Genomic DNA, 115,343 nt, shown 5'->3' on the forward strand with positions numbered 1-115,343 from the left:
GGACACCTGACCTTTAAATTGTTTCGATGTTTTCAGAGTTCTCACTCTTGATGTTTATTGAGCTCACGCTCGGTCTCTTCAAAAGAAGATGGCGGTCAGGGAGAGATTCGAACTCTCGATACGTTGCCGTATACACACTTTCCAGGCGTGCTCCTTCAGCCACTCGGACACCTGACCGTTTTAATTTTTGATATTTTCAGAGCTCACACTCTTCAAACAATCTCAGTGCAAGGCTGAAGAGCACGCTGACGTGCTAATACCTAGTTGCTTCGCAACTTGGCAGCCACTCGGACACCTGACCGTTTATTTGTCGTTGAGCTAGTGCCCAACAACGGAGCGAGACTTTACGGATGTGACGCCATTAGGTCAAGCGTGGATTTTGATTGTTTAGTGCGACTGCTTGTTTGTGCGCCATTTTGTTGAGTGTCTGCACAAAAGCGCGAGCACACGGTCTAAAGCGAACCGATAAAATGTTTACTAAATCGCAATTCGCAGGCAGCTAAAGCCGATATAATTTGCGATCTTTGTCAAACAACACCAATCGACTTGGCTGTGATAGCGGCTTGGCGGTTGGTCATTAAGAGAGGTTTCGGTGTCGCGATGGATTCAGCGTCCCACAGATTGGGGCTTTTGGCTGGTGGCGGGCCTGTGTTTGTTGCCGTCGGTGAACTCGCCGATGGCGTTGATGTTTGGCTTAGTGTTGGCCACCATCGGTTGGATACCACAGGGGATCTCGGTCAGTGCACTGGCTAAGACGTTGCTCGGTTGGGCCATTATCGGCTTGGGCTTTGGCATCCATCTGGAACAAGCGATAGCGGTGACGATCGATAGTATCGGTATCGTCGTGACCACGATTTTTGGCACCTTACTGGTTGGTACCTTGCTGGCTCGCTGGCTTAAAGTCGAGCGGGTTACCGGCCATTTAATCGCCTCTGGCACCGCGATTTGTGGTGGCAGTGCCATTGCTGCAGTAGCCCCGGCGATCAACGCCAACGATGATCAGACCTCGGTCGCGCTGGCTACCGTGTTTGTATTGAATTCGATAGCGTTGTTTATCTTTCCGGTTATTGGCCATTGGTTTGAACTGAGCCAACAGCAATTTGGCGTCTGGGCGGCGATCGCCATTCACGATACCTCTTCGGTTGTGGGTGCCGCTGGCGCCTATGGCGACCAAGCGCTTGCCACCGCGACTACGGTTAAGTTGGCACGGGCACTGTGGATTATTCCCGTGGCACTGTTAAGTGCGTTGCTGTTCCGCAGCCAAGGCAAAGGATTGGCGATACCGCAGTTCATTGTGTTGTATGTCGCGGCGATGGTAGTGGCGTGGTTGTTCCCTGCAGGAGAGGCGATTTACCAAGGCATTTTCCAGATCAGCAAACAGGTGATGGTACTTTGTTTGTTCTTGATTGGCGCGGGCATTACGTTGCCGAAATTGCGCCAAGCGGGCAGTCAACCGCTGCTGCTTGGGGTGCTGTTGTGGCTGGTGATCAGCAGCAGTTCGCTGGCTTATTTGCTGCTCTGACGAACGATAAAATAACCGAGAACACTGGCGAACAGGCTTAGTTCAATCAGAGCCAGCAACAGCCCTGAAGCGACAAAGGTGGCGCCAATGCCAATTGGCACCACTAACAACAATGGATGAAAGCGCATAACGGATCCCTTGTAAGTGATAGCCCAAGGGTGGCGATTGTTGCTTTGGCGCTCAACAACCCTTTGCTATATCTCATGCCGTAATTATCTCGCTTGTGCTTCGTCGCGCATTCATCACGCTGCTGGCTGGTTATACTGAACATTCTGACTTTATTAATTTTTTGACTGATGTTTACCAAGTTACTTATTACTGTCGCCATTATCGCTGTGGTGATCTGGGTGGCGACTCGCAAGCGCCAATCTTCCGCGACCGCCGCTGTGACTGCCGAGCTGCCGCCATCACCGCAACTAGTATGGTTGCAACGATTAGCGCCATTATTCGCGATAGTGGTGCTGTTGCTGGCGGCGGCGTGGTACGGCTATGGTTGGTTGCAGGGGCAACAACTGCTGCAGGTGACGGTTACCTCAGCGCAAGGTGAAGTGGCCACTTATCAGGTCAAAAAGCGCGACCTGCAAGGACGTAAGTTGGTTACCGTCAATGGCTTAGAGGTGGTGCTAAGTCAGATGGATAGAATTGAAGTTGAGCCTATTCAATAACTTAAATCAACCAGGCAAGCGCCGCTTGGGTGCGGGTAACTGCTCCATAGCGGCTGACATCAAAGCTGCACAGAAGTGAAATATTTTCGTCATATGGCTTTGGCTTAATGCACTCGACCTCTCGAAGAAGAGGTACAACAAGGACATTAAGGTAAACCACCATGAAAAAATTTGTAGCTTGCGCACTGGCGTTGGCCTCTGTAATGACTGCCTCCAATGCGATTGCCAAAGAGACCATCACTGTTTCTGGCTCCACTTCCGTCACTGGTGTTATGGAAGTGTTGGCGGAAACCTACAGCAACAAAACCGGGATCTCGGTTGAAGTTCAAGGAACCGGCTCCTCTGCAGGGATCCGCGCTGCTAACGAAGGGACTTCGATGCTGGGGATGTCGTCACGTAATGTTAAAGACAGCGAAAAGCGCGCCGGTCTGATTGAGACGGTGATTGCCAACGATGGCATCGCCGTGGCAGTTAACAACAATAACGCCATTGAGCAACTGACCATGGCGCAGATCACCGCCATCTACAAAGGCGAGATCACCAACTGGAAAGAGGTCGGTGGTAAGCCTGGCCCAATCGTAGTGGTTACCCGTGATACCGCTTCTGGTACTCGCGGTGCTTTTGAATCCATCATGAAGCTGAAGCGCGAAATCAACGGCATGAAGGTCAGTGCTATTACTCCTCGCGCTCAAGTGGGCAATGGCAATGGCATGGTAAAAACCATGGTCGCCAACAACCCCAACGCCATCGGTTACATCTCTTTAGGGTCGGTTGACCAATCTCTGCGGGCGCTGAACGTTGATGGTGCCACACCATCGGTTGCCGCTATCAAAGCCGGCCAGTACCCAATTGCTCGTCCATTTATCCTGTTGGCTGATGAAAAAGCGCCGAAGAACGCGGTTGATTTCACCAATTGGATCCTGTCTGACGAAGGCCAAAAAATCGTCACTAAGAAAGGTTACGTAGCGATTAACTAAGCTGCTGATGACTTTTAAGCTGGCAGCCCAATTTGCTGGTTGCCAGTTTTTGCTGCTTGAAAGGTTTTACAATTATGACCATTGCTCAAAATCGCGTTGAAGCCATGGCGACCGACGATCTACTGGCCACCTCTAAACGACGTGAACTGATTGAACATCTGTTTCACGGCCTGTTTCTGCTAAGCGCCTTTATCGGCGTGTTGTCGGTGTGCACCATCGGTTTTTTCCTTATCAAAGAGAGTGTCGCCGCCGTTGAATTTGCCGGTGTTAGCGAGATTCTGTTTGGCCTAGAGTGGTTGCCACCGGCGTTATACGGTATTGCGCCGATGATTGTCGGTACCTTGCTGTCTACCGCAGTCGCCATCGCCATTGGCGTTCCGGTTGGCCTGTTGACCGCCATCTTCCTTGCTGAAATTGCCCCGGAATGGTTGGTGAAATACATGCGCCCGGCCATTGAGCTGCTGGCGGGCATCCCTTCTGTGGTGTATGGCTTTTTTGGCTTAGTGGTGATTGTGCCGTTGATTGAGCAGCTGTTTGGGGTGCCGTCGGGGGCAACCGTATTGGCTGGTTCAATCGTCTTGGCGGTGATGATTCTGCCAACGGTGATTGCGGTTTCTGATACCTCTATCCGAGCGTTGCCAAAGCAATACAAAGAGGGGTCGCTGGCGCTGGGGGCTTCCCACATCTACACCATTTTTAAAGTGCTGCTGCCGGCGGCACGATCGGGGATCCTAACTGGCATCATTTTAGGTATTGCCCGCGCCATTGGTGAAACCATGGCGATCATCATGGTGATGGGCAACGCCCCGGCAATGCCAAACAGCATCTTAGAGTCAGCGCGGTCGTTGACTGCCAACATTGCTCTGGAGATGTCTTACGCCACCGGTGTTCACGCCAGCGCCTTGTACGCCACCGGCGTGGTGTTGCTGCTGTTTGTGATGCTACTCAACGGCACGCTGATGTTCCTAAACCGCGAGAGGGTCAAATAATGTTAAGTCGTGATAATAGCGATCGCTTGCTGCTGGGACTTATCTGGGGCTCGGCGGTAGTGACCATGGCATTTTTGGTGTGGATCCTGTTTTACATCATCAGCAATGGCATCGCCTTTGTTGATTGGAGTTTCATTACCGACAACTACACCCGCACTGGCGATGAGGCGGGCATTTGGCCAATGATTGTCGCCACCATCTATATGGTGTTGCTGTCGGTATTGATTGCCGCACCGATTGGCATCATGACCGCCATCTACCTGACTGAATACGCCAAACCCGGCAGCCAGTTAGTGCGGCTGATCCGCTTCTGTACTGAGTCGTTAGCGGGCATTCCGTCAATCATTTATGGCCTATTTGGCTTAACGTTTTTTGTCACCATCATGGGCCTTGGATTCTCGATTTTGGCTGGGGCGCTAACCCTGTCAATTTTGATCTTGCCGGTGATCATTCGTACCACCGAAGAGGCGATCATTGCGGTGCCGGTATCTTACCGTGAAGCCTCTTTTGGCCTTGGCGCCTCTCGTCTGTACACCATCGCTCGGGTGATCTTGCCAGCGGCGATGCCTGGGATTGTGACCTCGTTGATTCTCTCTATCGGTCGCATTATTGGTGAATCGGCGCCGGTGTATCTGACCGCTGGGATGGTTGCCAAAATTCCGGAATCGGTGTTTGACTCTGGCCGAACCCTGACGGTGCATCTATATATGCTAACCACTGAGCTATACACCCAACACGATTGGGATATGGCCTTTGCCACGGCAACCGTACTGATTGTGGTGGTATTGGTGATTAACCTACTAACCAAATTGATCTCCAGCCGCTTTAGTAAAGCGACGTATTAACACTGGGTTATAACAACAATGAATACTTTTGAAATCGAAAACCTGGATCTCTATTACGGCGACAATAAAGCGCTGAAAAACATCAATCTAACCATTCCGCACAAGCAAGTGACTGCCTTTATTGGCCCGTCTGGTTGCGGTAAATCGACACTACTGCGCACCTTAAACCGGATGAACGATCTTATCCCAGGGGTGCGGATCAACGGCAAAGTCACCATGGATGGCGCCAACATCTACGGTGAGGTCGATGTTCGTAAATTGCGGATGCGCTGTGGCATGGTGTTTCAGAAGCCAAACCCATTCCCAATGAGCATCTACGAAAACGTGGCTTATGGGCAAAAAGCCCAAGGGGTCAAAAATAAGAAGCAGTTAGACGCTATCGTGGAAGAGGCACTGCGTGGCGCAGCCTTATGGGATGAGGTTAAAGACCGGTTGCATACGCCTGCCTTTGGTTTGTCCGGCGGTCAGCAGCAGCGGTTGTGCATTGCCCGCACTATTGCCATGAAACCGGATGTGATCTTGATGGATGAACCGACGTCGGCGCTGGATCCGATCGCCACCAAGAAGATCGAGGATCTGATGGAAAGCCTGCGCAAAGAGTTCACCGTGGTGATTGTCACCCACTCGATGGCACAGGCGCGCCGCATCGCAGACAAGACGGCGTTCTTCTTGATGGGGGAACTGGTCGAGCATGGTGAAACCGATCAGATTTTCACTGAGCCCAAAGACAAGCGTACTCACGGTTACATCACTGGCGATTTCGGTTAGCCGCTAACTAAACTAACGCCTGTTCGCTCAGATTGCCCTAAGGCCACCGATTCGGTGGCCTTATTGTTTTTTATTTGAGTCACTGCAAAGTTTTGAGCGCACACCTGTACTTATAATGTGGCCGTTGATAACTGTTTGAGAACGTTATGCCCCGTATTACTTGCAGCCACTGCCACCAATCGACTCGCAACGACTTAGCCCTGTGCCAGTACTGTCACAGCGGTTTGCACTTAGAGGCCCTAGCTGGGGTTGATCCGACTTTACGCTTTCGTTGTCAGACTTTGGCGGCTCGTTATGGCTTATATCTCGGCTCGTTTGGGGTGCATCGCTTCTATTTAGGGGATCATCTGCGCGGTAGCCTGTATCTGGCGTTTTGTTGGACGTTGGTGCCAACGGTGCTTGGGATCATTGATGGTATTAAGTTACAGCGGATGGCGACCGAGCAATTTCAGCAGCGTTGGCGTTGTCAATCGTAGTGATGGCTTCACAGGCAGTTGCCCTAACTGCCGCTATACTTCAGCACGAAGCGACTGCAGTCGCGGATGATTTCGATTAGCTAAGCTAATCGAAAAGGGGGGCTTTTGGATGCAAATTTTCATTGTTTCCAAATGGCCAATTCCCCTAAAGTATGCGCGTTTTATTGACCCCTTATCGAAGAGACGCACTCCTGTGGATCTAACTCTGTTTTTACAGTTTTTTGTGGGCTTGATCGCAATCATTAACCCTGTTGGTCTGTTGCCGGTATTCGTTACCCTAACCAGTCATCAGAGTGAAGCGGAGCGCCTGCGTACCAGCACCATTGCCAACTTTGCGGTAGTGGTGATTTTGGTAACCACCATTTTTGCTGGCCAGATCATTCTGGATATGTTCAGCATCTCGATTCCGGCATTCCGCATTGCCGGTGGCACCCTGATCCTGTTTATCGCCATGTCGATGTTGCAGGGCAAATTGGGTGAGGTGAAACACAACTCCGCCGAAGATCGCGAATCCGCCAACAAAGAGTCGGTGGCTGTGGTGCCTTTGGCACTGCCGCTGATGGCAGGCCCAGGGGCGATCTCCTCGGTGCTGGTGTTCTCTGCTGAATACCATGAGCCAGTGGCACTGATGGGCATGAGCCTGTGTGTGGTGCTATTTGGTTTAACCAGTTGGTTGGTATTCCGCTTGGCGCCAGTGCTGTACAAAGTGCTTGGCCAAACTGGCATTAACGTAATCACCCGTATTATGGGTCTGTTAATGCTGGCCATTGGCGTAGAAATTATGGCGGCAGGTCTGAAAGGGTTGTTCCCAGTTTTAGCTGGCTAACCGCTGCTACAAGCCAACAAAAAAGCGCTGCTACAATCTAGCGGCGCTTTTTGTTTGTCTGCGATTTGTTAGCAGTGAGGCCAGCTCAGCCATTAGGGCTGAGTATCGAATTGGCGATCGGCGCTATCAACATAATGATGATGATCGCCACGCAGGCAAATTGTAGCCAGTAATCTTCGATATCTTCCAGCGCTTCTTGGCGCTCACCTTTGCCAAGCGAACTGTCCTTATAGGCGCTGAAGTAACGGTAGCCCCAATACAGGTTACCCAATACAAAGATTGAAAAGACGATGAGTAGACGCGCTTCCATACCAGTCTCTTGCTCGTTTTTTGCCCCAGTATACAAGGCTCTGTGCTTGAGAAAAGTGGTTAGCTAACGCCGCCTCATAGTTACACTGTTAACAATACCCGCCGCAGTGCTTTAGTCGGCGACAAGGTCGTCTAACAGGATCACGCCCAACGGTGTGCCGCCACCCGCTTGATCGCGAGCGATCGCGGTGTACAACTTACCGGCTTCTAAGGTGAGCTCCAGTGGGCCAATTGCCGCATCTTGCGAGCCAGTTGGGGTAACGGTGACAAAGTAGGTACCGGCAGCCAAAGGCACCCGACCAGTTTCCGCCATGATTGGCACGTCGCTAAAGGCTGGAGTTTCATCGCTGATGTCATTGTCGCTGCCAACGTAAATGTCGACATTGCCAGCGCTTGGCGAAGCGTGCAGCAAGCGCAGCCCCGCTTCGGTGGCAATCCGACGACGGTCATCCGTTACCACCCATGGGGCGATCTCGGCCAATTCGTTGATTGCGAGAACGGTATAAGCGGTGTTGATGTCGAGCGTGACGTCGGCATCAATAACAAAAGTGCCCGGTGCCGCAGCGGGTTCAACTTGGACGTTATAATCGCCGGCAGGGACGTTGAGATACCCAGATGCCACTGGGTAGGGCACATTTGTCAAAATTGCATTGCCGTTGGCCAGTACATTGACTTCTGGTGCATCGGGCGAGGCATGGACTACTCGCAGTTCGCTGCCGGCGTTGACGTCGGTGATAGTTACTGTGCCTTCATCCGACCACGCCACTACGGCCACAGGTGATGAACCAGTCAGGGTATTGTTTACCGCCGCCAGCAACAGATCAGTGCCTGCTTCTAGGGTCAGGGTTCCGGTATCAAACACCGCGTCTTTGCTGCCTTCGGCAGTGATCCGGATCTGGTACTCACCGGCCGCCACTTCCAGCAGATCGCTGTTGGCTTTGAACGGAACGCCGCTCAGGGTCGGTTCGCTGGTGGTTAAGTCGGCACCTGGTGCGGTGACATAAATATCAACGGTCGGCGCTTGGCTGGCAGCGTGCAGCACCTGCAATCGAATATTACCAGCGCCAAAGTCTTCATCGGCGCGGGCAAGCACCAGCGGTTCGAGGGTGCCATCGGCAACGTTACCGACAGCGATAACCGAATATTCGGTGTCGGCCTCAAGGTTAAAATCCGCCGGACCGATGACGGTGGTGGTGCTGCCGTCTGGCAAAATGGCATCTACGTTAATGCTGTAACTGGCGCTATCGAGTTCGATAAAGGCGGAGCCGGTCAGATAATCAACCCCTTCAAGGGCGTTGGCGCCATTGACGCCAATGTTTACCTTCGGTGCATCGGAAGAGGCGTGTAGCACTCGGATTTCGGTGGTGGGCGTTACTGGCGCGGCACCACCGCCAGCGGCGGCGGGATTGTGATCGTCACTGCTGCTGCCGCAGCCGACCACCATCAGGGTCGACAGCACGGCAGCGGAATACTTGGTTAGGTTTGGCATTTCGCTCTCTCCATGATTGAGTTGGCAGAGAGCTAAAACGAACAGCGGTCTGGCTTAGATCACCTAAGCGTCTAAAAGTCGGTTAAATAATTGGTTCCAGCGAATAAATTGCCATGCAATCGGGCGGCAAAATCGTCGGTCATGCCGGACAGGTAATCGCTGATCACCCGCTGTCCAGTGTGACCCTCGGCTACCGCTTGCTGCCATTTATGGCGAGTGTTCTCTGGCAGTAATCGTTGCGGTTCACTGGCCAGCGCAGCAAACAGCGCCATCACCACTTGCTGACCCTTGAACTCTAATCGTTGCACGCTGCTGTGCTGAATTACGTTGCGAGAAACAAACTGTTTCAGGGCATCCAGCAGTCGCTGCTGTGGCTGTGGCAATTGCGCTCGAAAAGCCAGCAACGGCTGTTGAAAATCGTCAAGATGGACAACTTCAATGGCAGTAACAAAGCCATTTACCAGTGCGCCAATGGCCTTTTTGCGGCGGTGATGTTCTGTGGCAAACAGTTGTGTCGATAGGCTGTTTAGCTCTGTGGCGCTGAGCGACAACTCGCCCTGCTGCACCAGCGGCTCGACCACTTGCTGTTGCCACTGCTCGTGACTAATTATCCCCAGCACTATCGCATCTTCTAGATCATGCACCGAATAGGCGATGTCATCGGCCAGCTCCATGATGGTGCAATCGAGTGATTTATGCTGGCTGCGTCCGTGTCGCTCGGCGCAGGCCGTTGGCTTGGCGGTTAAAAACCGATGGCGATCGCTGTCGCTTAAGGGCGCCAAAATCCAATCGCGAATATCTCGGTCATCATCGTAAACCGCTTTGGCTGGTAGCCACTGACTGGTTGCTAGAAACTGGCCGTTGGCGGTTGCTGGCGGCAAATTGTTGCGACGCAGATCCGATTGCAGCAGGGGGTATTTCAACACTCCCAACAAGGTGCGGCGGGTCAGATTCATGCCATGCAGTTCGGTGTAGGGCTCTAGTTTGGCGAGGATCCGTAGGGTTTGGGCATTACCCTCAAATCCGCCGTGTTGGCGCATCATGTAGTTAAGCGCAACTTCACCACCGTGGCCGTAGGGCGGGTGGCCAATATCGTGGGCCAGACACAAGGCTTCGATCAGTTGGTCATCAAACAGTGGTGCCAGCTGCGGGTAGCGCACCCGCAACTGAGCGTTGATGCCGCTGCCAATCTGCGCTGCTTCAATGGAATGGGTTAGGCGGGTGCGGTGGAAATCGTTGAGGCCGCTGCCCAGTACTTGGGTTTTCGATTGCAGGCGCCGAAAGGCGGCGCTGTGTAATACCCGCGCTTTGTCCCGTTGATAGCGCGAACGCTGATCTTGCTGGCTGTTTTTCGGTGAGGGTTGCTGGCGTTGTTGCCAGTGGGCATCAAGCTGGGTCACAAGTAGGCCTTATGCAAAAGCCAGCGCCAAACAATCTTGGGGCGCTGGCTAATTTACTTTAGATCAGAAGTGGTTAGCCAACAATGGTCAGCGTTTTAGTTGCGCCAAGCTATCGAGGGTGTGGTTGCAGGAGGAGATAAACACATCGAGGAAGTAGGCCACTTCCGGTTGTTGTCGTAGTTGTTCCAATTTCGGTTCCATCTTGGCCACCACGTGATCAAATTCGTGGTTGTTGTGGGCCAGTTCATCTTTGGCTTTAAGGTAAGCGCAAATAATGTCGGCGGCTTTGACCAGTTGGGCGTAGGTGGGATCGATGTTTTGTTGGATCACCAGATCGGCAAAGTCGGCTTGCAGCTCCAGCGGCAGCGAAGCCAAACATTGTTGCTCTGCGGCTTGCTCTAACAGTTTGAACTCTTTGGTGATCTGTGGATTGGAGTACTTCACTGGGCTAACAATGTCCCCCAGCCAAGTCTCGCTGCACTCATGATATAGCGCGATGGTGGCGGCTTTTTCGGGGCTAAGATCGCCGTCGAATTTGCGGTTTTTAATCACCGCCAACAGGTGGGCAACAATCGCCACTTGGTGGCTGTGCTCAGCGACGTTCTCCGGTTTAACGCAAAACATCAATGACCAACGACGGATCAGTGGCATCCGAAATAGCCACGCGAGAAAAGTACTGGCTTGGGGCACGAATTAACTCTCAATAAATAAAAAAACGCAGGGTTAAGGTAAACCCTGCGTTCGGTTGCGGCTAGTACTCGTCGCATTAATACTGCTAACTGCTAACTGCTAACTGCTAACTGCTAACTGCTAACTGCTAACTGCTAACTGTTAGCTGCTATTGCTTATAGCGATGCAAGAAGCGCTCTAGGTTGTCCATCGCTTTGGAGAGATCTTCTAGGTGCGGCAGGAACACCACCCGGAAGTGATCCGGCTCTGGCCAGTTAAAGGCGGTGCCTTGCACCAGCAGGATCTTCTCTTGCATTAGCAGATCGAGCACCATCTGCTGGTCGTTAACCAGATTGAACTTCTTCATATCCAGTTTCGGGAAGGCATACAGTGCGCCTTTGGGCTTGTAGCAGCTTACCCCTTCCATGGCGTTAAGGCGTTCCACCACCAAGTCCCGTTGCTGGCATAAACGGCCGGTCGGCAGCAGCAGTTCGTTGATGCTCTGATAGCCGCCCAGCGCGGTTTGTACCGCGTGTTGCATCGGTACGTTGGCGCACAGGCGCATCGACGCTAGCATCTCCAGCCCTTCGATGTAGCCTTTGGCGTGATCTTTTTGACCGGAGATCATCATCCAGCCAACTCGGAAGCCAGCGGCGCGGTAGGCTTTAGACAGACCATTAAAGGTGATGATCAGCAGGTCATCGGCCAAGCTGGCGGTTGGGATATGCTGGGCACCATCGTACAGAATGCGGTCGTAGATCTCGTCCGAGAACACGATCAACTGGTGTTCGCGGGCAATTTCCAGCAGCTCCAACAGCATCGCCCTGCTGTAGACCGCGCCGGTTGGGTTGTTCGGGTTGATCAATACCAAGCCACGGGTTTGTGGGGTGATCTTGCGACGGATATCTTCCAGATCCGGCATCCAGTCTTGCTGTTCATCACAGATGTAGTGACGGGCTTTGCCGCCGGCCAAGTTCACCGCCGCGGTCCACAATGGGTAATCCGGTGCCGGAACCAGGATTTCGTCGCCGTTGTTCAGCAGCCCCTGCATCGCCATCACGATCAGCTCTGATACGCCGTTGCCCATGTAAACGTCTTCAACGTCAACGCCGTGCACGCCGACCTGCTGATAGGCTTGAACCACCGCTTTACGGGCTGAGAACAAGCCTTTGGAATCGCAGTAGCCCTGGCTTTCAGGCAAGTTGTAGATCACATCGCGGATGATCTCTTCTGGGGCATCGAAACCGAACGGTGCTGGGTTGCCGATGTTCAGTTTCAGAATTCGGTGGCCTTCCTCTTCAAGGCGTTTTGCTTCACGTGCCACTGGCCCACGAATGTCATAACAGACCGAGTTGAGCTTATTGGACTTATTCAGCGGCTTCATGGTGGATCCTTACTGCCTGGGATGCTTTTTAAGCGATGATTTAGCGCTGTACGTCGGTAGGGTTAGCAGATTGTGCTAACGATTAAACAACCAACAAAACAGTGAATGCGATCGGTTTAACTCTAAAATTCAGACGCTTCGTCGGTTTTTGAGAGCGATTCAGCAACCATATCTAAATCATCGGATTGGGGGAAGTAAAGATTGGCTTATCAAAGCAAATAAAAAGGGCCGCCAGTGGCGACCCTTAATTGAAGCTGAATGTTGGTTGCGGCTTATGCCAGCTCGGCCAGACACATCTCTTCGTACAGCTGTTTTACCCAAGCGTCTACGCGCGCTTCGGTCAGCTCTGGCTGGCGATCTTCATCAATGCCCAGACCGATGAAGGTGCTGTCATCAACCAGTGCTTTAGAGGCTTCGAATTCGTAGCCTGCGGTAGAGGTGTGACCAACGATGATAGCGCCGCGCTCACGCACGATGTCACCCAGTTGACCCATAGCGTCCAAGAAGTACTCGGCGTAGTCTTCTTGGTCACCGCAACCGAAGATTGCGACCAGTTTATCGTTAAAGTCCAGCTGCTCCAGTTCTGGGAAGAAGTCATCCCAGTCGCACTGCGCTTCACCGTAGTACCAGGTCGGGATCCCAAACAGCAGCAGGCTGAACTCGTCGATCTCTTCCTTGCTGCTTTTAGCGATGTCTTTAACTTCAACCAGCTCGCCAAGTTTCTTTTGGATCATTTTAGCAACGGCTTCAGTGTTACCGGTGTCGCTGCCAAAGAACAGACCTACGCTTGCCATTCTTTCTACCTACATTGCATTAAAACGGAATGTGAACACTCGTTAGGAGTGATCGTGGCCAAGTTGCACCTGCTCTAGCAGGATAGCCTCAATCAATTGACCACGAGTGAGATTACTTGCCAACGCTTTGTCATTCAAGGCGTTGAACAGTGCTTCTGAGACCTTAAACTCAATACGTTTAAAGCCGTTGGCACGGTCACGCTGCAACTGGTTGCGCTTGTTGATGCGCGCTTGTTGCTCTCGTGACATTGGATTGGTTCGCGGTCGACCACGGCGCTTATCCGTGGCGAACATATCCAGGGTGGTTCTGTCTGATTTCTCTACGGCCATGATGTTGCGTATCAGCTGAGCCTAAGCGCCTTCCCACAATAGTTGGATAAGCCCCTTGGCGATAAACCCGGCACAGCCTAAAAACAGTACCAGCCAGACAACAAAGCGGCCAAATGGCGGCACTTTGCCTTGGTTCAGGACGTCCTTGATGGACAAGCCAATCAAAAGGAACACGCCAGCAAAAAACAGGTTTAGCCCTAAGGCTTCCAATTGCTCGTAGTGTTCAATCAGCATATCCCTACCTTCCTGGTATTTTGCAGCGGCGGACTATAGCACAGCGATTTTCGCCAGACTACGGCGACGAGTCACAGTTGAAAAAACTTCACTGCCAAGCGGTTAAACGCTTCTGGCTTCTGCGCGTGCAACATGTGTCCGGCACCATTAATGATGTGGGCACGGGCGTTGGAAAAGCGACTGGCAATGGCATCTCGATGGGCCGGCAGGATGTAATCCGATTCAGCACCTTTGACCATTAATACTTTGCCAAGATAGGGCGGATTATCCGGAATATTGGCAATAATCTGCGGGTAGCTGGCAATCAGACGGTCGATGTCGATACGCCAGCGAAAGCCTTGAGGTTCGGCTCGAACCAAGTTTTTGCAGATAAACGCCGCGGTTGGCAGATCGATACCCGCCTGTTGTAGTTGTTGTTGTGCTTGAGTGCGGCTGCTGAGGTTAGCAGTATCGATCTGCGGCAGGGTTTGCAAAATGGTGGTGTGTCGTGGCGGATAAGCCACTGGGGCGATATCCGCCACCAACAGCGCTGCGGTGCGCTCCGGATAGCGCTGGGCGTAGGTCATCGCCACTTTGCCGCCAAGGCTGTGGCCTAACAAACTCCACTGCTGAATCTGCAGCTGCTGGCGCAGTTGTTCAAGCCGCGCTGCCGCGGAAGCAAAATCAAAGGTTCCCTCCAGTGGCGCATCGTTATGGCCCGGCAAGGCGAGTCGGATAGCACTAAACCCCGCGTCAACCAGCGCGTTGGCGCAGCTGCGCAAATTATCCAGATCGCCAAACAACCCATGCAATAACACCACCGTGGGGCCAGTGCCGGATTGCACATAGGGGAGGGCGCCGGTGGCAACCGCGGAGGGTGAACTCATGACAAACTTCCTTGAATAGTGGCTAAGCGTTGTTGTGCCAAAGCCATCTTGGCAATGCAACTGGCAATGGAGTTAACCGCGACTTTGTAGGAAAAATACGCCGATTTCAGGATTTTTGACTGCTAGGCAGTGCCGATAAACCGCTTTTGCGACTTTGCCGTAGCCACAGCAAAAAACCGCTGGTTATAATGCCTGCCATTGGGAATTCTGAACTGACATAAATACGCAATGAAATACATTGAAATCGACGACGAGCTCTATCGTCATATTGCCAGCAACACCCAACGCATCGGTGAGAGTGCTTCTGACATTCTGCGCCGTCTGCTGGGTTTGCAGGTAACTCGTAATGACGAAGCGGAGCCACAACAGGTTAGCGAGCCAAGCCTAGAAAAAGCGGCTGTGGCAACTGCCCCTGTTGGTCGTGCGGCGGTGCGTTCTTTGGCTGCTGAACAAGGCGTATTTGAAGAGATGCTCGGTGACAAAGCGCTGCGCAAACAAAAGGGCGCGGTTGGCCGCTTTATGTACCTTTTGGATGCCGCGTACCGTCAGTTCCCATCCAGTTTTGATGTGGTAATGCAGATCCAAGGCCGCGAGCGCCTGTACTTCAGTACCAGCAAAGAGGCGCTGCTGAACGCCAGCAAAACCGCCAACCCGAAGCAGATCGGTGCCAGCCAATATTGGGTTTCCGCCAACAACAACACCCGTAAGAAACAGGTGCTGTTGGAAGAGGTATTAACCGCTCTTGGCTGCGACAGCGACTTGGCTGAGCAGATCGCTCAACAGATTTGACCCTACAACGTCATTTTTCGCGCTACAACTACAGTATGCCGCGACGGAGTAACTGACCTTGGTCGCAGCGCGACCCTCCGGTTAGTGAACGCTCTTAATAAGGATCATTAATGACAATCCACGACCGAGCGGGCACCCTTGCCCGCTCTGTTGATCTGGTGGACATTCCACGCCTGATCAGCAGTTTCTACACCCTTTCCCCACGCGCCGATAAAGTCGCAGAACAAGTCAGCTTTGGTACCTCTGGCCATCGCGGCAGCGCCTTTAAACGCAGCTTTAACCAAAACCACATCTACGCCATCACCCAAGCGGTGGTCGATTACCGTCGCCAAGCGGGGATCAACGGCCCGCTGCTGCTGGGTTTCGATACCCACGCCCTTAGCCAGCCGGCGTTTTACGCTGCTATCGAGGTGTTGGCCGGCAACGGCGTGACTGTGCATATCCAGTCGCAGCACCAATTTGTGCCAACGCCGGTGTTGTCTAACGCCATTATTCAACACAACCGTAAGCACACCGAGCTAGCGGATGGCCTGATCCTCACCCCAAGCCACAACCCACCGCAGGATGGCGGCATCAAGTACAACCCACCGCACGGTGGCCCAGCGGATACCGACGTTACCGGCTTTATCGCCGATCGCGCCAACGGTTATCTGGCGGCGGGTCTGGAAGGCGTGCGTCGGGTTAATCGCGATATCGCCGATGCCACTGGACTGATCAAGTCGGTGGATATGATTGGCACTTACGTTGAAGCGCTCGGCAGCGTGGTTGATATGGCGGCTATCGCTAAAGCCAAAGTGAAAATCGGCGTTGATCCGATGGGCGGTGCGGCGCTGTCAGTCTGGCCGCGCATCGCCGAGCGTTATGGCCTTGATCTGACCGTCACTAACGATCGCGTCGATCCGGCCTTTGGCTTTATGGCGCTCGATCACGATGGCGCGATCCGCATGGATTGCTCTAGCACTGCGGCAATGAGCCCGCTGCTGGCGCTGAAAGACCAGTTCGACTTAGCACTGGCCAACGACCCGGATGCCGATCGTCACGGCATCGTCTGTCGTGATGGCGGGTTGATGAACCCGAACCACTATCTGGCCGTGGCGATCGACTACTTGCTAGGCCACCGTCTGGGCTGGGGCAGCGATGCCGCCATCGGTAAGACTTTGGTTTCCAGCGCGATGATCGACAAAGTGGTCGAGATGCATCAGCGCACCTTAATGGAAGTGCCGGTGGGCTTTAAGTGGTTTGTTGATGGTCTTAGCAACGGTACTGTCGCTTTTGGCGGCGAGGAAAGTGCCGGCGCCAGCTTCCCGGATTTTAGCGGCGCGGCGTTCTCCACCGACAAAGACGGTTTTATTCTGTGTTTGTTGGCGGCGGAGATCCAAGCGGTAACCGGTCAATCGCCAGCGGCGCACTACGCCAAGTTAGAGCAGCAGTTCGGCCAGCATTTCTATCGCCGCATTGATGCCCCAGCATCCGATAAGATCCGCAACGCCCTGCAGAACCTAAGCGCTGACGATCTCGGTGCCACCGAGCTGGCGGGGGACGCCATTGAGCAGGCGCTGACCAACGCGCCGGGCAACGGCGCGGCAATTGGCGGCCTGAAAGTGGTAACCAAGCGCGGCTGGTTTGCGGCGCGACCATCGGGCACCGAGCCAATCTACAAGATCTACGCCGAAAGCAGCGACAGCGAAGCCCATTTGGCCGAGCTGTTAGAGCAAGCGCAGCAGCTGATTGCCAAAATCAGCGGCTAATCGCGAGTTGTAGTTGCTATTAGTTGTTGTCAAAAGGGGAGCTTCGGCTCCCCTTTTTGCTGTTTTGCGGTAAACTTGCGCGCCAAACGATTTAGTCACAGATAAGAGAGAGCGCCCATGGCACTGCAATGGTTCCCCGGCCACATGAATAAGGCACGCCGCGAGATTAAAGAGGTGATGCCGCAAATGGATGTGATCATCGAAGTACTCGATGCGCGGGTACCTTACAGCAGTGAGAACCCGATGGTGGCGCAGCTGCGTCGCGACAAGCCGGTCATTAAGATCTTCAACAAAGCCGACTTGGCCGATCCAGAGATGACTCAGCAATGGATGGCTTACCTAGAGCAGGAGCGCGGCGTTAAAACCCTCGCGCTGGATACCGACAAGGCCAACCACGTTCACAAGATCATCGATCTCTGTAAAAAGTTGGTACCCAACAAAGTGGGTGCCGATAAGCAGATCAAAGCGATGATCATGGGCATTCCTAACGTGGGTAAGTCCACCCTGATCAACACCTTGGCTAAACGCATTGTGGCCAAAACCGGTAACGAACCAGCGGTCACCAAGGCGCAGCAGCGGATCAAGCTGGAAGAGGGGATCATGTTGTACGACACCCCAGGGATGCTGTGGCCCAAGCTGGAAAACGAACACTACGGCTTCCGTCTGGCGGCCATCGCCGCTATCCGCGATACCGTGGTGAACTACGAAGAGCTGGGCAGCTACGTTTCCGAATACCTGATGGCCGCCTACCCAGAGCGCCTGTGCGAGCGTTACAAGCTGGATCAACTGCCAGAAACCGACTGGGAATTTATGGAGCTGGCCGGTAAAAAACGCGGCTGCATGAAGCAGGGCAACCGCGTCGATCTGGAACGCTTTGGTGCGATCCTGATCAACGAACTGCGCGACGGCACTCTGGGCGGCATTACTCTGGAAACCCCAGCGATGAAAGAGACCGAAGAGGCCGAGCTGGTACGCAAACGCGCCATTGAAGAAGCGGCCAAGCTGGCCAAAGAGGAAGAGAAAGCCAAACGTCGTCAGCGCCGTTAAGCCTCTCTAACCTGATATAACAATCCCGAGCACACGCTCGGGATTGTTTATTAGGCTACTGGCTGTTAATGCACTTAACAAAGTCAGGATCGCTGAACGCCTTTTCGATATTCAAGCGCATCACGTCGTTGAGTGCGCCAAAGACGTTGCCAAATTTTTCGGAAGATTTGCGGATTACCTGATTTTTGCTGTAGCACTCGCTTTTGTCAGTACCTTTAACCAGATAACTGACATCCAAAGTCCAGTCGATTTGATAACCCAAATCATCAATTAAAAACTGATTAATATTGCCAGAGATGACGCTGCCACTGTCAGCGATATTTATGCCGACAAATCGAGACTCGGTAAAAACCGCTTTTTCAAAATATTCGTCGATATTCTTTTCAAAGATAATATTGCCAAGGGCAGTATTTTTTATCTGATTAGGTTTTACGTCTTGATCATAAAGTCCCGGCAGATATTTAAAGTCACCGACTTTGGCATTGCCTTCAACCGACAGCATGCTGCTTGGCGAATAACTTAAGGTCAGCGGTGCGCTAGCACAGCCAGTTAACAAGACTGATGCTGTAATAGCAATGAGTTTACGGTTCACATCTTACTCCTTGACGTTGTTATTACTATGTCTGTGTTTAATGGTGTTTAACTCGGCAAAAAGTCGATCGCCCATTGGGTCACCATAGTGTCGACCTGTTCAGCAGGAAATTTGATTGATTTCAGTACTAAGGTCAGTTGCCGTTCCAGCTTGGGATTATTTAAGCCAGTGGATTTGATCGCTACGTTGCTGATACTGCCGTTGGCGGCAATTTCGATCTCAAACAGCACTCGCCCTTGCAGCAGCGGATCCTTACGCAACGCTCGGTTATATAGGGCGTACAACCGTGATTTGTTGGCCTCTAGCGTGCGCCGTAAACTGGCTTCGCTGCGTTTGCCGTTGCTGCTGGCCTGTTGTTGTCGTTCGGCGTTGGCACCGGCACTGGCCAAGATCTCGCGTTCGGCTAAACGGATTTGGCGCGTTTGTTTGTCACCTGCAGCAGCCTCAAGGCCGGCATTGTTGACGGTTTGAGTGATCGCGGCTTGACCGAGTTCGGCGGCACTAAGTTCGGCACTGGCGCCGATCAGATCGCGCTTGATGGTGGCCGCTTCAGCGTTGTCATTGCTTTGCTTTAGGTTACTGGACGGTTCCAGTTCAAAGCTGTCGCGCATTGCCAGCAGGTCATCCTTCATCGCTGCCAGTCCGGCATTTTGCGCTTGCTCTTTGGCCGTCGCAGTGGCAGACGGCGGAACCGGTAACTGTGGCGGCGGAGTATCTGCTTCTATCTCTGGTTTTGGCTCGGGCTCAGGTTCAATCTCGGGTTTTGGCTCTGGCTTAGGTTTGGGCTTTTCGATGACCTTTTGCTCCAGTATCACCTTGGCCAGTTGCGGCGGCACTTGCTCTTGCTGTTCCCGTGGTAATTCGACCTGCTCAAGCATTGGTACCACCAATGCGGCGACCAAATAGAGCGCCAGCAACACCGTTAAGATCAGCTTGAAGCGGTGGTCTTGTCGACTGCTCTGCATTAAATCAGCCAGCGCGGTGAAGCGCAGGGCGAAGCCATCAAGACTCAGCGGCTGAGGTAGCGATTGACCGTAAGCGCTGCTGCTGTTCATGCGCCGGCCTCCTTGGGTTGCTGTTCTACCGCCAGCGAGATATTGCGAAAGCCACTGCTGGCACAGGCCGCCATTATCGGTTTGAGCAACTGATAGCTGGTGCCGGCATCACCGATAATGGTCACTGCCCGGCCTTGAACTTGCTCTTGCTCGGTTAGCTGAGGGCGCTTTTGCGCATGGTATTCAAGCTCTTGGCGTAGCGCATCGCGCAGTGCCGGGAACGACTCGGCGGCGGTTTTTCCGCCGCTGCTATCCGGCTGCCATACAGATCGGTCTTGCACCAATACCCGTTCAGCGAGCACGGTGATGACCAAATTTTCGCTGGGGAGGGTGTCGGCCACTGAGACCGGCAGCTGCATCTTGTCGACGTTTTGCAGTACTCGCACTTCCGATTGATTGACAATCAGAAAGAACACCAAGATGGTGAAGATATCCATCAACGACACTAAGTTAAGCTTACTGCTGGCTTTGAGTCGGCGGTGGTGTTTGGCTAATCGACGGGCTTTAGCGGATTGCTTCATAGGTTGCCTCCGTCGTCACTGGTCGCCAACTGGGGCAGAACGCTTGGAGCATCACCAAACGAGATCTGCGGGAACAGTTCGGCTGGCACCACATTGGCTGCCACGACCGCATCGTAACTGCGGACGGTGTCCATGGTGGTGACGATGGTTTGATAGTCGATATCGGGCGCGAGCAATAGCACGATGTCGCTTTTGTCGATCTGCTGTTGCTGAAAGGTCATCTTCAGATCTCGCAGGTAGCCAGACAGCGCCGCAAAGTCGTGGCCGTCGTCACGGCTAAATTGTTTAAGCGGGACGCCGGAGGGGTAGTTCAACTGCAACGTGGTTGGGGTAACCACTAACTCCAACAGTTTGGGCTCGTCACTGTCGGCACTGGCTTCGGTCAGTAGCGGCAGTTGCAGGTTTAAGATCCGCACCTGAGAAAACACCAAACTCAGCAATAGCACCGGCACTAACACGATCATTAAGTTCATAAACGAGGTGATGTCCAGTTCCGCCTCTTCGCTGTGTTGGCGACGACGATGTTTCAACATGGGGTTAGCCTCGGCCACTGAACGACAGCGAGTTGAGCAGTTTGATGCCGGCCATCTCAAGGTTATCAACCACAGCGGTGGTTTTGGCCTGCAGGTTCGAGTGGAACAGAATCAGCGGGATGGCGGTGATCAAGCCAAAGGCGGTGGTGTTCATGGCGACCGAGATACTGGCCGACAGTAGGTTGGCTTTTTCCGCCGGATCAGCGGCGGCTACCGCCGAGAACGCTGCAATCAAGCCCATGATGGTACCCAGTAGCCCCAGCAAGGTGGCAATGTTGGCTAAGGTGGCGATAAACGGCGTGCGTTTTTCTAAGCGCAGCAGAAACTCCATTACCGTCTCCTCCATCGCATATTCAACATCTTCGCGCTTACCCGCTTGTGGCAACCGAGCAATGCCAGAGTTAAGCACCGCCAGTACTGGTGCGTCGTTGTTGCTGGCATGCTTGGCGATGGCACTGACATCGCCCTGTTGCAGCGCTTGTTGCACGCTGGCAAAGGCTTTGCGATTGGCGCGTTGGATGCTGGTTAGGTAAAACCAGCGTTCGAGCGTGATCGCCAGACCAATGACCAGTACCAAGGCGATGGGATAGATAAACGGACCGCCGTTTTGCAAGAAGGCGATGATGTGATCGGTGAAGCTCATAGTAATGTCCTTATTCACGAAAGATGGCTGTTGTCAGCACGCGTTTATGGCTTAGGTAGACGCTTGCGAAATTCGGTTGGGTTTAACGGTTGCCAGCGGGGAACAACAATCGCTTGGTCGCCGCCAGTAACCTCGATTGGCTCGCCGGTGCCTTGCCACGGAATGATGTAGGTGACCTTGGGCTGGGCGGTAGAGCCGGTCACTTGGCTTTCAATCAGCACCGGCTTGTTGGCGTTGGTGGTTGCTTGATTGGGGCTGGGTGATTGCTCAGTACTTGCTGGTTGAGTCGTACTTGCTGGTTGATTAGCGCTGACACTGAAACTCAGCAGCCATAGCGACAGCGCAAATTTATAGGCCATGGCGCTGCTCCTCGGCGGTTTGCGTTTGCTCGGCCAGTTGCTCGGCGGGGCTGGTGCTGGTGTCATTGGGGGGTGGCGGCAGTTCGATACCGGCACGACGCATCTTCAGTTCGATTGCCGCCAGATACCGCGGCGCTTGCTGATCATCGCTGTTGGCCAGATACGCTTGATAATGCTGATGAGCTTGGCGCAGTTTGCCGCGATACAGTTCCAGTAAAATTGCCAAATTCAGATGGGCATCGGGGTAATAGGGCCAAATCGCCAGCGCTTTACGATAGTGCTGTTCGGCCTCGGCAAACTGACCACGGCGGCTTAACGCCAAGGCCAGCAGCTGCTGCGCATAAGGGTTGTCCGGATTAAGGCCGATGGCGTGACGCAAGGCGTTAACGGCGTCGTCATCGTTGGCTTGATGCAGCGCAATCAGGCCAAGGTTGACGGCAATCCCCGCAAGCTTGGGTTGCTGCTGTTGCAACTGTTCGAGTGCCTGTTTCGCCTGCGGCCACTGCTGTGCCCGAGTTAGGCGCAGTGCATGGCTAAAGGCACTGATGACATCTGGGCTAAGTCCCTCTGGCAGTGGCGGCTGATAGCCCTGTGAGATGTCAGCGGCTGTGGCATCTGCTGCCACACTGGGCGGCGCGGCTTGCGGTTCAACGCTGGCGCAGCCACTCAACAGGGCAATACTCAGCAAAGTGACAACGGGCAGTGGCCGTTGCCTTACGTTAATGGATGGCATCAACGGCATCGGCCAGTACCTCCGGTTTGTGGTAGAGCGCAGGATTCAGCTCGGCCAGTTGCGCAAAGCTTTGGGCGATCCAACGGTCATACAGGTCTTGCCACGCCCGTTGACTGTTGCCAAGGTGAAGCTCAATCGCCTTCTCTTCAAATGGATAGGCCAACTCTTCCAGCAGCAGTTCGTACTCCTCTAGCGCCAACTCATCCAGCTCCGTCGGTCGCTCTGAGCTCATCAACGCCTGTGCCAGATGACGATACAGTTCGGCGATCTGATAGGTGGCCTGCGGCACATAGTCCGCTGAGGCCAACTGCAACACCTGTTGATACTGGTTTAGGGTCGCTTGCAGCGCACGCTGTTTGCGGTTGAGGTTTGCCTTTAGCGGATGGCTTAAACGGATTGCCACAAACTGCTGCTGTTGATGTTGTCCCAGCGCCAATGCCGCTTGGGAGGCCAAGCTGATGGCGCGTGCCGCTTGCTGTTCGGCGCTGCTGGCGCGGCGATGGTGTTGTAGCGTCTGCTGATCCCAATATCGCTGCTTGTCGCCCTCATCCCGTTGCCGATAGAACTCGCGTAATTGCCAACGAGCCTCTTGGGCGATGGCGAACGGTTGCGGATAACGATGGGCATAGTCACGGTAGGCGTCGCGGGCCGCTTCATTATCGCCAGCACGTTGGTGGTATTCGGCGGCGCTGAACAGCGCCTGACGTTGCAGTTCGGGATCGCCGTCGCGCTCGGCCAGTAGTTGCAACTGGGCTGCCGCTTGTGGCCATAGTTCCAGCCCTTCGTATGCCATCAGTAACTTGGCGGGGACGGCCGCGGCTAACGGATTATCAGCAAACCGTTGTTGTACTTCAGTTAACACCGCAATCGCGGCCTGCCATTGTTGTTGTTCAAGCAGCAGATCGGCGGCATCAAATTCGGCGTTGGCTCGATAGCGAGACTCTGGCACTACTTGGCCAAGACGCAGCAATTGAGTAGTGGCGGCATTAGGATCTTGTGCCATCAGTTGCTGCCCTTGCAGATAGATGGTCGAGGCCAGCAGTTCCCGCAACTGCGCCACCTGTTGCTGGCGTTCGGTACTGGCCTTAGAAGCTTGTGGGTGTCTGTGGGCGTCGTTGTTGTCGATAAGCTGCAGCGCCCGTTGATAGTCCTGTTCCGCTTGTGGATAGCGCTGTAATTGGTAGCGGCGATTGGCCAGCAGTTGGCTGACCGCTTCGACCTGCTGCTGAGCGCTGTCCGATAGCTTTGGCAATGGCGTGATAAGACGATGTTGACGGTTGTCGTCAAAGCTTTCGAGTAACTGGTAATGGTTGAGAACCAAGTCATGCAGCATTAGTAACCGGGCGTCGTTGCCCTCATCAACAGCGTATTGCGCCCCCAGAGTCGCCAGTTGGATCGCGCGCGGATCATCAGGATAGTGCTTGATAAAGCGTAAGTCGTTGCGGTTACGCGCAGCGGTTAGCGGCGCTTGTTGCTGGGGGCTGAGGTTGCTGGCCAGCGCAGCGCGAGCGGTAACAGTGGTGGCGTAGGCAGCTTGCAAGCGCAGTGATAAATCGGCGGTGGCCGTTGGTGGGTAAGCCAGTTGCTGATAAGCGTTAAGCGCGAGGCGGTACTGCATCGCTGCAAAACGTGCCTCGGCATACAGATACTGATCCTGTGCCAGCGGGCGTGGCAGCTGCGCTGGTGCGGCTAACTGCGCCAGCTTTAGGTAGTCATCAAGGGCATCGGCAGCGTGGGCAAAGGCTTGTTGTTGCGCTTGCTGCTCGGTTGCTGACTGGGCGGTTTGTGCTTGCGCGGCGGCATACAGGCGGCGGCTGTGGTCATCGGCAAATTCAAGCAGTTTCGGCAGCAGTTCCGCCTGGCTGTCTTGGTCGGCGCTGTGCCAAAACGTGCTGGCAAGGCCGTAGCGTTGCAGAAATTGCCGCTGCAGGGTAAACATCGAGTCGAATTTGCCTTGGCGTTGATACCAAGTCATCAGCCGCAGGCTGTAACGGGCTGCCCACAGGTTATTGGGGGCTAACTCGATATAGGCCAGATAGCTTTGTTCGGCAGCCACCTGCAATTGATTGTCCCACAGAAACTGCGCCAAGTTGGCGAACAGCAACGGCTGATAGTGGCGCAGCAGCGGCAACGGCGTATTGCCGTTAACCAATTCAACCAAGGTTGCCGCTTGCTGTTGCTGGCTTAAAGAGATGCTCAGCACTCGTTGGGTGTCGGCGGCGATACTGGCGGCGCGTCGATCCAGGCCGCTAAGATCGAGTTTGGCCAACTGCTCGGGCGCTAGGGTAGCGAACACTTGCTCAAGTACCTGCAAAAAGCTGATGTCGGCCTTGGCTAGCTGGTTTTGCTTGAACTGGCTCCAGCCAATCATGTACTGACTGTTTAGGGCAAACTGCTGATTGTTTTCGGCGTTCAGTGCCGCTTGATAGGCTTCAATAGCGCGGTCATAGGCTTGCAGGTTGTAATAGATTTCGCCGCGGCGAAATTGCAATTCGGCAGCGTAGGGGCTGTGCGGATTTTGATTCAGCAGCCGCTCCATCACCAGCAAACTTTGTTGCTGATCACCTTGCAGATCCAGTGCTTTGGCCAGTTGATAGCGGATCGGTTGATTGTCTTGATGATTCGGGTGGCGCCTTAGCAGATCCTGATAGTCACCGATCAGCGCCTGCAGCGCCGCGGGATCGGTGAGCAAGCGATCGTTGTCGGCATCACTTTGTTCCAAGGCATCGGTGCGCACTTGGGCCAATCGATATTCCACTTGACGGCGGATCTGTGGATCGGCCTCCAATTGTTGCAGACCCGCGTAGATCTGCGCCAACCGTTGCTGTCGCTGGCGGTCGGTGAGATCGGTGGCCGCGACATTGCCACCGCGGTTGGCGCGAAGCTCGGCTAAAGTGGCGCGGGCAGCAGGCGCTGGTGGTTCGCTGCTGCAGCCGCCGAGCAGCAACGCCAAGGTCACGGTTAAGCGCTTCATGGTGTCACTCCCTGATCCCCTTGGCTGGCCTCGCCAGCGGTGCCAAGCTGCTCTAAAACCGCGGCGATCCGATGCTGGTTGGCCACGCTAAGCTGGCGTAAGCGTTGCTGTTGCTGCTGAACGAAGTCACCGATGGCGGTACTCAGTGCCTGTTGAGTCTGCAACAGCAGGCGCGAAAGTTGCCGCTGTTGCAGCACAAACCGCTGTGCTAGCTGCGCTTGTCGCTGTTGCAGTTGGCTAAGATCGGCCAATCCCGGCTGTTGCGTCGCCAGCGATTGCTCGGTGGCGGTTAATTGCGCCAGCGCGTCATCCAACTGTTGCAGCCGCTTTTGATGGCCCCAGGCGGCGCTGGGGTAGTTGCTGTGCAGCTCGAAATTGATCACCCCCTGCAACCGTGCCAGCCGCGCTTGATAATCTTGGGTTAGCGGTGTGCCGCGTAGGTGCTCAACGCGCTGTTGGCTGCGCTCAAGTCGTTTAAGACTTTGCCGCTGAGCCACGCTGGCTAAAGCCTGACCCTGCGGGAATTGTTTATCGTCGCTGACTAACTGCTGTGCCAACGCGTGGCGCTGCTGGTGCAGAGCAGCGATGGTGGCGCTGATGGTTTGGCGATCGTGCTGTTGTTGCAGTTGTGAGCGGCGCTGCTGATTCAGCTCAATGTTGTGCTCCGTCCATGCCAATCGCTGTTGCTGCGCTGCGAGCGAGGTTGCCAGCGATTGCAACGCTGTTCGCTGCTGATACAGCGCCGCAAATTGCGGTTGTTGCTTTGCCAACGTCAGCCAAGGCGAGGCGGTCGCAGCGGTTTGCAGTTGCGGTGTCGCGTTGGCGTCGTGGTGGTCATCAGTGGGCTTGTCGGTTGCAGCTTGAGCGCTGCCTAGCACCGCCAACTCGGCGGCGATTTCAGCGGCAAGGCCGCTGTTGTAGCGGCTGGCAAATTGCCCCAGTTGCCGCTGAATGTCGTTAAGTTGCTCGGCGGCTTGTTGATACAGCGTCAGCGCTTGGCGTGGTTGTCCCCAAGCGGCCATTTGGTCAGCGCGTTGCAGCAACGCTTGCCAACCGTAAGGGGAGTAGCGATAGCGGTCACTCAGTTGCCGGTAGATGTTGGCCGCCGCTTGATGCTGTTGCTGCTGCGCCAGCGCTTCGGCATACAGTGCCATCGCTTCGGCGCCGTAGGCACTTTGTTGCGGCATCTGCGCCAGCGTAGTGGCGGCTTGTGCCGGACGGCCTTGACTTAGCGCCAGTTGCCCGAGCAACAGCGTGGCATGATCGGCCAACGCTTGCCGCTCTTGCTGTAGCGGCGTCAGTTGTTGCAGTGGTTGTGGCGTTTGCCAGGGCATAAACAGCCATTGCCAAAATGGCTGTGGTGCGACGGCGTGCGGAGCATCGCGAACCTCACGCAGTAGCGGTTCGGCTTGCAGCGGTTGCTGTTGTTGCAAGTGCCATAGGGCGCGATTGAGCTGCAGATACCAGTGTTCAATCGGTGCCGTTGCCAGTGCCGGTTGTGGCTCGCTTAAGTTCACCTGTTGTGGCCAGTTGGCTAACTGTTGCAGCAGTTGATAGTGACTGCGATACGGCGTGTCGATGGCTGCCAACGGCAATGCCTGTAGGCGGTTAAGTTCAGCTTGGGCCTGCTGTGGCTGCTGCTGATCTAAGCGCTGCTGCGCCAACTGCATGGTGGCGATAAGCAGCAGTTGCTCAGCACGGTTAAGATGGCGCTGGTCTTGGCGGCCATCGGTGGTCAGCAGTTGGCGGTTATTAACCAGCTGATTCAGGGTGTCGCTGGCTTGCTGGTGCAACCCCAATGACACTTGCAGGCCAGCACCGAACAGGCGGCTTTTGCCGGTGTCGCGCTGATAGCGCTGCTGATTCAACTGCAGTTGAATCAGGGCTTGTTGCGGCTCGCCGTTAAAGTAGAAATAGAGCGCCTGTCGATACAGTTTTTCGCTAAACGGCTGCGCTAGCTCGCTGGCTTGGGCGGCCGGCAACAGCGCCAGCAAGCCACCAAACAGTGCTGCCAACCGCCGTTTAGCGGGGGCTAAAGTTGCCACTGTTCAACCTCGACTTCGGCGCGGTTATTGCTGGTTTGATCCGCCAGCTTCAGTTCCAGCATCACCCCCTCTTGCTGTTTGACGAAACGATGATTGACCGCCCGTTGTACCCGTCTGCCGTGTTGATCGGTGCCATTAAATATCGCGGTTAGGGTGTGCTCGCCGCTTTTGACGTTGCCGATAAACAGTCGTTGAATCCCCCCTTGTTCAAGGGCATGACGCTGGCGTTCGGTATACAGCGCGCCGGCAATATCGCGGTCGTTAAGTTTTACCTCAACGCTGTCGAGCTTAAAGAAGTGGCCAACGTCAACCGAGACAAAGACCGCGATCTGGGTATTGGCAGGAAACAGCAAGTCCTCTTCAAGAATGAACAGGTCGCGGTTAAGTTCGAGCACCTGTTGTTTTAACTGTTCTATCTCGGTTTCCAGTGGCGTTGGCTCGGCCGCGAGGGCAGGTGTAGTAGCGCCAAGGCTTAACAGTAGCGCCCAGCAACGGGCGATGATCGGCTTAAAAGTAGACACTGTAAAATGCCCTCACTACGTTGGCTGAGAATTGATAAAGCGGCTCATTACCGATGCCGCCCGCTTGGCGAGGATCGCGAAAGTTGTTGTAATCGAACTGGATGTGATCCCACTGCAGTGACAGTTCTGCGGGCCAGTCGTTGATGGTCAGGCTGCTGGGTAACTGGTAAGTCAGACCCAGCCCCAAGGTCAGATCGGTAAAATCGCTGAGCTCTTTATCGCGGGCCAGATAGTTTTGGGCGTTGCGATAGGGAAACAGATCGGCGTAAAAGCTGGCTTGGGTTTGTTGGTAGTAGCGCGCTTTAAACTCCAGTTCAAAGGCGTCGCCCAATGGTTGGCGATAGCCCAGTTCGATATCGCTGGCGCGGATCTGCCAGCTATCGGCAAAGTAGCGATAGTGGCTCATCAGTGCGGCTCGATAGGGTAAGAAGTAACTGACGCTGAAGCGGGCGGCGGCGGAATAGCGCTCATCGGGATAGATTTCGGTTTGATAGCCGAATCCCGCCGGTTGGCTGCTATCAAGGTAACGGACGCTGCGATAGGGATTATTTAGGTAGCCCTTGTCGACGATCGCTTCAAGGTTTAGTGCCGACGTTAAGTTGCGGGTTAGGATCTGATTGATGCCAGCCCGGATCCGAAATTGCTGAGCCCGCTGTTCAAAGCTGTCGTCGCCGTTACGCCGCACCTCATTATCACCATAACCAACCCCAAGGCTTAAATTGGTCATGTCACCGAAGGTATCCTGTGATACCCCGACGCTGAATGAACGAGCCAGATAATCGTCCTCGTCACTTTGGCGCAGGTTTAGGGTCATCAGGGTTTTTTCGCGCAGGTATTCAACCCCCAGTTGCAGTTCGTGGCGATCCTCCGAATAGGGGCTGGCGGTGCTTAAAACATCCACCGATGCCGATGAAATCCGGTCGAGGTAGTAGTAACCGCTGATGGCGATGCTGTCGCTGGCTTGCTTGCGAATTAAGATCGCCGGTCCGTCGATTTTCATCCCGCCGCCTTGGTAGCTGTGGTACATCGCGTCGGCGCGATCGGCCTCCAGCACAGCGGCGATGCTGTGGCCGCTAACCCACAGCAGCAGTATAGCCAGCAGTCTAGTTGCAGCCACAGCCACCTCCACTGCCGCCCTCGGCACCACGGGCCGCTTCGCGCCCCTCTAGGACGTGGCCGACATGCATGTCAGCGATCGGATGGCGGCTTTGCTTCATGATTGGATCCGATAGGTTTTGCCGCTCATAGGGTTTTACCCAAGGTTCGAGCTTCAGGTTGCTGCAGCCGCCCAGCAGCGCTACCAGCAGTAATGCTGCGGCGGTTAACTGAAGCGGATGCCGCGCCGTTATAGGCGTGCTGACGTTATTCACGGATCAGCGCCTTTAACGCTTGTTCGTATTTGGCCTCATAGCCGGCTTTGTAACCAAGAAACTGTTGGCGAACAACGCCGTCGCGATCGACGATTACGGTGGTTGGCATGGCGCTTACGTCATAGCTTGCCGACAGTTGGTTATCGGCATCGAATAGGATCGGAAAGTCGATGCTCATCCCTTTTAGGAAGTCGCGCCCAGCTTGATTGTCCTGTTCAACATTGATCCCCCACACTTGGATGCCCAGTGGCTGATATTTCTGCTGCAGTTGTTGCAGTATCGGCATCTCTTGGCGACATGGGCCGCACCATGACGCCCAAAAATTGATAAGTACAATCTGGCCGCGTTGCTCGGACAGTTTCAGGTTGCTACCGGTTAGACTTTTTAGGGTGAAATCTGGCGCGGTGTCGCCGATCTCGATGGCAGCGCTGCTGGCGCTAACCAGCAGCGCTGCAATGGCGATGGTGCTTCGAACAGTAAGACGGGTAAACATGGACACTCCTTGATTCAACTAGAAATAGATCGCCAATCCAGTGGCGAAGTTGAAGTTGTGGGTGATCTTGGACTTGCCGGTCAGGTTGGAGCGGAACACGTAATCGGTCATCTGCAGATCCCACGCCAACCAATCGGTCAGATACAAGCGATAGTTGACTCCAGCATGTGCGGTAAGGCGCTCATCCCCGCCAAAGTCGGTGTTGCCGGCGCCCGCTTCCAGCGACAGCACACTGTTAAATGCCCAAGTTGGGCTTAAAAACACCTCACCGGGCAGCAAGTTGTAGCCAAGGCTTAAGCCGTAATAGCGCAGTTCTCGTTGTTCATCGGTCAGCAGTGGCGCGGCATTAACCAGCTCCTCGAAGCTGGTGTCGCCGCCTTCAGATTGGCCATAGCGGGCTTTGAGATAAAAGCTTTCGCTTAGGTGGTAGCCGATGTGACCGCTGAACCAGGTGCTGCTTTCGAAATCCTCAATCGACAGGATCCCGCCGCCGATGCCGATCTCAAAATCTTCGGTATCGATCAGCTGATGGTCCAATTGTCGTCGCTCGGTTTCCACCGGCAGCGACAGGGCATCGGCGCTGACTGCCGGACTCGACAGCACCGCTAAGGCTAGAAAAATACGCTGAATCCCAATTTCCATGTGTGTATCTCATTAATTTGTTCTTGATGGGTTACCGGTATTGCTAAGCGGTATTCGGCGCGCAGCACAACGTTACCGGCGAAGTGATATTTAACTCCGGCGCTGCTGCCGATAAGGGTGTGGCGTCGTTCAATGCCGTCGGCTAATACCCCATGGGGCTCGGTCTCAATCGCGCCAGCGCCAACTCCCAGATAGGGGCTAAGTGGCCACTCGGAAAATGGTTGGGCGATGAGCATCAACTCGGCTACGCTGCTGTCCGCCACCGAACCAAGGGCTTTGCCTAGGCTCGCTTCGATGCTGAATACTGAGCTCAGGGCGTAGTCGGCGTACACGTTGTAAAAGTGGGCGCCTGCCATATCGCCGTACATCACTCCCACTTCCCACTGGCGCTCACTGTATGGTGGCATGCTGGGTTGATGTTGCAGTCGTTGCCCTGCTTGACTAAGCGCGCCGAGTTGACGTTTCGAAAACCAACCACGGCGTTGTCGTTGGTCTTGCAACTGCAGCCAACCGGTACGGGCACGGATCACCTGTAACGTTTCCCCTTGTTCGAGCACGGCGATGATTGGGTAGCGTTCGCTGGGGCCAGAGCGCAGCTCGATAAAGCTGGCTTCAACCCGTAAGCTGGCGTAGTCATCGTCGGTAGCTACCGCAGGCGTCATCCACAGCGCCAGCGGTAACGTCAACAGCAGTCGCCACGCGAAATTTGCATAACAGCCGTAAGCCGCAATCACATCTGATCCCTTTGTTATTGTTATTAGCGCTAAGCGATCTCAGGCTTAGTCGTCGCTGTAAAATGGGGTGTTATAAAACTGGCCACCGATATCCAGCCACTCGCTAATTAGCCGTTGTTCGTCCGCGCTCAGTTGCTGTGGGTGGCTGGCATCGTTAACGGCGTTGAAAAAGCGATTGCTGGCGCGGCCACCGTTTACTTGCATCGCAGCGGTTACCTCAACGGTGGTTAACAGCGGTATTGGGTTGCCGTCGTCATCCAGAATCAGTTCGCCATCGGCGTCGGTTTGATAGACCGGATTGCCATCGGCATCGGTGACCTCAATCAGGCGATCTAGCAACACCCCGTCAACCAACTGTTGCTCAACGTCGTTAAACAGCAATTCGCGGTAGCTGATTGGATGCGCTGGTTGCTCGGCGGACGCGGCGGCGCTCAAATCCAACTGGCCAGCGGGCAGTTGCGCTTGGCCATCGGCATCGATGCTGCTGTGGCAACTGCTGCAGCGGTGATCTGCCACTGGCAGGCCATCCCTATCCAGTTGTGGCCGAGCCAAGTCCCACAGCGGTTGAATGTGGTCGCGGTAGTTAATTTGCAGGCGACAGTAGGCGTGCCACTGGTCAAAGCAATCACTGCCGATTGGCGCTGGGGTTGCAAGGTTGGCGTAGCTCAGTAGCAGTTCGGGATTGGCGCTGCGAGCGCTTACGTCGGTCCAACGGTCTTGATAGTGCAGCGATGCTTGCAACTGCGCGATCCCTAGCGCTTCGGCCATGGTCTGTCCAGCACTGGGGATGATGTCGGGGTTGCTGTTGCGAAACGGCATGCCACCAATGGCGCCCAGATTGATGCTGGCGGGTTCGGCATCAAACCGGCCATGGCCAAGGGTGTTATTGGCACTATGGCAACCGTTGCAGCTAAGGGTTTCGCCAGGGCTAACCGTTAGCCAATTGTGATGGCGGCCGTGCAATCGTTGGCCGCTGCCATCGACGACGCTCAGTGCCAGTGGCACATTCGCCGGGATCTGCACTTGTACCGAGCCATCGGGCTGGATTGGGGTGTAGCCGACGATTTCGCGCATCAATTGATTTTGGCTACGACCAAAGTCGCTGGCGGGCAGTTGGCGCACCGCTTCAGGCGGCATCGGCACGCCCCGCAGAATTCGTAAAAACCTTGCTGGTCTGGCGCTGGCAGGGGTCTGCTTGGGATCTGCCAGATCAACAATGCCATTGGGGTAATCAGGGCTGATACTGCTGTCGATGCCGCCAATGTCGTAGACGCTGCGGATATTCAGCACCCCAGTTTGAGCGGCGGCTAACGGCGCGTCGAGTTCGACTCCTAAACGCTTAGGGGCGATGTAACTTTTGGGATTGGCGCTGGCTTGCAGCACCAACGCTTCGGTGATCAGTTGCTGGTCATTAACCCGCCGCGCTCGCTGTTGGGTGCCGTTGGCCCGATTCAGTAGCCAAAGCTCATATTGCGCCGGCGCAAGGCTGACGTTATCCGCTTGCAGTTGGCTGGCGCTCAGTTGGCCGCAACTGCGAACGGCACCATCGACAACAACTCGGCACAGATCCCAACTCAACAGATAGCGGTCGCTGCCATCGACTAACGGCCACAGGTTGGCCAAGCGGCCATCGGGATTGATGGCATCGCCTAGGGTAAATTGAAAGTCGGCCAGTGCCAGTGACGCGCTGCTGGGACGGCTACTGCCGCTGGGGCTGATACTTTGCTCGAGATCCAGATAATCGCTGATGTTTACCAACAGTGGCCGCTTGTGCAGTGCGGCGGGATCGCTGCCTTGCAGTTGCAGGTAGATGTCACCATTGGGCAATTGCTGTGGCTTGACCAGATCCAAGTCAATGGTCTGGCCATCAAGGCTAATTTGCCGGCTATGCCAGCCAAAACGCAGTTGGTTGTCGCTGCCATCGGGATTGATCTGATACAGATTGATACCGCGATTGCCGCCCATGTTGTCCCAGCGGCTGTATAGGATGGTGCCATCTTGCTGCACCAGCGGGTGCGTGTCGTGACTTAGGTTAAAGGTTAACTGCTCGATGTTGCTGCCGTCGGCTTCCATCACATGCAGGTTAAAGGTGGCATGGCGACGCTGTTCATCCAACGCTTGATATTGTGGTTTGCCCTCATCGAGTAAAATCGCCCGACTTTGTTGCTGGCGATCAGACGCGAATACGATGCGGCCATCTGGCAACCACTGCGCCATGCGATCGTTACCGCGCTCGGCACTGTTGTCGCTGCTGATCACTCGGCTTAACCGTTGCTCGGCTCGTTGATAGCGCCAGATGTTCCAACTTGGTTGTGGTTGCTGTTGATCCTCTGGTTGCGGTGCTCGCAGCGAAAATAGCAGTGTTTGACCGTCATCAGAGATAGCCAGGTCCGCCACATCAATCTGCGCATTGGCGTCAAACAGCGATTGGGTTAGCGGCCGCGAGTTGGCATCGGCCGCAGCGCTTTGCTGCAGCCACAATTGTGCGCCTGGGTTGAAGTGGGCGGGGTTGCGCGGGTCCACCTGAGGGGCGCCGCCGTCGCTAGAGCGGATGATGTACGCCACTGGATCTTCCACCAAGATTGGATCCGGTTGTTCATTTCGCAGTCCACCATCGCCGTTGCAACCGGCGATGACCAGTAACGACGACCACAGCACTGCCTTGCATCCATGCAATGGCAACATCTACAGCTCCTAGTGCAAACGTCTTGGCGCTTGCGAATCAAATGCATTTGTTAGTTGTAATTATCTTGACAAGTTTGTCGCTGTGCACGCACCATTTCAACACTTTTTTAACAATCCTCCGCATTGCGGAGGTGGCTTTAATCAGGATGATGAAGCCGCAATCAGCAGGTAATAGTTCGAAATTTCAATTCTGTAGCGATTGCTATTGGGCATTAGTAGTAAGCCAGAGATTGTGAACAGATCGTCGTTGATTGCCTCACAGCCAGGGAGAGGGCGATGGGCAGGGCAGTGCCAAAGGGATTTGGTTATCGATTTCGGATTGTTGGGCCGCCACTGGTGGTGGCAGCGCTTAGTATCGTTAGCGCTAAGGTCTTGGCCGCCGCGCCGGAACAAGCGCAACGGCTGCATAATCGTCTGGCGGGAGTGCCTGCAGATGCCGCCACTCTGACGCAGATGACTGCTTTGATTGAATCCGGTCAAACCGAACAGGCCGCCTATATTGCGATGGCACATCCGGCCTTTTACAGCACCACATTAAAGCGGTTCGCAACCCCGTGGAGCAACATCGACCAAGACCAATTTGCAGAGCTAAATGACTACACCGCGACGGTGATTGGTGTGGTACGCGACGAAGTCGATTTTCGACAGATACTGCAAGGCGATCTGCTGTACGTCGGCAAAGCGGAGCTTGGAGCACCACGCTATCAGGTTGCCAATAACGATCACTATCAAGCGCTGGAGCAAAATTTTGCCGATCTTAAACTGGGATTAGAGGCGGTTAGCCAAGCGTCCTACAACGGCTTACCACTGGCGGCTACCGCTGGCGTGCTTACCAGTCGCGCTGCGGCCCAGGCATTCTTCTACCTTGGCACCAACCGAGCGATGTTGCGTTTTACCCTGATCAATCACCTTTGCACTGATCTGGAACCGCTGAAAGACAACAGCTTACCGACCGATCGCATTCGCCAAGATGTTAGTCGTAGTCCTGGCGGTGACAGCCGCTTGTTTATCAACAACTGCTCCGCCTGTCATAGCGGCATGGATCCGCTGGCGCAGGCGTTTGCTTATTACGACTATCAATTTGACCGAGAAGCGGATCCGCAAGGGCAAAACGGGCGAATTGTCTATAATGCCGCCGGCCAGTTAGACCCAGCGAGCGGCTCTCGCGTGCAAGCCAAATACCACATCAACGCCAACACCTTTGCAGCGGGGTTCGTCACTACCGATGATCGTTGGGATAACTACTGGCGCAGTGGCAGCAATCGTCAGTTGGGTTGGGATCAGGCGCTTGCTGGCAGTGGTGTTGGCGCTAAATCATTGGGGCAAGAGCTGGCTAACAGTCACGCGTTCGCCCAGTGTCAGGTTAAAAAAGTATTTGAAAACGTTTGCTTGCGAACCCCTACAGACAGCGCAGATCTGGCGCAATTGGCCAGCAGTACCAGCAATTTTAAAGCCAACGGTTATCGACTAAAGCAAGTGTTTGCTGAAGTTGGTGGCTACTGTATGGGAGAGTAGCCATGACCATTCAGTTGTTGCAATGGGTTCACTTGCCGGTCCGCCAACTTGGTTGGTTAGTGCTTGGCACAGCGTTAATCAGTGGTCTTAGCGGCTGTGGTGGTGGCGATAACAGTGTGCAAGTTCAGAACAATCCACCGCCGCCGGATAACAGCAGCAGTGGTGAATATCTAGGACCACCGCCAGCCACCCAAGATATTCAGAAATACAAAACCCACCTGTGGGATAACATCGCCATCGATAATCGCTGTGGTGCCTGCCATACGCCGGGTGGCCAAGCGCCGTTCTTTGCCAATCGTGATGATGTCAACTTAGCCTACGCGGCCACCACCGCGCTGGTGAACCTAAGCGATCCAGCCAGCTCTCGGTTGGTGGAAAAGGTCGCCGCTGGGCATAACTGCTGGCTTACCAGTAACAGTGCTTGTGGCGAGACCATCAGCCAGTGGATCCGACTGTGGTCTGACGAACGGGTGAGTACTGTCAATGTGATTGAGTTGACCGCACCGGTGCTGCGTGATCCTGGTGCCAGTAAAAACTTCCCTGCTGATCCCGCGCTGTTTGCCAACCATGTCTATCCGTTGCTCACTCAATACTGTGCCGCTTGTCACAGCGAAACCGCAGCCGTGGCGCAATCGCCGTTTTTTGCCAGCAACGAGGTTGCAAAGGCTTATGAAGCGGCCAAGACCGTAATTAATTTGGATCAGCCGGAGCAATCGCGGTTGGTGGTGCGCTTGGGTAGCGAGTTTCATAACTGTTGGAGTAACTGTCAGCAGGACAGCGCCCAGATGCTCGCGGCGATCGATGCGATGGCGGCGGCAATTCCGCTTGATGAGATTGCGCCAGAGTTGCTGGTTTCGAAGTCGTTACGGCTGGTCGATGGCATTACGGCGTCAGCCGGTGGTCGCTATGAAGATGATCTGATTGCCCTCTACCAGTTTAAAGCGGGCGAGGGGCGTACCGCTTTTGATACCTCTGGCATTGCACCGGCGGCCAATTTAACCCTCAGTGGTGAGGTATCGTGGCTTGGCAGTTGGGGGCTAAGTTTTGTTGATGGCAAAGCGCAGGCCAGCACCGCCAGCAGTAAAAAACTGCACGATCTGATCCGCGCCACCAATGAGTTCGCGCTTGAGGCATGGCTAACCCCAAATAACGTCACCCAAGAGGGACCGGCGCGGATCATCAGTTACTCCGCCGGTGACCAAGACCGCAACGTTACCTTGGGGCAAACCCTATATAACTATGACTTCTTATTGCGAAGCAGCGAATCGGATAACAACGGTCAACCGGCGCTAAGCACTCCTGATGCGGATGAGGTGTTGCAGGCCACCTTGCAGCATGTCGTGCTCAGTTACAGCGCCACTAATGGGCGGCGTTTGTACGTCAATGGCGAGTTGATCGAGGTCGCTGACGAAGCGATCGCGCCGCTGGCAAATTGGGATGACAGCTACGCGCTGATACTGGGCCGTGAAGCGTCGAATCAACATCGGTGGCAGGGGGATGTTCGTTTGCTGGCGATCTACAACCGCGAACTGACCGCCGAGCAGATACGGCAGAATTTCGAGGTTGGTGTCGGCGAAAAGTTCTACCTGCTGTTTGCCATCAGTGAACCGGTCGACTTGGCCAACACCTACGTGATGTTTGAGGTCAGCCAATTTGATAACTACAGCTATCTGTTTAGTGGCGCGGCGTTGGTCAATATTGATGGCCGCGAGGTAACTCAAGCCTTTTCCCTCAGTGGTATGCGCCTTGGCATTAATGGCAAAGAGAGCGTCACCGGCCAAGCTTACGTTAATCTTGATGCCACCATCGGCAGCGGTACGGATCTGAGCAGGCCGCTGCCGCTATCGGCGCTGGGCACCATCATCGGTGTTGAAAAGGGCCCTGAGCTGGATGAATTTTTCCTGACTTTCGAGCGTTTAGGCGAGCAACAGCACCTTCGCGTCGAAGCGCCATGGGTGGCAACAGCGGCAATCCCACAGGTTAATGATCGCAGTGATATTGGCATTCGCAATTTCGCTGAAATTAACCACAGCATGAGTGTTCTTACCCAAGTGCCGCAAAGCCAAAGTGAGGTTGCTGCCACCTATCGCTTGGTACAGCGGCAGTTGCCAGGCAGTAGCAATATCGAAACTTTCACCTCGGCGCAGCAGATGGGCATTACCCAGTTGGCTATCGCCTACTGCAACGCCGCCTTTGACGATGTTGCCATTCGCCGCGATTGGCTGCCCGATTTTGATGTTGACCAAGCGCCGGATGTGGCGCTCAGTGTCGCCAATCGCAACCACTTGATCACGCCGCTATTGGCGCGCTTGTTACCCCAAGTTGCAGCGGCTGAGCTGGCCAGTCAGCCAAGTCACGCGCAAGTCACCAGTGAGCTAAATCAGCTTATTGATCGGCTCAGCGTCTGTGATGGCGGTTGCGATAGTCAGCGCAGCGCCACCATCGGTAAGGCTGCCTGCGCAGCGGTGCTGTCGAGCGCGACGATGTTGGTTCAATAGGAGAGGGCCATGAAACCAAAAACCTTGCACCCCGATACGCCACTGCTGTTTGCCGATCATCGTCGCCCCACCAGTCGTCGCGATTTTATTGCTAGTGGCCTTGCCAAAGGCGGCCAGGCGCTTGCTGGGCTATCGCTGTTTAGCCTGTTTGCCAACCCCAATCAGGCACGAGCCGAACTGTCGGCGGATCTGCAAGCGCTGCGGGACAGTTGCGGGATCGCCGTTCAAGGCGCCGGTAAAATCCCATTTATCAGCTTTGATCTTGCTGGTGGCGCCAATATCGCTGGCTCCAATGTGTTGGTGGGGGGGGCCGGTGGTCAGCAAGACTTTCTTTCCACCGCCGGATACAACAAGTTGGGATTGCCCGGTGATATGGTGCCGCAAGTGGCGGATGTGGATGGCATGGCAGCGGATTTCGTCAACACCGATTTAGGCTTGGCATTTCACTCTGATTCGGCGTTTTTGCGCGGCATTTTAGAACGGGTTTCAACGGCCACGGCTGAACGGATCAATGGGGCGGTTATCCCTTGTCGCTCTGATAATGATACCGGTAATAATCCCCACAATCCGATGTACGCCATTGCGGCAGCGGGCGCCGATGGCTCGTTGATGCCACTGATTGGTTCACGCAATACCGATTCCGGCGGTAACTCGATGGCGGCGATCAATTTTATCGACCTAAGCAAGCGCCCAACCAAGGTTGATCGCCCCTCGGATGTAACCGGGCTGGTGGACGTTGGCGATCTATTTAGCTTGCTGTCACAGCGCGATGCGGTGGCGGTGATGGAGAGCATTCAGCGGATCAGTGCCGCCAAGCTGGGGCGGGTTAATACCCAATTGACCCGCGATGATGTGGTCAAAGATTTGGTCAATTGCGGCTACGTTAAAAGTGCCGATCTGACTGACCGTTTTGGCAACCCTGCCAGCCTGGATCCGCTGCTTGACCCCGATATCGTCGGCCCCGGTGGGATCTTTAGCTTGGCGGAATTTGATGGCGACAGTGAGTTTCGCAAGACCGCCTCAATCATGAAGTTGGTGGTAAACGGCTACTCCGGTGCCGGTACCGTGACCATGGGAGGGTACGATTACCATACCGGTGAACGTGGCACCGGTGAATTGCGGGATCTGCGAGCGGGACGCTGCATGGGCGCCTGTTTAGAATACGCCGCAAGGCGCAATATGCCGCTGATGTTGTATGTCTTTAGTGATGGTTCTGTGGCCAGTAATGGCCGTATTGATGAGTCGGAAAATGGTCGTGGTAAAGGCGAATGGACCGGCGATAACTCCTCAACTGGGGCGGCGTTTTTCTTGGTATACAACCCAACTGGGCGGCCGCAGCTGCTTGGCAGCACCACCGAACAGATGGCGCGCCATCAGCAACTGGGCTTTATGCGTGCGGATGCGTCGGTCGACACCGCGTCGGCGCCCTCGGCCAATAACGTCAACTCGCTGGTGGATACGGTGTTACTTAATTACATGGCGCTGCATGGCGAACAAGGGCAGTTCAGCGCCATTGCTCCGCGGCAAGGCTTGGGGAGCGCGGCCAACTTAGATGCGCTGACCGCCTTTGAGCCGATAGTTTAGGGCGTTAAGCCAGAGGAGAGATGCAAGGTTTGCTGGTTGTCGATGATCACCGCTTGGTATTCTGGCAGTTGTTCAATCAACACCAATCCTTGTTGTAACCCCAGTACAAATACCGCCGTGGATAGGGCATCGGTGGTGGTTGGATCGGGACCTATTACCGACACGCTGACCACCTTGCGGGCGGAATCGCCGGTTTTAGGGTTAATGATGTGGTGGTAGCGCACCCCCTCATCGATAAAAAACCGTTCATAATCGCCAGAGGTGGAGATCGCCTCATCTTGCAGTGGCAGATGCACCGCGGTTTTGTGCTCGGCTCGGGGGTGCTTGATGCCAACCATCCATGCTCTGCCAAGGCGGTCGCCCACCATGGCGGTGTCACCACCGGCGCTAACCAACGCATGGTTGATTCCCAGTTGCTGCAGTTTCTCAAGGCTGCGCGCCACCGCATGCCCTTTGGCGATGCCGCCAAGATCGATCCGAACATCCGGGTGGGCAAAGGCGACACTCAGTTGTTGTTGATTCAGTTGGATAAGGCGATAGTCGATGGCGGCGAGGACTTGCTCTACCTTAGCCTCGGGCGGCTTACGTTGCTGGCGATAGTCGTACTGATAGCCGACAGAGGCGTAGCTAATATCAAACGCACCAGCGCTTAATTCGCTTATCTGCTGTGCCTGCGTTAGCAGGTCAAACAGCTCTTGGCTAACGGTAACCGGCTCAGTGGCGGCGGTGCGATTCAGTTGGCTCAGTTCGCTGTCGTCGATGTAGGGGCTCATCCGCTGATTTACCCGCTCCATCTCGGCCACTACCGTAGCGATCGCCGCTTGGACTTGGGCTGAATCGTCGTTGTCGAGCCAAAATTCCAGATGCGCTTCGGTGCCCATCACGGCAAAAGTGTGTTGATGCCAGTCGGCATTAGCGGCGCCGCTGCAAAGCAGTAGGCTGGCTAGTAAGAGGCGTAACATTCTGTGACCTCGCTGACCTGTAACTCATGCGCTTTTCGTTGCTTAGCGCGCCACTGTAGCAAGCCCAGTTGGCGTTGTTAATAAAACGCCACATGACAACTTGGTAAGCCGTGTTTGGCGAAATAGCCTTGGTGGTACTCCTCGGCCAGCCAAAAGGTGTCGGCGGCGACAATCTCGGTAACGATGGTTTTGCCCGCCCAGAAGCCCTCGGTCTGGGCGTGCTGTTTGGAGGCTTCAGCAATCTGTTGTTGGTCACTGTTGTGAAAGAAGATCACGCTGCGGTATTGGCTGCCAACGTCTTCCCCTTGGCGGTGCAAGGTGGTGGGGTTGTGGAACTGCCAAAATACCGTTAACAGTTCGTCGAAGCTGACCTTGCTGTCATCAAACTCAATCTGCACCACTTCCGCATGGCCACTGGTACCGGCTTTCACCTCTGGGTAGGTAGGATGGTCGAGGTGGCCGCCCATGTAGCCGCAGCGAACGTCGGTTACCCCGTCAATGTCACGGATGAATTGCTCTACGCCCCAAAAGCAGCCTGCGCCCAGTGTTGCTGTTGCCATCGTCCTATCTCCTAGTTTGACCCACTCAATCTAACGTTATATCCGTAAAGCCATTTGGATGGCTAAACGTCTGTAAGCTTATGGCAACATCGAAGTGAGTACAACCCTTGCTTGGTCAACTCATTAGCAGCGAGGTTGTGGGTAGAATGGCAACAACCATTAACAGCAATGCCTAAGGACTGGGTCGTGTCTGTCACCGTAACTGAAACTCAATCACCCGCATCATCACTGCAACAGCAGCACGATCTGCTGGCGTACACCTTGGCGCATCCGCAGCGCTTACCACAGCCGGAACAGTTTAGTTTGGCCGACGGTACCAACGTCAGCGTGGCTGAGGTTGGCATTGTCCGCTTTGAACCGCTTGAGCCGGATGCTGGCGACGTGGTGATCTCCGCCGGCGTTCACGGCAATGAAACCGGGCCGATTGAACTGGTAAATCGGTTGGTGAGCAAGCTGCTGCGCGGCGAACTTCGTTGTCGCAACCGGTTGCTGGTGCTGTTGGGCAATCCAGCGGCGATGGTCGCGGGCAAGCGCGAGCTTGAGCATAACCTCAATCGGCTGTTTAGTGGCGCCCACTTGCGCTATCAAGGGGATGAAGCGGCCCGTGCTGAACGCTTGGAAACCGCCGTGCGTGAGTTCTTCTCTGTCCGCCAAGGGCAGCGTTATCACTATGACTTGCACACCGCCATTCGCGATTCCAAGCGAGAGAAGTTCGCCATCTACCCGTTTCGTCATGGTAAGCCGTGGAAGCGCTCGCAACTGGTGTTTTTGGCCAATGGCGGGGTTGATACCGCGCTGTTGATCCACTCGCCGCAAACCACCTTTAGCTATTTCAGCTCTAATGAGTTCGGTGCCGATGCCTTTACTGTTGAGCTGGGCAAAGTGCGCCCCTTTGGTGACAACGATCCGGCCTCGGTGGCGGCGATGGAGGCTCAGTTAGCGCGCTTGATTGCCGCCGAACCGCTGCAAATGGATGATGCTGCGCCGATGACGGTGTTCGATGTGGCGCAGGAGATCCACAAACACAGCGACGAGTTCTGGCTGAATTTTGCCGACGATGCCGCCAACTTTACCCTGTTTGCTAAGGGTGAATTGCTGGCCCAAGACGGTGATATCGAACATCGCGTCCAAGCGACCGAGGAAGCGATTGTGTTCCCCAACGCCAAAGTCGCTAACGGCCAGCGGGCGCTGCTGACGGTAGTGCCGGTCGGCGCCGATCAGCCGTTTGAATAGGGCGTGTTGATCTTTGCTGTATATTTTTGCGCCCATTGTTGGTTACTTTTGACAGCAGATTGATCTTGGGCGGTTAATTTTGCTGTTCAGAGATCACTTAGGGCGCCTTGCAGGGTCGGACTAGCAGCTGTCACTCTTCGTCATACGATTTCGACGTAGAGCCACTATGCCTTCAATCGCAATCCTCGATTGATAGCCGCTATCCTCGACCAAATTATGAACACCAAACGTCAACACGCCCTAGCCACTCAGGGGGGATGTAACCGTCGATTTACAAAACGGCGGTTACGTTAACGTCAACTGTCGCCGGTGATTTGTTGTCGCTGACCGCGCAGGCGGTTAGGTTGTGGGTAGTCGTTCCTAGAAAAAGAACAGCATAAATGGAACGGATTTCCACAACTCACTTGGATGTGACGCGATGACAGATATCCCAGCCGAAATGGCGACCAAAGCGCAGTTGGTCAGTGGCCATGCGCTTACCCTACCGACGTTAAGAGTGCTGCAAGCCGATGGCAGCCTTTACCCCGAAGCGGAACTGCCGCAAATCGATAAGGCACTGGCGCTGAAGATCTACCGCAGCTGTGCTTTTACCCGCGTCTTGGACGAGCGCATGTTAGCGGCGCAGCGGCAGGGGCGTATTAGCTTCTACATGACCTGCACCGGCGAGGAAGCGGCGGTGATAGGGGCGGCGGCAGCGCTGGCTCAAGAGGACATGATTATGGCCCAGTACCGCGAGCAAGCGGCGCTGCATTTTCGTGGCTTCACCACCACCCAGTTTATGAACCAGATGTTCTCCAATGAACTGGATCTTGGTAAAGGGCGGCAGATGCCGGTGCACTACGGCAGCCGGGCGCTCAACTACATGACCATCTCCTCGCCGCTTGGCACCCAGATCCCCCAGGCCGCCGGTTACGCCTACGGCCAAAAACTGCAAGGCAAAGACAACCTGACGTTGTGTTTCTTCGGTGAGGGTGCCGCTTCTGAAGGTGACTTCCACGCCGGTTTAAACTTGGCGGCGGTGCATCAATGCCCAACCATCTTCTTCTGTCGTAACAACGGCTACGCCATCTCGACCCCCGCCAATGAACAGTTTGCCGGTGACGGCATCGCCCCTCGCGGGGTTGGCTACGGCATTCAAACCATCCGCGTTGACGGTAACGACATGTTGGCGGTGCTGGCGGCCACCCAACTGGCGCGCCAAGTGGCGCTAGAGCAGCAATGCCCAGTATTGATTGAAGCGATGAGCTACCGCTTAGGGGCGCACTCCTCTTCGGACGATCCGACCGGCTATCGCTCCAAGGAGGAGGAAGTCAAGTGGCGTCAGCACGATCCGGTGGCGCGCTACAAACTGTGGCTGCAAGCCCAAGGTTGGTGGAGTGACGAGGAAGATCAGCAGCTGATCGCCCAATACAAAGAAGAGGTGCTGGCGGCGGTGAAAGTGGCCGAGAAAGTGGCGATGCCGCCGCTCAGTTCACTGGTCACCGACGTTTATGACGAGGTGCCGAAACACCTTGCTGAGCAACTGGAACAGGTGAAAAGCCAAGTGCGTCAGTACCCGGATTACTACAAAGCCACCGCCGGCAAGGAGCAGCAGTAATGGCACAGATGAATCTTCTGCAGGCGATCAATAACGCCCTCGACATTGCCATGGGCAACGACAGCCGGGTGGTAGTGTTCGGTGAGGACGTCGGTCACTTCGGTGGGGTGTTTCGCGCGACCGCCAAGCTGCAAGACAAATACGGCAAAGCCCGTTGTTTTAACAGCCCGCTGACCGAACAAGGGATCATCGGCTTCGCCAACGGTTTGGCGGCGCAAGGGATGCGCCCAGTGGCCGAGATCCAGTTCGCCGATTACATCTTTCCGGCGTTCGATCAGATCGTTAATGAATCGGCCAAGTTCCGCTACCGCAGCGGCAACGAATTTGATGTTGGCGGCCTAACCATCCGCACTCCTTATGGCGGCGGCATTGCCGGTGGTCACTATCACTCGCAATCGCCAGAGGCCTACTTTACCCAAACCCCCGGTTTAAAAGTGGTGGTGCCACGCAACCCGAAAGAGGCCAAAGGCTTACTGTTGGCCTCGATCCGTGATGACAACCCGGTGATCTTCTTCGAGCCGAAACGGATCTACCGCGCTTCCGTCGGTGAGGTGCCAGAGGAAGATTATGAGATCCCGTTATCGCAGGCCGATGTGGTTCAGCAGGGCAGCGACATTACCTTGCTCGGCTGGGGGGCGCAGATGGAGCTGATCGAGAACGCCGCTAAGCGTGCCGCCGCCGACGGGATCAGCTGCGAGATCATCGACTTGCGCACCTTATTGCCGTGGGATGTGGCAACCGTGGCCAATTCGGTGGTGAAAACCGGCCGTTTGCTGATCAGTCATGAAGCGCCGCTGACCGGCGGCTTTGCTGGCGAAATTGCCGCGACCATTCAAGATCAATGCTTCTTGCATCTGGAATCACCGATTGCTCGGGTTTGTGGTTTGGATACCCCGTATCCGCTGTCGTTGGAGCGCGAGCACATGGCCAACGAACATAAGATTTATGAAGCGATTAAAGCCTCGGTCAATTTCTAAGGGATGAGCATCATGATTAAGGAATTTATCCTGCCGGACATTGGCGAAGGCGTAGTGGAATGCGAACTGGTTGAGTGGTTAGTGGCCGAAGGCGACACCATCAGTGAAGATCAGCCGGTGGCGGATGTGATGACCGATAAAGCGTTGGTGCAGATCCCCGCGCCTTATGCAGGCACCGTCACCAAGCTGCATTACCGTAAAGGCCAAGTGGCCAAAGTGCATCAGCCGCTGTTTCAGGTCGAAGTCGCCGAGGCAGTTAGTGCCGAACCCGAGGCATCATCGGCACCGGCTGCTGCACCAGTCGCCGCCAGCGCGCAGATCAATGACTTTATCCTGCCGGATATAGGCGAGGGTATTGTTGAGTGCGAGCTGGTGGAATGGTTGGTGACCGAAGGCGACAGCGTTGAGGAAGATCAACCAATTTGCGATGTGATGACCGACAAAGCGCTGGTGCAGATCCCCGCCAAAGAAGCGGGCACCATTCACAAACTGTACTACCAAAAAGGGCAAGTAGCGAAGGTGCACCAGCCGCTGTTTGCCTTAGCCGTGGCTGGTGGTGCGACTGCGCCTGCTGAGACGGTTACTGCCGTAGCGGAACCATCCGCTGCGGTAACTTCACCGTCAACTCCACGTAATGGTAAAGCGGTCGCCAGTCCAGCGGTGCGGCGCTTGGCTCGTGAAAACGATCTGGATCTATCGCAGGTAAGTGGTTCCGGTAAAAACGGCCGGATCTACAAAGAGGATGTCCAGCGTCACCTTGCTGGAGGCGCAGCAGTGGCAGAGCCGACCACATCAGCGCCAGCAACAGTTGCAACAGTGGCTAGCGCTGAGGATCGGGTTGAACCCATTCGTGGCATGCAAGCGGCGATGGCCAAGCAGATGATGGCTTCGGTTTCGACCATTCCTCACTTTACCTACTGCGACGAGTTCGATCTGACTGAACTGGCAACGCTGCGGCAAGACCTTAATGGCCAATATGCCAAGCAGGGGATCAAGCTCAGCTTTATGCCGTTCTTTATTAAGGCGCTGTCGCTGGCGATCAGCGAATACCCGCGCCTTAACAGCCGGGTGAATGACGATTGCAGCGAGTTGACGTTGCTGGCGGATCACAACGTCGGCATGGCGGTGGATGGCAAGCTCGGTTTGCTGGTACCCAACATTAAGCAGGTCCAGCATAAGTCGATTTTGGATGTCGCCAATGAGGTTAAACGCTTAACCGACGCCGCTCGCGAAGGCCGGGTTAGCCCCAGTGATTTGCAAGGCGGCACCATCTCAATATCCAACATCGGTGCCATTGGCGGCACCGTCGCCACCCCAATCATCAACAAGCCGGAAGTGGCAATCGTCGCGCTAGGCAAGCTGCAACAGCTGCCACGGTTTAATGCCGACGGCGAGGTAGAAGCTCGTACCATCATGCAGATCAGCTGGTCCGGCGATCACCGCGTCATCGATGGCGGCACCATCGCCCGTTTCTGCAATCTGTGGAAGCAATATCTTGAGCAACCCCAACAGATGCTGATGGCGATGCGCTAATCATTGCTGACGTTAAATGAAGCCGTCCGAGCCATGCGTTAGTGCATTCGGACGGCTTTTTTGTACCGCTTCGTAGGCATTTGTTGCTAGAAACTGAATGACGCCAAATATTGATCGCGCTGGTATCGCCATTTTACTTATTGGCGATAAAAGACGACCGGTTACATATGCTAAAAGGTATGTGGTATTCGCAGTAACAGGAATGTAAGCAATGAAGATCCAATACCTTGAAGTAGTTACCCCTGACGTTGAGGCGGTATGTCAGCGTTATGCCTTGCTAGATGAGGTGCAGTTTGGCGAGCCAGAGCCGATGTTGGGCGGCGCCCATATTGCAGCGCTTGCCGACGGTGGTTGGCTTGGCGTTCGTCCACCGTTAAGAGAGAGCGAACAACCGGTGGTGCGCCATTATCTGTTGGTTGAGGATATTCAAGCGGCCGTCGATGCCGCGGCAAAGGCCGGCGCAGAGGTTGCGGTGGCACCGATGGTACTTCCCGGCTTTGGCACTTGTGCGATCATCATTCACGGTGGCGTCGAGTCCGGTTTTTGGCAGTTGTAGTCCGCAGCTCAATGGCCAGAAGTATCAACAGCGTCAATTGAACGCCGCAATTTCGGCCTTATTCCAAACTGTTTTAGAAACTGCCGGCTTAGGTGCTCGGCGTTGCAAAAGCCGCTGTCATCGGCGATCGCTGCCAGTGGCCAATCGCTGTTTTGCAGCAACCAATCGGCATGTTGTAACCGCAGTTGCAAGTAATGTTGGCTGCAACTGTGCTGGGCGTGACTGATAAAACGGCGGTCGAGTTGACGACGGCTGACTCCCAACTGTTGTGCCAACGCCTCAATTGTCAGTGGTGTCGCTAGATGGGCCAGCATCAGGTTGATGGCGCGGTTCACTAAGCGGTCGCCACTATGCAGGCTCAATGATTCGGTCGGTTGCGCCTGCAGTGGTGAACGGTGGCGATCGATCAACATATCGGCCAAACCTTTGTGGGCACGAGCGCTGCCAAGATGCGATTGCAACAGTGACACTGCCAGATCCGCTGCGGCACTGCCTCCGGCACAACTGATGCGATTGCCATCGTGACAATAGAGCCGCTCTCGAACTATCTCAATTCTTGGAAAACGTTGGTTAAATTGCGCTTGATGGCGCCAATGGACCGCCACTTTTCGGCCCTCTAACAATCCCTGATTGGCGAGCAGGAATACCCCATTGTCGATGGCGACAATGGGGCGGTTTAGCGCGCTGAAATTGCGTAACAACGAACGGTACGGCGCCTGTTGCTCTGGGTTTAGCTCGGTTGGGCGGCCGCCGAATAGCACCAGATAATCAAATTGCCCTAAATAGTCTGCCTGTGAGGCGGCACTTGGAAGCGTAGCGGTGACGATCTCTACCCCACAGCTGCTGTGCTGACGTTCGCTGATTGCGGCGACTTGCCAATGGCAGTGGTGTTGACGGCTGTGATCGGCTTCATCGGCGCTGAAGCGCAGTTTGTCGACAAAGGCGGCAAACGGCAACAAGGTAAAGCCGGGCAGCGGCAGTAATAGAAATCGAACGGTCATGGTGGTTAGGGCAATCTGATTGCGTTGTCTTAAATGTAAGTGATGCTGTCCATATTGTACCGCTTGTTGGCGATGCCAATGGCTACACTGGCGCGGTTTTTTTACTGAGGAACCGCACCATGACCTGGGCAATTTTACTGAGCTACTTAATGGCTTGTATGGCATTGGCTTGTACCCCAGGCCCGAATTCACTGTTGGTGTTAAGCCACGGGGCGAGGTTGGGCTGGCGTGCCTGTCTGCCGACCATTGCTGGTGGCCTGTTGGGGTTTGCGGCGGTGGTGACGTTGGCGCTGCTTGGGGTGGCGTCGTTGCTGCAACAGCAGCCGCAATGGCTGTGGCCGTTAAAGCTGTTAGGGGGCGCTTACTTGCTGTGGCTCGGCTGGCAACAGTGGCATAGCGACGCGGCGATCGTCGCTAATAAAGAAGCCAAATCGCAACCGTTGGCGCGGTTTACGCAAGGGTTGTTAGCGGCGGTGGCCAATCCCAAAGTGCTGCTGTTTTTCGCCGCGTTTTTGCCGCAGTTTATGCAGCCGCAGTTAGGCTTTTTCGAGCAATGGGCCTGGCTAACCGCTGGATTCCTGTTGGCCGAAGGGCTGGCTGAGTTGCTGGTTGCCATTAGCGCGTCGGTACTGCGGCCGTGGTTACAACAGCATGGCCGACGTTTTAACCGTGGCTGTGGGCTGTTGTTTATGTTGTTGGGGTTGGGACTGCCATTCTCTGGTTAACGACCGCTAGAGCATGCCGCATGCAGATGCCAGTGACTGCGGTTGTACAGCAGTAGATAGCTTGATTGATTTGCTGCTGTTTAACCGCCAACGGCCGTTGGCGTATAATGGCGGAATCATCAAGTAGAGGCTTAAGATCTCATGTTAGACGCACCCGTCTTAGACGAACTGCACTATCCATTCCCGCCGAAGCCAAAGCCAATGACCGAGGCTGACAAACAGGCGACAAAGGCACGCATCAAGCGTCTGCTTAAAGAGAAAGACGCGGTGCTGGTGGCCCATTACTACACCGATCCGGAAATTCAGGCACTGGCGGAAGAGACCGGCGGTTGTGTGGCCGACTCGTTAGAGATGGCCCGTTTCGGTAATGACCATCCGGCCAAAACCTTGCTGGTGGCTGGGGTGCGCTTTATGGGCGAAACCGCCAAAACGCTAACCCCGAACAAGCGGGTGTTGATGCCAACTTTGGAAGCGACCTGTTCACTGGATTTGGGCTGTCCTGCCGATAAGTTCACTGAGTTTTGCGATGCCCACCCGGATCACACCGTGGTGGTGTATGCCAACACCTCAGCGGCGGTAAAGGCCCGTGCCGATTGGGTGGTAACCTCTTCAATTGCTTTGGAAATTGTTGAGCATCTAGACAGCGAAGGCCACAAGATTATCTGGGGCCCTGATCGTCACTTAGGTGGTTACATTGCCAAACAAACCGGCGCGGAAATGCTGATGTGGCAGGGCGCTTGTGTGGTGCACGATGAATTCAAAGCCAAGGCCTTGCTGGAGCTGAAAAAACAGCATCCAAACGCGGCGGTATTGGTGCACCCTGAATCACCACAAGCGATCGTCGATATTGCCGATGCGGTCGGTTCTACCTCGCAGCTGATTAAAGCCAGCCAAGAGATGGCTAACGACACCTTTATCGTGGCTACCGACAAGGGGATCTTCTATAAGATGGAGCAGTTGTCTCCTGAGAAGACCTTTATCGAAGCGCCAACCGGCGGCAACGGCGCCACCTGTCGTTCTTGCGCTCACTGCCCGTGGATGGCGATGAACGGCTTAACCGCCATTGCCGATGCGCTGGAAAGCGGCGACAACAGCAAGCACGAAGTGCATGTCGATCCAAAATTGGCTGAGCAAGCGATGATCCCGCTAAATCGAATGCTGGATTTCGCCGCCACCTTAAAGGCGGTAGTGAAAGGCAACGCTTAAGCTATCTGCCTGAACACCATAGAAAAGCACCGTATGTCGGTGCTTTTTTCTGCCCAATTGCCGCCAGTGGCCAACAAACCAACACTCACCGTAATCTAGAAAAATAATCGTTGACGGAACTGAGGCAACTGCCTAATATGCGCAACCCGTAGCGAGGCACATTGTTGGTCCGCTGCCAGAGTAGGAACTCTTAAAACATCCAACAATTTAAAGGTCAGGTGTCCGAGTGGCTGCCCGTTGCGAAGCAACATAAGGCATAGCACGCCAGCGTGCTCTTCAGCCCTTCACTGAGACCGATAAAAGAGTGAGAACTCTGAAAACATCAAAACAATTTAAAGGTCAGGTGTCCGAGTGGCTGCCCGTTGCGAAGCAACATAAGGCATAGCACGTCAGCGTGCTCTTCAGCCCTTCACTGAGACTGATAAAAGAGTGAGAACTCTGAAAACATCAAAACAATTTAAAGGTCAGGTGTCCGAGTGGCTGCCCGTTGCGAAGCAACATAAGGCATAGCACGCCAGCGTGCTCTTCAGCCCTTCACTGAGACCGATAAAAGAGTGAGAACTCTGAAAACATCAAAACAATTTAAAGGTCAGGTGTCCGAGTGGCTGAAGGAGCACGCCTGGAAAGTGTGTATACGGCAACGTATCGAGAGTTCGAATCTCTCCCTGACCGCCATATAATGAAAAAGCCCCCAGCGCGAAGCGTTGGGGGCTTTTTCGTTATTTGCGTTTGTGGAGATCTTGGTTCGAACTCTTCAGTTTGCAATCGACGAGCGGAGCGAGGAGATCGCCGCAGGCGCCATCTCTCCCCATGCGCAGCATGGATTCACGTAGCGAATGACTGACCGCCATGGGGTGGTTGAGATCTTGGTTCGAACTCTTCAGTTCGCAATCGAAGATCGCCGTAGGCGCCATCTCTCCCTGGTGCGCAGCACCGCCGCGCAGCGGCATGACCGCCAGAGGTGGGTCGAAGTCATGATCAGACCTTTTCAGTTCGCGCTATCCCAACAGGGCAGGCCGATCGCCGCAGGTACCATCTCTCCCATGCCTAGCATGGATTCGCGTAGCGAGATTTGACCGCGATGGTCAAAGCCAAACTCCCCACAACCTATATCTCTAATCAACCACTGGAAATCTAGTTTCGAACCATCGCCAGCTAAACTGCCGTGCTGACAACTGACAACTGACAACTGACAACTGACAACTGACAACTGACAACTGGTTCAATCGTTTACTGCACTGCCAGCATCTCTTGATAACCACCGCCATTGACGACGTTGCTGTAGCCCATACGACTTAAGATTTGATGGGCGATGCCACTGCGTTGGCCACTGCGGCAATAGACCACAATCGCTTGGGTGCTGGGTAGTTCCAATTGCTTGATTGAGTATTGGATGCTGTGGTGCGGCAGATTTAGTGCCTGGTTTAAATGCCCTTGTTGGAATTCGCTGGGGCTGCGGACGTCAATTAGCACTGCGCCGTTGTTGATCTGTGACCACGCTTGCTGTGCTCGTGCTGAGGCGTGGGCGTCGGTTGGGCTAATTAGGGCGGTGACGGCGGCGATGCTAAGGGTGGCTGCCAGAAATAGATGGCGCATTTTTCGGTGTCCTTGCTGAGAAAAATTCGCCGACTAGCATACGCCGATGGAACGGGGCAAAACTGCGAAGCAGACAGCAAAAAGGGCGCCGAAGCGCCCTTAATTTTTCAGTGATTGCAGTCGATTAGAACTGACGGCTGTACTGAATAGAGAAGTAGTTACCAGTAGACTTGGTGTGAGCGGTTAGAGAACCATTAAGGCCTGACAGGGAGTCTTCTTCAACCAGAACTTTTTTACCTGCGATGTGGGCAAAGCCTAGGTCCACAGTACCTTTTTCGCTGACTTTGAAGCTGGCGCCGATGGAGTACCACTTACGATCAGAGTCTGGAATGGATGCGGATGAGAGCTCATCTACTACGCCTTCATCCAATGCGAAACCGGCACGTAGAGTAGTAAAATCGTTGTAGTACCAAGTGGCACCAACACTGGTAAACAGAGAATCTTGCCACTGGTAGTCCTTTAGAGCGGTGCCAGTATCGTAATCAACGGAGTCAAAGTTGCTCCACTGGGTCCACTGCACGGTGTAGTGCAGGGCAACGTTGTCATGGACTCGGTGGTAACCTGCGATCTGAGCAATGTCAGCTAGTGGCACAGTTAGCTCATCAAAAGCTTTATATTGCAGGTCAGTTTTATCTAGACCTTCTACGGTGCCATCTACGTCCATATCAGGGCTAAAACGGTAGCTGGCACCGATGCGGTGATTTTCATTGAATTCGTAGGTTACGCCAACGATACCACCGAAACCGATGCCTGATGCGTCAACATCGACGAGCATCTCTGATGGAACAAGCTCGTTTGGAGCTTGGTTTTCACGGGTTAGAACACCTTCGCCATACACTACGTCAACACCGGCACCGAAACTTAAATGCTCGTTCACACGGTAGGAACCAGATAAATTCCAAGTGATGGTGGTCACTTCGGTATTGCCGATTAGATCGGATGGGAATACAAACTTATCGTCCGGTTTACGGAACGATGAAGTGTCAGTACCGGTACCAAAGTTAGAAAAAATACCAGTACCGACAGCAAATTTGTCGTTAATTGGGTGAATGTAGTAGGCGTTTGGAATAACTTTTGCCTCAGCGGCATCGTCAATGCTGCCCATCTCGTAGCCTAATGCAGGGATATTGTTGTTGTATCGTGCATCCAGTACATCCACTTGAATATCCACGTAAGACATACCAATCGACATTGCTGGCGCATCAAACATCGCCATGGCAGCTGGGTTGCGGGACAGCACCGAGGCGTTGTCGGCGATTACGGCATCACCAGCGAAAGCACGACCGATACCGGTGGCGGATTGGCTGTTCAATTGGAAGCCTGCCGCAAAGGCTTGGCCGGTTGATAGTGCTACCGCACAGGCAATAGCAACGCGAGAGATAGTTTTCATTATTTTGTGTCCCTACAGCTTTAAAAAAGGGGCGTTATCGTTTCTGCGGCGGATAGTAGCAAGCGATTAAAGACCCACATGTCCGACCAGCGTGATTGTGCATCCTAACATCGATCTAGATCATGTTTTAACGCAAGTTTGTTGTGATTTTGTTGGTTGTCGGCAGGATTTATAAACAAAAACGGAGGCGATTTTGCCTCCGTTAACTTGATGAGTTGTCTAGAGTTTTTGCTCTAGCTTGAGTTTGAAAGTTAGAGCTTTTGCTCAAACTTAAGGTGCTGGTCGACGATGGTTTGCTCGGCTGGTAACAATTTGCTAACCACTACCCCGGCAACGGTGGCGAAGACGAAACCCGGCAACAGTTCATAGATGTCGAATACCCCGCCAGATAGCGGTTTCCAAACCAATACCGTGATAGCACCGACCACCATGGTGGCGATGGCGCCGACGCGGCTGTAGTGACGCCAATACAGCGACAACAAGATCACTGGACCAAAGGCGGCGCCAAACCCAGCCCACGCGTAACTTACCAGCGACAATACCGACGATTTAGGATCCATGGCGATTACCGTTGCCAGCAGCGCTACTGCCAGTACGGTAATGCGGCCAACCATGATCCGCTCCTGCTCGCCCGCCTGTGGTCGCACCCATTTACGGTAGAAATCTTCGGTCACCACCGATGAGCACACCAGCAGCTGTGAATCGATGGTGCTCATGATCGCCGACAGAATCGCTGCGATCAGAATGCCCGCAACCAGAGGGTTAAACAGCACCTTGGTGATCTGAATAAATACGGTTTCGGGGTTATCCAGGGGCGTGTCGGCAAACACTAGGGCGCCGGCAAGACCGGTTGCCAGTGCGCCCATCAGCGCCAGTACCATCCAGCTCATGGCGATTCGGCGTGAGGTGACCAGCGCTTCGCTGCTGCCAATCGCCATAAAGCGCGACAAGATATGTGGTTGACCGAAGTAACCAAGGCCCCAAGCCAGCAGCGACACCAATGACAGCGCCGTCATCGATTCCGGCCACATAGAGGTCATGTTGGCAGGCAACTCTTCGATATGCAGATCGGTACCAACCCATACCATGACCGGTACCAGCAGCAGTGCTAACAGCATCAGCATACCTTGAAAGAAATCGGTCCAGCTGACGGCTAAGAAGCCGCCGACAAAGGTGTAGGAGACAATAATGGCGGAACCGACCCACAGCGCTGTTTGGTAATCGAGGCCAAATACTTGTTCAAATAAAATGGCGCCACCGACCATGCCGCTGGAGGTATAGAAGGTGAAGAACAGCAAGGTGGTGCTGGCGGCCAGTAAGCGCAGCAGGCCGCTGTCGGCAAAACGGTGCTCGAAGAAATCTGGCATCGTCAGGGAGTCGTTGGTGAACTCGGTGTAGATCCGCAGTCGCTTGGCGACCAGCAGCCAGTTAAGGCCGGCGCCCAGAACTAAGCCGATGCCGATCCACGCTTCCGATAGGCCAGAAAGGTAGACCGCGCCGGGTAACCCCAACAGTAGCCAGCCTGACATATCGGAAGCACCTACGGACAGGGCGGTGACGGCGGGGCCCATTTTGCGGCCGCCAAGAATGTAATCGGAAGTGGTCGCTGTGGCGCGATAAGCGATGGCGCCGATCGCCAGCAAGGCGATCAAATAAGCGAAAAAGGTCAACAGTGTTGAAGTTGGCATGCGGTTTATTACCCGTTTTTAGTTGTTCTTTAAACTGAAAGGTCAAACTTACTGATGTTAATGATTTCAGTTGCTTGCGCAAATAAAATGGCAACTTTTAGTTTGCAGATGGCAGCGTCAGTGGCAACATTTGTCGCCAACAATGATTACCTTTAATGGGTTAAAACCGATGTCCCAAGCTGCTATCCAATGGCGTTGGCTGAGCTTCAACGAGCTGAGCGTGCGCGAGCTTTACCAATTGCTGCAACTGCGTGAACAGGTGTTTCAGATTGAGCAAAATAGCCTGTATGTCGATATCGACGGTCAGGATCAACAAGCGCTGCACCTGTTGCTAAGCGATGGCGATACGCTGTTGGGCTATCTGCGGCTGTTGCAACCAGCGCCAGAGCTTCTCAAGTTAGGGCGAATCGTGTTGGCACCGGCGGCCCGGGGGCAAAAACTGGGTAAGCCGATGATTCAAGAGGGGATCGCCAAAGCAAAGCAGTTGGCAAACCATGGCACCGTTAAGATCTCGGCGCAGCTGACATTGAATGATTACTACCAAAGTCTAGGGTTTACGGTGATCTCAAGCCCCTACGACGACGGCGGGGTATTACATCAGGATATGCAGTTGAAACTGTGAGTTTTTGTCTTGTGTGGTGGGCAAGCTCAGACCGCCGCTCAACTGATTGCAACGTGCTAACGTCCCCTCAAGATCATAATCCTTTGCCATAATTCACAATCTAAACCGACGAAGGAACTGCAGCTTTACGTCAAGGACTAGACACCATTCTGCTTCAGGTTAGATGAGGGGAGTTATGTTCTGTCTTTGCCGTAGGCTGTCAGTAGCGCTGCTGTGGTTGTTGGCTGTAGGGGCGGTCGACGCCGCCAATTTTGCCAACCCGAATTTCACCGAAACCGCCATCAGTCGCCCCGACGGCGGCGGTTGGCAGGGATTGGTCGCCATCCAATTTAGTCCCGACGGCTCGCGGATCTATGCCCTAGAGCGTGAGGGCAAGATATGGGTTATCGATCAAAACCAACCGTTAGCGACACCGCTGCTGGATATCTCCGATGAGGTGTTTACCTTGCGCGATCACGGCATGCTTGGATTTGCGCTTGATCCAGACTTTGCCGCTAACGGTTACCTGTATCTTTATTATGTGGTTGACCGCCACCACCTAGAGCATTGCCAGGAGCCCACCTCTGGCAGCGGTGCTGCGATTTGCGATGCGCAGTACGATGTCGATTTCTCCACCAATCAAACCAGCGCCACCATTGGCCGGATCACCCGCTATCAACTGCAGTTAGCGCCTGGGCAAACCGATTACCATCGCGCCGAGGCGACCAATTATGATTCACGGTTGGTACTGCTTGGCCGTGATATGACCGACGGCGCACCGGTGCTGCATGACTCGCACGGGGTTGGCTCGCTGCTGTTTGGTACCGACGGCAGTTTATTGGCATCGATGGGCGATGGCGCCAGTTTCTCTTCGGTTGATGTTGGCAGTGCCAGTGAAACCGCTTATCAACGCGGCTTAGCTGACGGCATCATTCGCTTTGATGAAAACGTCGGTGCCTATCGGGCGCAGATGATCAATTCGCTCTCTGGCAAGGTTTTGCGGCTTAATCCGCAAACCGGCGAAGGCTACCCCAGCAACCCGTTCTACCACGCCAGTTATCCACGTTCGCCGCAATCGCGGGTGTGGGCGTTGGGGCTGCGAAACCCATTTCGGATGACCATCAAACCGGGTACTGGCAGTCACAATAGCGCCGATGGCAACCCTGGGGTGCTGCTGCTTGGTGATGTTGGTTATTTTGATTGGGAAGAGCTGTTGGTTATCGACCGGCCGGCGCTTAATTTTGGCTGGCCAGTGTATGAAGGGATGGATTTTGAACATCGCTACTACGCTCGATCGCCAGTGGATACCTTAACCAGTGCCCAATTGGGTTGCGAAGTGCTGTTTCGTGAGCTGATCGCTCAGCAGCAGTTTGGCTCATGGTCATTGACCAATCCCTGCGGGGGGCTGCCGTTATCAGGGTTGCCGGCGTTTGAGCATCGGCGGCCAACGCTAACGTGGTTTGATGGCGAACTTGGCGCTTTTACGCCGCACTTTCAAGATGGCAGCGCGATATCGGTGAAGATCGGCGATGCCATTCCCGGCACCGCGACAGTGCCGGTCAGTGGCACCCCATTTCGGGGCAACTCCTCCACCGGCGGCATTTGGTATCAAACCGGCAATTACCCAGAAAGTTACTTCGATAGCTACTTCCATGGCGATTTTGGCGCCCAGTGGATCCGCCATTTGCGGTTTGATGAACAGTATCGAGTCACCGAGGTTAATGAGTTTGCCGACGATGCCGGTGGGGTGGTGTTTATTGGCTCGCATCCACAATCGGGGGATCTGTATTACATCAGTTGGGCCAGCTTTCTCTATCACGTTGAATATGCTCCCGGTGGCAACCGACCACCGCAAGCGCAGATCGCCGCCGACAAGCAATTTGGGGCGTCGCCACTGACGGTCAATTTCAGTTCGGCGCAGTCGAGCGATCCAGAGCAGCAAGCGTTGCAATCCCAGTGGCAGTTTGGCGATGGCAGTGAGGCCAATGGCACCCAAGTTAGCCATCAGTTCGTCGCCGATAGCAGTGCCCCGCAGCAATTTGAAGTCAGCTTGACGGTAACCGATAGCGGCAATCCCAGCCAAAGCGACCGCGCTACTATGGTGGTTAGCGTCAACAACACGCCGCCGCAGGTAAGTATTACCTCGCCGCTGAACAACAGCCTGTATCCGCTAGTTGGTGACAGTATCTATCCGTTAACGGCGGCCATCAGTGATAACGAACACAGTGCTAGCCAACTGAGCTGTCAGTGGCAACTGAGCTTGGTGCATAACGATCATCAACACGACGATCCACCACTGACCGATTGCGATGCCGAAGTGGTGGTCGCCCCGATTGGTTGCGATGGCGATCAATACCACTACGCGGTGACTCTGACAGTGACCGATGGTGCCGGTTTAGCCACCAGTGCGGTATCGCGAATGTATCCTGACTGCAGTGGTGATAACGGTGTGCCGGTGGCGCGCCCCGATAGCTATAACCTGCAACTTGGCCAAGCCGATATCTTTTTAGAGGTGATCAGCAACGATGATTTTGCCGCTGATATGCAGCTGGAATTGTTATCGCAACCAAGCCATGGGCTGCTGTCGGCAGCCAGCGACAATCTTGGTTTTGTCTACAGCTCGGTTGGCAATCAAGCGCTGACTGATCGCTTTAGCTATCGTCTGGTTAACTCGCAGGGGCTGCGCTCGGCACCGGCGGAGGTAACCATCAACCTTGCTAATTTGGGTGACTGGCCGCAACTGGCGGATGTGCAGATCTGGCCCAACGATGGCCAACCGGTGGAGTACGGCAGCACTTTATCGTTACAGAATCCCAATCCATCAGCGCTGATCCGCTTTAGCGGCGATGGCAGTGAGCCGACCCCTGCCAGCACCGATTTTCGCGATCCCACCTTTTTGTTTGAATCGCAGTTGATCCAAGCGCGCGCCTATCTGGACGGCTATCTGCCGAGCAACATCGCCAGTCAATATATTGAAGTGAGGCCGCAGCCGATGCCACTACCGACCGCAGGACTAATCGGTTACTGGCCGTTGAACGAGGGCAGTGGCAACCGCGCGGTCGATTACTCTGGCAGTGGCTTTGATGGCGTTATCAGCGGTGCCAGTTGGAGCAGCGGTTGGGATGGGGCGGCGCTGCGTTTTGATGGCAGTAATGATCTGGTTCGAGTCGATCATCGCGCAGCCTTAAGCTTTGCTGCTGATGAGGATTTCAGCATCAGTGTTTGGGTCAACCCCGATGCCGACAGTGGCTGGCGCGGCTTGGTGACCAAATCGCGGGATCAACGGCCGTGGTATGGGCTGTGGATCGATCCCGACGATGACTGGGTTTTTGGCGGCAACAGCAACTTAGCGACGCCGCAATCCATACAGGCCAACCGATGGCAGCATCTGGTGGCGGTACAGCACGGCGCGCTGAACCGACGCGATGTTTATCTAGATGGGGTATTGGTCGCCACGGGCGCCGGTCAGCCTGCCAGCGGCAGCGGCGATCTGTTGTTTGCTGGCACCGATGCGGTTAGCGAGTATTTTGCTGGCAGTTTGGATGAGATCCGCCTCTATCGGCGGGCACTCAGTGCCGATGAGGTTGCAACCTTAGCCACCATTGCTCCTGGCGGTGAACAGCCGCAGTTGCTGGTGGCCAACGATGACAGCGCCACGGTGTTGGTTGGCGAAGCGGTCGATATCGCGGTGCTGGCTAACGACAGTGCCGATGCCGGATTGGCACTGGATTCAGTCGAGATTGTGACCGCACCGATGGTCGGCAACATCGAACTTATCAATAGCGACAGCGGCACTGTGGTTTATCGCCATTTGGGTGACAGCGCCACGGTCGATAGCTTTAGCTATCGCGTTCAAGATGGCAATGGTCAATGGTCGCAACCGGCGACGGTAACGATAACCGTGCAGGCGGTAACCTCGGTGCCCACGTTGGAGCAAGGGTTACTTGGCTACTGGTCATTTGAAGGCAACGATCCGGGCTTTGTGCAGGATTTCAGTGGCAATCAGCGCAGTGGTCGAATTGATGGCGCCCAGCGAATTGGCGGTCGTTTCGGTCAAGGGTTGCAGTTTGATGGTGTAGATGATCAGGTAGTGGTGGCGCACGACAGTGGCTTGGCCTTTGCGCGGCGCGACAGCTACACCTTGTCAGTTTGGGTGGAGGCGAGCCTTAGTCAAAGTGGCTGGCGCGGATTGGTGAATAAGTCCCGCGATGATAGCCCTTGGTATGGGCTGTGGATCTCCGCCCGTGATCGCTGGACCTATGGCGGTGGCAATTTGGAGGCGGTGGCTATCAGCAGCGGTTGGCATCATCTGTTGATCACTCAAGACGGTGAGGCTGGCAGTCGTCGTTTCTACATTGATGGCGAACTGGTGCGCCGTGGCGATGCGCGAACCAGTGATGGCAGTGGCGATCTGTTATTTGGGGCGGCGGCATCGGTGGCGGAGTTCTTCCAAGGCAAGTTGGATGAAGTGCGTTTGTATGACCGCGCCTTTAGCGATGACGAAGCCAGCGCCTTGTATCAATACGATCCCAACAGTGCCCCGGTGGAAGCGGTGGTTGCTGCCGATGACAGTGCCAGTGTCGCGTATCTTGGCTTGATTGATATTGCGGTATTTGACAATGACAGTGCCGACAGCGGTATCGATCCGTTTAGCTTTGAGCTAATCGAAGCGCCGCAAAGCGGCGAGGTGTACTTTGATGTCGACAGCGGCTTGGCCCGTTATGTTCATCAACACGCGGCGCCGAGTGACAGTTTCCGTTATCGCTTTAGCAGTGAAAATGGCCAGCAGAGTAATGTCGCCACTGTCACGGTAGCGATTGCGCAAGGGCCACCGACCATCAGCGTTAGTGCGCCGCAAACCACGCTGTCGACCGAGCAGTCGCTGCTTATCAATTGGCAGTTAGGTGGCGATCAATCGTTATTTAACCATCTGCATATCAGTGTTAACGATGGCCCCCACATCACTTTGCATCAATACGATGCTGGCCAGTACAGTTTGCCGCCTCAGACCGTAGGCAGCTACCAAGTGCGAGTTTGGTTGGTGGATCAAAACCATCAAGCCATCGGCGGCGATGGCAGTGAAGACAGCATCACCTTCACGGTGGTGCCACTGCCACAAACACCCTCGATTTTGCCGGCCGGTGGCAGTTTTGCAGAGCCGGTGACAGTCACACTGCAAAGTGCTGATCCGGTGCCGCTGTACTACAGCTTGGATGGTTCATTGCCGACCACCACCAGTCAGCGCTATCAGGGGGCGTTTGATCTAACCGAGTCGACGACGCTGAAAGCGGTTGCGATCAACAGTGATGGGGTCGTCAGTGCGGTGGCAGAAGCTGACTTTGTGATCACCAGCAGCGAGCCGCAGGAGCCCGATTTGGTTGGCTATTGGCCGCTGGATAACATCGCCGCCGGCAGTATCGTCGAGGATCGTTCCGGCAACGGTTTGGATGGGGTGAATATCGATGGCGTTGTGGTGCAAGGGCAAGTCAACGGAGCGCTCTATTTTGATGGCAACCAAGCACGGGTAGAGATCCCACATGATCCGGCGCTAGCGTTTGAGTTCTTTGACAGCTTTACCCTGTCGGTGTGGGTTAAGTTGGATGGCGAAGCGGATGGTTGGACCGCCATCGTCAATAAATCCCGTAATGAGCGACCATTCTATGGTTTGTGGATTGCGCCATGGAATCGTTGGAAGTTTGGCGGCGCCGGCCGCGACAGCGATGGCCCACGGGTTGCCGACGATGGCCAGTGGCATCATCTGGTGATCAAGCAATCGATGGGGCTTCGCAGCTTGTATGTCGATGGTGAGTCCAAAATAATTGGAATGGCCGCCGATGGCGATGGTTCTGGACCGATGTGGTTTGCCGGTGCGCCCAGCGTCAGCGAAGCCTTTAAAGGCTATCTGGATGAGGTTCGTCTGTATCGCCGCGCCCTTAGTGATGAAGAGATCCAAGCATTAGGGCAACCTTAACGATAGCTTGCAGCGATTAGTTGTTGGTGAATAGTCATCAGTAATCAGTTGTTAGTGAACAGTCATTAGTTGTCAGTCATTAGCTAAAAGCTAAGAACTAAGAGTAAAAAACGGTGGCTGTTTGCAGCCACCGTTTTTATGTTTCCATCGACTATCGACTATCGACTATCGACTATCGACTATCGACTATCGACTATCGACTATCGACTATCGACTTACAGAAATTGCATGTTGTCGGTCAGTTGCTGCATTACCGGTTGCAGTTCGGCTTCGCCCTCGGCTACCAGTGCCAAATGCAGGTTGTGGGTGTCCAGCCCCATGCCATGGTAGCGGTCGTTATCAAACTGCTTTGGCAGGGTGTTGCCATCTTGGCTTGGGATCACAAACAGGGTGATCTGGCCATGTTCGGTATCCATCACTACATGCAGGCTGCGGACCCCGTCAAAGTCGCAATAGTTGGCGTAACGGACGCTGCCTGGCAGCGCGGTTAAGGTTCCACCTAGCGGCTGCATCTTATGGTTAAGGCTGGCTAAAGTGACCTGTTCATCGACGTTGGCAATAAAGCTGGCCTCATGATCCATGTGCGCCAAAGCGTGCAAGCCCAGATCCTGCGGTTGATTGTTAAATACGGTAAAACTTAAGCCGACGGCGAAGGCGACCGAGGCTGCTGCGGCCAGTTGCCAGCGATGGCGACGGCGGCTTTGTTGATGAACCGCCAAGTTTTGTCGTAATAACAGCCGTTCGGCTAAATCTTCTGGTACTGCTATATCAAGGGCACGGTCGATGCTCGCGTCCAGTTGCCGCACCTCTTGCACAAACTGCTGTCGCTGGGGGCTGTTGTTTGAGTCGCTGTTGGCGATCTGATCATCGTGTGGATCAGCCAGCAAACGACGGCGAAATTCTAAATCATCCATTGCGTTGTTCACTCATACTCTGGCTGTCATCAAGGGCATCCCGCAGCTGATTGCGGGCACGGAAAAGACGAGTCATCACGGTGTTACGATTCAGTTCTAAGATGGTGGCAATCTCATCCCCAGAGAAGCCGTACATCACCTGCAATATCAGCGGTTCGCGATATTCTGGTGCCAGCTTAGCGATCTGTACCCGCACCAAGTGCTGTTCGGTATTTTGCGCCGGACCATGACTGCTGTCGGCCACCGGCACATCATCGATGTCGGTCAGATCAAACTGCTTACGCTCAAAGCGGCGGGCGTTTTCCCGCCGTAAAATGGTGATCAGCCACGCTTTGGCGGCTTTCTCATCTTTGAGCGAGTCCAGCGATTTCCACGCCCGCAAAAAGGTCTCTTGCACCAGATCTTCCGCTACCGGTTTGTCATGCACCAACCAGTAGGCGTAGCGGTAAAGATCCCCATGCAGCGCCCGTACTAGCGCCTCGTAACGTCGTTGTTTACTTATCATGTCTACATTGACCGAGGTCGCTGCAGATTTCTTTCCAAACCCAGCAAACATTTTTGATTCCTACCTTGGATGAGAGTGCGCTGCTAATCCTGCTTGGTTACCAGCCGCAGCGCCTCTGATGATGCCAGTTTACCACTGTGTGATTGGTGTCACAGTGGATTTAGTGCCGCCAGTGCCGCCGCTTGTGGTTGTTGCCAACGACACTGGCCAAGCAATTGCGCCAGAGTTGCGCCCTGCCAAGCACCGCGCTGCTGGCCGAAGCACTGCTGCTGCAGTTGATCTATTTCAGCGCTGAGCTGCGGCTGCAACTGCTTTAATTGCGCTAAATCGATGACTTGGCCGTGCTGTTCGCTGGCCCAGCGTGGCAGCAGGTTTAGCACGGTGCTGGCATCGTTTTGCTGGCAGGCATTGAGCAGTTGCGACAACAGGGCAGAGCGGTCACTCATCGGCTTTGGGGCGGCAATGTCAACGCGGCTGGAAGGCTTGCCGCGTCGCCAGCCCCAGTAAAGTGTCAGTAGCCACAGCAGGGCGAACAGCGCGGTCAGTCCTTGCCACAGTCGCGGCGCAGCGGTTGGTTCGGCGCTAACCACCGTAACCGCTGGCGCAAGTGGGGCGGCGGCACTGCTGCTGGGAGCAACTTCGATGGTTTGCGCTGGCAATGTCGCCCACTCCTGCTGATTGGTACGCACATTCCACCATGGCACGCTGATCTCAGGGATGGTTAGCGTACCGGCATGCTGTGGCACCAAGGCTACCGATTGAATCAGCCGCGCGACTAGTTGTCCGGCCTGTGTACCGCCTTCACGCTGCGGTTTGTCGGGGTAGGCGCGAAAATCTCCCAGCTGTTTTAGCGCCAGATCCGGCAACGATTCGGCGGTGGTGCCGACCGCCGTCAGACGCATATTCAAGGTGATTGGCTGGCCTACTTCAAACTGCTGATTGGCGAACTCTTCCGCTTGTAAGGTCACCAGATCAGCCGCCAGCCATTGGCCTTGGTAACTGTCGGGCTGGGGTTTGACCGTCAGCACAATCGGATCGCTGGCAACGGCCACGGTGCGCAGGCGGGCGCCATTAAAGAAGCTGTTGCCGCCCTGCATTCGCAGATCACCTTCAAAGTTGACGCTGCCAAGGTCAATTTGGCCACTGCGCTGCGGTTGCAACGCATATTGGCGAACGATCACCTGCATCCGTCGGCCATCAATCACTTCGGTAGTCGACTGATCTTGGCCAAGTTGCTGAATATCAACATCGGGGTGTTGTGGCGGGTTGAGGCTGCCGCGCTGCAGATCCGCTGCCAACAGCAACTTGACCGTCAACACCGCCGGTTGCCCGAGCCACAGTTGCTGATTGTTGAGCTCGATCTGCAGTTGTGCTGGTTGGATCTGCCCCGCTTGTTGCGGCTCAGCAACCGCTTGTAAGGCGATCGGTTGGCTGCGAATGCCGTCCAGTTCCAGCGCTGGAATGGTGAGTTGCCCTGCACGTTTGGGTAACAGGGTGATGTTCCAAACGGTTTGGGTGGTGCGATCAAAGTTTATGATCTGGGTGCTGCGGCTGACATTGGTGCGATAGACGCTAAAGTCTCGCTCCAGTACGGTCAGATCCGGCTGGCCATCAACGTTGGCGTCGGCCACCAATTGCAGTTGAAATGATTGACCGAGGATCACTGGATTTTGATCGACACTGGCCTGCAGTTGGCTGAACGGCCAACTCGGCGCGCTCACTATCAGCAGCAGTAGGGCGGCCGCGTGGCGGACTGAATTAAAGGTGAAACTCACCACGATGTTTGCTCCCGAGTCGCTTCGCCCTGATGGCGGCGACGTTCATATTCCAATTGCATCTTATTGCGCAGCAGTAGGCTCGGATCGTCCATTACCTGTTGCAGTTGCTGATTAAGTTGTTGCATCCGTTCATCGGCCTCGCCATCCCCGGCAGGCAGGGCGGCGTTGGCCTCGGCCTGATCAGTCGGCCGATCGGTAGGCTCTGGCTCACTTGGTGATGGCAGTGCTTCGCTTGGCGACAGACTCGCTTCTTTATCATCCGCTTTGCTGGCTTGCTCTGGCTGAGGCTGTTGCGATGACGGCTGATCTTGAGCTTCAGCGGCGGCTGACGGCGGCTGAGGTTCATCTGCTGCTGGCGGCGCTTGCGGATAGGCCTGAGCGGCACCGTTTTGCTGGCTGTCGCTAGCGGATTGCGGTGACGATTGGGATTGCTGTTGATCCTGCGGTGGTGACGATTCAGACCCGTCATTGCCATCAGATTGCCGCTCCGAAGAATCGCCTTGCTGCTGTTGTTGCTGACCAGATTGACCATCGCCTTGTTGATCCTGCGATTGCTGATCTTGCTGGTTTTGATCCTGTTGGCTCTGATCCGGCTGTTGTTGCTCCGGTTGCTCAGGTGGCAACTGTTCTAGCAGCTGTTTGTTGGCGGCGGCACCGACGTGATCCGGCTGTTGTTCAAGCACTTGGTTATAGCGCTCCAGCGCCTGCTCTATCTGACCCAGTTTGGCTAAGGCATTACCTTGGTTGTAAAGGGCATCGACGCCCTCTAACTGGTTAAAACCTGTCAGTGCTTGTTGGTAGTTACCGGCGCGGTAGTGGGCAGCAGCTTGCCAAGCGGGATCGATAAAGGTGGTGGCAGCATTGGCAAAATCCCCTTGCTCAAACAGCGCTTGGCCCTGTTGGTCGGCGGTTTGCCATGGCGATGCTTCGGTGGTGGGGCTAACCATCAGCAGCGGCAATAACAATGGCACCATCGCCAGCAGGGCATGGCGGCGCAGAGTGATTGCCAACAGCGGCGCTAACAGCAGTAACAGATAGCCGCCGCGATCAAGCCACAGCGCTTGCTGTTGTTCGCTTGCTGTTCCCTCGCTATCCAGCGCTAGCGTTTGCTTAAGCGTCGCGAGATCGCTACCGTCGGCCTGATAGGGGATCAACTTGCCATTGCCAGCGGTCGCCAGTTGCGCCAGCGCCGCGTAGTCCGTGCGCGCTAACGCTACGCTGCCATCCAAAGCGCGGATAAGCTCACCATCTGGGGTTTGCATCGGTGCGCCAACGTCGCTACCAAGCGCCAAGATGGTCAGTTGCCAAGGCATCTGCTTAAGGGCGTTGATGCTGGGGTTGTGATATTCCGGCAACACCCCGTCGGTGATCAGGATGATCTCGCCTTGTTGGTGACCAGCATCCCGCAGCAGTTGGTCAGCCTGTGCCAGCGCTTTAGGCAAATTGGAGCCTTTGACCGGCATCAGCAGCGGCGACAAGGTCGGCAGCATATTGGCGATGCTGCTGCGATCGGTCGATAGCGGTGACAGCACAAAGGCATCGCCGGCGTAGGCGATCAGCCCCATCTCTCCTTCGTCTAATTCACTAAGCAGATCCTGTGCTTTGAAGCGCGCATGAGTCAGCCGATTGGGGCTGAGATCGGTAGCCCACATCGAATCAGACAGGTCGAGCAGCAGCACTTTGCCTTGCTGTAGTTGAAACAGCGGTACCGGTTGTTTGTCCCAACTGGGGCCAGCAAGGGCGATGGCACCGATGGCTAGCACTGACAGCGGCCACCATAGCAAGGATTGCTGGCGTAGTCCTTGCGGCAGATGCAGCATCGCCGCTTGCAGGTGAGTGGGGATTAACTCATTCCAAACGCGGCCCTGCTGCCGGCGGCGAGTTAATAGCCAATACAGCGCTGGCAGCAGCAATAAAATCAGCAGCGCCCATGGCCGTAGTAAGTGAAAGTCAGTCATGACGCCTCCGCAGCAGTAGCAGGGTTAATAGCAGCAGCGCGGGAGCCAGCAGGTAGGGGTAAAGTTCGGTTTGCGGACGCCATTTTGACTCGTCTCTAGCAACCGGTTCTAACTGGTCAATCAATTGATAGATCTGCTCTAGCTCGTCGGTGCTGCGGGCGCGGAAGTAGCGCCCACCGGTGGATTCACTTAGTTCCGTAAACAGCGCTTCGGCGCGATCCAAGTCTTGCGATGGGTTAACGGTGCGACTGCCAAACAGGCGCCGCTGCACCACTTCGCTGGCACCAACGCCGATGGTATACAGCTTAACTCCGGCCTGTTTGGCCAACTGCACCGCTTGTTCTGGGGTGTATTGGCCAGCGGTATTTTGGCCATCGGTCAGCAGAATTAACACGCGGCTGCTTTCATCTAATGCGGCGAGGCGTTTGGTGCCAAGGGCGATGGCGTTGCCGATGGCGGTTTGGGTGCCGACTAACTCCAACACGGCTTCGGCTAAAAAGCGCTGTACGGTGTGGTGATCAAAGGTTAGCGGCGCTTGCACATAGGCGTTATCGGCAAACAGAATTAGCCCTAAGCGGTCGCCATCACGGCGTTCGATAAAGTCGTTGACGACCGAACGAACCATGGTAAAGCGGTTAACCTGTTCGCCGTTAAGCTGCATGTCGTCCATCTCCATCGAGCCGGACAGATCCAACGCCAACATCAGATCGCGACCTTCACGTTTTAGGGCGACAGGTTCGCCAAGCCACAATGGCCGGGCGGCGGCGATCACCACCAGCAGCCACAGCAGCAGCGCCAACAGCCGCCAAATCGGTTTGGGGGTTGGTGCGCTGCCATAGGCGAGCGAGGCACCATAGGCTTTAGGCAGTTTCAAGGCGGCATTGGCAACGGCGGCACGGCGCGGTAACAACCACGGCAACGGCAGCAGTAATAGCAACCACGGCCAACTTAAACTAAGCATGGTTAGCCTCCGTCTTGGCGTGATTGATGGTGACTTTGCCACGGGCGATGGCGGCGATCACCTTAGTGGCGGCCTGTTGCAATGCGCCGCCGCCATGGGTTGGTGTCGGCGCGTAGGGATCGCCAAGCAGCGTCTGCCAATCAGCCGCGTGATATTGCTGCAGTTGTTGCTGCCACTGGCTACCATGCAAGGCGGCACTTTGCTGGCGCAGGCCGTAGGCGTTGAGGGTGCGCTTTAGCAAACTGCTGACCTGCTGGCCATAGTCGCGGTGATTGCTGTCTAAGCTGGCTAGCTCTGCCAGCGCCAACTTGGCCATCGCCCAGCGAGCTTGGCGGCGGCGCCAAAGCAGCACGGCGGCGATCAGCAGCAGTACTAGGGTAACTAGCAGTAACCACCAGCCCCACGCCAGTGGCCAGTTGGAGACCGGCGCTGGCAGGGTGATGTCGTGTAAATTTTGTAATGGGTCCATCTATCTATTATCTGCAGCCACAGTTATCTACAGCCAAAGTTGTTGCCACTGCTGTTGCAATGGTCGTGCGGCGCTGATTTCAGTCAGTGGCAGTTGCTGCTGTTGCCCCAGTTGCTGCGCCCGTTGCTGTGCATGCTGCCAGCGGTTAGCCAGTTGCGCGCCACTGCCGCGATCCAGCCACAAGCTGTGACTGCCGGTCCAAATTGGCAGCGAGCCCTGATGACTGGCAAGACGCTGAAACAGCGGATCGCTGATGCAAAACAGTCGCACCTGGGCGTGCTTTTGCAACTGACGGATCTGCTCCATCGCCGCGTCGGCAAAGCCCAATGGATTGGCGATAATCACCACCTGCGAACCGCTGCGAGCCAAGCGTCGCAGCCGCTCTAGTGCCGCCAGCCAGTAGTCGTCATCGCCTTGCTGGGATAACTCGCTGAGTTGCTCCGGCTGCTGCAATTCGACCATCGCTTCTAACAATGGCAACAACCCGGCGCGGCGAGCCTTGGGTTTCAGTTCGCGGTGCTCAAGCTCGCTGGCGATAATCCCGCCTAAGCGATCGCCTTGCTGGCACACATGCCAGCCGAGGGTGGCGGCCAGATGCGCCGCTTGCACGCTTTGCAGCAGTAACTGCGAGCCCAGTTGCATCCGCGCCCCCAGATCGACGCACAGCAGTAGCGGCTGCTCGCGTTCATCGCGAAACAGTTTGGTGTGGGCTTTGCCGCTGCGGGCGGTGACCCGCCAATCGATGGTGCGTACGTCATCGCCATATTGATAGGGGCGCACTTCGGCGAACTCCATACCACGGCCTTTAAGCCGTGATAACCGTTCGCCTGCCAGCAAGGCGCGGGCGTTGCCGCTGTGGTGGCTGCGTACCAACACTTGATGCTCGGCACGGGCGATCAGCTCTTGCAAACACAAGTGAACTCCGTCGCCATGGCGCGGCAGTGTTAATGACTCTGGTTGGGTCATTTACGGCACCGCCACCAACTGCAGTAGGCGCTGGATCACTTGATCTTTGTCGATCCCTTCGGCTTCCGCTTGGTAGCTGAGCAAAATCCGATGACGCAGTACGTTAGGGGCGACCGCTTGCACATCCTCGGGTGAGACATAATCGCGACCATGGATCCAAGCGCGAGCGCGGGCGCAGCGCTCCAGAGCGATGCTAGCCCGTGGGCTTACCCCCCATTGCAGCCATTGGCCCAGTTGCTCATCCAGTTGTGCTGGGCGGCGAGTGGCCATCACCAACGCTACGATGTATTGCTCTAGCTGCGGCGCCATATACAGTTTCAGCGCTTGTTCGCGGGCGCTGAACAGCTCCGCTTCGGTCAGCGGTTGCGGCTGTGCTAATTCGCTGTGCAACGCTTCATTGCGCGACAGCGCCAAGATCTGCAGCTCGGTTTCGGCATCGGGGTAATCAAGGGAGAGGTGCAGTAAGAAGCGGTCCAGTTGAGCCTCTGGCAGCGGGTAGGTGCCTTCGTTCTCAATCGGGTTTTGAGTGGCCATCACCAAAAACAGCTTGGGCAGTTGATAGCTGCGTTTACCAACGGTGATCTGGCCTTCCGCCATCGCTTCCAGCAGCGCCGATTGCACCTTGGCGGGGGCGCGGTTGATCTCATCCGCCAGAATCAGGTTGTGAAACAGCGGCCCGGTTTGGAATTCAAATTGGCCAGTCTCTTGGCGGAAAATGTCGGTACCGGTGAGATCCGCGGGTAGCAGATCCGGGGTAAATTGAATGCGGTGAAAATCCCCTTCGATGCAGTCAGCAAGGGCTTTAACTGCACGGGTCTTGGCCAGTCCCGGAGGGCCTTCTACCAGCAGGTGGCCGTCGGCGAATAGGGCGATTAACAGCCCTTCGACTAAGTTAGGCTGACCAAGCACCATTTGTTGTAGATATTGTTGGATCTGGCTAAGTCGTTGCGCTTGCATTAAAAATCCCAAAATTTTTTAGTTGAACTTACTGAAAATACTGCAGAATCCGTTCGCTGAGCAAGTATGGGGCGGTGCCCAAAAATGGGATCAGTGACGCCAGTACAACTTTGCTTGCTTTGGCACCAATGCGATTCTGATACAGGCTGAAAAACAAGCCGTAAGCGAAGATCAGCGGATGCAGCAGTAAGGTCAGACTGCTGTAGTAACGAAAAAGTGCCCAAGGCAGCGCGGTAAATGTGGTGGGCAGTGAGAAATCGACATAGTGAAAGCCCATCATCCAAAACAACATCTGTACCGCCAGTGGCAGATACAGTATGGCAATCCAAACGGTGAGTGGCCGGCGACTGTGATCTTCAAATTCCTTCATGCTGTTGTGGATCTCCCTATTTCCTTTTCTATCCGTTTGTTGCAACCAAATTTACACAACTGTTTAAAACTGAGGCAAGCCTAGTTAGTATTGGGTCACACTTCAGTGGTCAGACCTCGCCGACTGCAACATTTTTAAGCGTGGCCGCCAGACTCAAAGAGGGAACACTATGAGACAACAACTCACCACCGCGAAGGGCGATCGGATCGCCATCGTCGCGGGGCTAAGAACGCCATTTGCCCGTCAGGCGACGGCGTTTCACGGCATTTCCGCCTTAGATATGGGCAAGATGGTGGTTAATGAACTGCTGATCCGCAATGAAGTGGATCCAGCAATCATCGACCAAGTGGTGTACGGCCAAGTGATCCAGATGCCCAAAGCCCCCAACATCGCCCGCGAAATCGTCCTTGGTACCGGCATGTCGGTACATACCGATGCTTACTCGGTTAGCCGCGCTTGTGCGACCTCATTCCAATCCACCGTGAACGTCGCTGAATCGATATTGGCGGGCAGCATTGAAGTAGGTATTGCCGGTGGCGCTGATTCCACCTCGGTGTTACCGATCGGTTTTAGCAAACGTTTTGCCCATGCGATGGTGGATCTGACCAAGGCCAAAACCTTAAGTCAGCGACTGGCGATCATCTCTAAGTTGAAACTCAAAGACTTGGCGCCGGTGCCGCCGGCAGTAGCGGAGTTCTCCACCGGCCTGACCATGGGCCAAACCGCCGAGCAGATGGCTAAGAGCCATGGCGTGACGCGCCAAGAGCAGGATGAGATGACCGTCCGCTCTCATCAACTGGCGCATAAACATTGGGAGTCTGGGCTGTTAGCGCAGGAGGTGATGACCTGCCATATCCCGCCTTACAAGCACTATATCGACCGCGACAACAACGTTCGTGGCGACATCCAACTGGATAAAATTGCCAAGCTCAAGCCGGTATTTGATCGCAAGCACGGTACGGTATCGGCGGCAAACTCGACCGCGTTAACTGACGGCGCATCGGCGCTGCTGCTGATGAGCGAAAGTCGTGCTAAGGCGTTGGGTTATGACCCCATTGGTTACATCAAGAGCTACGCCTTCACCGCCATCGATGTTTGGGAAGATCTGTTGATGGGGCCATCCTACGCGACTCCATTAGCGCTCGAACGCGCCGGCATGAAGCTGAGCGATCTGACCCTGATTGATATGCACGAAGCCTTTGCGGCTCAGGCGCTGGCCAACATGAAGATGTTTGAGTCGAAGAAGTTTGCCCAAGAGAAACTAGGGCGCAGCGAGATCATCGGCTCCATCGACATGGATAAGTTTAATGTTATCGGCGGCTCGCTCGCTTATGGTCACCCATTTGCTGCCACCGGTGGCCGGTTGATCACTCAATTGTGTAATGAGCTGAAACGCCGCGGCGGCGGTACCGGTTTGACCACCGCTTGCGCGGCTGGCGGTTTGGGCGCGGCGATGATTGTGGAGGTGGAGTAATGAGCGACAAGACTTTTAGCTGGCATAAGGATGCCGACAACATCGCCATCATCACCATGGATGTGCCGAACGAGAGCATGAATACCCTGCGCGCCAGTTTTAATGACGAAGTGCTGGCGGTGCTGGGTGAAATCATCGGCGATACCACCATCAAAGGGGCGGTGCTGATTTCGGGCAAGCCGGACTCCTTCATTGCTGGCGCGGACATCAGCATGCTTGATGCCTGCCAAACCGCCGCTGATGCCGAAGCGCTGTCGCGCAGTGGCCATCAGGTGCTGAACAAATTGGAACAGCTGCCGATCCCAGTGGTGGCGGCGATCCACGGCCCTTGCTTAGGCGGCGGCTTAGAAGTGGCGCTGGCTTGTGATTACCGGATTTGCACTGACAGCGATAAGACCATCATCGGTCTGCCCGAGTCGCAACTGGGGTTATTGCCTGGTGGTGGCGGTACTCAGCGTCTGCCACGGATTGTCGGTGTTGCCAAAGGCTTGGAGCTGATGCTGGCGGGTAAGCAACTGCGCGCCAAGCAAGCTAAGAAGCTCGGCATTGTTGACGATTCAGTGCCGCAATCGGTGCTGCTGATGGTCGCGAAGAAGATCTTAAGCAAAGGCAAGCGCGGCAAAGTATCGCCGAACCTGAAAGGGATGAGCAAAGCGCTGGAGGCCACCTCGGTTGGCCGCAATGTGATTTACGACCAAGCAGGCAAAGCGGCGTTTAAGAAAACCCAAGGCAACTATCCGGCGGTAGATAAGATCATCGAAGCGGTTAAAGTGGGCCGTGAACAAGGGTTTGAAGCTGGCCTTAAGGCCGAAGCCAAAGGCTTTGGTGAGCTGGTCGCTTCGCCAGAATCGGCAGCGCTTAGGTCAATCTTCTTTGCCACTACGGCGATGAAAAAAGAGACCGGCGCTGGTGACGTTAAACCGAACAAAGTGCGCAAAGCGATGGTGCTCGGCGGCGGTTTGATGGGCGGCGGTATCGCCTCGGTGACTGCGTTGAAAGCCAAGGTGCCGGCGCGGATCAAAGATATCGCTGAGCCGGGGCTGCAAAATGCCTTGGCATACACCTATAAGCAGGTCGACAAGCGGGTGAAGCGCAAGCAGATCACCGCCGCGCAGCGCGATAAAATGATGAGCCTGCTGTCGACCACCACCCAATATGATGGCATCAAAGATGTCGATATCGTTGTTGAAGCGGTGTTTGAGGACTTAAAACTGAAGCATCAGATGGTGCGCGACGTTGAAGCCCACTGCAACGAAAACACCATCTTTGCCTCCAACACCTCGTCGCTGCCAATTGGCCAGATCGCCGAAGCCGCCGAGCGCCCAGAGAATGTCATCGGTCTGCACTACTTTTCGCCGGTGGAGAAGATGCCGCTGGTGGAGGTGATCGCCCACGAGAAAACCTCGCCAGAGACCATCGCCACCACCGTGGCGTTTGCCAAAAAGCAAGGCAAAACCCCAATCGTGGTCAAAGATGGCGCCGGTTTCTACGTCAATCGCATCTTGGCGCTGTATATGAACGAAGCCGCCAATTTGATGCTCGAAGGCGAGCCGATTGAAAAGTTGGATGCGGCGTTGGTGAAGTTTGGTTTTCCGGTTGGGCCAGTGACCTTGCTGGATGAAGTTGGCATTGATGTCGGCGCCAAAATCTCGCCAATTCTGCGCGACGAACTAGGCCACCGTTTTGAAGCGCCAAGCGCGTTTGACCGGTTGCTGGCGGATGATCGTAAGGGCAAGAAAAACGGCAAAGGCTTCTACCAGTTTAACGCCAAGAAAAAGGGCGCTAAGCCGGTGGATGAGTCGGTCTACAAGGTGCTTGGGGTTACCCCAGAAGGCAAGCTGGCGCCAGAGCAGTTGGCAGAGCGCTGCACCGTGCAGATGCTTAATGAAGCGGTGCGCTGCTTGGAGGAGGGGATCATTGCCAATCCTCGTGACGGCGACATCGGCGCCATCTTCGGCATCGGTTTCCCACCGTTCCGTGGGGGCCCATTCCGCTATATCGACAGCCTTGGCGCCAAGGTGCTGGTCGACAAACTGCGTGGCTACGAAAGCCAGTTTGGCGAACGCTTTACCCCAGCCCAGAAGCTGATCGAGATGGCCGAAAGCGGCGAACGTTTCTTTGACTGACAATTAAGCGTTAGATAAAAACCGCCGCAGGAAAACCTGCGGCGGTTTTTTATCTGGCCATCATTTATCAACTGACTTGACCGGTGCCGGTGCCGCCAAGCCATGGGGTTCCGGCGATGTGGGTTACCTCGGCGGTTGTTGGCAGGGCGAAGGTTAAGCAGGCTGCAGTTAAAACAATGGCAATAACAATTCGAGTTTGCATGGTTCGTTCCTTCCTTGGAAAAGAGTCGAACCATATTCAGCAAATTGGGTGCCACTAATTGGCGTCAAAATTCTGACTAATAACTGAATTGCTTGGATTGCTGCAACTGTCGGAATCGTTCGCCACTGAGCGGGGCGCTAAACAGCGTACCCTGGAGCGTATCGCACTCCATCTTCAGCAGTTGTTGTAACTGGTCGCTGGTTTCAACCCCCTCGGCGACCACGGTTAGATCAAGGTTATGCGCTAAGGTGATGATAGAACGCACCATTGAGCGCTCTTTGCGGCTGGTGGTGATGTTGTCGATAAAGGATTTATCAATTTTTAAGGTGTCCAGCGGTAAGGTTTTGAGATAAGACATCGCCGAGTAACCGGTGCCAAAATCGTCCAACGACAGCTTTACTCCCAACTGCCTTAGGCGGATGAGATTGGCGATCACTTTTTTGGGTTCATCGATGATGGCGCTTTCAGTGATCTCCAGTTCCAAGTATCTGGCTGGCAGTTGGCTTTGCTGCAAAATTTGCTGAACTTGTTCGGCAAAGTCGCTTTGCAGCAGCTGCTTGGGGGATAGGTTGACCGCCACTCGGCCACTGAGCTCGCCGCTGGCGAGCAGGGTTTGGCTAAAGCGACACGCTTGCCGTAATACAATCTCGCCGATGGCGATGATCTGACCGGTTTCCTCGGCCAGAGTAATGAATTCCAAAGGGGGGCGTAAGCTGCCGTCCGGCAAGCGCATCCTGACCAAGGCCTCCATGCCGTTGATGCTGAGATCATCACTGGCGTATTTCGGCTGGTAGTGAACTTCGAACCAATCCAGCGCTAACGCTTGACGCAACAGATGGGCTTGCTCAACCCGTTGCTGCAGCTGCTGGTTTAACGATTCACTGTAGAACTGGTAGCAGTTGCCCCCTTGGCTTTTGGCGTGGTACATCGCCAAGTCGGCTTTGCGAAGCAGTTCCTGCATCGAATGATCGTCCTCGGGATGGTGAACGATGCCGATACTGGCACTGATATGCTGATTGCGTTGGTTAACCTGAAACGGTTCGACCAAGGTAGTCAGTACGTTTTGGGCAATGGTCGCGCTGTTGCTGATGTGGTTGGCGGCCGGTACTAGCAGCGCGAACTCATCGCCGCCGATGCGATACAGCATGGTGGCAGTCGCCACGTGTTGTTTTAGCCTAGCCGCGACTTGCTTGAGCAGTTCATCGCCACTGCTGTGGCCAACGGCGTCGTTCAATTGTCGGAAGTTATCCAGATCAAACAGCAGCAGCGCAAAGGGCTGTTGCTGGCTAAGGAAACCCTCGATATTGGCTTGCAGGTAGCTGCGGTTGGGTAGACCGGTTAAGCCATCGGTATTGCTTAATCGTCGCAGTTCTCGTTCGGCGCGTTTGCGATGGGTGATGTCGCGCAAGATCAGCACGTAGTAGTGCTTGTCACTGTCGACCTCGTCCATTCGGTCGATTTGCACAGCGATATCAAGCAGATCATTGTTGCTGCGTCGAAATTCAATGTCGCCGTGCCAATGGCCGAACTTTTCGGCAATGTCGCGAATGTTGTCGATCACTTGCGGCGACACCCGCTCAAAGTCGACCACTTTGCCGATGGTTGCGGTGCGACTGAAACCACTGATCTGGCAGCACGCCTCATTCACTTCCAGAAATCGAAACTTAGGGTCAAGGATCGCCATGCCGTCGGAGACGTTAGTCAGCGCCAGCTCAAATAGGGACAGTCGCTGTTCGGCTCGTTTGCTGTCGCTGATGTCTTTGATGGTGCCGGTCATCCGCAGCGGTTGCTGCTGTTGATCTCGTTCTACCACTTTGCCGCGGTCCAATAGCCACACCCAATCACCGTTGACATCTTTGACGCGGTAGGTCGCTTGATAGTGTTCGCTTTGCTGTTGCAGATGCGCCTGTAGCGCCTGGCTGACACGATCGCGATCCGCCGGGTGAATGCAATCCATGCCGCTACTGGCGTGTGGTTGGGCGCCGCTGAGTTGCAGGTTTCGCCACATATTGGAACGGTAAACCCGTTGCGCTCGGATATCCCAATCCCAGATCTCATCACCACTGCCCCACAGTGATAACTTCAGTCGTTCTTCGTTTTGTTGGATTTGTCGTTGCAGCTGGCGTCGGCGGTGCCAACTGCGCCCTAGCAGGGTGGCAAACAGCAGAGTGATGGCGGCATAAGCTGCCAGCGCCGGTGGGCTTTGCAGTGGCGTTGGTGCAATCTCGATGGCGACACTATTGATGGCGGAATATTGAGTGCTTGGCGGCAAGCGATAACGAAATTGCAGTTGATAGCTGCCGCTGGCTAAGCGGGTAAAACTGGCACTGTGCTGCTTGGCCATGGTGAGCCAATGTTCTGAATCACCCAATAGCCGATAACTGTACTCGACCTCGTCGACCCCGGAAAAATCGGAAAACTCAAACGCAAACGGGTATTCATCGGCCGCCAGAGACAGCTGCTGCAGTTGATGTAGCGGCGTCGCTAAGTTCAGCTGCTGCTGAGCTGGCCGATCAAACAAGTTAAAGCCACTAATAAATGGCGTTGGCAGCGCTGGGCGGTGATAGTGCTGTTGCGGATCAAGGGTGTTTAACCCTTCGTTGCCGGAAAACAGCATGCCGCCGTCATGGTGCTGGCTACTGGCCATTGAGTGATATTCAAGCTGCGCCCCTTGGCGTTGGTTGTAGCGGTAATGCAGCTGTTCGCTGGTAAGATCAAACACCAACAGCTGTTTGCCGCTACCAAGATAGAGCCGATTACCGTGGCGCTGGCTGCTGTATATTGGGTCGGTTAGTAATCGTTTGGGTGGCTCGCCCCGTCGATAACGGTAGAGGCCGTTGCTGCTGCCGATCCAAAGTTGTTGCTGATCCGGTTCGATCACCGTAACCATTTGGTTGTTCAGTAAGGTGAGCGGTTGCTGGTTGGCTTGAGCGGCGGCGGGCGTTGACTCGTCAATTAGGGTTAAGCCTAGCTGGGAACCAATCAGCAATTGTTGCTGCCATGATTTGAGTACAAATATCGGGCGTTGTTGGCCGATTTCAGCCAGCGTCGTTAGCTGCTGTGGCTGGGAAACGGTTAGTTGCAGCACCTCGCCATTAAAACTACCAAATTGCAGTTGGCCATCATTGCAGTGGCTGATGTGGGTGACGATATCATCGTCGTTACCCCACAGGCGGGTGGATTGGCTGCTGGGGCCTGGCGTCAGTTGGTACAGCCCACCGTAGCCGCCAATAAAGATCTGCTGATTGGCGACGCAGAGGGCTTTCGGCCCCGCCATCGGTGCGGTGAACTGACCCAACGGTTGCAGTTCTCGGCTGAGCCACTGCAATTCTGGCTGCTCTGAAGCGACCAGCCAGCCAGCTTGATAAGGCACCATCGACCAGACGGTGTTGGCCTGCTGAGGTTGATACAACGGCAGCGGCAGCGCCGGTTGGCTAAGTCGTTGCAGTGGTCGATTATGGCGTTGCAGCCACAGATCGCCGTTGCTGGCCAATCGAAACTGGCGTACCTGGCCATCTATGGTTAACTGCTCCGCCTGGCTGGCGGGGATCGCTTGGGCGTCTGGCCAGCGGTGCATAAAGAGGTTGCCTTGTTCGAGCCGATACAGACGCTGCTGATGCCGAATCAAGGCGCTCGGATGATGGTCTGGCAACAGCAATTGGCCGTTGCTGTCGCGCACACCTTGTGGACTTTGGTGAAGCGTTTGCGCGGCCAAATTAAAGGTGCGGGTAGGGGGCGCTTGCTCCCTTTGCTGGCGGTTATCCAGATCCAGTATCTGGCCATTAGCCAGTTGTAACTGCGGCCGCCCCTTGGCGAACCACAACTTGCTGCTGTGGGCTGCGTCAACGGTTTCGGTGTTGGTGTTGTCTCGGCTTAGGCGGATCAACTGTTGTCCTGACAGCAGCACAATTTGCCCTTGAGCTTGGGTGTGCGCTTGGATCTGCAGCCAGCTAAGGTGATGACGCTTAATAAATTGTTGTCGTTGTTGATCGAAATAAAAGGTGCCGATATTGGTAAACGCCCACAGGGTGTTTAAGTCATCCAGCAGCAGGTTGTAGGCAAACACCAGCGGATTGTTGGGGTCATCACTGAGGGCAAAGGATTCGAATCGGTGGCCATTAAAGCGATCAATGCCATTGATGGTGGCCACCCAAATAAAGCCAAAGGCGTCGATTTCGATATCAATCACCGAAGTTTGCGACAGTCCTTGTTCAAGGCCAAACTCGGTGCTGCGCAGTGTGCGTTGATAGGGACTCGCGTGGGCGGCAATCCCCAGCGCAAAAGTCAGAAGCAGCAGTATCAGCCGAAGGCTCATGTACATCCTTGTGTTGGCGCCGATACTGCTGGCGAGGTCGAGTTTAGAAGTCGATCAGTTTCGCTTGGTGTTTGAAGCCAGCCAGATCGGTGATCTGTTGTTCACCGCGCAGCGGTGTCATGCTGCTGTGGGAACTGCCGCTGGTATACAGCACTAAGCGATTCGGCGTTTTGCTGCGCATCCGCTCCATCATAAAACGGATCAGTTCGGCGCGGTCGATCTGCAACACCAATTCGGCAATCCGCAGCCGCTGTTCAAAGCTGTGATCGTCGCTGCCGATCGACACCCAAGCGCGCTGTGCAGTGGCTTTAAGAGTGTTATCTCGTTCGCTTATCTGGTTAGCCAATGCGGTTTTCATCGCTTGCCACTGGCTTGCCGATATCTGCATCAAAGCGTAGCCAAAATCACTGATAAATTGATCAATTGATTCCAACAGTTGCAGTGGCCCAGCCACCGGACTTTGGATATAGAAGATGATTCCCGGACAGCGATTCATCGGCACATAGCTGGTGCCAACCATGTAGCCCAGTTGCTGCTTGGTGCGCAGTTCGTGGAAAAAATCCGATGAGATGGCGTGATTCAATAGGCAAAACAGCGCCATTTTCTGCAGCTCTTTGCTGCGCGACTGGTAGTACACCAAGATGGCGCTATCGGCATGATGACTGTCGATTTCGCGAAATACCGTGCCGCTGTCGGTCAGGCTTATTAACTGGCGGTCAACCTCTTCCCCTGGCATCCCGACTTCTGCCAGCAAGGTTTCCAAGCGTTTGGCTTGGGCGTCCGCTTCGGCTCGGGTCCAATCGCCGTACACCATCGCTTCGACGGTAATGTTGGCGTATAGCCGATCCAGATGTTGATGAAGCTCAGCCAAGGTCACACTGGCTAGCTCATCAGCCATCGCCAGCGGATCGTAGCTACGCTGCTGCAGGGTGGTGGTCAGCGCGCTAAACAGTCGCGATACTGGCCGTGCGTTGCGGCTACCGTTCCAGTTACGCAGCAGTTGCTGTTTGATGTCGTCAAATCGTACTTGGGTAAAGTTGCGTCGTCGCGCTTGCTCGAGCAGCAGTGCCAACAGCTTTTCTTGGGCGCCGGTAAAACCGCTTAGGTGCAAGGTGATGCCACCTTGATGCGGGTAGATGTTGTAGCTAAGGCCAGCCACTTCAGCGGGGTAGGTTAGCTCGGTGAGCGCATCCATCAAAATATTGATGTACAGCCGGGTCATCGCCGCCGCTCGGCAATCAGCGTGGCTAGGAATGCTATCGAGCGCCACAAATAGATGGGCTTTGGGCACATTAAACTGGTTGTCTTTTTTGTGCCAAAACACCAGTTGTGGGCTTTGGTAGATGATCTGCGGATGCGGGTTATCGCCTTCGGCGGGGCGAGGCTCAATCAGTTCCGACAGATACTCGTTGGCCTCTGGCAGCGCCAGCCTTGGTTCCTTCGGTTGAGCTAACCATTGGCTGATCCGTTGTTCGCTGATGGCATCAATGCGGTAGGGGGTTTGGTACCAGTTGGCCTGCCGATCGGCATCGATTTTTTGCGAAACCACACTGAGACGTAAATTGGCGGTGTTGAACTGCGCCAAGATGGCATCGATAACCTGATGGTCAATGCCGTCCATGCGGTAGTCACCAAACAGGGTGTCCTCGACATCATAGTGATGCATGTTGACCGCCAGATGGCAGGCGATATCCAACGGTTTGGCTTGCTCTTGGTAGCGAAACGCGCGTTCAAGCAGCAGTTGCCGTTCGTGGTAGCGCCAGTCGGCGATCCCTTGCTGCTTCACCAACTCGATAAACTGCAAAGTCAGGCCGATGATCTTATCGATCTGCGCCAGTCCCTGTTGGGTCAGCTGAAAGCTGATGTTGTAGTCCTTGAAGTTGTAACCATTGATGCCACCACCGGCAGACAGTTGCACAATCAGGCCGTCGTCGCGCAGCACTGACATCAAGCTGCCTTGACCTTCATGACCAAGCAGATAGGAGAGGTAGGTGAGTGGCTTATGGCGATACCACGCATCTAGCGATCCGAGCGGGAAGGTGATGGTCAACTGGCGCGCTTTTTTCAGCGGCACCATGCTGATCTCGACTCCCAGTTGCTGCTGGGTGTACAGCGGCGCGGTTGGCAGCTGTTTAGCCACCTGATGGTTGGCAATGGTGCTGAAGATATCTGTGACCAACTGCTCGAGTTCAGCCAGTGGCTGCGGCTGCACCAGTACCAAGGTCATCAAGTTGGCGGAGTAGTGCTTAGCGTGAAAGGCCAGCAGCTCATCGCGGATTGGGCTGCCTGGGCGATCCGCCAGTGTTTGCTGGTTGCCGACCGAAAAATTGGCAAACGGGTGCGCTGGATTGACGGTCTCTTTGTGAACTTGATAGAAGCGGCGGGTGTCGTCTTGCAGCTTCATCTTAAATTCGGAGTCGACCGACTGGCGCTCTTTCTCGACAAGGGTTTCATCGAACAGCGGGGCGCTGAAGAATTGGCAAAAGCGATCCAGCGCTTCGGTAAAAGCGTCCGGTTTGACATCAAAGTAATAGCTGGTGAATTCCGGCCCAGTCCAAGCGTTGTGATTGCCGCCATTTTGGCTAATGAACTGTTGGTATTCGCCGGCGTTGGGGTACTTTTCGGTGCCCAGAAACAGCATGTGCTCTAAAAAGTGCGCCATCCCCTCACGATTTTCGGGATCGTCAAATTGGCCCACTTTTACCGTCATTGCTCCGGCGGCTTTGCTGGCTTCGGGATCTTGCACCAACAGTACCCGTAACTGGTTACTTAAGGTTAAGTAGCGGTACTGGCGAGGATCATTGGGGCTGATCGTGAGTTGTGGTTGCATGGATCCCCCAATTAGGCCGTGTGCAAGGGTGGTTCAACAGGCATCAATGCCGTGGTTTACGTTTTTGGCGTGATGCAAAGGTGTTTATCTAACACTGATAGAACTTTAGTTTGCGCTGCTGACTGAGCAAGCGCAATCGACTAACGGACGATCTTGACGATTGCTTACATCGATAGGTTGAAATGCGCGCACTGGGCAATTGTTATCAATAAGCAAATGATATGAGTTGCAACGGTTATCGCCATTGCTGGTGTTGTGATCACGGTAGGATCACACCAAAGTAGTGCTTTGGTCACATAAGCTTGATTAGTACACTGCCTGATTAAGTGTTTAATTTACCTACGATATGCCGATGAAGCTGTATTTAATGCGCCATGGCGAAGCTGGCTTTGATGCGCCGAGTGATGAACTGCGTGCGTTGACGCCTGTTGGTCAAAGCCAGTGCCAGAGTATGGCGCAGCAACTCAGTGATGCCTTTGCCGAGGTGGAACTGGTGCTGGTGAGTCCCTACCTGCGGGCTCGTCAAACTTGGGGCGAGATTGCGGATTACTGTCCCAATGCCAAGGTCATTGAAATAGTGGATGAGCTGGTGCCGGAATCAGATCCGGCTCTGAGCGCTTCAATCATCAAAGCTTATGCCAGCGTGAAGCAGCTCGATAAGGTGTTGGTGGTGGCACATATGCCACTGCTGGGCTTTTTGCTGAGTGAACTGCTGCCGGGGCAGGAGCCGTTGTTGTTTGCCACCGCCAGCGTTACTGAACTGCAACTGGGCCAACAAGCGCAGATCGTTAACCGCTACCTGCCTTAATCTATCGCCGCTAACCGGCGGCTTAGAGCGCCGGTTTTAAAGCTTCGGCAGCTCGACCTGCGGCAGTTCCACCAAGATCAGCAACGCGCCGTTGCCGCCCCATTCCAGCGGCGCTTGATGAAACCCCTGAACATCGGGGTGCTGGCATAGCCACGCGGGGATCTTCTCTTTTAATACCCCACTGCCGATGCCGGTCATCACGCTGGCACAGTGAATGTGCTGACGCTTGCAGGCCTCAATCAGACCAATCAATTCGTGGCGCGCCTCGTTGAGGGTGCAGCCGTGCAGATCCAGCACCATATCTGGCACATATTCGCCGCGGCGCAGTTTTTTCAGTTCATAGGCATCGACATCATCTCGAACCCAACGCATTGGCCCTTCACTGGCAAACAGCGGTTGGTAGCTATCGGAAAAGTAGTGATCAGCCAGTTTGCGCTGTTGCTTGGCTCGGGTTTTATCCGGGGTCGGCAGTGGTTTGCGATGAGTTACCTTATCGCTGCGTTGCATCGGTTTTACATCGCCCATCATCTGGCGGAAAAGGTCAATATCGTCTGGCGGTGTCATAGCGGTATCGAGGTGTAATGAGTTGTGGTTGGTGGCCGCCAAGTGGCGACGCTGATCCCTATTGGTAATGGTTATTTTACTGCCTTTCTGTGGTGATAGGAATTCACCGACGAGGGAGGGTACAATGGCCGCAATCTGCCAGATAGGAATCCAACCGTGGAAAAAATCTTTATTGACGAAGCCGTTAACGAACTGCACACCATCGATGACATGTTGCGCTGGTGTGTCAGCCGTTTTAACGCCGCTGGCGTGTACTTCGGTCACGGTACTGATAACTCTTGGGATGAGGCGGTCGCACTGGTAATGAACACCCTGCATCTGCCGCTGGAACTGGGTAATCAGGTGCGTAATGCGCGTCTGACTGCTACTGAAAAGCACCGTATTATTGAACTGGCGCTGCGCCGTGTGCGTGAGCGTGTGCCAGTACCATACCTGACTAACTGCGCCTACTTTGCCGGTTACGAATTCTTCGTGGATGAGCGCGTGCTGGTGCCGCGCAGCCCATTTGCTGAACTGATCAACAACGAATTCAAGCCGTGGATGTACCAAAAAACCGTGCATAACGTGCTGGACTTGTGCACCGGCTCTGGCTGCATCGCGATCGCCTGTGCCCATCTGTTTGAAGATGCGCAGGTGGATGCGGTCGATATCAGCCCAGAAGCTCTGGAAGTGGCGCAAATTAACATTGAACAGCACGGCTTGCTGGATCGGGTTTACCCAATCCAATCCGATGGCTTTAGCGTGTTGAAAGGGCAGAAGTACGATCTGATCGTCTCTAACCCACCATACGTCGATGCTGAAGACATCGCCGATATGCCTGAAGAGTTCCACCACGAGCCAGAGCTGGGCCTGGCGTCTGGCAACGACGGTCTGGATCTGACTCGTCACATCCTGGCGCACGCGGCGGATCATTTGACCGACGACGGCGTGCTGTTTGTCGAAGTGGGCAACTCTTGGGTGGCGCTGCAACAGCAGTTCCCAGAAGTGCCGTTTACTTGGCTGGAGTTCGAGTTCGGTGGCGACGGTGTATTTACCCTGACCCGCGATCAACTGGTGGCCGCCGAAGCGCTGTTCGCCCCATACAAGTAATCAGATAAAGTACGACAGTAGGAGATCCCCACGCCATGGCAGGCAATAGCATCGGCACCCTTTTTCGAGTCACCAGTTTTGGTGAAAGTCATGGTGTGGCCATCGGCGCCATTGTTGACGGCTGCCCGCCGGGATTGGCGCTCAGCGAAGCGGATCTGCAGGGGGATCTCGACCGTCGTCGCCCGGGTACCTCGCGCTTTACCACCGCTCGCCGCGAACCGGATCAGGTGAAAATCCTCTCTGGGGTGTTTGAAGGCAAGACCACCGGTACCAGCATCGGTTTGTTGATTGAAAACACCGATCAGCGCAGCCGCGATTATTCTGACATTGCCGAGGTGTTTCGCCCCGGTCATGCCGATTACAGTTACCACCATAAGTACGGCATTCGTGACTACCGTGGTGGTGGCCGCAGCAGCGCTCGGGAGACCGCCATGCGGGTCGCCGCTGGCGCCATTGCCAAGAAGTTCTTACAACAACGCTTTGGCATTGAAGTGCGCGCTTGCATTGATCAGCTTGGGCCGATTAAAGCCGAGGGTTTTGATTGGCAGCAGGTTAACGACAACCCGTTTTTCTTTGCCGACAGCGCCAAGCTCGATCAACTCGATGCTTTTATGCGTGATCTAAAGAAGCAGGGCGATTCGGTCGGTGCCAAAGTCTATGTTGAGGCGCTGAATGTGCCGGTTGGCCTCGGTGAGCCGGTGTTTGATCGCCTCGATGCCGATTTAGCCCATGCGCTGATGGGGATCAACGCCGCTAAGGCGGTGGCGATTGGTGATGGTTTTGAGGTGGTGACGCAGCAGGGCAGTCAGCATCGGGATGAATTACACCCCGATGGCTTTGCCAGCAACCACGCCGGTGGCGTGCTCGGTGGTATCAGCTCCGGCCAGCCCATTACCGCCAGTGTCGCCTTTAAGCCGACCTCGTCGATTACCGTCCCAGGGCAAAGCATCAATACCCGTGGCGAGGCCATCGAGATGATCACTAAGGGACGGCACGACCCTTGTGTCGGCATTCGTGCGGTGCCGATAGTGGAGGCGATGGTGGCGATTGTGCTGATGGATCATCTGTTGATGCATCGAGGACAAAATGCCGAGGTCGCGGTCGCGACACCTGTTTTAGGGATGAAAGCGTAATTGATTCAAGCAGTATTAGGCCGCCAGCGCAGTGCGTTGGCGGCCTGTTATTTTTTCTACTTTGCCGTTCTTGGCTTGTTGGTCCCCTACCTTGGGGTGTTTCTTACTGATCTCGGGTTTGACGCGCTGGCGATTGGCCAGTTGATGGCGATTTTGTTCGCGACCCGAATTATCGCGCCGAATCTGTGGGCTTACTTGGCGGATCGCTTTGGTCATCGGGTTCGCTTTGTCCAGATTGGGGCGTTAATGGCGCTGCTGCTGTTTGCCTTTACCTTAGAAGTGACCAGCTTTGAACAGATGGCACTGGTGTTGTTTGGCTACACCTTTTGCTGGAACGGTATTTTACCGCAGCTTGAGGTGGTGACCCTGCGCAGTCTGGGCAAAGACAGCCACCTTTACAGTGTCCTGCGCAGCTTCGGCAGTCTCGGTTTTATTGCCTTGGTGCTTGGTGCCGGTTGGTGGTTTGAAAGTCATGGTAACAGCGCGCTACCGTGGTTTGGCGTCAGCCTATTTGCGCTGTTGACCTTTGCCAGTATCTGGCTGCGCGAGCCGGATGTGGACAAACCTTTGCAAGCGCCATCCAGTGACTTTTTTCGCACTTTAACCTCGAAGCCGGTGCTGCTGTTCTTATTGGCCTGCGCGCTGATCCAAGCCAGTCACAGCCCTTATTACACTTTCTTTGTGCTGTACCTGCGTCAGCTTGGGATAGGTGAGAGCGTGGCGGGGATGATGATCTCTGCCGGGGTGGTTGCGGAAATTGTGGTGTTTGCGTTGATGCCCAAGCTGATAACCCGCTTTGGCATCGCCAAATTGATGGTGTTTACCGCCATTATCACCGCCATGCGTTGGGGCTTGACGGTGTTGGTTGGGGCCAATGAATTGCTACAACTGGGCGTACAACTGCTGCATGGCATCAGCTTTGGGCTTGGCCATGGCTGCGCCATTCAATACGTCTATCGTCAGTTTTCCCCCGAGGATCAAGGCAAAGCGCAGGCCTTTTATGCCAGCATCGCTTTTGGTCTTGGTGGTGCTAGCGGCGCTTGGCTGGCCGGCATCAGTTGGCAGCACAGCCCGACATTCACCTGGTGGGGGGCGGCCATTGCCGCATCTCTGGCGGCATTGATGTTGGCGGCGTTTAGCCGTTGTAGGGCGGCAAGTTAGTTACATAAGGAATAGGGATGTTTCGATTAGGGATAATCATCAATCCACTGGCGGGGCTGGGTGGCAGTGTTGCCCTTAAAGGCTCCGATGGCGTGGCGGCGGAGGCCATCGCCCGTGGCGCCACCCCGCAAGCCTCGCAGCGAATGGCAACCGCGTTAAATAAGCTGCTGCCGTTACAAGCGCAGCTCAAGATCTACTGCGCCGGTGGCGAGATGGGCGAGACATTGCTGCAGCAATTGGGTTTTGCTTATCAGGTGGTGTCTCAGCCCAGCGCCAATGACGCTCAAGCTAACGCCATTCAAACGGGTACTACCCAAGCTGAAGATACTCAAGCGGCGGCGCAGGCGATGGCGGCCGTCGGCGTTGATCTGATCCTGTTTGCTGGCGGTGATGGCACCGCTCGCGATCTGTTTAGTGCCGTTGGCGACAAACAGCCGGTGCTGGGGGTGCCCGCTGGGGTGAAAATTCACTCAGGGGTGTACGCCATTACCCCAGACGCCGCAGGGGAAGTCGCGGCGCAGATGATCCGCGGTGAGTTAGTGAGTGTCACCGATGCTGAGGTGCGCGATATCGATGAGCAGGCGTTTCGCGCCGGCCAAGTGCGTGCCCGTTACTTTGGTGAGATGACGGTGCCAGAATCGCTGCGCTATATGCAGGCGGTTAAGCAGGGCGGTCGCGAAAGCCAAGAACTGGTGCTGGCCGACATCGCCGCTGAGGTGATCGAACAGATGGAGCCGGAGTGGCAATACATCATTGGATCTGGCTCGACGGTAGCGGCGGTGATGGCGGAGCTTGGGCTCGACAATACCTTGCTTGGGGTTGACCTAATTCAAGCTGGTCAGCTTATCGGTCAAGACTTCACGGCGGCGCAACTGTTAGAGGCTTGCCGCGATAAACCGACCAAGCTACTGGTGACCTTAATTGGCGGCCAAGGCCACCTATTTGGCCGCGGTAATCAGCAGCTCAGCCCACCATTGTTGCGGTTACTTGGGCGTGACAACATTCAGGTGATCGCCACCAAAACCAAACTGGAAGCGCTGCAGGGCAGGCCAATGTTGGCCGATACCGGCGACAGCCAACTGGATAGCGAACTGTCCGGTTATTATCGAATTATTACCGGTTACCGTGACGCGGTACTGTACCCGTTAGCCAACAGCTAGCGAATACTTAAGGATGACGTAGGAGTACTCAAGATGATTGAGCGTTGGGAGCAGATCTGCCAACAGTGGATTGACCACAATTTAGAGCACGGCAGCGACGATGAGGTGTTCTCCAGCGGCTATCTGCAAGGTCACTTTGCGGTGGTGTTGTCGAAGTTGGAAGCGCAGAGTGAGCCGGAACTGGCGAACTTAACCGAATTGATGTCGGAATCGTTAAGCCAAGCTCGTAGCGAATTGGCACCGGAAGACATGGTATTAGTGCAGAACGCTTGGCAGCAGCTGCACAGTCAGTTGGCGGCGTAAACACGGCCAATCGATTCAGAAGAGCCCGAAGTATCATCCTCGGGCTTTTGCGTTTTGGCGGTCGACTTTGATAGCCGCATGGCTTATGCCAGTCTGCATAATCATCTGTTCTATCCAGCTTTCCCAGTAAACTCTCTTGCTTTAGCCTCCGGCGGTCAAGGGCGGTGCCCTTTGAAATCCCCTTTGCCTCCAAGGTTGACGAAAGCCCCTCGTTCTCACCGCACTTCGCGACAGCACCGGCCCGAGGCGGCATCCCTGCCTTCGCGGGCCTCTCGGACATCCTGCCCTCGGCTTTCCGCTACGTTTGCGGTTCCACTCGGCGTCAACAAGTCGGCAACAGCACTTTGAATATCCGTTACCGTGAAATCATCAGTTGCTGGTCTGAAGCATCTAAATTTCCGCGAACGTGTTCGCGGCTACGATTGAACCACTACAGAGGCCGTTGGGATTGAAAAGGGTGGAATCCTTTCCCGCCGGAGGCGAATACCAATCAGAAAAATTATCTGGTTTCTGCTACTTTGCAGCAGAAAATCACAACATTAATCTAATTGGTATTAGCCGCGCTTATAAGCCTTTTGAATCTTGGCAATTTTGCGCAGTTCAAAGCGACCGACCGCCAGTTTTGCTGCTAACTCTTGCGATACGGGCAATGATTCACCACAGAGCTGGCTGGCCAGCAGTTCGGCGCACAGGGCGGCGGAGCACAATCCTCGTGAACCTAAACCGCTAAGCAGATATAAGCCGTACTGCATCGGCGGGTTGGTAAGGTCGACATCGTCCTGCAGTGCTGACCAATGTGGCACTTGGCCCACCAACGGCAGATGATCCCGCACTGCGGCTCGCACTGATGCGCGGGCGTTGTCTGCCGATAACGGCGCGGCAAGATCCAGTTCCTTCAGCCAACTGGCACCAGTAAAACTGTGCGCCATCCGCGCCGTCATTTCGGTTATATCATCGTCGCGCAGATCGCGATTGCTGTCACCCCGGCCAAAGCTGGCGCCGTAGGTCAGTTGGCCATTTAGCGCCGGCACCAGATAACCATCGGCGCACAGCACGGTTTTTAGCTTAGCGCTGCTGGCTTGGGCATCGGGGTAAGCGATTTGGCCACGAACCGGATTGAGTGGCAGCGGCGCCGTTTGGCTAAAGCCTTGGCTATGATGGCCTGCCGCTAACACTACGGCATCAGCATAACGTCGTGTACCGTCGGCAAACTGCAGTTGCCACTGCTGATTGTTTGCTGAAGAGGTGTCGTTAGCTTGGCTCGGTGCGGTCAATTCGGTTAAGTGATGCTCGGCAAAGCAGTTGAGCTTGCCGCTTTGTTGCGCCTCAGCAATGACCGCATTGACCAGTTGCTGCGGGCTGAGCCAGCCGCCGTAGGGGTAGAACAGGGCATCTTGATGATCACCGTCACCTAACGGCAGATCGGCAATGTGCGCCGCTTGCTGGCCGTCAACGGCGTGTACCAGCGAACTGTCTAAATCGAGGGCGGCGATGGTACGAAAACGCTGGCGCTGTTTGTCATCCAGTGGCAGTTGCAGCACCCCGCACCAGTCGTGGTCGATTGGGTGTTGTTCGGCCAGTTGGTTCAATTGCTGTCGTGCCAGCAGATAGCCTTGCTGATAAAACTGCGCCATCGGATCGTTGGCACTATTGAGCAGTGGATACAGCGCCCCTTGGCGGTTGCCGGAAGCACCATCGGCGACCGTGTCAGCGGCAAAATAGAGATCCACCTCGATGCCACGCCGGGTTAGCGCTAAGGCGCTGTTCGCCGCGGCTAGGCCGGCACCAATCACCGCCACCCGTTTAGGTAGCGCCGCTGTTGGCTCAACGTGGTCACTGCGCTGACCAAAAATCATCTCCCGTTTGCCGCGAAAGCCTTTGTCCTTTTGCATGGCAAAGCCTTCAGCAATCAGCCCTTTACGCACTGCGCTGGCGGCGGTAAAGGTCGCTACCGTGGCATCAGCACGAGACAGTCGTGCCATTTCAGCGTACAGCGAGTCCTGCCACATCAGCGGATTTTTGTTGGGGCTGAAGCCATCAAGGAACCAAGCGTCCGCTACGCCATGTTGGCCGGCACTTAGGTTCGGCAGTTGTTCAAGCAGATCGCCAAACCACAGATCGACAGTCACCGCGCCGTTATCCAGCACCATGCGGTGACAGCCTTGGATAATCATCGGATAAGCGGCGCGGATCTGCGTCGCCATCTCGGCAAACTCCGGCCACTGACGCTGAGCGCGGCTTAAGTCGGTGGCGCTTAATGGGTACTTTTCAAAGCTGACGAAATGCAGCCGCTGGCAGCTGGCATCGGGATGCTCGCGCCGAAAAGTGCGAAAGTGACGCCACAGCACCATCAAGTTAAGGCCGGTGCCAAAGCCGGTTTCCATCACGCAGAAGTGGTCGCGCGGGTGCTGTTGCCAGCGCTGTGGCAGTTGATTATGTTGAATAAAGACGTAGTCGGTTTCGGCTACACCGTCTTTCTTGGAGAAGTAGAAGTCGCCAAAGTCGCTGGCGAGGGGGGCGGCAGGATTGGACCAATCGATATCAGCAGAGCGGATCGGGTTCACAGCGGCACACTCGGATGTTTTTCAAAAGCGGCATTTTAGCGCGAGTTCAGCAGAGCCGACCAGTTGGCGCTAAGCATCGCGCTAGGATAGCGGCGTTTCTTTTGGTTATTGGTAGGAAAAGTTAATGAAAAGAGCGGTCATTACCGGGATTGGGGTGATCTCCAGTATCGGCAACAACGCTGAAGAGGTGACGGAATCGTTACGCCTTGGACGCAGCGGCATTCGCTACTCCGAACAGTTTGAGCAGTTGGGGCTGCGCAGCCGCGTCTGGGGCGATCTGAAGATTGATCCAGCTGAGCACATCGACCGCAAAATCATCCGCTTTATGGGCGATGCCGCGGCATACGCGTACTTAAGCATGGAGCAAGCGATCGCCGATGCTGGTTTGACCGAGGAGATGGTTAGTAACCCTCGCACCGGCATTGTTGCCGGCACCGGTGGCGCATCATCCCTAAACCAAGTGCAAGCGGCCGACACTCTGCGTGAAAAAGGCGTGCGCCGCATCGGTCCTTACTTGGTACCGCGGATCATGTCCTCGACCGCGTCCGCTTGCCTAGCGACGCCGTTTAAGATCAAGGGGATCAACTACTCAATCTCCTCGGCGTGCGCCACCAGTGCCCACTGTATCGGCCACGCGTGGGAGCAGATCCAACTTGGCAAGCAAGACATCATCTTCGCTGGCGGTTCTGAAGAGTTGCACTGGACCTTGGCGATGGGCTTTGATGGCATGGGCGCGTTGTCAACTAAGTACAACGACGATCCAACCAAGGCATCTCGTACCTACGACGCCGACCGTGACGGTTTTGTTATCTCCGGCGGTGGCGGCATGGTGGTGGTGGAAGAGTTGGAGCATGCTCTGGCTCGTGGCGCGCACATCTACGCTGAAATTGTTGGTTACGGCGCTAACTCCGATGGCCATGATATGGTTGCGCCGTCTGGCGAAGGGGCGGCGCGCTGCATGCACATCGCCTTAGACCAAGCCAAAGCGGCTGGCGCAGGCCCAATCCAGTACCTCAATACCCATGGTACCTCTACGCCAGTGGGTGACACCAAAGAGCTGGGGGCGATCCGTGAAGTGTTTGCCGAGCAGATGCCGCTGATCAGCGCCACTAAAGCGATGACTGGTCACGCGCTTGGCGCCGCTGGGGTGCATGAAGCGATCTACAGCTTGCTAATGATGAAGCATGGGTTTGTCGCACCAAGCATCAACATTGATAACCTTGATGAGCAAGCGGCAGGCATGCCGATTGTTACCGAGGCAACCGAGCAGCAACTGGATACGGTGATGAGTAACAGCTTTGGTTTTGGCGGCACCAACGCCACCTTGATTTTCAAGCGTTACCAGTAACACCAATTCGCTTAAGGGCGCTTGTGAGTCTTGGCTCGCAAGCGCCCTTTGTCGTTGTTAGACTCGGTGAAATTTTTGACCAAGGAGTGTGTCGTGAAATTTGTTGCCGATGAAAATATGGCCGCACTAGAGCCGTTGTTTGCCGAACACGGTGAGATCGTCACCATGGCTGGCCGCGAGATCAGCGCTGATACGGTGCCGGCTGACACCACCGCGCTGCTGCTGCGGTCAGTCACCAAAGTTGATGCCACCTTGCTGGATGCGCTGCCACAACTGCAATTTGTCGGCACCGCCACCATTGGCACCGATCATCTGGATATTGCTGAATTGGAACGCCGCGGTATTGGTTGGAGTAACGCCGCCGGTTGCAACGCCCAAGGGGTCGGCGAGTATGTTTTGTCGGCCTTGTTGCTGCTGGCCGAGCGCAGCGGCGACACGTTGACCGACAAAACCATCGGTATCGTTGGCCTTGGCAATACCGGCAGTGCGGTCGCCAAGCGATTAGCGGCACTAGGCTGTAATCTGTTGCTGTGCGATCCGCCTAAGCAAGCGGCGGGTGAGCTCGGCCCATGGGTTGGTTTAGATACCCTGATTGCCCAAAGCGATGTCATCACCCTGCATGTGCCGTTGCAACGTGATACTCACCATCTGTTTGATGCTAAGCGATTAGCCACGTTGAACCACGATTGTTGGTTAATTAACGCCAGTCGTGGCGAGGTGATAGACAACCGGGCGCTGATTGAACTGAAACCTCAGCGACCAGAGTGGCGCTTGGTGATGGACGTATGGGAACACGAACCGAATCCGCTTGCTGAGCTGGTTAGCTTGTGCGAACTGGCAACCCCGCATATCGCCGGATATTCGGTTGAAGGCAAAATTCGCGGTACGCAAATGCTGCATCAAGCGCTGTTTGCCGATGCAATCGCCACTCCGAGCCTTGAAAAACTGTTGACTGAAGCGCCGCTACCATTACAGTCACTCACAGCATCCATAAGCCAATCGAATCTGCAGCAATTGTGCGCATCTGTGTATGATTTGGCACTTGAGGATCGACGCTTTCGCGCGGCACTGCCGGATGGCTTTGATGCTCGCCGTAAAGCCAATTTAACTCGCCGTGAATTTTGTGCCCAACCACTGGCAACCGACGTTGCCTGTGATGCACAGCTGCTGCGCCAATTAGGCTTTTTAATTTAATTACCAGGGCGTCATTTGACCACGAACGGTCAACACGCCCAACTATCGTTGAGAATTGTCACTATGGCTTACAACATCGCCGTATTAGGTGCCACCGGCGCCGTCGGTCAAACCATGATTGAGATCCTAGAGCAGCGCGAATTTCCGGTTGCTAACCTGTACCCGCTGGCAAGCAGCAACAGCGTAGGCAAGACCGTCTCTTTCAACGGTAAAACCATCGACGTAATCGACGTAGAAGAGTTTGATTGGACTCAAGTAGAACTGGCGCTGTTCAGCGCTGGCGGCAGCGTTTCCGAAAAATGGGCGCCGATTGCGGCGGAAGCGGGTTGTGTGGTGATCGATAACACCAGCCACTTCCGCAATGATCCAGAGATCCCACTGGTGGTGCCAGAGGTAAACCCATACGCGCTGGCGGAGTTCCGCAACCGCAACATCATTGCTAACCCGAACTGCTCCACCATCCAGATGGTTGTTGCCTTGAAGCCGCTGCACGATGCGTACGGCATCGAACGCATCAATGTGGCGACCTACCAGTCGGTATCTGGTGCCGGTCGCAGTGCCATCGAAGAGCTGGCCAAGCAGTGCGCGGCACTGTTGAGTGCGCAGGAAGCCAAAGCGGAGATCTTCGATCACCAGATCGCCTTTAACGTGCTGCCACGCATCGACCAGTTTATGGATAACGGCTACACCCGCGAAGAGATGAAGATGGTCTGGGAAACCCAGAAGATTTTTGGTGATGCCTCGATTCAAGTGAACGCCACTGCCGTTCGTGTGCCGGTATTCTACGGTCACGCGGAAGCGATCCACCTAGAAACCCGTCAACCAACCAGCGCTGAAGAAGCCAAAGCGCTGCTGGAACAGGCTGAAGGAGTTACCTTGCTGGCCGATGACATGGACTACCCAACCCCGTTTGGTCATGCTCAAGGCAACGATGACGTATACGTTGGTCGGGTGCGTCAAGATATCAGCCATCCGCACGGACTGAACCTGTGGGTGGTGGCCGACAACATCCGTAAAGGCGCGGCGCTAAACTCAGTGCAGATCGCCGAACTGCTGGTTCGCGACTACCTGTAACGGGTTACAATCCTCAATGATCTAAGCCCTGAACCTGATTGGTTCGGGGCTTTTTTATTTGTGCGTGTGACCACTATGGTTAATTTGCGAACGATAACAACGGTCATTATCTCGATTTCGCTTTATTACGGCGGTCACATTGACCTGACAACGTCGTTTATTTAGTGAAGACGCTGTAATATGCTGAAGAATCAGAATTTTAAGTGGCTCAAGCCACTGTTTTGACACGGAAAGCCAAGCAATGAGTCACCTTCGTCGGCCGCTATTGGGCGCCCTATTATTGTCCGCGCCTTTGTGGGGCGTGCCCGTCTTTAGCCAAACCTTAATGTTGACCGGTCCCGATGGCCAAGTACCCGTGCTGGCGCAAGGTGGCGAGCAGTATGGGCCAACGACTCGCAGCGATACGCTGTGGCGGATTGCCAATGAAGTGCGCCCAGATAGCAGTGTCACCGTGTATCAGGTGATGCAAGCGCTGTTTGAAGCCAATCCTCATGCCTTTAACAGCGACAACTTTAACTCGCTGGAGCGCAATCGGTTGCTGATCATTCCGGCGGTTGAGGTGATCAAGGGTTATCCGGCTAATGAAGCCAAGGCGTCGGCAGCGGATCACGATGACAATTGGGATGGCGCGCCGGTGGCTGAAACCGCGGCGGCGCAGCAACCGCAGCAAGCTGATAATCGCGCCGCCTCGACCAAAGTTGTTGCCAGCAGTGCGAGCAGCAATAACAGCGATTTGCAATTAGAGTTGGCGCAGCTGCGTGAGCAAAATCAACGCTATCGGCAGGAGTTGGACGAGCAAAAAGCGGCGCTATTGCAACTGCAAAGTTTGCGTCAAGAGTTGGATAACAACACCGCCGAAATGGCGCAATTGGTGCGACAAAATGCGTTGTTGCAACAGCAGATGGAGCAGTTGTCACAAGAGTTGTCGCTGCTGCGTAGTGCCTTAGATGAACAGCAAAGCCTTAATCGCGCGCTGGAACAAGAATTGGATGCCCAGCGACTAACGGCGGCTAACGGCATCGCCACCAGCGCGGTGGTTAATGAACCGCTGGACGCACCGCAACCTAGCCTATGGCAAACCATCAGTGACAGTACCTTGCTGTTGGTGTTAATCGGCGCCATTCCATTGTTGTTGGTGATCACCGGTTTGGTGATTTGGAATACCCGCCGGCAGCGCCATGCCTTTAAAAATCCTATTCAAGATGGTGATCTGATTGCGCCGTTGGCTACGGCGCCGGATCCGTTAACGCAGATGGTGCCAGCGGCGCCGCAGGCCAATCAGGCTGCAACTGTTGGCGCAGGGGCGGCATTGGCTGGGGCTGCTTATGCGGCCGAAGCGGCGCACAGTGACTTTGGCAGTAACCAAAGCGATCCGTTTGCTGCCCCGCACGGCGGCAACGATGATGACTCGATGACGCTGGAACAACTGCTTAATGATGCTGAGTTCACCTCGGCAGCGGCGCCAACCAACTACAGTAATGATTTTGATCAGATGCTGGCGGCTGCCACCGAGCAACTGCATGACGCGAGCGACAGCGCCGATGCGACTGTAGAAACACCGAGCCATGATGCTGCCGACAATCGCACAGAGGCCAGTCATCACAGTTATTCGTCTGATTCTGTGGCGGCAACCAGTGATAGCTACAACAGCAGTGATTTTACCAGCGATTACGGCAGCGACAGTGGCTTTATTGATATTGATAAATTGCTGGCAGAGAGCGATGACGCGCCAAGTTTCTCAAGTAACTATGAGTCCGACTCGGTAGCACCGGCGGTTAGCCTTATGGATGACGATGGCGGCTACAGTGCCAAACTTGATCTGGCTCGGGCTTACATTGAAATTGAAGACATTGATGCCGCCAAAGCCTTGCTGAATGAGGTGGCCAACGATGGCAATCAACAGCAACAAAGCGAAGCACAGACACTGCTGGCACAGTTGTAACGGAGTTGACTCTAGCCAACGTTAATAACGGCGATCTTCGGATCGCCGTTTTTGTTGAAGGCGGCTATACTGCGGCGCTGATTTTTAAGAGGGCAGGTTATGCGCATTGCATTAGGCATTGAATATGATGGTCACGGTTACTTCGGCTGGCAAAAGCAGCGTGAAGTGGTTGGAGTACAACAACGACTGGAGGAAGCGCTGGCGAAAGTGGCTAACCACCCAGTGGAAGTCGTGTGTGCTGGCCGTACCGACGCCGGTGTGCATGGCACCGGCCAAGTGGTGCACTTTGATGCGCAGTTTGACCGTCCTCCGCAGGCATGGACCTTAGGGCTAAATGCCAACCTGCCTGACAACATCGCAGTGCGCTGGGCGCAACCGGTATCTGACGATTTTCACGCTCGCTTTAGCGCTACCGCCCGCCGCTATCGCTATGTGATTTACAACCATCGTCTGCGTCCAGGTATTTTGTGCCAAGGGGTTAGTCATTACTATCATCCGCTGGATGAAAAACTGATGGAACAGGCTGGCCAAGCGCTGCTTGGCGAAAATGATTTCACCTCGTTTCGCGCGGTTCAGTGTCAGTCCAGAACGCCATGGCGTAACGTGCATCATCTGTACGTCGATCGCGTTGGTGATTACGTGGTGGTTGATATTAAGGCCAATGCCTTCGTGCACCATATGGTGCGCAACATTGTTGGCTCGCTGCTGGAAGTGGGCATGGGCAACAAGCCGATTGAATGGATTGCGCAAGTGCTGGCGGCTAAGAATCGTGACGTTGCCGGTGCCACGGCCAAAGCCGAAGGTCTGTATCTGGTCGACGTCGATTACCCTGCTGAATTTGGGATCCAGAAGAGCAACCTAGGACCGCTATTTTTGCCGGAATTTGGTCGATAACGTCGGTAATTTGGCAACCATAATGGGAATTGCTCGGGTAAGACCAGTTTTCGTTAGAAGCCGCTTTGGGCTTATGGTTTAATGACTGCAATTTTGCTGCGTATGCGGCTAACCTATCCTTATTGCCCACCGCTTACCGTCGAGTAACTCCGGTTAATTTGCTGCGAATTAGCAGCACTTGGTGGGCAGTTTTAGCCGAAATGGAGAGAAGGCCAAGATATGAGTTGGTTAACCAAAATCCTACCAAAGAGCCAAGCTGTGTCCGATCGTCGTCGCAGCGTGCCAGAAGGGGTTTGGAGCAAGTGTACCGAGTGTGATCAGATCCTCTATCGCGCTGAACTGGCTCGCAATTTAGAAGTGTGCCCAAAATGCGACAATCACATGCGCATCGGCGCTCGTGAGCGTTTACTGCAACTACTGGATAAAGACAGCAGCAAAGAGCTGGGCGAAGAGCTGGAGCCGCAGGATATCTTGAAGTTCCGCGACTCGAAAAAGTACAAAGAACGCATCAGCCAAGCGACCAAAGCCAGCGGCGAGAAAGACGCCCTGATCGTGATGCGTGGCGAACTGAAAGGGATGCCGGTGGTGGTGGCCTCATTTGAGTTCGCCTACATGGGCGGCTCGATGGCGTCGGTGGTTGGCGCGCGCTTTGTGCGTGCTTGTGAAGCGGCATTGGCGGATAACATCCCGCTGATCTGTTTCTCCGCCAGTGGTGGAGCTCGCATGCAAGAGGCGCTGTTTTCACTGATGCAGATGGCAAAGACGTCGGCGGCACTGGCCAAACTGCGTGCTCGCGGTATTCCTTACATCAGTGTGCTAACCGATCCCACCATGGGTGGCGTTTCCGCCAGTTTGGCGATGCTCGGTGATTTGAACATTGCCGAGCCAAAAGCGCTGATTGGTTTTGCCGGCCCGCGAGTTATCGAGCAAACCGTCCGCGAAAAACTGCCAGAAGGCTTCCAGCGCAGTGAGTTTCTGCTGGAAAAAGGCGCCATCGATATGATCGTCGACCGTCGGCAGATGCGCGATACACTGGCACGTCTGCTGGGCAAGTTTACCCATCGAGCTGAAACCGTGGTGGAAGAACAGCCAGTCGCAGCTCCCGTTAACGAAGCACCGTTACAAGCTGAATGAATCGCACCACCTCTGTTTGTTTGAACGCTAGCCACTCCCTTGAGGAGTGGCTAGATCATATTCTCGCCCTGCATCCCTCTGAAATTGACCTAGGCCTAGAGCGGCTGCGAACCGTTGCCAGCAGCATGGGCTTATTAAGCTTGCCAGACAGCACCGTGATAACCGTTGCTGGCACCAATGGCAAAGGCACCAGCTGCGCGCTGCTTGAGCAAATCTATCGCAATGCCGGTTACTCGGTCGGAGTGTTCAGCTCACCCCATATCGAGCGCTATAACGAGCGGGTTCGTCTCAACGGCCAAGAGTTGGCCGATGCTGAACATGCCGCCGCCTTTAGCGCGATTGCCGCCGCACAAGCGGACACCACGCTGACCTTCTTTGAATACTCGGCGTTAGGGGCGCTGTGGCTGTTCGCTAAGCATCGCCCGCAAGTGGTGATCCTTGAAGTGGGGCTGGGTGGTCGTTTGGATGCCACCAATCTGATCGATGCCGATGCGGCCTTGATTACCACCATTGATCTCGACCACCAAGACTATCTGGGGGATACCCGTGAATTGGTGGCGGTGGAAAAAGCCGGCATTATGCGCGCCGGTCAGCTGGCGGTCAGTGGCGATCCCTATCCACCGGCGACCTTGCTGAGTGAAGCCGAGCGTATTGGTGCTCACTTTTATGGTCGTAATCGCGATTTTAGCGTTAGCCGCAGTGCCGATGACTGGGGCCTTAGCGGCTTTGAATCCCTTGGCTCGCTGCCACTGCCGCGGATCCCACTGGATAACGCCGCTGCCGTGTTAACCTTGGTGGCGAAGCTGCCGCTGGCGGTCACCAATGATGCCATTATCGATGCGCTGAAACAGGTTCAGGTTGAGGGGCGGCTTGAGTTCCTTAGCCAGCAACTGGTGCTGGATGTGGCGCATAATCCACAAGCGGGGCGCTATCTGGCTGATTGGCTTAAGCAGCAACCCTACCGCCGCGTGATCGCGGTGTGTTCGATGCTTGGTGATAAGGATATGGTCAATAGTGTCGCGCCACTGCTGCCGCTGGTAGATCATTGGCATACGGCGTCGTTGCATGTGCCTCGGGCCGCATCGGCTGCCGCAATGCAGCAACTGTTGCCACAAGCGCAGTTGCATGACAGTGTCGCCGACGCTTTAGCGTGCGCGCTTAGCGAAGTTGCCGATGGCGAACTGGTGATCCTGTTTGGCTCCTTTTACACTGTTGCGCAAGCAAAGCGTTATTGGGCACAGAGGAGTTAAGGTTGTCGACTGCATTTCAAAATCGACTGGTCGGGACGGTGGTGTTAGTAGCGCTGGCGGTATTACTGCTGCCAGAGATCCTTGATGGTAAGAAACAAACGCTTGAGCAGCAGTTTGCCACCATTCCGCTGCGGCCGACCGTGGCGGTAGTGGCGCCGAGCAAGGTCGTTGCGGCAACCCCAGAGCAACCGCAGCAGCAGGATAGTGACGCGGGCAACAGCATCGAGGTAGGCAGCCTGGCCCCCCAAAAAGCGGTGGTAAAGCCGGTTGTTGAGGTGGCGGAACCGAAGATCAGCACGGTAGCCGCTAAACCTGTGGCTGAACCTGCGGCAGCCAAAACCAATCCTGCGGCGGTAAAGGCCTATACCTTGCGCCTTGGTAGCTTTAAAAATGCGGCCAACGTGAATGCCTTGGTGGCGCGTCTGCGGCAGCAGAAGTATCCGGCTTATACGGTGCCAACGGTACCGGTGGATGGCCAGATAACTCGGGTGATGATTGGCCCTGAAACCCAGAAAGCGCGCTTAGAGCAGATCCGCACCGCCTTGCACAAGCAGCTTAATATGCAGGGTAAGATTGAGAATTACGACCCACTGCAACTGTGAGTTCTGATTTTCGACCGATGCTGTAGATGTAGTTTTAGGGCGGCTTTGGTAACATGCCGCCCTCGTACTAATGGACTGAATTAGGAACAAAAATTGGCAAGCCTTGTGTGGATTGATTTCGCCATTTTGGCGGTTATTGGCTTATCTGCGGTGATCTCGCTGATCCGCGGCTTCGTGCGTGAAGCGATGTCGTTGGTGGTGTGGATTAGTGCATTTTTTATCGCCAGTAACTTCTATCAAGATCTGGCGGTGTTTTTAACCCAAATCAATGATGACACCCTCCGCGCTGGCGCGGCTGCCGTGATTTTGTTTATTGCCACCTTGATCCTTGGTGCCCTGGTCAACTACCTGATTGGGCAATTGGTCAATATTACCGGCCTCAGTGGCTTTGATCGGTTACTGGGGATCGTGTTTGGCGCGCTGCGAGGCGTGCTGGTGGTGGCGGCATTGCTGTTCTTTATGGACACTTTTACCGGTGCCGCCGGTAGCGATTGGTGGCAAGATTCGCAACTGATCCCGGAATTTAAGGTGGTGATCCAGTGGTTCTTTGACCACATTGAAAACACCTCAAGTTTCATCGAAAAGCAGGCCTAGGCCTGCTTTAATTTTATAAAAAATATAACTGACAAAAAGTCAGACCCTACTCTAGCTAAAAGCTAGAAGAACGACCTCTGTAAGGACTCAAAAAGATGTGTGGTATTGTTGGGATAGTGGGGCATTCCCCTGTCAATCAACTGATCTATGATGCGTTAACGGTGCTGCAGCACCGTGGCCAAGACGCGGCAGGGATCGTAACCGTTGATGGTCAGGCGTTTCGCTTGCGCAAGGCTAATGGGCTAGTCAAAGATGTGTTTGAGATTAAGCACATGCATCGCTTGCAAGGCAATTCCGGGATCGGCCACGTGCGTTATCCGACCGCCGGTGGCTCCTCGTCATCGGAAGCGCAGCCGTTCTACGTCAATTCGCCGTTTGGGATCTCGCTGGCACACAACGGCAATCTCACCAACTATGAAGAGCTGATTGCGCTGATGGCCAATATGCGTCGACACATTAATACCAGCTCAGACTCGGAGTTGATGTTGAACGTGCTGGCCCATGAACTGCAACAGTTTGACACCTTAAAGCCGACGCCGTCGCAGATCTTCACTGCGGTTGGCCGCTTACATCAGCAGGTGCGTGGCGCTTACGCCGCGGTGGCGATGGTGATCGGCATCGGTATGGTGGCGTTTCGAGACCCATTTGGCATTCGTCCGTTGGTTTTAGGTCGCAAGCACACTGTGGCAGGGATGGAGTACATGGTAGCATCGGAGTCGGTAGCGCTGGACGCGTCCGGCTTTGAAACCCTGCGTGACGTTGCCCCAGGGGAAGCGGTATTTGTCGATTTTGAAGGCAATCTGCATACTCAGCAGTGCGCTCACAATGCCCAGCACGTTCCCTGTATCTTTGAATACGTCTACTTTGCCCGTCCAGATTCTACCCTTGATGGCATCTCTGTGTACGGCAGTCGCGTCAACATGGGGGTAAAACTTGGGGCCAAGATCAAGCGCGAATGGGAAGAGCACGACATCGATGTGGTGATCCCAATTCCGGAAACCTCTTGCGATATCGCGCTGCAAATTGCCAATGAACTGGCATTGCCGTACCGCCAAGGTTTTGTCAAAAATCGCTACATCGGTCGTACCTTTATTATGCCGGGGCAAACCCAACGCAAGAAGTCGGTACGCCGTAAGCTCAATGCCATTGGCGTTGAGTTTAAAGGTAAGAATGTACTGTTGGTCGATGACTCTATTGTCCGTGGCACGACCTCTGAGCAGATTATCGAGATGGCCCGCGAAGCTGGCGCCAATAAGGTGTATTTTGCCTCTGCGGCACCGGAGATCCGCTTCCCGAACGTATACGGCATCGATATGCCAAGTCCCGATGAACTGATTGCCCATGGCCGTGAAGTGGATGAGATCCGTCGCCATATCGGCGCTGATGGCTTGATCTTCCAAGACATTGCCGATCTGGAAGCGGCGGTAGCCGAGGCCAATCCGACCATCGAGCACTTTGAGACCTCGGTATTCACCGGCAACTACGTGACCAAAGACGTTGATCAAGCCTATCTGGATCGCCTAAATGCTTCCCGTAACGACGGCGCTAAAACCGCTCGTGCTGGCGAGCAGGGCACCAACCTTGAGATCCACAACGTTTGCCACTCGTAACTGGTAGTTGTTAATTAACGCAACGCCGCCCGAGGACCATCGGGCGGCGTTTTTGTTATGCCGGTGACGACCGCTTTAACTTATGTAGGTCGGACCAAAACCATGGCCCCATAAAATCACCGAAGCGGCCATTACCGCCACCAGTAGTACCAAGCCACAGGTGACCACCGAACTGGCGTAGATAAAGCCGCGATCTTCATGAATATTCATGATAATCGGCACGCCGGAATAAAGTAGATAAACCGAATAGCTGATCGCTACCAGCGCCGCGAGCATTACAAACCATAGCTGTGGGTACAGCGTTGCCAGCCCCATCATAAACATCGGGGTAGAGCTGTAAGCAGCTACTTCTAACGCTTGTGAAAACTGTGGATTGGCACCAAAGGTCTTGGCCATCCAATGGGTCAAATAAGCCAGCGCGAACACCGCTGCGATAAGGGCGAAGTACATGCCAACGGCCATAAACTGTGCGCTCTCTGGAGTCAGGCGGATCAGATCACCAGCACCGATTGACCAGCCAATGTGAACGCTGGCGAAGTAGCAGCAGATGGGGGGGATCAACGCCACCAGCAAGATGTGGGTAAGGCTGGAGCTGATGCCTTCATGATTGCGTTCAATGGCGCGCCACTCTTGCCGAGGGTGCGCGTACAAGCCCCATAAGTGATTCAATATCATTGTTATCGTCCTTTATTGTGCAGATCTGAAAATGTCGATACCGCAGACAAAACAACTACTCATCACTAATAGTTATTGGTGATTGTATTGACTCAGTCAAGAACATTTGTTCAACAAATGAACGAGGTTCGGCAGGTTCGGTCCAGATACGAGGGCGCAACACCCTCGACGGAACCATTAAGGCAATGGCTGGCTTTGCAGGCTAACGCCGGATGGGGTAACGATTAGGACGCTGTCTTGGCTGTACCAATCGCCAACGACTAGACGTTGTTGGCCGTGCTCGAGTTGATGCAGGGCTGGGCGATGGGTGTGGCCGTGGATCAGCCAATCACTGCCGGTTTTTTGCAGCAGTGCCGTCACCGCTTGCGGGGTAACGTCCATGATAGCTTGGTCTAATTGGCTGTTACGAGCCTGGCTTTTGGCACGGGCATCGATCGCCATTTGGCGACGTTTACTCAGCGGCAAAAATTTTTGCAGTACCCGATAAAATGGCCATCGGCGTCGGAACTTTTGATAAGCCAGATCGTCGGTGCAGAGCAGATCGCCATGCAAGACGCAGGCTTTGGTGCCATATAGGTCAATGACGGCAATTTCTGGCAGCAATGTCAGGCCGGCTCGTTGGCAGAACTTTTTGCTGATCAGAAAATCGCGATTGCCATTGCAAAAATAGATCGGCAGCTGTTGGCTGGCTTGTTTTAGCAGGGCGGCAACTTGTTCGTTAAAGTCGCTGCGATCGTCATCGCCAATCCACGCTTCAAACAGATCGCCAATAATATAGAGCGCATCGGCCCCGTTTAGCTGGCTGCCGATAAATCGCTGGAAGGCTTGGAAGATGTCGGGACGCTGTTCGCTAAGGTGGAGATCGCCAATGAACAGGGTGCGGGGTGAAGCGGATAGGGAGCCCGACTGGGCTCCCTCAGAGGCATTAACCTTCAACGGTTACGCTCTCGATGACCACAGCTTCCAGTGGTACGTCTTGGTGCATACCGTGGTTGCCGGTAGATACTTTCTTGATCTTGTTAACCACGTCCATGCCTTCTACTACTTCGCCAAATACGCAGTAGCCAAAGCCTTGCATGGATTCGTTTTTGAAATCCAGGAAGGTGTTGTCGTTAACGTTGATGAAGAACTGCGCGGTGGCAGAGTGTGGATCTGGGGTACGCGCCATAGCGATGGTGCCTACTTTGTTGCTCAGGCCGTTGTTGGCTTCGTTCTGGATGCCAGCGCCACAAGATTTTTGTGACATAGCCGCGTCGAAACCGCCGCCTTGAACCATGAAACCGTCGATCACGCGGTGGAAGATGGTGCCGTTGTAGAAGCCGTCGTTGGCGTACTTCAGGAAGTTTTCAACGGTGATAGGCGCTTTATCTGCGTGCAGTTGCAGTTTGATGTCGCCGTGGTTGGTATGCAAAGTCACCATGATGATCTGTCTCTTTGTTGATAATGCGGAGCGAAGTGTACCCAATTGCCTTAATCGGCAAAAGTCTCTGATTTTCTACTTGCCGATCAATGCGTCGTGCTTACTGCGTGATAGACTAGCAGCAGTAACACAATCATGAGTCTAAATAGACATTGGAAAGAGCGTAACGATGCTGCAGATATACAACACCCTAACCAGACAAAAAGAGGAATTTAAACCACTACAGCCCGGCAAGGTGGGCATGTACGTCTGTGGGGTAACCATCTACGACCGCTGTCATATCGGTCACGCTCGCACCTACATCGCCTTTGATAACGTAGTTCGTTATCTGCGTAGCCGTGGCTACGAGGTGAACTACATCCGTAACATCACCGACGTGGATGACAAAATCATCAACCGAGCGGCAGAGAACGGCGAGAGCTGTGAGGCGCTGGTGGAGCGTTTCACCAACTTTATGTACGAAGATTTCGACGCGTTGAACCTGCTGCGTCCGAACATCGAGCCAACCGTTACTGGCCACATGCCAGAGATCATCGCCATCATCGAAAAGCTGGTAGCGAAAGGTCATGCCTACCACGCCAGCAACGGTGACGTGCTGTTTGAAGTAAACACCTTTAACGACTACGGCAAGCTGTCTAAGCAAGATCTGGAGCAGCTGCAATCCGGTGCCCGCGTCGAGGTTGAAGAAGCCAAACGTAACCCAATGGATTTCGTGCTGTGGAAAAGCGCCAAGCCTGGCGAGCCACAGTGGGATAGCCCATGGGGTCCAGGTCGCCCGGGTTGGCACATTGAGTGTTCCGCGATGAACGGCAAGCACCTAGGTGAAGTATTCGATATTCACGGTGGTGGTTCGGATCTGATGTTCCCTCATCACGAGAACGAAGTGGCACAAAGCTGCTGTGCGCACAACGGTAAGTACGTGAACTACTGGATGCACTCTGGCATGGTGCAGGTCAACAAAGAGAAGATGTCCAAATCGTTGGGTAACTTCTTCACCATCTCTGATGTACTGAAGCAGTACCAAGCGGAATCGGTGCGTTACTTCCTGCTGTCCAGTCATTACCGCAGTCAGCTGAACTACTCGGAAGAGAACTTGGCGCAAGCTCATTCGGCACTGGAGCGTCTGTACACCGCCCTGCGTGGGGTAACCGCAGCCGAATCGGTGGATATGGAGAGCGATTACATCGTGCGCTTCAACACCGCCATGGACGACGACATCAACACCGCCGAAGCGCTGCCAGTGCTGTTTGAACTGGCGCGTGAGATCAACTCTGCCAAGGGCAAAGACGACGCTAAGGCATCTGAGTTGGCGGCACTGCTGCTGCATTTGGCCGGGGTTTTGGGGCTGCTGTATCAAGATCCAGAAATCTTCCTGCAAGGCGCTGGTAATGACGATGAAGTGGCGAAGATCGAAGCGTGGATCAAACAGCGTAACGATGCTCGTGCCGCTAAAGATTGGCCAAAAGCCGATGAAGCCCGTGATGCGCTCAACGCGATGGGGATCATTTTGGAAGATGGCGCGAATGGCACCACTTGGCGCCGTAAATAAGCGCTAGCGCTGATGCCTTAAAAAAGCCGGTGGGTTTTCCTCACCGGCTTTTTGCTACTTAAGAGCGGCGATCAAACTCAGCTAACGATGATATTGCTCGCAGGCGATCAAGGTGTTTTCCAGCAAACTGGCGATGGTCATTGGCCCGACGCCACCGGGAACTGGAGTGATAAAACCGGCGCGCTGACTGGCCTGCGCAAAGTCAATGTCACCAACCAATTTACCGCTGTCTAAGCGGTTGATGCCGACATCAATAACGATGGCACCGGGCTTAATCCACTCGCCGGGGATAAAGCCTGGTTTACCAACCGCCACAATCAACAGATCGGCTTGGCCAACGTGGTATTGCAAGTCTTTGGTGAAACGATGGCAAGTGGTGGTGGTGCAACCGGCCAGTAGAGTCTCCAAACCCATTGGTCGGCCAACGATGTTGGAGGCCCCCACTATGACCGCATGCAAACCGTGAGGGCGCACCCCAGTAGAACGAATGAGGGTCATGATCCCTTTTGGGGTGCAGGGGCTTAACAGCGGAATACGCTGGGCTAGGCGGCCAATATTGTATGGGTGGAAACCATCGACATCTTTGTCTGGATGGATGCGCTCGATCACTGCGGTGGTATCGATGTGATCCGGCAAAGGCAGTTGTACCAAGATGCCATCGATATCGTTGGCGTCGTTCAGTTCATCGATTAGCGCAAACAGTTGGTCTTGACGAGCATGTTCTGGCAAGTCGTAACTGCGGGAGACAAAGCCAACGTGCTCACAAGCGCGGCGCTTGCTGCCAACATAAACTTGTGAGGCGGGATCCTGGCCAACCAAGATAACCGCCAGTCCGGGGACGCGTTTGCCCTCCGCTAAACGACGTTCGACTTGCTGTTTTAGGTGTTCTTTGATTTCAGCGGCAATTCCTTTGCCATCAATGATCTGCGCGGTCATAGCGGGTTCCATTACAACATCCGGTGTGAAGGCGAGCGCAGTTTAACCTTGTGTGTGATCAATGTCACTGTTGTTGGCGGAGTGTTGCTGAAAGCTTGAACGAACGACAGTTGCTTACCAAAAAAGTGTTTGACGATGGCGGGGGGCATCATTAATATGCGCCTCCGTTGAGACGAGGAAGTCGTCACGACGGTTCACGGTGATTAGCGTTGCTTGGTAGCGCATCTCCGGATTTTGGATTAGCGGACCAGAGGGTCAGCTTTGATAAAATCGAAACCTTATCGGTGATTAGCGTTGTTTGATAGCGCATCTCCGGATTTTAGATTAGTGGACCAGAGGGTCGGCTTTGGTAAAATCAAAAACTTATCGGTGATTAGCGCAGCCTGGTAGCGCATCTGGTTTGGGACCAGAGGGTCAGAGGTTCGAATCCTCTATCACCGACCACTTTTTAAAGTGTGCGTCACGCAGACTTTGCGCCCGTAGCTCAGTTGGATAGAGCATCCGCCTTCTAAGCGGATGGTCGCGGGTTCGAATCCTGCCGGGCGTGCCAAAAAACAGTGGTGGCTATAGCTCAGTTGGTAGAGTCCCGGATTGTGATTCCGGTTGTCGCGGGTTCAAGTCCCGTTAGCCACCCCATCATTCAGAAAGCCGCTTCGAAAGAAGCGGCTTTTGTCGTTTTAAAGCTTGTTGTTTTTGACCACGATCGCCGCCGCAAAAGTCGATCATTTGTGGCATTAATCGCAAAGACTTCATCTGTTCTTAACTATTTCCAGAAATAGGCTTGAAAGCCGTCGATGCCAGCCCTATTTATAGCAGCGCGATGGGTTGTAGAGTGACTTAGTTAGCCCTTGTTTAGCCTTTAAAACCGCCATTAATTGGCGCTTTGTGGGCAATCTCGACTCTGACCAATGCTGTGGCTATAATGGCGCGTCCTTATTTTAGGTATCGATGCCATTAATGCCGATTTCGCAGTTTATTTGCCGCTTCAGGTCAATAACGCCACGGCATGGTCCAAGGCAGGCGGCACCGCTGTGCTTGCCCTTATCGAATTATCCGCCGGCGGAATCTCCGCCGGTGTGCAAAAAGAACACGACTATTTTGAGGTAGCGTAATGCAAGTTTCTGTAGAAACCACCCAGGGCCTGGAACGCCGCATGACCATCACTGTGGCTGCAGCTGACTTTGAGCCAAAAGTGACTGAAGAGATGAAGAAAGAATCCAAGCGCGTGCGCCTGGATGGTTTCCGTCCTGGCAAAGTGCCAATGTCTGTATTCAAGAAGCGTTTCGGTGCTTCTGTACGTTCTCAGATCCTGGGTGACGTAATGCAGAACTCTTTCTTCAAAGCCATCATGGACGAGAAGATCAACCCAGCTGGCATGCCACGTTTCGAGCCAATCGAAACCGCTGAAGGTCAAGATCTGCAATTCGCTGCTGTGTTTGAAGTATACCCAGAAGTTGAACTGGCGGGTCTGGACGCTATCGAAGTAGAAAAGCCTACTTGCGAAGTGTCTGACGCTGATCTGGACAACATGCTGGAAACCCTGCGCAAGCAGCACGCGGTATTCAACGCGGTTGAGCGTGAAGCTGGCGACAACGATCGCGTTAAGCTGAACTTTGTTGGTTCCATTGACGGCGAAGAGTTCGAAGGCGGCAAGTCTGAAGGTTTCGATCTGGTTATCGGCTCTGGCCGCATGATCCCAGGCTTCGAAGAAGGCATCTCTGGCCACAAAGCTGGCGAAGAGTTCGTAATCGACGTGACTTTCCCTGAGGAATACCACGCTGAGAAGCTGAAAGGCAAAGCGGCTCAGTTCGCCATCACTCTGACCGAAGTTGCTGAGCAAGTACTGCCAGAACTGAACGATGAGTTCGTAGAGAAGTTCGGTATTGCTGAAGGCGGCGTTGACGCACTGAAAGCTGAAGTTCGTAAGAACATGGAGCGTGAGCTGAAGCAAGCGCTGAAAAACAAAGTTAAGCAGCAAGTGATCGACGGTCTGGTTAAGGCTAACGACATCGAGATCCCATCTGCTCTGATCGCTCAGGAAGTTAACGTTCTGCGTCAGCAAGCAATGCAGCGCTTCGGCGGCATGCAAGCACAAAACATGCCTGAACTGCCAGCTGAACTGTTCTCTGAAGACGCCAAGCGTCGTGTACAGATCGGCCTGCTGCTGGGTGAAGTGATCAAGACCAAAGAGCTGAAAGTTGAAGAAGAGCGTGTTAACGCCCTGATCGCTGAAATGGCTACCGCGTACGAAGATCCACAAGAAGTTGTTGACTACTACGCTCAGAACCAAGAAATGATGCAGAACATGCGCAACGTTGCTCTGGAAGAACAAGCAGTTGACGCACTGTTGGCACAGGCTAAAGTTACTGAGAAAGCAGTGAACTTCGAAGAGTTCATGAATCAGCAGCGCTAAGTCTCGCTTGATTTGACTTGGCCGCCTCGGCCAATCATATAATGGCTCGTATGAGGCTCGTGCCCATACGGGCCATTTTTGTTAGGGAATACAAATACTATGTCGCTTTTGCATGACTCCCCTCTGAACGCTTTGGTACCAATGGTGGTGGAACAAACCGCCAAGGGTGAGCGTTCCTACGACATCTACTCGCGCCTGTTAAAAGAGCGTGTCATTTTCCTGACCGGTCCGGTGGAAGACCACATGGCCAACCTGGTAGTAGCGCAGCTGCTGTTCTTGGAATCTGAAAACCCAGACAAGGATATCTACCTGTACGTCAACTCCCCAGGTGGCTCGGTGACTGCCGGCATGTCTATCTATGACACCATGCAGTTCATCAAACCGGACGTAAGTACCGTATGTATGGGGCAAGCGGCTTCAATGGGCGCCTTCCTATTGGCCGGTGGTGCTAAAGGTAAACGTCATGTATTGCCAAACGCTCGCGTGATGATCCACCAACCGCTGGGTGGCTTCCAAGGCCAAGCGTCTGACATCGCTATTCATGCGCAAGAGATCATCGGCATCAAACACAAGCTCAACACCTTGCTGGCAGAGCACACTGGTCAGCCGCTGGAAGTGATTGAGCGCGATACCGATCGTGACAACTTTATGAGCGCAGATGCGGCGGTAGAATACGGCTTAGTGGATTCGGTGCTAAGTCGTCGCAGCGCCGAATAGCGGATGCCACAGCACTGGCATACACTTTAAAAAGCCTTAGCCTGGATCAAGGGGTTGTAAATGAGTGATATCCAAAAAGGTGACGGTGATAACAGCAAGCTGCTGTACTGTTCCTTCTGCGGCAAAAGCCAACACGAAGTACGCAAGCTAATTGCTGGCCCTTCGGTGTACGTGTGTGATGAATGCGTTGAACTGTGCAACGACATCATTCGCGAAGAGGTGAAAGAACTGTCGCCTAAGCGTTCGGCAGACAAACTGCCAACGCCGCACGAAATTCGTGCCCACCTAGATGATTACGTGATCGGCCAAGACCAAGCCAAAAAGGTGTTGGCGGTGGCGGTATACAACCACTACAAACGTCTGCGCCACGGCGGTGATAAGGCGGAAGTGGAGCTAGGTAAAAGTAACATTCTGCTGATCGGGCCAACCGGTAGTGGTAAAACTCTGCTGGCGGAAACCATGGCACGCCTGTTGGATGTGCCGTTTACCATGGCCGACGCCACCACCTTGACCGAAGCCGGTTACGTTGGTGAAGATGTGGAAAACATCATCCAGAAGCTGCTACAGAAGTGCGATTACGATGTAGAAAAGGCCCAGCGTGGCATCGTATACATCGACGAGATCGATAAGATCTCGCGCAAGTCGGACAACCCATCAATCACCCGCGACGTTTCCGGTGAAGGGGTTCAGCAAGCGCTGCTGAAGCTGATTGAAGGTACAGTGGCGGCGGTACCACCACAGGGCGGCCGTAAGCATCCACAGCAAGAGTTCTTGCAGGTTGATACCTCTAAGATCCTGTTTATCTGTGGCGGCGCATTTGCGGGTCTAGACAAAGTGATCGATCAGCGCGCTTTCGTCGGCACCGGCATCGGCTTTGGCGCGGAAGTGCGCAGCAAAGACCAAGGCAAATCACTGACCGAGACCTTTGCTCAGGTAGAGCCAGAGGATTTGGTGAAGTACGGTTTGATCCCTGAGTTTATCGGCCGTTTGCCAGTGGTCGCTACCTTGGGCGAACTGGATGAAGACGCGCTGGTGCAGATCCTGTCTGAACCAAAGAACGCATTGACCAAGCAGTATGCGGCGTTGCTGCAACTGGAAGGCACGGAACTTGAGTTCCGCGATGACGCCCTGCGTGCCATTGCCAAAAAGGCGATGGAGCGTAAGACCGGTGCCCGTGGTTTGCGTTCTATCGTTGAAGGCGTGCTGCTGAACACCATGTATGATCTGCCTTCAAAAGAGAACGTAGAAAAAGTAGTGGTGGACGAATCGGTGATCCGTGGCGAATCCGAGCCATTGCTCATCTATCGCAGTGAAACGCAAGCGGCAGCGTCTGAATAAGCCAAGCTAATCACAGAATTCAAAGGAGCCAATCGGCTCCTTTTTTGTTATGGCGCATTGAATCACTAAAGAACGCCCCCATATACTCGATAACAAACCAGTCAAGTACCGCAATTGCAGTCATAATTGACTGGAAATCCTACGAATATTTCCGCAGCAAAAGGAATCCAACGATGACACTAGAGCGAACCGATCACGTCGTCATACCGGTACTGCCGCTTCGAGATGTGGTGGTGTACCCCCATATGGTGATCCCGCTGTTTGTCGGTCGACAAAAGTCCATTGGCTGTTTAGAAGCCGCGATGGAGCAGGGAAAGCAGGTGCTGTTGGTTGCCCAACGCGAAGCGGATCAAGACGATCCGAGTACCGATGACATCTTTCACGTTGGCACGGTCGCATCGATTTTGCAGTTGCTGAAACTGCCAGATGGTACCGTCAAGGTGTTGGTGGAGGGCGGCCAACGCGCCAAAATCACCGAGTTTACCGATACCGAACCGTTTTTCGTTGCTGAAGCGCAGTTCTTAGCCTCAAAGCTAATCCCTGAAAAAGAGGAAGAGGTGCTGGTTCGCACCGCCATCAGCCAGTTTGAAGGCTACATCAAGCTCAATAAAAAGATCCCGCCGGAGGTCTTAACCTCCCTCAACGGCATCGATGAGGCGGCGCGCTTGGCGGACACCATGGCGGCGCACATGCCACTCAAGCTTGCCGAGAAACAAGCGGTGATCGAGATGGTCGACGTCTCCGAGCGCTTGGAATACTTGATGGCGACCATGGAATCTGAAATCGACATTCTGCAGGTGGAGAAAAAGATCCGCTCGCGGGTGAAGAAGCAGATGGAGAAGAGCCAGCGCGAGTACTACCTCAACGAGCAGATGAAGGCGATCCAGAAAGAGTTGGGTGAACTGGATGACGCTCCGGATGAGTTTGAGATGCTGGCCAACAAGATTGTTGAAGCCAAGATGCCAGCCGAGGCGGAAGAGAAAGCCAAGGCGGAGCTCAACAAGCTGAAGATGATGTCGCCGATGTCGGCCGAAGCGACTGTCGTGCGCAGCTACGTTGATTGGATGATCAGCGTGCCATGGTCGAAGCGTTCTAAGGTGAAAAAAGACTTGGCGGTGGCTTCCGATGTGCTGGATGCCGACCACTTTGGTCTGGAAAAGGTAAAAGAACGCATTCTGGAATACCTCGCGGTGCAATCACGAGTGCGTCAGCTGAAAGGGCCAATTCTTTGTTTGGTTGGGCCTCCAGGGGTTGGTAAAACCTCATTGGGGCAGTCGATTGCCAAAGCCACTGGGCGCAAGTACGTGCGGATGGCGCTGGGCGGGGTGCGTGATGAAGCGGAGATCCGTGGCCATCGCCGTACCTACATCGGTTCAATGCCGGGCAAGCTTATCCAGAACATGAGCAAAGTAGGGGTTAAAAACCCGCTGTTCCTGCTGGATGAAATTGACAAAATGAGCTCGGATATGCGCGGTGATCCCGCTTCAGCGCTGCTGGAAGTGTTGGACCCGGAGCAGAACAACGCCTTTAACGATCACTACTTGGAGGTGGATTACGATCTCTCCGATGTGATGTTTGTGGCGACCTCGAACTCGATGAATATTCCAGGACCGCTGCTGGACCGGATGGAAGTGATTCGTCTTTCCGGTTACACCGAAGATGAAAAACTCAACATCTCCAAACAGCACCTGCTGGGTAAACAGATCAAACGCAATGGCCTTAAACAGGGCGAGTTGATTGTTGATGACTCGGCCATCGTTGGCATCATTCGTTACTACACCCGTGAGGCGGGGGTACGTAGCCTCGAGCGTGAGATCTCTAAAATTTGCCGTAAGGCGGTGAAAAAGCTGCTGCTTAAGCAAGCAGAGAAACCGGTGCTGGTGAATGCCGATAATCTGCAAGACTACTTGGGGGTACAGCGCTTTGACTACGGTAAAGCAGACTCGACCAACCAAGTTGGTCAAGTTACCGGTTTGGCATGGACCGAAGTCGGCGGCGATCTACTGACCATCGAAACCACTTCGGTACCGGGCAAAGGCAAGCTGACCTACACCGGTAGCTTGGGCGATGTGATGCAAGAGTCGATTCAGGCGGCGATGACCGTAGTGCGGGCACGGGCTGAAAAGCTGCGGATCAACGAGGATTTCTACGAGAAACGCGATATCCACGTGCACGTACCGGAAGGGGCGACCCCGAAAGATGGACCATCTGCAGGTATTGCGATGTGCACCTCGTTGGTGTCCTCGCTGACCGGCAATCCGGTGCGCGCCGATGTGGCGATGACCGGCGAGATTACCTTGCGTGGGGAAGTGTTGCCGATCGGTGGCTTGAAAGAAAAGCTGCTGGCAGCGCATCGCGGTGGCATCAAGCGAGTGCTGATCCCGCAGGAGAACGAGCGTGATTTGAAAGAGATCCCAGATAACGTTAAGGCGGATCTGGAGATCATGCCGGTGCGTTGGATTGATGACGTTTTGACTCTGGCGTTACAAGACTCGCCGACTGGGGTTTCCAGTTAACTTCAAATTTTGCGAGTTTCCTTATAAAAATGCGCCTTTTATGGCGCATTTTTGCTGCATTTCGATGGTTTGGGGCTTTTCAAGCTGAAAATAGATGTGTAGTGTATTCCTCGAAGCTCAGAACCACGCTGGAAAGCCCAGCAGCACTGACTTTTAGCCGTATCCAATAAATGGATTTAGCAGTCTGGCAGGTGCTTGAACTTGTAATTCAGGCTTGATATAAACCCTCCGCAGACCGCGCTGAAACATGGATTTCACGGCGGCGCGAATAATAGAATTCAAGGGGATGTAATGAACAAATCTCAACTGATCGATCAAATTGCTTCTGGTGCAGACATTTCTAAAGCGGCAGCTGGCCGTGCACTGGACTCTTTCATCGATGCAATCACCGACACCCTGAAAAGCGGTGAAAAGATCTCTCTGGTAGGCTTTGGTACTTTCGAGGTTCGTGAGCGTGCAGAGCGTACCGGTCGCAACCCACAGACTGGTAAAGAGATCAAAATCGCAGCAGCTAAGATCCCAGCTTTCAAAGCCGGTAAAGCGCTGAAAGACGCGGTAAACTAAGACTAGTTTGTCGTTCAACGCTCAAGTCACGGCTTGGGCGTTGCTGTTTTAGCAGTACAGAGACGATTCAACCCCGTACTCGAGGCTGTTAGAAAGAGAAAAGCGCATCCGTAATGATGCGCTTTTTTGCATTAACGAAAGGTAAAAAGAGAAGGCAGATGCTAGAGAAGATCCGTGAAGGCTCGCAGGGAGTTGCGGCCAAGATCATCCTTAGTTTGGTGATCTTGTCGTTCGCCCTAACCGGGGTTTACAGCTACCTCGGTACCAATACCGGTCAAGTGGCGGCAATTGTCAATGGCGAAGAGATCAATCGCTACGATCTGGATACAGCCTTCCAGAATGAACAAAACCGTCTGCGCAATCAGATGGGTGAGATGTTCGATACCCTATTGGCTGATCCGGCGTACATGGACAACCTGCGCCAGACTGTGCTGGATCGCATTGTCGCCGAGCGTTTGTTAGATCAAAAGGTTCGTGAAATGGGCCTGCGCGTATCAGATGCGCAGATCAAACAAGCACTGCGGGAGATGCCCGAGTTTCAGGTGGATGGCAAGTTTGACAACGACCGCTACCAACTGGTGCTGCGTCAAAGCAATCTAACCGGCGCCCAACTGGGTGACATCATGCGTGGCGATATGGCTCGTCAACAGTTGCTGGTTGGCTTACTGGGCAGTGAATTTGCGACCGAAGCGCAAGCCAAGAGTTTGGCGGAGTTGCAGCAGCAAACCCGTGATGTGCGAGTGTTGATGGTTAAAGCCGCTGACTACGCCAGCGATCTGAACATTGACAGCGCCGCGGTCGAGTCTTACTACAACGCTAATCCGCTGCAGTTTGCTCAAGCCGAGCAAGTACAGTTGGAATACGTTGAGCTAAACGTGGCTGATATCAGCGGTGATATCGATGTAGCTGAAGAAGATGCTCGCGCTTATTTCGAAGCGAATCAGAGCCTGTACAGCATGCCAGAACGTCGCTTGGCGGCGCATATGTTGTTTGAAGGCGATGATGCCAAAGCCCGTGCTGAAGCCGCTTTAGCCCGCGTTAACGGCGGCGAAGCCTTTGCCGATGTGGCGAAGAGCGAATCCGACGATACTTTCAGCGCTGAAAACGGCGGTGAATTGGATTGGATGACCCCAGGCACCATGGGCGAGGTATTTGACAATGCGCTGTTTGCCTTGCCAGAAGGTGGTGTGTCTGAAGTTCTGGAGACCGACTTTGGCTTCCAGATCGTTCAAGCCAAGCAAGTTGAAGCAACCACTACTCGTCCGTTTGCGGAAGTACAGCAAGAGATTAATGCGGTACTGGCGACCGACGTTGCTCAGCAAGAGTTCTATGCGCTGCAGCAGCAACTGGCTGACATCAGCTTTGAGGTACCGGACTCGTTGCAAGAAACCGCTGATGCCATTGGTGCACAAGTGAAGCTAAGCCCATGGTTTGACCGCATGTCGGCACCGGCGCCGCTGAATAACCCACGGTTGCTGGCTGAAGCGTTCTCTGATCCGGTATTACTGGATGGCATGAACTCCGAAGTGGTTGAAGTGGGTAATAACCATCTGATCGTGGTACGTGCTAAAGGCCATAAGGCGGCGGGCACGAAACCATTGGCAGAGGTAACAGGCCAGATCGAGCAACTGCTGAAGCAGCAGCAAGCCTCTGAATTGGCGCAGCAGCAAGCTGACAAGCTGATGGCAGATTGGCAAGCGGGTAGCGTACCTGCGGCGCTAATCGAAGCTAAGGCGATCAATCGCA

Annotated in this window: 98 protein-coding genes and 5 tRNA genes (1 of these 103 running past the window's edge); 52 read left to right on the forward strand and 51 right to left on the reverse strand. The window is 54.6% G+C overall.

The features are described 5' to 3' along the window. Positions 1 to 89: 89 nt before the first annotated feature. Positions 90 to 177 (reverse strand) — tRNA-Ser (locus G506_RS0114135). 415 nt (positions 178 to 592) lie between these two features. Between G506_RS0114135 and G506_RS0114140 the strand changes: the two genes are divergently transcribed. Then, positions 593 to 1,522 carry a YeiH family protein gene (locus tag G506_RS0114140; protein WP_051202156.1) on the forward strand — a complete coding sequence of 310 codons (930 nt, stop codon included), beginning with the start codon at positions 593 to 595 and terminating at the stop codon, positions 1,520 to 1,522. Here the strand turns inward: G506_RS0114140 and G506_RS20975 are convergent. Further along, complete coding sequence (locus G506_RS20975; protein WP_156904909.1) at positions 1,507 to 1,650, reverse strand: hypothetical protein; 144 nt, start codon at positions 1,648 to 1,650, stop codon at positions 1,507 to 1,509. The genes G506_RS0114140 and G506_RS20975 overlap by 16 nt on opposite strands. Positions 1,651 to 1,818: 168 nt before the next feature. Here G506_RS20975 and G506_RS0114150 point away from each other — a divergent pair, with 168 nt between their 5' ends. The 7 genes from G506_RS0114150 to G506_RS0114185 all read left to right on the forward strand — a co-directional run bounded on the left by G506_RS0114150 (position 1,819) and on the right by G506_RS0114185 (position 7,068). Then, on the forward strand, positions 1,819 to 2,187 hold the full coding sequence (locus tag G506_RS0114150) for a hypothetical protein (protein ID WP_028117428.1): 369 nt from the start codon (positions 1,819 to 1,821) through the stop codon (positions 2,185 to 2,187). Between the two features lie 161 nt (positions 2,188 to 2,348). Then, the gene (locus G506_RS0114160) at positions 2,349 to 3,164 is read left to right on the forward strand and encodes a phosphate ABC transporter substrate-binding protein (protein WP_028117429.1); all 816 of its coding nucleotides are present in this window, start codon (positions 2,349 to 2,351) and stop codon (positions 3,162 to 3,164) included. Positions 3,165 to 3,238: 74 nt separating this feature from the next. Continuing rightward, positions 3,239 to 4,153 (forward strand): phosphate ABC transporter permease subunit PstC, encoded by a 915-nt coding sequence (gene pstC, locus G506_RS0114165; protein ID WP_028117430.1) that lies wholly within the window; start codon positions 3,239 to 3,241, stop codon positions 4,151 to 4,153. Further along, positions 4,153 to 4,998, forward strand: a complete 846-nt coding sequence (gene pstA, locus G506_RS0114170) for a phosphate ABC transporter permease PstA (protein ID WP_028117431.1) — start codon at positions 4,153 to 4,155, stop codon at positions 4,996 to 4,998. The genes pstC and pstA overlap by 1 nt, the downstream gene beginning before the upstream one ends. Positions 4,999 to 5,016: 18 nt before the next feature. After that, positions 5,017 to 5,766, forward strand: coding sequence for a phosphate ABC transporter ATP-binding protein PstB (gene pstB / locus G506_RS0114175; RefSeq protein ID WP_028117432.1), 750 nt, complete (start codon positions 5,017 to 5,019; stop codon positions 5,764 to 5,766). Positions 5,767 to 5,912: 146 nt separating this feature from the next. Then, complete coding sequence (locus G506_RS19845) at positions 5,913 to 6,242, forward strand: TM2 domain-containing protein (RefSeq protein ID WP_051202157.1); 330 nt, start codon at positions 5,913 to 5,915, stop codon at positions 6,240 to 6,242. 193 nt (positions 6,243 to 6,435) lie between these two features. Beyond that, complete coding sequence (locus G506_RS0114185; protein WP_028117434.1) at positions 6,436 to 7,068, forward strand: YchE family NAAT transporter; 633 nt, start codon at positions 6,436 to 6,438, stop codon at positions 7,066 to 7,068. Between the two features lie 85 nt (positions 7,069 to 7,153). On the opposite strand, the gene G506_RS0114190 is transcribed toward G506_RS0114185, so the two are convergent. The 9 genes from G506_RS0114190 to G506_RS0114230 form a co-directional block, all read right to left on the reverse strand. Continuing rightward, positions 7,154 to 7,378 carry a hypothetical protein gene (locus tag G506_RS0114190; RefSeq protein WP_028117435.1) on the reverse strand — a complete coding sequence of 75 codons (225 nt, stop codon included), beginning with the start codon at positions 7,376 to 7,378 and terminating at the stop codon, positions 7,154 to 7,156. Positions 7,379 to 7,489: 111 nt separating this feature from the next. Further along, the gene (locus G506_RS0114195) at positions 7,490 to 8,866 is read right to left on the reverse strand and encodes a DUF4397 domain-containing protein (protein ID WP_028117436.1); all 1,377 of its coding nucleotides are present in this window, start codon (positions 8,864 to 8,866) and stop codon (positions 7,490 to 7,492) included. A gap of 71 nt (positions 8,867 to 8,937) precedes the next feature. After that, positions 8,938 to 10,266, reverse strand: coding sequence for an anti-phage deoxyguanosine triphosphatase (locus G506_RS0114200; RefSeq protein ID WP_028117437.1), 1,329 nt, complete (start codon positions 10,264 to 10,266; stop codon positions 8,938 to 8,940). 87 nt (positions 10,267 to 10,353) lie between these two features. Continuing rightward, positions 10,354 to 10,956, reverse strand: coding sequence for a 5'-deoxynucleotidase (gene yfbR, locus G506_RS0114205; protein ID WP_028117438.1), 603 nt, complete (start codon positions 10,954 to 10,956; stop codon positions 10,354 to 10,356). A 148-nt stretch (positions 10,957 to 11,104) separates the two neighbouring features. Further along, positions 11,105 to 12,319: a pyridoxal phosphate-dependent aminotransferase gene (locus G506_RS0114210; RefSeq protein WP_028117439.1), complete on the reverse strand. Its 1,215-nt coding sequence runs from the start codon at positions 12,317 to 12,319 to the stop codon at positions 11,105 to 11,107. A 272-nt stretch (positions 12,320 to 12,591) separates the two neighbouring features. Continuing rightward, entirely contained in the window at positions 12,592 to 13,113 is a 522-nt protein-coding gene (gene fldA / locus G506_RS0114215; RefSeq protein ID WP_028117440.1) for a flavodoxin FldA, read from the reverse strand. A 42-nt stretch (positions 13,114 to 13,155) separates the two neighbouring features. Continuing rightward, the gene (gene ybfE, locus G506_RS0114220; protein WP_028117441.1) at positions 13,156 to 13,443 is read right to left on the reverse strand and encodes a LexA regulated protein; all 288 of its coding nucleotides are present in this window, start codon (positions 13,441 to 13,443) and stop codon (positions 13,156 to 13,158) included. A 21-nt stretch (positions 13,444 to 13,464) separates the two neighbouring features. After that, positions 13,465 to 13,677 (reverse strand): DUF2788 domain-containing protein, encoded by a 213-nt coding sequence (locus G506_RS0114225; protein ID WP_028117442.1) that lies wholly within the window; start codon positions 13,675 to 13,677, stop codon positions 13,465 to 13,467. 71 nt (positions 13,678 to 13,748) lie between these two features. Beyond that, positions 13,749 to 14,543, reverse strand: a complete 795-nt coding sequence (locus tag G506_RS0114230; RefSeq protein ID WP_035387373.1) for an alpha/beta fold hydrolase — start codon at positions 14,541 to 14,543, stop codon at positions 13,749 to 13,751. A 228-nt stretch (positions 14,544 to 14,771) separates the two neighbouring features. Here G506_RS0114230 and seqA point away from each other — a divergent pair, with 228 nt between their 5' ends. The 3 genes from seqA to ylqF all read left to right on the forward strand — a co-directional run bounded on the left by seqA (position 14,772) and on the right by ylqF (position 18,127). Continuing rightward, on the forward strand, positions 14,772 to 15,332 hold the full coding sequence (seqA, locus tag G506_RS0114235) for a replication initiation negative regulator SeqA (protein WP_028117444.1): 561 nt from the start codon (positions 14,772 to 14,774) through the stop codon (positions 15,330 to 15,332). 110 nt (positions 15,333 to 15,442) lie between these two features. Further along, positions 15,443 to 17,080 (forward strand): phosphoglucomutase (alpha-D-glucose-1,6-bisphosphate-dependent), encoded by a 1,638-nt coding sequence (pgm, locus tag G506_RS0114240; RefSeq protein WP_028117445.1) that lies wholly within the window; start codon positions 15,443 to 15,445, stop codon positions 17,078 to 17,080. A gap of 117 nt (positions 17,081 to 17,197) precedes the next feature. Then, positions 17,198 to 18,127 carry a ribosome biogenesis GTPase YlqF gene (gene ylqF / locus G506_RS0114245; RefSeq protein WP_028117446.1) on the forward strand — a complete coding sequence of 310 codons (930 nt, stop codon included), beginning with the start codon at positions 17,198 to 17,200 and terminating at the stop codon, positions 18,125 to 18,127. 55 nt (positions 18,128 to 18,182) lie between these two features. Here ylqF and G506_RS0114250 read toward each other — a convergent pair whose 3' ends face one another. From G506_RS0114250 to G506_RS19855, 16 genes are read right to left on the reverse strand one after another with little or no spacing between them, the layout of a single operon-like run. Beyond that, complete coding sequence (locus tag G506_RS0114250; protein WP_156904911.1) at positions 18,183 to 18,719, reverse strand: hypothetical protein; 537 nt, start codon at positions 18,717 to 18,719, stop codon at positions 18,183 to 18,185. A 47-nt stretch (positions 18,720 to 18,766) separates the two neighbouring features. Next, complete coding sequence (locus tag G506_RS0114255; RefSeq protein ID WP_051202159.1) at positions 18,767 to 19,774, reverse strand: AgmX/PglI C-terminal domain-containing protein; 1,008 nt, start codon at positions 19,772 to 19,774, stop codon at positions 18,767 to 18,769. Next, positions 19,771 to 20,295 carry an ExbD/TolR family protein gene (locus tag G506_RS0114260; RefSeq protein ID WP_028117449.1) on the reverse strand — a complete coding sequence of 175 codons (525 nt, stop codon included), beginning with the start codon at positions 20,293 to 20,295 and terminating at the stop codon, positions 19,771 to 19,773. The genes G506_RS0114255 and G506_RS0114260 overlap by 4 nt, the downstream gene beginning before the upstream one ends. Continuing rightward, positions 20,292 to 20,828 (reverse strand): biopolymer transporter ExbD, encoded by a 537-nt coding sequence (locus G506_RS0114265; protein WP_035387374.1) that lies wholly within the window; start codon positions 20,826 to 20,828, stop codon positions 20,292 to 20,294. The genes G506_RS0114260 and G506_RS0114265 overlap by 4 nt, the downstream gene beginning before the upstream one ends. A 4-nt stretch (positions 20,829 to 20,832) precedes the next feature. Beyond that, positions 20,833 to 21,471 carry a MotA/TolQ/ExbB proton channel family protein gene (locus G506_RS0114270; RefSeq protein WP_028117451.1) on the reverse strand — a complete coding sequence of 213 codons (639 nt, stop codon included), beginning with the start codon at positions 21,469 to 21,471 and terminating at the stop codon, positions 20,833 to 20,835. Positions 21,472 to 21,515: 44 nt separating this feature from the next. Continuing rightward, entirely contained in the window at positions 21,516 to 21,830 is a 315-nt protein-coding gene (locus G506_RS0114275; protein WP_028117452.1) for a hypothetical protein, read from the reverse strand. Continuing rightward, positions 21,820 to 22,563 carry a tetratricopeptide repeat protein gene (locus G506_RS20500; protein WP_169628114.1) on the reverse strand — a complete coding sequence of 248 codons (744 nt, stop codon included), beginning with the start codon at positions 22,561 to 22,563 and terminating at the stop codon, positions 21,820 to 21,822. The genes G506_RS0114275 and G506_RS20500 overlap by 11 nt, the downstream gene beginning before the upstream one ends. Beyond that, positions 22,550 to 25,537: a tetratricopeptide repeat protein gene (locus G506_RS0114285; protein WP_028117453.1), complete on the reverse strand. Its 2,988-nt coding sequence runs from the start codon at positions 25,535 to 25,537 to the stop codon at positions 22,550 to 22,552. Before G506_RS0114285 ends, G506_RS20500 begins: the two co-directional genes overlap by 14 nt. Beyond that, positions 25,534 to 27,582 carry a hypothetical protein gene (locus G506_RS0114290; RefSeq protein WP_156904912.1) on the reverse strand — a complete coding sequence of 683 codons (2,049 nt, stop codon included), beginning with the start codon at positions 27,580 to 27,582 and terminating at the stop codon, positions 25,534 to 25,536. The genes G506_RS0114285 and G506_RS0114290 overlap by 4 nt, the downstream gene beginning before the upstream one ends. Then, complete coding sequence (locus tag G506_RS0114295; RefSeq protein ID WP_051202161.1) at positions 27,570 to 28,103, reverse strand: hypothetical protein; 534 nt, start codon at positions 28,101 to 28,103, stop codon at positions 27,570 to 27,572. Before G506_RS0114295 ends, G506_RS0114290 begins: the two co-directional genes overlap by 13 nt. Next, positions 28,090 to 29,220 (reverse strand): DUF3570 domain-containing protein, encoded by a 1,131-nt coding sequence (locus G506_RS0114300; protein ID WP_035387375.1) that lies wholly within the window; start codon positions 29,218 to 29,220, stop codon positions 28,090 to 28,092. Before G506_RS0114300 ends, G506_RS0114295 begins: the two co-directional genes overlap by 14 nt. Then, the gene (locus G506_RS0114305) at positions 29,207 to 29,473 is read right to left on the reverse strand and encodes a DUF4266 domain-containing protein (RefSeq protein ID WP_240473430.1); all 267 of its coding nucleotides are present in this window, start codon (positions 29,471 to 29,473) and stop codon (positions 29,207 to 29,209) included. Before G506_RS0114305 ends, G506_RS0114300 begins: the two co-directional genes overlap by 14 nt. Next, positions 29,466 to 29,966: a TlpA family protein disulfide reductase gene (locus tag G506_RS0114310; protein WP_028117458.1), complete on the reverse strand. Its 501-nt coding sequence runs from the start codon at positions 29,964 to 29,966 to the stop codon at positions 29,466 to 29,468. The genes G506_RS0114305 and G506_RS0114310 overlap by 8 nt, the downstream gene beginning before the upstream one ends. An 18-nt stretch (positions 29,967 to 29,984) precedes the next feature. Continuing rightward, on the reverse strand, positions 29,985 to 30,608 hold the full coding sequence (locus G506_RS0114315; protein ID WP_028117459.1) for an outer membrane beta-barrel domain-containing protein: 624 nt from the start codon (positions 30,606 to 30,608) through the stop codon (positions 29,985 to 29,987). Next, positions 30,578 to 31,342 carry an SH3 domain-containing protein gene (locus G506_RS0114320; RefSeq protein ID WP_028117460.1) on the reverse strand — a complete coding sequence of 255 codons (765 nt, stop codon included), beginning with the start codon at positions 31,340 to 31,342 and terminating at the stop codon, positions 30,578 to 30,580. Before G506_RS0114320 ends, G506_RS0114315 begins: the two co-directional genes overlap by 31 nt. Positions 31,343 to 31,387: 45 nt before the next feature. Then, positions 31,388 to 34,027, reverse strand: coding sequence for an HzsA-related protein (locus tag G506_RS19855; protein ID WP_035387376.1), 2,640 nt, complete (start codon positions 34,025 to 34,027; stop codon positions 31,388 to 31,390). A gap of 276 nt (positions 34,028 to 34,303) precedes the next feature. Here G506_RS19855 and G506_RS0114330 point away from each other — a divergent pair, with 276 nt between their 5' ends. Genes G506_RS0114330 through G506_RS0114340 form a run of 3 tightly spaced genes read left to right on the forward strand, consistent with a single transcriptional unit; the run spans position 34,304 to position 39,624 of the window. Further along, the gene (locus G506_RS0114330; protein WP_051202163.1) at positions 34,304 to 35,542 is read left to right on the forward strand and encodes a hypothetical protein; all 1,239 of its coding nucleotides are present in this window, start codon (positions 34,304 to 34,306) and stop codon (positions 35,540 to 35,542) included. Between the two features lie 2 nt (positions 35,543 to 35,544). Then, complete coding sequence (locus tag G506_RS0114335; RefSeq protein ID WP_084631420.1) at positions 35,545 to 38,040, forward strand: LamG domain-containing protein; 2,496 nt, start codon at positions 35,545 to 35,547, stop codon at positions 38,038 to 38,040. A gap of 9 nt (positions 38,041 to 38,049) precedes the next feature. After that, entirely contained in the window at positions 38,050 to 39,624 is a 1,575-nt protein-coding gene (locus G506_RS0114340; RefSeq protein WP_028117463.1) for a hypothetical protein, read from the forward strand. Here the strand turns inward: G506_RS0114340 and G506_RS0114345 are convergent. Further along, positions 39,621 to 40,586, reverse strand: coding sequence for an FAD:protein FMN transferase (locus G506_RS0114345; protein ID WP_028117464.1), 966 nt, complete (start codon positions 40,584 to 40,586; stop codon positions 39,621 to 39,623). The genes G506_RS0114340 and G506_RS0114345 overlap by 4 nt on opposite strands. A 77-nt stretch (positions 40,587 to 40,663) precedes the next feature. Beyond that, on the reverse strand, positions 40,664 to 41,146 hold the full coding sequence (msrA, locus tag G506_RS0114350) for a peptide-methionine (S)-S-oxide reductase MsrA (RefSeq protein ID WP_028117465.1): 483 nt from the start codon (positions 41,144 to 41,146) through the stop codon (positions 40,664 to 40,666). A 186-nt stretch (positions 41,147 to 41,332) separates the two neighbouring features. Between msrA and astE the strand changes: the two genes are divergently transcribed. The 5 genes from astE to G506_RS0114375 all read left to right on the forward strand — a co-directional run bounded on the left by astE (position 41,333) and on the right by G506_RS0114375 (position 47,042). Next, on the forward strand, positions 41,333 to 42,379 hold the full coding sequence (gene astE, locus G506_RS0114355; RefSeq protein ID WP_240473431.1) for a succinylglutamate desuccinylase: 1,047 nt from the start codon (positions 41,333 to 41,335) through the stop codon (positions 42,377 to 42,379). A 418-nt stretch (positions 42,380 to 42,797) separates the two neighbouring features. Further along, entirely contained in the window at positions 42,798 to 43,976 is a 1,179-nt protein-coding gene (locus G506_RS0114360; RefSeq protein ID WP_051202165.1) for a thiamine pyrophosphate-dependent dehydrogenase E1 component subunit alpha, read from the forward strand. Beyond that, the gene (locus tag G506_RS0114365; RefSeq protein WP_028117468.1) at positions 43,976 to 44,953 is read left to right on the forward strand and encodes an alpha-ketoacid dehydrogenase subunit beta; all 978 of its coding nucleotides are present in this window, start codon (positions 43,976 to 43,978) and stop codon (positions 44,951 to 44,953) included. The genes G506_RS0114360 and G506_RS0114365 overlap by 1 nt, the downstream gene beginning before the upstream one ends. Before the next feature lie 12 nt (positions 44,954 to 44,965). Then, a complete protein-coding gene (locus G506_RS0114370; RefSeq protein ID WP_028117469.1) occupies positions 44,966 to 46,486 on the forward strand; it encodes a dihydrolipoyllysine-residue acetyltransferase in 1,521 nt (506 codons plus the stop codon). Positions 46,487 to 46,697: 211 nt separating this feature from the next. Beyond that, the gene (locus tag G506_RS0114375) at positions 46,698 to 47,042 is read left to right on the forward strand and encodes a hypothetical protein (protein WP_028117470.1); all 345 of its coding nucleotides are present in this window, start codon (positions 46,698 to 46,700) and stop codon (positions 47,040 to 47,042) included. 8 nt (positions 47,043 to 47,050) lie between these two features. Here G506_RS0114375 and G506_RS0114380 read toward each other — a convergent pair whose 3' ends face one another. Then, a complete protein-coding gene (locus tag G506_RS0114380) occupies positions 47,051 to 48,043 on the reverse strand; it encodes a GlxA family transcriptional regulator (RefSeq protein WP_028117471.1) in 993 nt (330 codons plus the stop codon). A gap of 119 nt (positions 48,044 to 48,162) precedes the next feature. Between G506_RS0114380 and G506_RS0114385 the strand changes: the two genes are divergently transcribed. The 3 genes from G506_RS0114385 to G506_RS0114400 all read left to right on the forward strand — a co-directional run bounded on the left by G506_RS0114385 (position 48,163) and on the right by G506_RS0114400 (position 50,649). Then, positions 48,163 to 48,768 (forward strand): LysE family translocator, encoded by a 606-nt coding sequence (locus tag G506_RS0114385; RefSeq protein WP_028117472.1) that lies wholly within the window; start codon positions 48,163 to 48,165, stop codon positions 48,766 to 48,768. A gap of 141 nt (positions 48,769 to 48,909) precedes the next feature. Further along, entirely contained in the window at positions 48,910 to 49,974 is a 1,065-nt protein-coding gene (gene nadA, locus G506_RS0114395; RefSeq protein WP_028117473.1) for a quinolinate synthase NadA, read from the forward strand. Positions 49,975 to 50,561: 587 nt separating this feature from the next. After that, positions 50,562 to 50,649: transfer RNA gene (locus G506_RS0114400), tRNA-Ser, on the forward strand. 555 nt (positions 50,650 to 51,204) lie between these two features. Here the strand turns inward: G506_RS0114400 and G506_RS0114410 are convergent. The 3 genes from G506_RS0114410 to putP form a co-directional block, all read right to left on the reverse strand. Then, positions 51,205 to 51,570, reverse strand: coding sequence for a rhodanese-like domain-containing protein (locus G506_RS0114410; RefSeq protein ID WP_028117475.1), 366 nt, complete (start codon positions 51,568 to 51,570; stop codon positions 51,205 to 51,207). 124 nt (positions 51,571 to 51,694) lie between these two features. Beyond that, positions 51,695 to 52,960: an OmpP1/FadL family transporter gene (locus G506_RS0114415; protein WP_028117476.1), complete on the reverse strand. Its 1,266-nt coding sequence runs from the start codon at positions 52,958 to 52,960 to the stop codon at positions 51,695 to 51,697. A 251-nt stretch (positions 52,961 to 53,211) separates the two neighbouring features. After that, entirely contained in the window at positions 53,212 to 54,648 is a 1,437-nt protein-coding gene (putP, locus tag G506_RS0114420; protein ID WP_035387377.1) for a sodium/proline symporter PutP, read from the reverse strand. A gap of 169 nt (positions 54,649 to 54,817) precedes the next feature. On the opposite strand from putP, the gene G506_RS0114430 reads away from it, so the two are divergent. Further along, positions 54,818 to 55,270 carry a GNAT family N-acetyltransferase gene (locus G506_RS0114430; protein ID WP_028117478.1) on the forward strand — a complete coding sequence of 151 codons (453 nt, stop codon included), beginning with the start codon at positions 54,818 to 54,820 and terminating at the stop codon, positions 55,268 to 55,270. A 175-nt stretch (positions 55,271 to 55,445) separates the two neighbouring features. After that, complete coding sequence (locus G506_RS20505; RefSeq protein ID WP_169628115.1) at positions 55,446 to 61,220, forward strand: LamG-like jellyroll fold domain-containing protein; 5,775 nt, start codon at positions 55,446 to 55,448, stop codon at positions 61,218 to 61,220. A 215-nt stretch (positions 61,221 to 61,435) separates the two neighbouring features. On the opposite strand, the gene G506_RS0114440 is transcribed toward G506_RS20505, so the two are convergent. The 9 genes from G506_RS0114440 to G506_RS0114480 all read right to left on the reverse strand — a co-directional run bounded on the left by G506_RS0114440 (position 61,436) and on the right by G506_RS0114480 (position 70,098). Continuing rightward, positions 61,436 to 62,134, reverse strand: a complete 699-nt coding sequence (locus G506_RS0114440; RefSeq protein ID WP_028117479.1) for a DUF3379 family protein — start codon at positions 62,132 to 62,134, stop codon at positions 61,436 to 61,438. Next, on the reverse strand, positions 62,127 to 62,690 hold the full coding sequence (locus G506_RS0114445; RefSeq protein WP_028117480.1) for a sigma-70 family RNA polymerase sigma factor: 564 nt from the start codon (positions 62,688 to 62,690) through the stop codon (positions 62,127 to 62,129). The genes G506_RS0114440 and G506_RS0114445 overlap by 8 nt, the downstream gene beginning before the upstream one ends. Positions 62,691 to 62,788: 98 nt before the next feature. Then, entirely contained in the window at positions 62,789 to 64,414 is a 1,626-nt protein-coding gene (locus tag G506_RS19865) for a BatD family protein (RefSeq protein WP_051202168.1), read from the reverse strand. Continuing rightward, positions 64,411 to 66,375 carry a vWA domain-containing protein gene (locus G506_RS0114455; RefSeq protein ID WP_028117481.1) on the reverse strand — a complete coding sequence of 655 codons (1,965 nt, stop codon included), beginning with the start codon at positions 66,373 to 66,375 and terminating at the stop codon, positions 64,411 to 64,413. Before G506_RS0114455 ends, G506_RS19865 begins: the two co-directional genes overlap by 4 nt. Further along, positions 66,368 to 67,336, reverse strand: a complete 969-nt coding sequence (locus G506_RS0114460) for a VWA domain-containing protein (RefSeq protein ID WP_028117482.1) — start codon at positions 67,334 to 67,336, stop codon at positions 66,368 to 66,370. Before G506_RS0114460 ends, G506_RS0114455 begins: the two co-directional genes overlap by 8 nt. Then, positions 67,329 to 67,805, reverse strand: coding sequence for a DUF4381 domain-containing protein (locus G506_RS20510; RefSeq protein WP_051202169.1), 477 nt, complete (start codon positions 67,803 to 67,805; stop codon positions 67,329 to 67,331). Before G506_RS20510 ends, G506_RS0114460 begins: the two co-directional genes overlap by 8 nt. 27 nt (positions 67,806 to 67,832) lie before the next feature. After that, positions 67,833 to 68,771 (reverse strand): DUF58 domain-containing protein, encoded by a 939-nt coding sequence (locus G506_RS0114470; protein WP_028117483.1) that lies wholly within the window; start codon positions 68,769 to 68,771, stop codon positions 67,833 to 67,835. After that, the gene (locus G506_RS0114475; protein ID WP_028117484.1) at positions 68,772 to 69,728 is read right to left on the reverse strand and encodes an AAA family ATPase; all 957 of its coding nucleotides are present in this window, start codon (positions 69,726 to 69,728) and stop codon (positions 68,772 to 68,774) included. It abuts the gene before it with no gap. Between the two features lie 28 nt (positions 69,729 to 69,756). Beyond that, a complete protein-coding gene (locus tag G506_RS0114480; RefSeq protein WP_028117485.1) occupies positions 69,757 to 70,098 on the reverse strand; it encodes a hypothetical protein in 342 nt (113 codons plus the stop codon). A gap of 169 nt (positions 70,099 to 70,267) precedes the next feature. Between G506_RS0114480 and fadI the strand changes: the two genes are divergently transcribed. Next, complete coding sequence (gene fadI, locus G506_RS0114485) at positions 70,268 to 71,572, forward strand: acetyl-CoA C-acyltransferase FadI (RefSeq protein WP_028117486.1); 1,305 nt, start codon at positions 70,268 to 70,270, stop codon at positions 71,570 to 71,572. Continuing rightward, positions 71,572 to 73,698 carry a fatty acid oxidation complex subunit alpha FadJ gene (gene fadJ / locus G506_RS0114490; RefSeq protein WP_028117487.1) on the forward strand — a complete coding sequence of 709 codons (2,127 nt, stop codon included), beginning with the start codon at positions 71,572 to 71,574 and terminating at the stop codon, positions 73,696 to 73,698. Before fadI ends, fadJ begins: the two co-directional genes overlap by 1 nt. Positions 73,699 to 73,765: 67 nt before the next feature. Here fadJ and G506_RS21265 read toward each other — a convergent pair whose 3' ends face one another. The 3 genes from G506_RS21265 to G506_RS0114505 all read right to left on the reverse strand — a co-directional run bounded on the left by G506_RS21265 (position 73,766) and on the right by G506_RS0114505 (position 81,045). Further along, positions 73,766 to 73,900: a hypothetical protein gene (locus G506_RS21265; RefSeq protein ID WP_276197779.1), complete on the reverse strand. Its 135-nt coding sequence runs from the start codon at positions 73,898 to 73,900 to the stop codon at positions 73,766 to 73,768. Between the two features lie 76 nt (positions 73,901 to 73,976). Next, positions 73,977 to 78,215, reverse strand: coding sequence for an EAL domain-containing protein (locus G506_RS0114500; protein ID WP_028117488.1), 4,239 nt, complete (start codon positions 78,213 to 78,215; stop codon positions 73,977 to 73,979). Positions 78,216 to 78,258: 43 nt separating this feature from the next. Continuing rightward, positions 78,259 to 81,045 carry an insulinase family protein gene (locus G506_RS0114505; RefSeq protein WP_028117489.1) on the reverse strand — a complete coding sequence of 929 codons (2,787 nt, stop codon included), beginning with the start codon at positions 81,043 to 81,045 and terminating at the stop codon, positions 78,259 to 78,261. A gap of 352 nt (positions 81,046 to 81,397) precedes the next feature. Here G506_RS0114505 and sixA point away from each other — a divergent pair, with 352 nt between their 5' ends. Next, the gene (gene sixA, locus G506_RS0114510; RefSeq protein WP_028117490.1) at positions 81,398 to 81,853 is read left to right on the forward strand and encodes a phosphohistidine phosphatase SixA; all 456 of its coding nucleotides are present in this window, start codon (positions 81,398 to 81,400) and stop codon (positions 81,851 to 81,853) included. Between the two features lie 36 nt (positions 81,854 to 81,889). Here sixA and smrB read toward each other — a convergent pair whose 3' ends face one another. Continuing rightward, positions 81,890 to 82,417: an endonuclease SmrB gene (gene smrB, locus G506_RS0114515; RefSeq protein WP_028117491.1), complete on the reverse strand. Its 528-nt coding sequence runs from the start codon at positions 82,415 to 82,417 to the stop codon at positions 81,890 to 81,892. 156 nt (positions 82,418 to 82,573) lie between these two features. Here smrB and prmB point away from each other — a divergent pair, with 156 nt between their 5' ends. Genes prmB through G506_RS0114540 form a run of 5 tightly spaced genes read left to right on the forward strand, consistent with a single transcriptional unit; the run spans position 82,574 to position 87,263 of the window. After that, a complete protein-coding gene (prmB, locus tag G506_RS0114520) occupies positions 82,574 to 83,506 on the forward strand; it encodes a 50S ribosomal protein L3 N(5)-glutamine methyltransferase (RefSeq protein ID WP_028117492.1) in 933 nt (310 codons plus the stop codon). 35 nt (positions 83,507 to 83,541) lie between these two features. Next, positions 83,542 to 84,639, forward strand: a complete 1,098-nt coding sequence (aroC, locus tag G506_RS0114525) for a chorismate synthase (RefSeq protein WP_028117493.1) — start codon at positions 83,542 to 83,544, stop codon at positions 84,637 to 84,639. Further along, positions 84,640 to 85,800, forward strand: coding sequence for an MFS transporter (locus G506_RS0114530; protein WP_240473432.1), 1,161 nt, complete (start codon positions 84,640 to 84,642; stop codon positions 85,798 to 85,800). Between the two features lie 17 nt (positions 85,801 to 85,817). Beyond that, on the forward strand, positions 85,818 to 86,960 hold the full coding sequence (locus G506_RS0114535) for an ATP-NAD kinase family protein (protein ID WP_028117495.1): 1,143 nt from the start codon (positions 85,818 to 85,820) through the stop codon (positions 86,958 to 86,960). Positions 86,961 to 86,993: 33 nt separating this feature from the next. Continuing rightward, positions 86,994 to 87,263 carry a YfcL family protein gene (locus G506_RS0114540; protein WP_028117496.1) on the forward strand — a complete coding sequence of 90 codons (270 nt, stop codon included), beginning with the start codon at positions 86,994 to 86,996 and terminating at the stop codon, positions 87,261 to 87,263. Between the two features lie 554 nt (positions 87,264 to 87,817). On the opposite strand, the gene mnmC is transcribed toward G506_RS0114540, so the two are convergent. Then, complete coding sequence (mnmC, locus tag G506_RS0114545; RefSeq protein WP_028117497.1) at positions 87,818 to 89,827, reverse strand: bifunctional tRNA (5-methylaminomethyl-2-thiouridine)(34)-methyltransferase MnmC2/FAD-dependent 5-carboxymethylaminomethyl-2-thiouridine(34) oxidoreductase MnmC1; 2,010 nt, start codon at positions 89,825 to 89,827, stop codon at positions 87,818 to 87,820. Between the two features lie 124 nt (positions 89,828 to 89,951). Here mnmC and fabB point away from each other — a divergent pair, with 124 nt between their 5' ends. From fabB to purF, 10 genes are all read left to right on the forward strand, one after another. Continuing rightward, a complete protein-coding gene (gene fabB / locus G506_RS0114550; protein WP_028117498.1) occupies positions 89,952 to 91,175 on the forward strand; it encodes a beta-ketoacyl-ACP synthase I in 1,224 nt (407 codons plus the stop codon). A gap of 93 nt (positions 91,176 to 91,268) precedes the next feature. Further along, positions 91,269 to 92,369, forward strand: a complete 1,101-nt coding sequence (locus G506_RS0114555) for a 4-phosphoerythronate dehydrogenase (RefSeq protein ID WP_028117499.1) — start codon at positions 91,269 to 91,271, stop codon at positions 92,367 to 92,369. Between the two features lie 63 nt (positions 92,370 to 92,432). Further along, the gene (locus G506_RS0114560; RefSeq protein WP_028117500.1) at positions 92,433 to 93,443 is read left to right on the forward strand and encodes an aspartate-semialdehyde dehydrogenase; all 1,011 of its coding nucleotides are present in this window, start codon (positions 92,433 to 92,435) and stop codon (positions 93,441 to 93,443) included. A gap of 241 nt (positions 93,444 to 93,684) precedes the next feature. After that, positions 93,685 to 95,385: a FimV/HubP family polar landmark protein gene (locus G506_RS0114565; protein WP_028117501.1), complete on the forward strand. Its 1,701-nt coding sequence runs from the start codon at positions 93,685 to 93,687 to the stop codon at positions 95,383 to 95,385. Between the two features lie 99 nt (positions 95,386 to 95,484). Then, positions 95,485 to 96,279: a tRNA pseudouridine(38-40) synthase TruA gene (gene truA / locus G506_RS0114570; RefSeq protein ID WP_028117502.1), complete on the forward strand. Its 795-nt coding sequence runs from the start codon at positions 95,485 to 95,487 to the stop codon at positions 96,277 to 96,279. Positions 96,280 to 96,498: 219 nt separating this feature from the next. Next, a complete protein-coding gene (gene accD / locus G506_RS0114575) occupies positions 96,499 to 97,413 on the forward strand; it encodes an acetyl-CoA carboxylase, carboxyltransferase subunit beta (RefSeq protein ID WP_028117503.1) in 915 nt (304 codons plus the stop codon). Then, entirely contained in the window at positions 97,410 to 98,663 is a 1,254-nt protein-coding gene (gene folC, locus G506_RS0114580) for a bifunctional tetrahydrofolate synthase/dihydrofolate synthase (protein WP_035387379.1), read from the forward strand. The genes accD and folC overlap by 4 nt, the downstream gene beginning before the upstream one ends. 2 nt (positions 98,664 to 98,665) lie before the next feature. Further along, positions 98,666 to 99,265 (forward strand): SPOR domain-containing protein, encoded by a 600-nt coding sequence (locus tag G506_RS0114585; RefSeq protein ID WP_035387380.1) that lies wholly within the window; start codon positions 98,666 to 98,668, stop codon positions 99,263 to 99,265. 93 nt (positions 99,266 to 99,358) lie between these two features. Beyond that, positions 99,359 to 99,859 carry a CvpA family protein gene (locus G506_RS0114590; protein ID WP_028117506.1) on the forward strand — a complete coding sequence of 167 codons (501 nt, stop codon included), beginning with the start codon at positions 99,359 to 99,361 and terminating at the stop codon, positions 99,857 to 99,859. 95 nt (positions 99,860 to 99,954) lie between these two features. Next, entirely contained in the window at positions 99,955 to 101,469 is a 1,515-nt protein-coding gene (purF, locus tag G506_RS0114595) for an amidophosphoribosyltransferase (RefSeq protein WP_028117507.1), read from the forward strand. 75 nt (positions 101,470 to 101,544) lie between these two features. On the opposite strand, the gene G506_RS0114600 is transcribed toward purF, so the two are convergent. The 3 genes from G506_RS0114600 to G506_RS0114610 form a co-directional block, all read right to left on the reverse strand. Beyond that, positions 101,545 to 102,144 (reverse strand): Yip1 family protein, encoded by a 600-nt coding sequence (locus G506_RS0114600; protein ID WP_028117508.1) that lies wholly within the window; start codon positions 102,142 to 102,144, stop codon positions 101,545 to 101,547. Positions 102,145 to 102,321: 177 nt separating this feature from the next. Next, positions 102,322 to 103,080, reverse strand: a complete 759-nt coding sequence (locus G506_RS0114605; RefSeq protein WP_051202170.1) for a UDP-2,3-diacylglucosamine diphosphatase — start codon at positions 103,078 to 103,080, stop codon at positions 102,322 to 102,324. Next, positions 103,070 to 103,564 carry a peptidylprolyl isomerase gene (locus G506_RS0114610; RefSeq protein WP_028117510.1) on the reverse strand — a complete coding sequence of 165 codons (495 nt, stop codon included), beginning with the start codon at positions 103,562 to 103,564 and terminating at the stop codon, positions 103,070 to 103,072. The genes G506_RS0114605 and G506_RS0114610 overlap by 11 nt, the downstream gene beginning before the upstream one ends. Positions 103,565 to 103,733: 169 nt before the next feature. Here G506_RS0114610 and cysS point away from each other — a divergent pair, with 169 nt between their 5' ends. Continuing rightward, the gene (gene cysS, locus G506_RS0114615) at positions 103,734 to 105,113 is read left to right on the forward strand and encodes a cysteine--tRNA ligase (protein ID WP_028117511.1); all 1,380 of its coding nucleotides are present in this window, start codon (positions 103,734 to 103,736) and stop codon (positions 105,111 to 105,113) included. Between the two features lie 81 nt (positions 105,114 to 105,194). On the opposite strand, the gene folD is transcribed toward cysS, so the two are convergent. After that, entirely contained in the window at positions 105,195 to 106,049 is an 855-nt protein-coding gene (folD, locus tag G506_RS0114620) for a bifunctional methylenetetrahydrofolate dehydrogenase/methenyltetrahydrofolate cyclohydrolase FolD (protein ID WP_028117512.1), read from the reverse strand. Positions 106,050 to 106,416: 367 nt separating this feature from the next. Between folD and G506_RS0114625 the strand changes: the two genes are divergently transcribed. From G506_RS0114625 to G506_RS0114670, 9 genes are all read left to right on the forward strand, one after another. Further along, positions 106,417 to 106,493 (forward strand) — tRNA-Pro (locus G506_RS0114625). A gap of 29 nt (positions 106,494 to 106,522) precedes the next feature. Next, positions 106,523 to 106,599 (forward strand) — tRNA-Arg (locus G506_RS0114630). 10 nt (positions 106,600 to 106,609) lie between these two features. Then, a tRNA-His gene (locus G506_RS0114635) sits at positions 106,610 to 106,685 on the forward strand. A gap of 475 nt (positions 106,686 to 107,160) precedes the next feature. Beyond that, positions 107,161 to 108,462: a trigger factor gene (gene tig, locus G506_RS0114645; RefSeq protein ID WP_028117513.1), complete on the forward strand. Its 1,302-nt coding sequence runs from the start codon at positions 107,161 to 107,163 to the stop codon at positions 108,460 to 108,462. Positions 108,463 to 108,561: 99 nt separating this feature from the next. Further along, entirely contained in the window at positions 108,562 to 109,179 is a 618-nt protein-coding gene (gene clpP / locus G506_RS0114650) for an ATP-dependent Clp endopeptidase proteolytic subunit ClpP (protein ID WP_035387381.1), read from the forward strand. Positions 109,180 to 109,239: 60 nt separating this feature from the next. Beyond that, positions 109,240 to 110,517, forward strand: a complete 1,278-nt coding sequence (gene clpX / locus G506_RS0114655) for an ATP-dependent protease ATP-binding subunit ClpX (RefSeq protein WP_028117515.1) — start codon at positions 109,240 to 109,242, stop codon at positions 110,515 to 110,517. 173 nt (positions 110,518 to 110,690) lie between these two features. Further along, complete coding sequence (lon, locus tag G506_RS0114660; RefSeq protein ID WP_028117516.1) at positions 110,691 to 113,033, forward strand: endopeptidase La; 2,343 nt, start codon at positions 110,691 to 110,693, stop codon at positions 113,031 to 113,033. Between the two features lie 291 nt (positions 113,034 to 113,324). Next, positions 113,325 to 113,597: a nucleoid-associated protein HU-beta gene (hupB, locus tag G506_RS0114665; protein WP_028117517.1), complete on the forward strand. Its 273-nt coding sequence runs from the start codon at positions 113,325 to 113,327 to the stop codon at positions 113,595 to 113,597. A gap of 158 nt (positions 113,598 to 113,755) precedes the next feature. Beyond that, positions 113,756 to 115,343, forward strand: the 5' portion of a protein-coding gene (locus G506_RS0114670) for a SurA N-terminal domain-containing protein (RefSeq protein ID WP_028117518.1). Its footprint extends 281 nt past the window's final position; 1,588 of the gene's 1,869 nt are visible here — the first part of the coding sequence; the start codon lies at positions 113,756 to 113,758; the stop codon falls past the right edge of the window.

The sequence above is a fragment of the Ferrimonas senticii DSM 18821 genome, from assembly GCF_000422665.1.
GTDB lineage: Bacteria > Pseudomonadota > Gammaproteobacteria > Enterobacterales > Shewanellaceae > Ferrimonas > Ferrimonas senticii.

Bases quoted from the DNA above. Each gene is read 5' to 3' on its own strand.
- G506_RS20975 (WP_156904909.1), bottom strand. From the start codon at position 1,650: ATGCGCTTTCATCCATTGTTGTTAGTGGTGCCAATTGGCATTGGCGCC.
- G506_RS0114150 (WP_028117428.1), top strand. From the start codon at position 1,819: ATGTTTACCAAGTTACTTATTACTGTCGCCATTATCGCTGTGGTGATC.
- G506_RS0114160 (WP_028117429.1), top strand. From the start codon at position 2,349: ATGAAAAAATTTGTAGCTTGCGCACTGGCGTTGGCCTCTGTAATGACT.
- pstC (WP_028117430.1), top strand. From the start codon at position 3,239: ATGACCATTGCTCAAAATCGCGTTGAAGCCATGGCGACCGACGATCTA.
- pstA (WP_028117431.1), top strand. From the start codon at position 4,153: ATGTTAAGTCGTGATAATAGCGATCGCTTGCTGCTGGGACTTATCTGG.
- pstB (WP_028117432.1), top strand. From the start codon at position 5,017: ATGAATACTTTTGAAATCGAAAACCTGGATCTCTATTACGGCGACAAT.
- G506_RS19845 (WP_051202157.1), top strand. From the start codon at position 5,913: ATGCCCCGTATTACTTGCAGCCACTGCCACCAATCGACTCGCAACGAC.
- G506_RS0114190 (WP_028117435.1), bottom strand. From the start codon at position 7,378: ATGGAAGCGCGTCTACTCATCGTCTTTTCAATCTTTGTATTGGGTAAC.
- G506_RS0114195 (WP_028117436.1), bottom strand. From the start codon at position 8,866: ATGCCAAACCTAACCAAGTATTCCGCTGCCGTGCTGTCGACCCTGATG.
- G506_RS0114210 (WP_028117439.1), bottom strand. From the start codon at position 12,319: ATGAAGCCGCTGAATAAGTCCAATAAGCTCAACTCGGTCTGTTATGAC.
- fldA (WP_028117440.1), bottom strand. From the start codon at position 13,113: ATGGCAAGCGTAGGTCTGTTCTTTGGCAGCGACACCGGTAACACTGAA.
- ybfE (WP_028117441.1), bottom strand. From the start codon at position 13,443: ATGGCCGTAGAGAAATCAGACAGAACCACCCTGGATATGTTCGCCACG.
- G506_RS0114225 (WP_028117442.1), bottom strand. From the start codon at position 13,677: ATGCTGATTGAACACTACGAGCAATTGGAAGCCTTAGGGCTAAACCTG.
- G506_RS0114230 (WP_035387373.1), bottom strand. From the start codon at position 14,543: ATGAGTTCACCCTCCGCGGTTGCCACCGGCGCCCTCCCCTATGTGCAA.
- seqA (WP_028117444.1), top strand. From the start codon at position 14,772: ATGAAATACATTGAAATCGACGACGAGCTCTATCGTCATATTGCCAGC.
- pgm (WP_028117445.1), top strand. From the start codon at position 15,443: ATGACAATCCACGACCGAGCGGGCACCCTTGCCCGCTCTGTTGATCTG.
- ylqF (WP_028117446.1), top strand. From the start codon at position 17,198: ATGGCACTGCAATGGTTCCCCGGCCACATGAATAAGGCACGCCGCGAG.
- G506_RS0114255 (WP_051202159.1), bottom strand. From the start codon at position 19,774: ATGAACAGCAGCAGCGCTTACGGTCAATCGCTACCTCAGCCGCTGAGT.
- G506_RS0114260 (WP_028117449.1), bottom strand. From the start codon at position 20,295: ATGAAGCAATCCGCTAAAGCCCGTCGATTAGCCAAACACCACCGCCGA.
- G506_RS0114265 (WP_035387374.1), bottom strand. From the start codon at position 20,828: ATGTTGAAACATCGTCGTCGCCAACACAGCGAAGAGGCGGAACTGGAC.
- G506_RS0114270 (WP_028117451.1), bottom strand. From the start codon at position 21,471: ATGAGCTTCACCGATCACATCATCGCCTTCTTGCAAAACGGCGGTCCG.
- G506_RS0114275 (WP_028117452.1), bottom strand. From the start codon at position 21,830: ATGGCCTATAAATTTGCGCTGTCGCTATGGCTGCTGAGTTTCAGTGTC.
- G506_RS20500 (WP_169628114.1), bottom strand. From the start codon at position 22,563: ATGCCATCCATTAACGTAAGGCAACGGCCACTGCCCGTTGTCACTTTG.
- G506_RS0114285 (WP_028117453.1), bottom strand. From the start codon at position 25,537: ATGAAGCGCTTAACCGTGACCTTGGCGTTGCTGCTCGGCGGCTGCAGC.
- G506_RS0114310 (WP_028117458.1), bottom strand. From the start codon at position 29,966: ATGTTTACCCGTCTTACTGTTCGAAGCACCATCGCCATTGCAGCGCTG.
- G506_RS0114315 (WP_028117459.1), bottom strand. From the start codon at position 30,608: ATGGAAATTGGGATTCAGCGTATTTTTCTAGCCTTAGCGGTGCTGTCG.
- G506_RS19855 (WP_035387376.1), bottom strand. From the start codon at position 34,027: ATGTTGCCATTGCATGGATGCAAGGCAGTGCTGTGGTCGTCGTTACTG.
- G506_RS0114330 (WP_051202163.1), top strand. From the start codon at position 34,304: ATGGGCAGGGCAGTGCCAAAGGGATTTGGTTATCGATTTCGGATTGTT.
- G506_RS0114335 (WP_084631420.1), top strand. From the start codon at position 35,545: ATGACCATTCAGTTGTTGCAATGGGTTCACTTGCCGGTCCGCCAACTT.
- G506_RS0114340 (WP_028117463.1), top strand. From the start codon at position 38,050: ATGAAACCAAAAACCTTGCACCCCGATACGCCACTGCTGTTTGCCGAT.
- G506_RS0114345 (WP_028117464.1), bottom strand. From the start codon at position 40,586: ATGTTACGCCTCTTACTAGCCAGCCTACTGCTTTGCAGCGGCGCCGCT.
- msrA (WP_028117465.1), bottom strand. From the start codon at position 41,146: ATGGCAACAGCAACACTGGGCGCAGGCTGCTTTTGGGGCGTAGAGCAA.
- G506_RS0114360 (WP_051202165.1), top strand. From the start codon at position 42,798: ATGACAGATATCCCAGCCGAAATGGCGACCAAAGCGCAGTTGGTCAGT.
- G506_RS0114365 (WP_028117468.1), top strand. From the start codon at position 43,976: ATGGCACAGATGAATCTTCTGCAGGCGATCAATAACGCCCTCGACATT.
- G506_RS0114370 (WP_028117469.1), top strand. From the start codon at position 44,966: ATGATTAAGGAATTTATCCTGCCGGACATTGGCGAAGGCGTAGTGGAA.
- G506_RS0114375 (WP_028117470.1), top strand. From the start codon at position 46,698: ATGAAGATCCAATACCTTGAAGTAGTTACCCCTGACGTTGAGGCGGTA.
- G506_RS0114380 (WP_028117471.1), bottom strand. From the start codon at position 48,043: ATGACCGTTCGATTTCTATTACTGCCGCTGCCCGGCTTTACCTTGTTG.
- G506_RS0114385 (WP_028117472.1), top strand. From the start codon at position 48,163: ATGACCTGGGCAATTTTACTGAGCTACTTAATGGCTTGTATGGCATTG.
- nadA (WP_028117473.1), top strand. From the start codon at position 48,910: ATGTTAGACGCACCCGTCTTAGACGAACTGCACTATCCATTCCCGCCG.
- G506_RS0114410 (WP_028117475.1), bottom strand. From the start codon at position 51,570: ATGCGCCATCTATTTCTGGCAGCCACCCTTAGCATCGCCGCCGTCACC.
- G506_RS0114415 (WP_028117476.1), bottom strand. From the start codon at position 52,960: ATGAAAACTATCTCTCGCGTTGCTATTGCCTGTGCGGTAGCACTATCA.
- putP (WP_035387377.1), bottom strand. From the start codon at position 54,648: ATGCCAACTTCAACACTGTTGACCTTTTTCGCTTATTTGATCGCCTTG.
- G506_RS0114430 (WP_028117478.1), top strand. From the start codon at position 54,818: ATGTCCCAAGCTGCTATCCAATGGCGTTGGCTGAGCTTCAACGAGCTG.
- G506_RS20505 (WP_169628115.1), top strand. From the start codon at position 55,446: ATGTTCTGTCTTTGCCGTAGGCTGTCAGTAGCGCTGCTGTGGTTGTTG.
- G506_RS0114440 (WP_028117479.1), bottom strand. From the start codon at position 62,134: ATGGATGATTTAGAATTTCGCCGTCGTTTGCTGGCTGATCCACACGAT.
- G506_RS0114445 (WP_028117480.1), bottom strand. From the start codon at position 62,690: ATGTTTGCTGGGTTTGGAAAGAAATCTGCAGCGACCTCGGTCAATGTA.
- G506_RS0114455 (WP_028117481.1), bottom strand. From the start codon at position 66,375: ATGACTGACTTTCACTTACTACGGCCATGGGCGCTGCTGATTTTATTG.
- G506_RS0114460 (WP_028117482.1), bottom strand. From the start codon at position 67,336: ATGCTTAGTTTAAGTTGGCCGTGGTTGCTATTACTGCTGCCGTTGCCG.
- G506_RS20510 (WP_051202169.1), bottom strand. From the start codon at position 67,805: ATGGACCCATTACAAAATTTACACGACATCACCCTGCCAGCGCCGGTC.
- G506_RS0114470 (WP_028117483.1), bottom strand. From the start codon at position 68,771: ATGACCCAACCAGAGTCATTAACACTGCCGCGCCATGGCGACGGAGTT.
- G506_RS0114475 (WP_028117484.1), bottom strand. From the start codon at position 69,728: ATGCAAGCGCAACGACTTAGCCAGATCCAACAATATCTACAACAAATG.
- G506_RS0114480 (WP_028117485.1), bottom strand. From the start codon at position 70,098: ATGAAGGAATTTGAAGATCACAGTCGCCGGCCACTCACCGTTTGGATT.
- fadI (WP_028117486.1), top strand. From the start codon at position 70,268: ATGAGACAACAACTCACCACCGCGAAGGGCGATCGGATCGCCATCGTC.
- fadJ (WP_028117487.1), top strand. From the start codon at position 71,572: ATGAGCGACAAGACTTTTAGCTGGCATAAGGATGCCGACAACATCGCC.
- G506_RS21265 (WP_276197779.1), bottom strand. From the start codon at position 73,900: ATGCAAACTCGAATTGTTATTGCCATTGTTTTAACTGCAGCCTGCTTA.
- G506_RS0114500 (WP_028117488.1), bottom strand. From the start codon at position 78,215: ATGAGCCTTCGGCTGATACTGCTGCTTCTGACTTTTGCGCTGGGGATT.
- G506_RS0114505 (WP_028117489.1), bottom strand. From the start codon at position 81,045: ATGCAACCACAACTCACGATCAGCCCCAATGATCCTCGCCAGTACCGC.
- sixA (WP_028117490.1), top strand. From the start codon at position 81,398: ATGAAGCTGTATTTAATGCGCCATGGCGAAGCTGGCTTTGATGCGCCG.
- smrB (WP_028117491.1), bottom strand. From the start codon at position 82,417: ATGACACCGCCAGACGATATTGACCTTTTCCGCCAGATGATGGGCGAT.
- aroC (WP_028117493.1), top strand. From the start codon at position 83,542: ATGGCAGGCAATAGCATCGGCACCCTTTTTCGAGTCACCAGTTTTGGT.
- G506_RS0114535 (WP_028117495.1), top strand. From the start codon at position 85,818: ATGTTTCGATTAGGGATAATCATCAATCCACTGGCGGGGCTGGGTGGC.
- G506_RS0114540 (WP_028117496.1), top strand. From the start codon at position 86,994: ATGATTGAGCGTTGGGAGCAGATCTGCCAACAGTGGATTGACCACAAT.
- fabB (WP_028117498.1), top strand. From the start codon at position 89,952: ATGAAAAGAGCGGTCATTACCGGGATTGGGGTGATCTCCAGTATCGGC.
- G506_RS0114560 (WP_028117500.1), top strand. From the start codon at position 92,433: ATGGCTTACAACATCGCCGTATTAGGTGCCACCGGCGCCGTCGGTCAA.
- G506_RS0114565 (WP_028117501.1), top strand. From the start codon at position 93,685: ATGAGTCACCTTCGTCGGCCGCTATTGGGCGCCCTATTATTGTCCGCG.
- truA (WP_028117502.1), top strand. From the start codon at position 95,485: ATGCGCATTGCATTAGGCATTGAATATGATGGTCACGGTTACTTCGGC.
- accD (WP_028117503.1), top strand. From the start codon at position 96,499: ATGAGTTGGTTAACCAAAATCCTACCAAAGAGCCAAGCTGTGTCCGAT.
- folC (WP_035387379.1), top strand. From the start codon at position 97,410: ATGAATCGCACCACCTCTGTTTGTTTGAACGCTAGCCACTCCCTTGAG.
- purF (WP_028117507.1), top strand. From the start codon at position 99,955: ATGTGTGGTATTGTTGGGATAGTGGGGCATTCCCCTGTCAATCAACTG.
- G506_RS0114600 (WP_028117508.1), bottom strand. From the start codon at position 102,144: ATGATATTGAATCACTTATGGGGCTTGTACGCGCACCCTCGGCAAGAG.
- G506_RS0114610 (WP_028117510.1), bottom strand. From the start codon at position 103,564: ATGGTGACTTTGCATACCAACCACGGCGACATCAAACTGCAACTGCAC.
- cysS (WP_028117511.1), top strand. From the start codon at position 103,734: ATGCTGCAGATATACAACACCCTAACCAGACAAAAAGAGGAATTTAAA.
- folD (WP_028117512.1), bottom strand. From the start codon at position 106,049: ATGACCGCGCAGATCATTGATGGCAAAGGAATTGCCGCTGAAATCAAA.
- tig (WP_028117513.1), top strand. From the start codon at position 107,161: ATGCAAGTTTCTGTAGAAACCACCCAGGGCCTGGAACGCCGCATGACC.
- clpP (WP_035387381.1), top strand. From the start codon at position 108,562: ATGTCGCTTTTGCATGACTCCCCTCTGAACGCTTTGGTACCAATGGTG.
- clpX (WP_028117515.1), top strand. From the start codon at position 109,240: ATGAGTGATATCCAAAAAGGTGACGGTGATAACAGCAAGCTGCTGTAC.
- lon (WP_028117516.1), top strand. From the start codon at position 110,691: ATGACACTAGAGCGAACCGATCACGTCGTCATACCGGTACTGCCGCTT.
- hupB (WP_028117517.1), top strand. From the start codon at position 113,325: ATGAACAAATCTCAACTGATCGATCAAATTGCTTCTGGTGCAGACATT.